The following is a 115343-nucleotide window of genomic DNA, read 5'->3' as shown; positions in this document are numbered from 1 at the left end:
ATGAAGAAGCTAAGACGCTGGCTGAATTCTATCGTGATGGCTTGGATATAGACGCAGTTAAAAGCATGATGCACAGTTTTGGCGTCGATGTTGGCGAAAAAAGCAATGCGATGGTTGAAAGATCCCAAAATGCTTTTATGACCCACACCGCTATCGGCAGCCCGGAAACGTGCCGCCAACAACTGTCAGATTTATTGCGTGAATGCGAACTGGATGGAGTTATGTTGATCTTCCCTGATTATGTTCAGGGGTTAACCACTTTCGGCGAGAAAATCTTGCCACAACTTAAAGCTGAATTTATCTATACCCAATAGATTTCAAGATGCATCGCGACGGCAAGGGAGTGAATCCCCGGGAGCATAGATAACGATGTGACTGGGGTGAGAAAGTGCAGCCAACAAAGAGGCAACTTGAAAGATGACGGATATAAACAACAATAATAGGCCAATAAGTTAGGGAATGGATTCTCCACATCTCGACGAGCGATTACCCATTCCCTGAATGTCTGCAAATATCGCTCTTTTACCCCTGAACCCGCCGGTATAATCCTGTACCCCGTAATAATCGGAGTCCCAACCCACTCCCACACAATGAAAGTAACAAGCTGCTGATTATTGGTAATAACAGCCACATTTGCCATTCTGGTTGCCACGGAAAATCAAATACCTTGGTCTGCAATAACCAGAGCGCAACCTCAGCCCCTAATGCCGCAGTAAAACCCGCCATTAATCCAAGCAAAGCAAATTCATACCAAAGCGTGCGACGCAGTAACTGTTTACTGGCTCCCAAGGTGCGGTAAACCACGAGTTCAAGTTGCCGTTGATGCATCCCTACCTGAACCTGTGCCAATAGCAGTAGTGCGCCGCAGACCATAACCAGCCCAACCATGACCTCCAATGCCTTACTTACCTGCTGCAAAATACCCTGAATTTGCTTAATCATCGCGCCGGTATCAAGCAGGCTCAGCGTTGGAAACTGACGATTAAGATCCGTCAGAAGTCGGCCATCGCCTTCATAGTGGAAACTGGTCAGCCAAGTTTGCTGCTGATTTTCCAATGCCTGTTTCGGGAAAATAAACAAGAAATTTGGCCGCAAACTTTCCCAATCCACCAGTCGAATACTGCTAACTACAGCGCTGAACTGCTGGGTATCACCACTGAATGTTAGTTTATCGCCGATTTTGATTGCCAAACGCTCAGCAAGACCTTGCTCAATAGAAACCTCATCCGCCTTTGGCGGCCAGTCACCGGCAACCAAAGTATTAAACGGAGGTAATTGCTCTTTCCATGTCAGATTCAATTCCCGCTGTACCGTGTTGCTATCCGATTCTCTGGCCTCTGCCCACGCGATAGCTGACTGACCATTAATTTCCGTCAAGCGAGCTAATACCACCGGATAGAATGCCGAAGGTTTAACCTGATACTGAGCCAGCAAATTTTCTACTTGCGGAATTTGCTGTCCAGTCATATTAATCAGAAAATAGTTTGGACTGTCCGGTGGCAATTGTTGCTGCCAACGGTCAAGCAAATCTCCCCGGACCACCAGCAACAAAGCAAATAACATAAATGATAAAGAGAAAGCCGCCAATTGAGCTACTGTCTGAAATGGCTGCCGCAGTAGTCGATTAACCGCCAGACGAAAACTGAGTTGACGAAGTTTCAGGTGACGTAATAACCACAATCCTCCCCAACCAAACACCGCCAGCAACAGCGCAACCATCACCATGCCAGCCAGTAACGCCCATAACATAGGTTTGGTTCCAACCAACAAGCTCAGCCCGCTAATGACCACCAATGCCGCCAACGGCAGGTAATAGCGCAACGGCCAGATAGGCGCGATAACATCATCACGCAGCACCCGTGATGGTTGGGTTGCCATTAACTGTTTGTACGGACGTATTCCCACCAGCAAGGCAATAATAGATAACGCTCCTAACGCCCATATCCACGGCCAGAATCCTGCTACCGGTAAAGTCTTCGGCAGCATAGGCGCTAAAATCTGCACGAGCAGATATTCAAATATCAATCCTAGCAGTGTCCCCACCAGCGCCGCCGCCATCAGTATCACTAGCCATTGACCAATCACCCATTTACGCAATGCCCAATGCCCCGCACCCAGTGTTTTAAGCACGGCAATCAAATCATGGCGACTACGACAATAGTGAGTCATTGATACCGCCACAGCGGCGACGGCGAGTAATAACGTCAGCAAAGCCGATAACAACAAGAATTGCTGTGCCCTCTCAATAGATTTTGCCAGCGCCCCACTATCCTGTTTCAAGGTATACCAGCGCTGATCAGCTTTAAGTTGGGGATCAATGAGCTGCTGATACTGATAAATCGCTTCTTTATCACCCGAAAACATATAACGATAAGTGAGACGGCTACCCGGCTGAATCGCCCCGGTAGATTGCGCATCATCAAGGTTAATCAAAATCCTTGGCGCAATCTGAAAGGGATTGAAACCACTGTCAGGTTCCTGAATTAATTCTCCGCTCACCTTAAGCGTGGTGTCACCCACATCAAGATTATCGCCCACTTTGATTTTCAATAGTTCAAGCAAACGAGGCGCGACCAACACTGTGCCTTTTTCTGCTTTCAAACCCGGTGGATTAGTTTCCAGTTCACCATATAACGGATAGTAACTGTCCGCGGCTTTTACATTAGCAAGTTGAGGAGTATCCCCGGCATAAGTCATGGTGGTGAAAGAGAGCTGGCGACTCAATTTTAATCCCAAATTTTTCGCCTGCTGTAACCACTCATCGTCTACCGGATAAGCCGCACGCAGGACTAAATCCCCCGCCAGAAAATCCCGGCTCTGGTAATGAACACTTTGATCAATGCGATCACTGATCCTGCCCAAAGCCAGTACACAAGCCACTGCCAAGGTAAGAGATAACCAGACAATCAGTAAAGAAGGGGTGCGCCATTCGCGCCAAAACCAACGCCAAATCATCTTTCTTCCTTCAATTTGCCATCAATCAACCGCAAACAACGTTGACAACGGGCAGCAAGCTGGCTGTCATGAGTGACCAGAATTAACGTTGTGGCATAATCACGATTCAGAGAAAACAGTAGATCAGCAATCCGATCACCGGTTTGCCGATCCAGATTACCTGTTGGCTCATCAGCAAACAGAATTTTAGGCTGGCTGCTGAATGCCCGTGCCAATGCCACTCTCTGTTGCTCACCGCCAGAAAGTTGTGCTGGCATATGTTTCAAACGCTTGCCCAATCCCAATTGTTCAAGCAATTCAACTGCCTGTTTCCTGCTATTATTTTCAGACTCACCACGCAATAAAGCAGGAAGCTGGACATTTTCCAATGCGTTTAACGTCGGAATTAACATAAATGACTGAAAGACAAAACCGACACTTTCAGCCCGTAGCTGCGCTCGCTGTTCCTCATTCATCTGGCTTAGATTATGCCCTAACAGCCGAACCTCGCCGTCACTGCCATCATCTAACCCGGCAATAATGCCAAGCAATGTGGATTTACCCGAACCCGATTCTCCCACTAAAGCGATAGTCTGTGCCGACTCGACAACCAACTCGACTCCCTGCAATATAGTGATCTTATTTTCTCCCTGACCAACGTGCTTACTAAGATGCTGAACTTCAAGAATACTCCCCGTTACCATTTACTTTTCCTTTTATTAGTGATGCTATTTGGTACCAGAGCGACTGCGGCTGATACCCTTCTGATTCTCGGTGATAGCCTTAGTGCCGGTTACCATCTCCCCGTTGAACAGTCATGGCCTGCTTTGATGGAAAAAAAGTGGCAGAAATCCGGTAATAAAATTACAGTCGTCAACGGCAGCATCAGCGGTAATACCGCTGCTCAGGGCCTTGAGAGGCTGCCGGAATTACTTAAACAACATAAACCCCGTTGGGTACTGATAGAACTAGGTGCCAACGATGGATTACGCGGTTTTCCCCCACAACAAACCGAACAAGATCTGCAACGGATCATTACTTTAGTGCAACAAGCCAATATTCAACCTTTATTGATGCAGATCCGTCTGCCACCAAACTATGGACGCCGTTATACCGAATCTTTTGCCAAGATTTACCCCAAACTGGCAGAACATAATCAAATTCCCCTGCTGCCGTTTTATATGGAGCAAGTCGCTATTAAACCAGAATGGGTGCAACAAGATGGGTTACATCCTAATCTGGCAGCCCAACCATTTATTGCCGACTGGATGTCTGACACACTATCAGCACATCTTAATTATTCTTAAGTAGTAAACTATTAGTTTCAACAAATTGATGTCTATAAGCAGGTAAAGTTATGCAAAAGTCAGTTCTTATCACAGGCTGTTCCAGTGGAATTGGTCTGGTGGCGGCCAAAACACTACATCAGCGAGGCTACAGAGTATTAGCAGCCTGCCGGAAACCCGCAGATTTACAGCATATGCGCGAGTTAGGACTGGAACCTATCGAATTGGATCTTGATGACAAAATGAGTGTTGAACGCGCCGCCGCCGAGGTCATCAGGCTAACCAATGGCCGTCTTTACGGGCTGTTTAATAATGGCGGCTTTGGTATTTATGGCCCACTCAATACTATCAGCCGTGAACAACTGGAACGGCAATTTTCTACTAATCTATTTGGTACACATCAACTTACCTGCTTATTACTTCCAGCAATGCAACTTCATGGTGAAGGCCGTATTATCCAAACCAGTTCAGTTATGGGACTGATTTCAACCCCAGGCCGTGGTGCTTACTCTGCCAGTAAATATGCCTTGGAAGCATGGTCAGATGCGTTAAGAATGGAATTAGCCGGCACAGGAATTAAAGCTTGTCTGATTGTCCCCGGCCCGATAAAAACACGTTTTTCAGAAAACGTGAATCAAACGCAAAGCGATAAACCTGTCAGAAACCCCAGGATCGCCCGCCATTTTACCCTAACCCCCGAAGCCGTTGTGCGCAAACTGATTCATGCTCTGGAAAGTCCGAACCCCAAATTACGTTATCCCGTGACTTGGATAACCCACGCAGTCACTATTATGCGCCGGATTTTGCCGGGAAGAGTAATGGATAAAATACTGAGTAGACAGAGCGGTACAACTTGAAAGTTAAGAAAATAACCTCAATCTATTTAATCATAACCTGCGACAACCAAATTTAAGAGACTAATTATATGTTACCAACCTCTACTGGAATTAATGTCAACGAAAGCAACCTACATCAAACCGTTGAACAGTCTATGACTGTACCTGTTTTATTTTATTTTTGGTCTGAACGTAGCGCTCATTGTCAGGAATTAGGTGTAATACTGGATAAACTGGCAGCAGAATATGCAAATCAATTCATATTGGCAAAAGTGGATTGCGATAAAGAGCAAATGGTCGCTGCACAATTTGGCTTACGAGCCATTCCTACGGTTTATATTATGCAACAAGGCCAACCTGTAGATGGTTTTCAAGGGCCACAACCTGAAACAGCTATCAGAGAGATGCTTGCCCGCGTATTACCTAAGCCAGAAGAGTTGAAAGTCGCTCAGGCTGAGGAACTTATCGCAGCAGGAAAACATCAGGAAGCGCTGCCACTACTGAAAGAAGCCTGGCAATTGGCCCCCAAAAACAGTGAAATTGCACTTATATTGACCGAAGTGCAAATTATGCTCAATAATATAGAAGAAGCCCAGGAAATTCTGAGTCTTATTCCATTACAGGACCAAGATACTCATTATCACAGTTTACTGGCTCAAATTGAGTTACAAAAGCAAGCGGCGGATACACCAGAGATCCAACAATTGCAGCAAGAATTCGCCATTCAACCGGACAATGCAGAGCTGGCGGTTAAACTCTCGCTGAAACTGCACGAAGTTAGCCGTAATGAAGAAGCTCTGGAATTATTACTTAGCTTCCTGAAAAAGGACCTTTCCGCTGCCAATGGCGCAGTACGGAAAACAATGATGGATATTATGTCTGCAATGGGGACCAGTAATACCTTGGCTTCGAAATACCGTCGCCAGGTTTATTCGCTGCTTTACTGATTTATTTAATTGTAAGGAATTGCTATGGATTTATTCGCTTTTGGTGCTGTACCCATTCTGATCTTCATTGCCGTGGTTATTGTCTTTACTTGCGTAAAAACCGTGCCACAAGGCTATCAATGGACGGTAGAGCGCTTCGGTCGTTATACCCGAACTTTATTACCGGGTTTGCATATTATCGTCCCGTTTATCGATCGCATTGGTCGTAAAATTAATATGATGGAACAAGTGTTGGATATTCCTTCACAGGAGGTGATTTCCCGCGATAACGCCAATGTGACCATTGATGCAGTCTGCTTCATTCAGGTTGTCGATCCTGTTCGAGCCGCTTATGAAGTCAGCAACCTTGAACTATCCATTATCAATCTGACAATGACCAACTTCCGTACGGTTTTGGGTTCAATGGAACTGGATGAAATGCTGTCACAGCGTGATTCTATCAACAGTCGTCTATTACATATTGTTGATGAAGCCACTAACCCGTGGGGGGTGAAAATTACCCGTATTGAAATCCGTGATGTGCGTCCACCAAAAGAGTTGATCTCTGCCATGAACGCCCAGATGAAAGCCGAACGTACAAAACGTGCTGATATTCTGGAAGCGGAAGGTATTCGTCAGGCGGCTATTCTGAAAGCAGAAGGAGAAAAACAGTCTCAAATTCTGAAAGCGGAAGGGGAACGTCAATCGGCATTTCTCCAGGCAGAAGCTCGTGAACGTGCCGCCGAAGCAGAAGCTCGCGCAACTAAAATGGTGTCCGATGCGATTGCTGACGGTAACATGCAGGCAATTAACTACTTTGTTGCCCAGAAATATACGGATGCACTGACCAGTATTGGTGCCTCCGATAACAGCAAAGTCATTATGATGCCTCTGGAAGCGAGCAATCTGATGGGTGCGATTGGCGGTATTACTGAACTGATTGGCGAAAGCAAAAAAGGTAAATAACCATGATTGCACAGATTGCGGCTCAAACCCCTTGGCTCTGGTTCTCTTTTGGCGGCTTACTGTTAATTGCAGAGCTTCTGGGAACTGGCGGCTATCTATTATGGACGGGTATAGCCGCTATCGTTGTTGCGTTTGTCACCTGGCTGCTACCAGGAATAGATTGGGAATGGCAAGGCGTTTTGTTTGCCGCTCTGACGCTACTTTCCGCAATGCTATGGCGCTACTGGTTACGTCGCCGCCCATCAAAAGGCAGCGATAACCTGAACCAGAAAGACCACCAGCTCATCGGTATCCGAGCCAAACTGACTACCGATACTGAAAATGGTTACAGCCGGATCAAACTGGCTGATGGAAGCTGGCGGGTTCACTGTAATAGTGAACTACCAGCCAATACCGAAGTAGAGGTAATCGCTATTGATGGCATTACCTTGAAAGTAAAGTCAGTCAGTTCTCAGTGATGAGAGCAACAACCCGATAAATGATCTATGATGGGGCATTCAGCCCCATCATCTCCAGGGCACTCTTCCGCCAAAGCTAACAATTTACTTCTCATTTTCTGCAACTCTTTAATCGCCTTTTCTATTTCAGCCACTTTATGCAATGTTGCCGCTTTTACATCGGCACTGTGACGATTGGGATTGCGAAATAACACTAAAAATTCCCGACATTCATCAAGCGTAAAACCGATTTGTTTCGCCTGACGCAACAGCGTTAATTCATCAATATGTTTCTGCCGGTAATAACGGTAGCCGTTATCCCCCCTTTCCGGCGGTGTAATCAGATCCTTTTCTTCATAAAACCGAATGGCTTTACTGGTAAGACCGGTTTTTTGGGCAACTTCACTGATGTTCATTTTTTCCCCTTGACCTTACCCTTGCGGGAAGGTTTAACCTTCGCAACAAGTCAGAAATTCACTTGAACTGTGTAGATATACACCACTAATTATCACACAAACGTGAAGAATAATTACATCACTATGTGTTAGGAGTTTTTTTATGTCACACACAACTATTTTAACCTTGCAGGGACTCTCCTGTATGCACTGTGTTAACAGTGTGAAAAAGGCCCTGGCAAATCGTACAGATGTGGAACAGGCAGATATTACGATTGATTATGCCAAAATCATCGGCGCAGCCTCTGCTGAATCATTAATCGAAACCATTCAAGCGGCCGGTTACGATGCGAGGGTTGCTAACCAACCCGATATTGAACTGACACTCTCTGGCCTGAGTTGCATGCATTGTGCAGGTACGACACGTAAAGCGCTGGAAGCCGTAGATGGCGTTATCGCCGCAGAGGTGAATACTGAAACGGCTAAAATTTACGGTAAAGCCGATGTCGATATCCTGATTGCCGCCGTTGAGCAGGCAGGTTATCACGCAAAACTCACTTCTGGTCAAAACTCCCCAAAATCTGAGCCGCTGACATTACCTGCTTCAAACAGACCGGAACCTTTGGCAGCGGCAACCTCTTCTATTCCGGTCGAAAAAACTGACGCTTCCGTTGTGAGTGATAGCGATGAAAGCATCCAGTTGCTGTTGGACGGCATGACTTGTGCCAGTTGCGTGAACAAAGTTCAGAAAGCATTACAAGGTGTTGATGGCGTGGAAAATGCCAGAGTGAATCTTGCTGAACGCAGCGCTTTAATTATCGGTAGTGCCTCACCAGAGGCACTGATCAAAGCCGTAGAAAAAGCTGGGTATGGCGCGGAACTGATTCAGGATGAAGCTGTACGGCGTGAACGCCAACAACAAGTTTCTGACGCTAATATGCGTCGTTTTCGTTGGCAATCAGCATTAGCCTTGGTCGTCGGTATTCCCGTAATGGTGTGGGGCATGATGGGCGATAATATGATGCTCACACCTGAAAACCAATATATCTGGCTGACTATCGGCGTTATCACGCTTGCCGTGATGATTTTTGCCGGTGGTCACTTCTATCGCAATGCGTGGCAAAGCCTGAAAAACGGCAGTGCCACAATGGACACATTAGTGGCATTAGGAACAGGTGCAGCCTGGCTTTACTCCATCAGTGTCAACCTATGGCCAGATATTTTTCCACCACAAGCCCGTCATCTCTATTATGAAGCCAGCGCGATGATTATTGGTCTGATAAACCTGGGTCATGCTCTGGAACAACGTGCCCGTCAGCACTCCTCAAAAGCGCTGGAGCGTCTGCTGGATCTGACACCACCGACTGCCCGTGTAGTGACAGAAGATGGCGAAAAAGAGATACAACTGGCTGATGTCAAACCCGGCATGACGTTACGTTTGGCAACTGGTGATCGTGTTCCCGTTGATGGTGAAATCATTCAAGGTGAGGTTTGGATAGATGAGGCAATGCTCACCGGTGAGCCGATTCCACAGCAAAAATCCACAGGCGATAGCATTCATGCCGGTACGACAGTGCAAGACGGTACGGTGCTGTTTACTGCCGCCGCAGTTGGCAGCCAGACAACATTAGCACGAATTATTAAACTGGTCCGTCAGGCACAAAGCAGTAAGCCCGAAATCGGTCAGTTAGCAGATAAAATTTCCGCCATATTTGTTCCCGTTGTTGTCGCGATTGCCCTGATTGCCGGTGCTATTTGGTATTTAGTGGGGCCAGCGCCACAGATCATGTATTCATTGGTCATTATGACTACCGTGTTGATTATTGCCTGTCCCTGTGCCCTTGGGTTGGCAACCCCTATGTCAATTATCTCTGGTGTCGGCCGGGCAGCAGAATTTGGGGTGCTAGTGCGAGATGCGGATGCGCTGCAACAAGCCAGCACCTTGGATACCATTGTTTTCGATAAAACCGGTACTCTGACGGAGGGCATGCCTCAAGTGACTGATATCCATATTTTTAATGGGTACAGTGAACAAGAAGTATTGCGTTGGGCTGGCGCACTGGAACAAGGTTCTAACCATCCATTAGCTAAAGCCATTCTTGCCAAAGCCGAAGGGCTGGCATTGCCGCAAGTTGAACAATTCCGCACTCTGGCTGGACTCGGTATCAGTGGTGAAGTGGATGGCACAACCTTGTTGTTAGGTAATCAAGCATGGCTAGAACAAAATCAAGTTGATACGCAAGAATTAAAACCGCTGATTGCGCAACAGGCAAAACAAGGCATCACACCGGTTCTTCTGGCAGCAGGAGGTAAGGCGGCGGCAATGCTATCAATTCGCGATCCACTGCGTGAAGATACCCTAACCGCATTAGAACGATTACACCATCAAGGCTACCGTTTAGTGATGCTGACCGGTGATAACCCGGCTACTGCCAATGCGATTGCAAAAGAAGCAGGTATTGATCAAGTGATTGCGGGTGTATTACCTGATGGCAAAGCTGAGGCGATTCAGAAATTACAAGCAGCAGGTCGCAAGGTGGCTATGGTGGGGGATGGGATTAATGATGCGCCTGCCCTGGCGCAGGCTGATGTGGGCATTGCAATGGGAGGGGGTAGTGATATCGCCATTGAAACCGCCGCAATAACCCTGATGCGCCATAGCCTACACGGTGTGGCCGATGCGGTTGAGCTATCCAAAGGCACTCTGCGCAATATGAAACAGAACCTATTAGGCGCATTTATCTACAACACATTGGGGATTCCCATCGCCGCTGGTGTGCTCTATCCCTTTACCGGAACTCTGTTAGATCCGGTAGTCGCAGGTGCAGCAATGGCGCTCTCTTCAATTACGGTAGTGAGTAATGCTAATCGATTACTGAGGTTTAAACCTAAGTTCTGAATCACTAAAGAAATAAGTCTGCTTTGATGATGTTGGGGTGAATCGTAAAAATGCATATCCATGATCGCATTTTACACTTTTACCCCAGCACTTTTTTATAATAGCAATGTCCGTCCACGTTACTGCATCTTCAAAGAACTAGAAAAGTAAATACAGCGGTCAAGTAAAATCTCCTTGTATACTGAATAGTAGTCAAAGAACATTCAATAGAAATGGATAGAGATACAGTTGTAATATTAACCTAGAAAAATAGCTAGTTTAAAGAATAAATGCTAAACCGGAGCTAAAATGGGACGACTGATTAAACACCTTACCAATATATTAGGAATCAATGCCCTCCACCGTTATCCCTATCCCGCTCACGATATTACTCTGGCAGGTGATAGACATTTGCATCTGGTAGGCAGTATTCATATGGGTACGAAAAACATGTTCCCACTTTCAGAAATATTGATAGCACAGCTTAATCAATCCGATACATTAATCGTGGAAGCAGATATTACTCAGGCAGACTCCCCATTTCATGATGAGTTTCAATCATATCACCGTATCGAACAACGTTTATCTTCTGAGATGTATCGGAATTTTCAGGTCTGCTGCAATGAAATCCAACAGCAAGAAGAATTCCTCAATCTATTACCCTCATGGCAAATCGCTTTAATTTTACAAGCTGGACAAGCACAAAACCTTGGATTGCATCCCAACTACGGTATCGATTATCAGCTACTAAATGCAGCCAAAGCTCTAGGGAAAACGATTATTGAACTAGAAGGTACTGAATCACAAATTAATTTACTTAATCAAATCCCCAATAACGGCCTGCCACTATTGGAAGATACATTAACCCATTGGCACGCAAATGCCCGCGCTTTACAAACCATGATCAGTTGGTGGATGGACTATCAACCTGAACAGCAAGAACATGCTCTACCAACAACTTTCAGTAAAGAGATATACCAACTATTGATGACTGAACGTAATAAACAATGGAATAAACGTTTACGGGAATTGCCTGCCGGTCGATATCTCGTTGCTGTTGGCGTTTTGCATCTGTACGGTGAAGGAAATTTGCCCAAGATGCTGGCAGAAGAACAACATTAAAAAAAGGCCAATATTACATACATTACTATAATAATATTGGCCAATCATATGAGGAATAATCTGTCATTTTTGTTGTTCTTAAGTACGGGATATTACCTGTTTGTATACAAGCAACAGAGCCATAGTCAGATTATCAATTCCATCATTCCATTTCATCCTTTATTCTTAATTACAAAATCATCCTATGTAATGAAATTATGACACCTGCGATCATTTTGTTAGAAAAACAGAAAGTTAGCTTCGCTCTTCATACCTATGAACACGACACAAATGAACATAACTTTGGTGATGAAGCAGTGAGGAAATTAAGACTCGATGCCAGGCAAGTATTCAAAACCTTACTGGTTGCACTTAATAGTGAGGCTAAAAATTTGGTGGTCGCCGTCACCCCCGTCTCAAGTGAACTGGACTTAAAAAAGGTCGCCAAAGTTTTTAAAGTCAAAAAAGCAGAAATGGCTGATCCCCAAATCGCCCAGAAAGTGACAGGATATCTCGTCGGCGGGATCAGTCCGTTAGGGCAGAAAAAACTCTTACCAACGGTTATTGATAATCAAGCGCAACAGTTCCCTACTATATTTGTCTCTGGTGGTAAACGAGGATTAGATATTGAATTGGTGCCGTCTGATCTCTGTAGGTTAGTGAGAGGCACCTTTGCCGACATTGCAAAAGCTTAAATTATTACCCCAAAAGGGCTGCCAAAATTGCAGCCCTTTCGATTTATCATTCCGTCAGGGATTATTGATAAATAATTTCACCTTTTGGCTCATAATCAGCCGCTTTCAGTGGTGAATGCTTCTCGATATAGTCTTTCAGAACTTCCGCATCAACAAAACCAGTGTTGACATAGGTTGGATAATTATCAACGCGTGGATAGCCATCACCACCAATAGCATTAAAGTCAAGCATTGCCATACGGTAAGTTTTATTCGGCTCTAGTGGCTTTCCACCAATTTTTACCTCTTTAACACCTTTACCATCAGCAATCAGACTAACATTCACAAACTGTGCATAAGCACCGGAGTCAACTTTCATATTAGCAATCGCCGCCAGATATTGTTTGACTTCATTGCCTTTCATATCAACGTAAACCAATGTGTTAGCAAATGGATGCACTTTCAACACATCTTTATAAGTGATATCACCTGATTCAATCGAATCACGAATACCACCACCACTCATAATCGCAAAATCAGCATCCGCGCGTTCCATCATGGCAGAAAGAGCAACATGGGCCATATTAGTCTGAACAAAACGAACTTTGCTGCGATCCCCTTCTAATTTACCCTCAATAGAACCTACTTTTACACCAAGTTGTTTATCACCTTTATCTTGATAAGGCATCAACAACTTTAACATATCTGGGTTTTGCGCAATTTCATGAGTGTAGTAAGCACGTTCAGTAGAACCGTCTCCCTTCTGCACTTTCTTTTTGAGGTTAATAGGGATCAACTGATAGTGAGTCAGCTTCAATTCACCATTGCGGAATTGAAAATCAGCTCGACCAACATATTTACCCCACTCATGAGCTTGGACAATCCAGGTACCGTTCTGACGATCCGGCGAACATGGCGTTCCTGGCACATAATCGATCTGCTTATAATTTTTATTTTCCGCAGACATACAGACCGGATCTTGTGAGTGACCACCGACAATCATATCCAGATAGCCCGCAGGCAAACTACGTGCCATTTCAACATCACCTGGCGCATTAGAACCATGATTACCGTTGTCATAGTGCCCCATATGGGTTGCGGCAATAATCACATCTGGCTTTTCATCTCTCTTAAGTTCTTCAACCACCATTTTGGCTTCTGTCGCCGGAACACGAAATTCAACATCAGGAAAATTAGCCGGGTTACCGATTTTCGCCGTATCATCAGTCGTCAGGCCAATAACTGCAATTTTCACGCCCTGTTTATCGAAAATGGTATAAGGCTTGAACAAACGTTTGCCGGTGCTTGTTTGGTAAATATTGGCAGCCAGAAATGGAAAATTTGCCCATTTTTCCTGTTGACGCAGTATTGACAGAGGGTTATCAAACTCATGGTTACCCAACGCCATTGCATCATAGCCCACCAAATTCATGCCTTTAAAATCAGGTTCGGCATCTTGCAAATCAGATTCTGGTACACCGGTATTAATATCTCCGCCGGAAAGCAGTAACACACTGCCACCTTTTTTCGCGACCTCTTGACGGATTTCATCAACTACCGTTTTTTGCGCGGCTAAACCATACTCACCATAATCGTTATGCCAAAAATGACCATGATGGTCATTGGTGTGCAAAATGGTAATGTCATAGGTTTTATCTTTCTCCCATGCATTTGCAATTGCTGGAAGTAGTGCTATAGATACAACCAAAGCACAAACTGAGGTCTTGAACGAGAGTTTCATGGTATATCTCCATGCTTTTTTTAGTGAATTGCCATGCAAAAACAGCTTTAAAAGCTAACAAGGCGGGATAAATTGATCATTTCTTGAGATAGGCTATGTATGTTATGCAGTCATTAGATATTTAGAACACGTTTTGTTTCGTCTTCGCGAGTGTACTATAAAACTATATCCAAAGTAGTAAAAAATCAATTCTCTACCTAATATGTATTAAAATTCAACAAATAACCAATATACTGATTACTGATTACTGATTACTGATTACTGATTAAGACAGGTTGGCAGCGAATATGAGTGAACAGAGCAATACCACTGTAGTCCCATCTCCCACAAGAAAAACCAGGAATACCGTTTTTACTATTCTTGGCGCAATCAGTATTTCACACTTATTGAACGATATGATCCAATCGCTGATTCTAGCGATTTATCCTTTACTACAATTAGAATTTAACCTAAGTTTTGTGCAAATCGGTATGATCACATTGACCTATCAGATTACCGCCTCTTTATTACAGCCACTGATAGGCCTCTATACTGATAAATATCCACAGCCCTATTCATTGCCCGTTGGGATGAGTTTCACCTTATCCGGTCTATTACTGCTGGCCTATGCCAACAATTTCCCGTTAATTCTATTAGCATCTGCATTAATTGGTACAGGCTCTTCGGTATTCCACCCGGAATCGTCGCGCGTAGCACGTATGGCATCCGGTGGTCGCCACGGATTAGCTCAATCTCTTTTTCAAGTCGGCGGTAATTTTGGCAGCTCCCTAGGGCCTTTGCTAGCTGCTGTACTTATCGCTCCCTATGGTAGAGGTAACGTTGGCTGGTTCTCTCTGGCGGCATTACTCGGCATCATCGTACTGCTACAGATCAGTAAATGGTATAAGGCTCAGAATTACATCAAGAAAAATCAAGCTAAAACTGACCTTACCGTCAAAGTTTTATCAAGAAAAACCGTGATAGGTTCCTTGGTTATTTTGCTAATCTTAATATTTTCCAAATATTTTTATCTCACCAGTATCAGTAGCTATTATACTTTTTACTTAATACACAAATTTGGCATTTCCGTACAAAGCGCCCAGTTTCATCTGTTTATTTTTTTATTCGCAGTTGCAGCAGGAACCATTATCGGTGGACCACTTGGAGACAGGATCGGCAGGAAGTATGTTATCTGGATATCTATCCTCGGAGTTGCACCTTTTACATTAGTTCTGCCTTACGCTTCTCTGTACTGGACAAGTATTCTATCAGTGATTATTGGTGTGATTCTGGCATCTGCGTTCTCTGCAATCCTGGTATACGCTCAGGAACTTATTCCAGGTAAAACCGGGATGGTATCCGGCCTATTTTTCGGGCTGGCTTTTGGTATGGGAGGTATTGGAGCGGCGGTACTTGGTGATATTGCGGACAGAACAAGTATTGAACTGGTTTATCAGATTTGTGCTTTTCTGCCGTTACTTGGTATATTTACCGCCTTATTACCTAATATAGAAGATAAGAACTAGAAAAATCACTATACAACCCCACATGAAAGTTACTTTTTATGTGGGAAGAGTGCCTATTTACCTCATAAATATTCAAACAGAGCAACACAAATACCTGTTACGGGTAATTTAATCCTTTCAATCCATATTTTTTGATATTTTATTCATTTTTTTAGCGAATTTACCTCGAATTATCTATAAAATACAGTTACACCTACCTCTTCACTATAGCTATTTACTAGCCTCAGCAAGAAGGAGTCTTAATGGAGCACTCGACACCACTTATCACCACTATCGTTGGCGGGTTCTTTCTCGCTTATCTGCTCGGTATGCTGGCACAACGCCTGAAAATCTCACCGCTGGTTGGTTATCTTACTGCGGGAGTACTCGCTGGTCCTTTCACTCCTGGTTTTGTCGCTGATGCATCACTGGCCCCTGAACTGGCAGAAATTGGTGTCATCTTATTGATGTTTGGTGTCGGACTACATTTTTCACTCAAAGATCTGCTCGCCGTAAAATCCATTGCTATCCCCGGCGCTATTGCGCAAATACTGGTCGCGACACTACTCGGAGTAGGGCTATCAGCAATACTGGGTTGGGAATTATTTAGCGGTATCGTCTTTGGTCTCTGTCTATCAACCGCCAGTACCGTTGTTCTGTTACGAGCGCTAGAAGAGCGCCAATTGATCGATAGCCAACGTGGTCAAATAGCTATTGGCTGGCTGATTGTCGAAGATCTGGCGATGGTGCTGACGCTGGTATTACTGCCTGCGGCTGCCGGTATTCTTGGTAATAAAGAGGCCAATATCGGGCAGTTAGTCATGGAACTCGCCATGACCGTCGGCAAAGTTATCGCTTTTATCCTGCTGATGATTGTTGTTGGCCGCCGTCTAATCCCGTGGGTACTGGCAAAAACCGCAAGTACCGGCTCCAGGGAACTATTTACCCTCGCCGTGCTGGTTATCGCCCTAGGTATCGCCTACGGTGCCGTTGCTCTGTTTGATGCCTCATTCGCACTAGGGGCGTTCTTCGCCGGTATGGTATTAAACGAATCAGAACTAAGCCACCGTGCCGCCCAAGATACGCTGCCACTCAGAGACGCTTTCGCCGTATTGTTCTTCGTTTCTGTTGGCATGCTGTTCGACCCAATGGTCCTCATTCAACAGCCACTATCTATATTGGCAACGTTAGCAATCATTATTATTGGTAAGTCCGCTGCTGCAATGTTGCTCGTAAAGATGTTCGGCCACTCACGCCGGACCGCGTTGACAATTTCAGTCAGTCTGGCGCAAATCGGTGAATTTGCCTTTATTCTGGCCGGTCTTGGGGTCGCACTTGGCTTACTGGATGGAAATGCCCGTAACCTTGTTCTGGCTGGCGCGATTGTTTCTATCATGCTAAACCCAGTTCTATTTAGCCTGTTGGATCGCTATCTGGAAAAAACAGAAACTATTGAGGAACAGTTACTGGAAGAGACGCTGGAAGAAGAGACGCAAATTCCTGTCGATATCTGCGGCCACACTATCGTTATCGGTTACGGACGTATCGGCAGCTTATTATGCCAACGCTTGCAGGAAAAAGAGATCCCTCTGGTTGTTATTGAAAACACCAGAGCCAAATTTGAGGAACTCGGTGAACAAGGTATCAGTGCCGTCATGGGCAACGCCGCCAGCAAAGATATTATGTCACTGGCGCGCTTGGATTGTGCCTGTTCCCTCCTGCTAACCATTCCTAATGGCTATGAAGCAGGTGAGATTGTCGCTAGTGCAAGAGAAGCACGCCCAGATATTAATATCATTGTCCGAGCTGACTATGACGATGAAGTTGCCTATATTACGGAGCGTGGAGCTAGCCACGTTATTATTGGTGAGCATGAAATTGCCAAAACAATGGCAAGTGTATTAGCCAACAGTGAACAAGGTTATCCAACTGAGCCTCCCCCTGCGTCGCCCTTTTTGCCATTAGTTTGAGAAAACGCGACTGTTGATGGAATAATTCCCTATTCGTTACCGAATAGGGTTTTTTCTTCTATTCTATAGTGAACCACATGAGCCGTTCTTATCACTTTAAGTACCAGCGATAAGAACGGCTCAGAGGAAACAAAGCTTTCAGTTAACAGTATCGATCTACTCAATTCTGTACAGCAAAAATCAATCGGAAAGTCGTAATATCAAACATTTCATCACGTCAAAGATATAAAACCCCTTTCATTGACGTGTAAAACATTGAAACAGAGAAAACACATAACACTAAAGAAGCAAGACGATAAAACAAATCAGGTTTTAAACTCCCTTTTCCCATCTTTCCTGCATATAGCATTTTCCCAACCCCCACCCAAATTAAAGAAACAGGCAATAACGCGCAAACAAAAACCGCCATGCATGGAATGTATTCTGACCACAAAGTAAATGCAGTAAGAGGAAATATATATGTAGTAAACACAAAAGCCTTAGGATTCAGCAACGTGGCAAATAATACCGTGATAAAATGAATTTTCACCGCATTCTTGTTTAATGAGAAATGCCAAACTTTAAAAGCCAAATAAGCAATGTATGTCGAAGCACACATCTTTAAAGTGACCAGTGACCATACGAAAGCATGAGAGACAGTAGATAAAAATAACCCCCACAAACTAATTGCTGTTATATAACCCAGTGCCTCAGCTAATATCAGCCTGAGTGTACTAATAAAACCGTGTGAATATCCAGATGATACCAAAAGAGTATTTGTTGGTCCTGGCATAATTAAGACCATACTCACCATACTGGCAATTCTTATATAATCGTAGTAACTATTCATAGTATCCTCAATGGCTGTTATGCATAATCATTAATTATTTGAAATATAATAGGAAATTTTTAGTAAAAAATTTCATCATGCCCTCCATCTCTTTAAATTGATAATAATAAGTTATGGTCATTAAATACCATTACTTTCACTTGATAGCTATTAGCTTCGTCTTTTCTCTCAATGTTAGTAATTTCAATAACTCTAATTCAGTAATAAAAGATACAAAAAATATTTCCTAATATAGTCAACAAGATAAAATCATTACAGAAAACAAGAAATATTTCGCTAAATGATCCTTCCGAGTTATCAATTATCGCCAAAGTTTCGTTATCTAAATTAGTATCATAAAATACTAATCTACATATCAATACTATACAAAAATATGAAATTCTGTATCAGATTGGGGAATATTCCTAAAATATAGCAGCTCCAATCCATATATAACTAATATCATTTCTATATATAGTCAATATTTTTTAATATATAAAGAATATCATTTCAATACACAGCCAATATCATTTCAACATATTATTAATAAAGAAATATTTTCTAGCCAATCATCTTGATTATAATTAGTAGAATCAACAATTGAAAAATCAGTTCCAATGTTTTTAAAAACTGTGATTTTAGTTCAAATTTATCCTTTATTTTCTCCCCCTAAAATAAATAAAAAAATTAGAGAAATAATTAAATCGATGAAGGACGTGTTGGTGACTTTGACATCATCTATCTATATTAGCAATGTGCCATCATATGGATTTCAAGATGGATCGCGACGGCAAGGGAGTGAATCCCCGGGAGCATAGATAACTATGTGACCGAGGTGAGTGAGTGCAGCCAACAAAGAGGCAACTTGAAAGATGACGGGTATATACCTAAATTTCAAGCACCGTATTAATTTATACGGTGCCAAAATTTTATAATTATCGTTCCCAGTAAGATTCTTCCAAACTATCTTCCTTTTCAGGCAAACCACGGCTTAATCGTGGTGAGTGCTGACTCAATACCTGATAGCTAACTCTGTTGGCATATTTACACACTTGAGCAAGTGATGAATATGTCAGATAAGTACGGATATGTTTACTGGAATTAGGCACACTCATTCTATGGTGATTGTTGGCCGTTATATCATGTAATAAAGCAGATAAAGCGCCATCACCAGCACCATTGGTATTCATGATTTTTTCTGGTCCCCCCATATAAGGTTCAATATGGGAATAAACTTTCATTGGGATTTGGCAATCAGATTTACGCATAGCGCGGCTGAATTCATAACGGTTAAATTCAGCAATAGCCCCCGGTAACAATGGATGGGTTGTCTGACGCATATAATCTTTTTCCGTATAACCTGCCATATATAATCCAGCCGGACCAGCGGTACACAAAACTAAATCGACCCAATCCAGTGCCATATCCGCAGCTAATAGCGGATCACTGAAACCAGTAAGCTCATAAGCTTCATCTTCATTCATGGCCAGAACAGAAATATTCTCAACTAGAAAATCACGCCACCATTGTGGATCATCAGCAATAACATATTTTGTCCCCAACGTCAGGACTACAGGTACACTATGCTTTTTCGCATATTCGATAGCTTTCATGGTTGCTTCTGGCATTGGTTCTCCCGGTTTACAACGAATCAAGTAAGCGGTCAATACCAAAGCAGAAGCTTCAGCAATAATCTTCTCAGGAATACTTTCTGGTTTAAGTTGATTCATTTGCCCAGGGTTGATGGCAAAAGTGCGCTCACCATTTTCCGTTACTAGCGTAAAGCAGCGGCCAATTGCCCCGTTAACACCTTGTAAGTAATTCAGATCAGTACGGCTAGATGTGTTACATAAGTAGCGGTAAGCATAGCTGCCAATCTGAATATTACTACACATAGTACCCAGTAAGACGGAACGATCATCGGCAAGAACCGAGTAATTATGTAAAGTATTACCAATAGTGCCGCCAGCAAATTCGTGGCTAATAAGATTATTATCAGTAAGTTCTTTATACAGAGTTTCAGCCACATCATCTTCAATAACTAATGAATGCCCTTGGCTGAGGTTATAGCGCTGTATAAAATCTTCATCTACTTTCGCTTCAATATCCACTAATGTCTGATCGATACCAACGATATAAGCTCGGTTATTTTCACCATCCATCATCTCTTTAATTGGATGGAGTAAAGGATCACGCAGACTGACGGGAAAATAGTGTTTTGATTTACGTTTACCAGGGAATTTCATTTTTGATTGATGCTATGACGCCAAAAGATGCAGCATATTAGCACAATAAAAACTGACAGGCAGCAAATGTCACCACGACATTTACTGCCAAGAAAACTAAGCCACTTTCTGACGACTACGTACCATATGACGAATCAGAACAAACACCACAGCCAAGATCAACCCAACGAAAGCACTGCCTATTAAGATAAGTAGACGCTTTGGTGAATCTTTCGCTGTCGGCTCATAAGGAGCCTGCATATATTTAAATGGCTGGAAGTTAACTTTATCTACTTTAAGTGCTTTTAGCGCTTCGATATAAAACAAACGGTTACGTAAGTCAGCATCAATCAAGGTGGGATCTTTTATCTCCTCTGTAATTTGCAACTTACGTTGTAATGCATCAGCACCCAAAGCAATGGAATAATCTGGATCGTCTTTGATCATTGCTCCTTCACTGGAAATAGGCTTTTTAATCCCTGCCGAATTAGCGATAGATAATGCATGTTTCAATCGCTCAATATTAGCTTCCTGTATATTATTCACACGGTTTAAATCAACGCTATACAAACCTTCAGAGTAAGCAAGCTTTTGTTTTACCATATCACTTAATTCACTCTTCACCTGTTCATGGACAACAGACGACGCATAGCCAATATAGCCATTTAACAGATTATATGCATCTTCTGCGGTTTCAGCACTGAAAGTCAATTTAGTTTCACCATTTTCATCCTCTTTTTCCGCTTTTGAAGAAGATGAAATATTATCATTCACAATCTTTTCAATAAGTTTTCTTTCTGTAAGTGATGAATCATCACCTGATTTAGCTACCAGATTTTTAAAATATTCCGTTTTAACCAAATATTCTTCACGTAAAACCCGTGAATTAAAATTATTTAAAAAACTATTATACAGTGACGATGAAGTTATTGATGGTTGTAAACTTAAAACCTCGAACTTAGTCAGGAGATCTTTAAGGGGTTGTATCTCCTCAAGTTGAGGTTTAACAATAGAAGCGGAACTGCTCCACTTTTGTGGCATCAAAGATGCTGCTGCAAAGCCAATAACAGCAAAAAGAATAGTAACAGCAATAATCAATAACTTTGATTGAAATAAAACAGAGAATAACTCAAACAAATCAATTTCATCATCTTGTTTTGAATTGTAATAATTAAAATATTCTTCACTGAAATTAGTGCTTTTAATCGGTTTATTACTCATTATTTATATCCAAGTTCAAATATGCTGTTACTAATTGACATACAAAACATCATCCCACTAGCCTATAGGTTAATTCACATTTACTCTGAAATAAGTATGGCATTTCCACCAAGCTAGCATCCATGTAGCAATATACCCTAAAAAGCCAGTGAACCCTAATGATAGATTAATCCTATCACTATTTATTTCTGTTTCTGACAAACCCATTGACCAACGCTTCAAGGAGTAAAATATGACTAGTATTGTCGTTAAGCGCCGGAATATATTCAAATTTTTCCCCACCAGCATTAAGAAATATCTCTTTATTTAGCTGTTTTATCTCTTCCAAAGTTTCCAGACAATCAGATGAAAATCCGGGGCAAATCACCTGAATATGTTTTATTCCCTGATTAGGCAGGGATTTTACTGTTTGATCCATGTATGGCGTCAACCATTGTTCACGACCAAAACGTGACTGATAAGCGGTCATTACCTGCTCCGCCGGATAATTAATTGCTTGCTTTAGCAGGCGTGTTGTTAATTTACACTGCTCAGCATAAATATCACCCGTATCAACAAAACGCTGCGGAATGCCGTGGTAGGAAAGCAATAATCTGTCTGGTTGACCATGCTTATCGAAACTCTGCTCAATAGTCTCTTTCAGTGCAGAAATATAAGCCGGATGATCAGCATAATTACGAATAAAGTGAATCCCAGGAATAGTGCGATATTTTTGCAATACCCGACTGATACCATCAAATACCGCCGCAGATGAGGAGCTGGAATATTGAGGATAAAGCGGCAAAACAATCAATTGTTCAACATTCTGCTTAAGTAAGTTGTCAATCGCTTGTTCAAGAGATGGAGAGCCGTAATTCATTCCCAGTTCAACAGGGATGTCAGCAAGTTTTTCTGCCAGTAATTTTTGTTGCCGACGGCCATATACTAACAGAGGAGAACCTTCATCAGTCCAAATTTTCTGATATAACTTTGCTACACGTGAAGAACGTAAAGGCAAAACAAATCCATATAATATTGGCTTCCAGATAAATCGAGATAAGTCTACGACTCTTTTATCGCTCAGAAACTCGGCTAAATAACGTCTTATAGCCGCAGTTGTTGGCTTATCAGGAGTACCAAGATTAACTAATAAAACACCATATTTACCGCTGTTCATTATGTCGATCCTTAATTGTTTCGCTGGTGAAAACCCTAGCATAATAAAGTACAGATGAAAATCATGTTTATATACGAAAACAATGAGGAAAAACCGACCAATTTACCTGATACAGTAAATAAATAATATAAGATAAGGCGACTTATTAGTCGCCTTCCAAGAATCATTCAGGTTGATTAATCCAAAATTTTAGATAATTCTTCACTAATCTCAGATACCTTACGAGTACCATCAATTCTAAAATATTTAGTATAATCTGCCTCTGCTTCTTTTTGATAGTAGGATACTAAAGGTGCTGTCTGTTGATGGTATTCAACTAAACGTTTACGCACGATATCTTCGTGATCGTCTTTACGGATGGTCAACTCTTCACCCGTAACATCATCCTTGTTTTCCACTGTCGGCGGATTAAATTTGATGTGATAAACACGGCCAGATGGCGCATGTATACGGCGCCCAATGATACGTTCAATAATCAGTTCATCGGGAACATCGAATTCCAGGACATAATCAACATTAATCCCCGCTTCTTTCATTGCATCAGCCTGGGGAATCGTACGGGGGAACCCATCCAACAAGAAACCATTGCGGCAGTCATCTTGTTTGATGCGCTCTTTGACCAAAGCAATAACCAGTTCATCAGTAACCAGCTTACCATGATCCATCAGCGCTTTCGCTTTTAAACCCAATTCTGTGCCAGCCTTAACCGCAGTACGCAACATATCGCCAGTAGAAATTTGAGGGACCCCATATTTCTCCACGATAAATTGCGCCTGAGTCCCTTTACCGGCGCCCGGAGCGCCCAGCAGAATAATACGCATTGCGTAAATCCCCTTGCTAGTTAGTTTTTATATTTTAAGAAAACGAATCACCATACCATTTAGCATGGGGTTCGCTCAAGGAAACAGGTAAACGATTTCGTGATATTTTTCTGTAAAAATAAACCACGCCCCATCTTATTATTAGAGGCGTGGTTTACAATCGTTATCAAGAAATATAGTTAAATCAAGCTTTTTCAGACAATAGCAACTGATTCATACGGCGAATAAACTGATTTGGGTCTTCTAATGTGCCACGCTCAGCAAACAATGCCTGATCAAGCAACAGTTCAATCCAATCCGCGAATTTAGCTTCATCACTGATATCAGCAGCCAGTTTTACCAACTGATGATCAGGATTCAGTTCAAAATTGTACTTAACGTCCGGCACCTGTTGACCCGCCGCAGCAAACAATTTCGCCATCTGCGTACTCATTTCATCCGCATTTGTTGTCACAATTGCTGGAGTATCAGTCAGACGGTGAGTCAATTTAACCTCTTTTACTCGATCACCTAGCAGTGTTTTCACCCGCTCAACAAACGGCTCCAACTGCTTTTCAATTTCTTCTTGCTCGGCTTTGTTTTCATCTGCCAGTTTATCCAGAGATTCATCGGCTTTACTGACTGACTGGAATTTTTTACCGTCAAAATCAGTGAGGTATCCCATCATCCATTCGTCAATGCGTTCTGACAGCAACAAAACCTCAATACCTTTCTTACGGAACAGCTCCAAATGAGGACTGTTTTTCGCGGCAGCATAACTGTCTGCGGTGATGTAGTAGATCTTATCCTGACCTTCAGTCATCCTACTAACATACTCTTCCAAAGAAACTGTTTGTGCCGAGCTATCATCATGAGTAGAAGCAAAACGTAGCAATTTAGCGATAGCTTCTTTGTTAGTACTATCCTCTGCCGGGCCTTCTTTCATTACCAGACCAAACTGTTGCCAGAATTGCTGGTATTTTTCTGCATCATCTTTCGCCAGTTTATCCAGCATCTGTAATGCACGTTTGGTCAATGCATTACGTAAATTACGGGTAATCGAATTATCTTGTAAAATTTCACGGGAAACGTTCAGCGGCAAGTCGTTGGAGTCAATCAGGCCACGGACAAAGCGTAAATAGTTCGGCATAAACTGTTCCGCATCATCCATAATAAACACACGCTGGACATACAATTTCAGCCCGTGCTTATGCTCACGGTTCCACATATCCCACGGAGCCTGAGATGGAATATAGAGCATGCTAGTATATTCCTGTTTACCTTCTACGCGGTTATGGCTCCAGATCAACGGATCAGAAAAATCATGAGAAATATGTTTGTAGAACTCTTTGTACTCTTCATCTGTAATTTCAGATTTACCACGAGTCCACAAAGCTTGAGCTTTATTAATCTTCTCCCAAGTTACCGTATCCTCTTCACCCTCTTCTTCGCTCTTATTTTTGGTTTCAATTTCAACCGGCAAAGCAATATGGTCAGAGTATTTACTGATAACAGAACGCAAACGCCAGTCATTCAGGAATTCATCTTCTCCTTCACGTAAATGAAGGGTGATCTCTGTACCACGCGTCTCTTTTTCAATATCAGCAACCGTGTAATCGCCTTCTCCGGCAGATTCCCAGAATACGCCCTGATCAATTGAAGCACCAGCGGCACGAGTACGTACAGTGACTTTATCAGACACAATAAATGCAGAGTAAAACCCAACACCAAACTGACCAATTAACTGGCTGTCTTTAGCCTGATCTGAACCAATAGATTCCAGAAAAGCTTTTGTTCCTGATTTAGCGATTGTTCCAAGATTATCGATGACTTCATCACGAGTCATACCAATGCCATTATCACTAATTGTGATGCTTCTATTTTCTTTATCAAAAGAGAGGCGAACGCGCAGTTCACCATCATTTTCATAAAGTTTTGGAGCGGATAATGCGCGGAAACGTAATTTGTCAGCAGCATCGGAAGCGTTTGAGATTAGTTCACGAAGGAAAATCTCTTTATTGGAATAGAGTGAATGGATCATTAATTGCAGAAGTTGTTTTACTTCAGACTGAAATCCACGGGTTTCCTGACCTTTCATACTCATTTATTACCTCAATCTAAATCCAGTTCAGACAGACAAAATCAGACGATGATATGCAGATGGGGATAAATAAGTTGAATTTCAAGTTTGATTATCCAAAAGAATCATGAAGTCACTTTTGATCACAGCAAAATGAACTGAAAGGCATGCGCCACATAAATGTAGCGCCTCAAAACCTTTATGATTTACTCTAAAAGGCTACAACACTATTCGGTCAAAACTGTAAGGCACTAACAGAAAATTAATAAGTAATCTTCTGCCGCCCGGCAATTGAATGAGACAGTGTTGTACCATCCACCATCTCAAGTTCACCACCAACTGGTACGCCATGAGCAATACGACTTGCTGTCACACCGTATTGAACACATATCTCTGCGATATAATTGGCAGTGGCCTCTCCCTCCACTGTCGGATTAGTCGCCAAAATCACCTCTGAAATCTCTTCAGTGGCGAGACGATCCTCAAGATGATCTAAGCCAATATCCATTGGACCAATACCATCTAATGGGGATAAATGCCCCATCAATACAAAATAACGCCCGGCAAACTGCCCAGTTTGTTCAATAGCATGAATATCCGCAGGGCTTTCAACCACACAGATTTGACCATTTTGTTGACGGCGTGGATTAGCACAAATCGTGCACTGTTCCTGTTCAGTAAAAGTCCGACAATATTTGCAGTGTCCAATTTCCGACATCGCTCTGGTCAATGCCTGAGCCAAACGCATTCCACCACTGCGATCACGCTGGAGCAGATGAAAAGCCATCCGCTGTGCAGATTTAGGGCCAACCCCTGGTAAACAGCGTAATGCTTCCATCAAGGATTCAAGGAGAGGACTGGTTTGCATCAGAATGGCATCTTAAAGCCTGGTGGCAGTTGCATCCCACTGGAAATACCTGCCATTTTCTCTTTCTGAGTCTCTTCAATACGACGAGCTGCGTCATTGAATGCAGCAGCAATCAGGTCTTCCAGCATCTCTTTGTCATCTTCCATCAGGCTTGGATCGATCTCAACACGACGGCAATTATGAGCACCATTGATAGTCACTTTAACCAGACCCGCACCCGATTCACCCGTCACTTCCAGATTAGCGATCTCTTCTTGCATTTTCTGCATTTTGTCCTGCATTTGCTGGGCCTGTTTCATCAAATTGCCCAAACCACCTTTACCAAACATAGATTTCTCTCTTCGCTATGGCTACATCGTACAACTAAGGTACAGATTGCAGCATGGTTAAATCGGTCGGATACTCTCTTCATCCAATTCAGCATCAAATACCTGCTGCATTGTTTGAATAGTTTTATCCGCAATAATTGATTGGCGAGCTTGTGCCAATTTCTCTTCATAAATGGCTTGTCGCCACTCCAGCGGAGTTTTCTCCGCAGGATTATCATCTTCAATAATGCTGAATTCAACCGTTGCGCCGTACAACTCGCTCAAAGCCGCCGCTAATGACTTCTGTGCGAAAGCGGAATTAAGGTGACGCTGGCTCGAACGTAGGTGTAAACGGATATTATTTGCACTAACCTGCTCTTTGAACGCATTTAATGCCAATTGTTGCACCAGTTTAGGAATTTTAAGTTTACCAACTTCTGCGGCCCATGCATCTCTCTGTTTAGATTCTTCCGCTAATTTCTCTACCAGCTCTGGTGTTTTCTCATGTTCCAAAGCTGTTCTTAAAGCCTTTGGTGTAGCCACATGAGTTTCTGTTTTCTCCTCAATATTCTTGGCGCGCCAACGGTAAGCTTCTTTTTTCTCAGGTCTGTTTTCCTGTTTTTTATCTATTGATGACTGAGGCCGCTGTCCTGACACTGCGGCAATCCGTTCCAATGCCGAAATTGCTGACTTCATCTTAACAGGCGTAGCCGATTCAGGCTTTTTTATTGGCGTTTGCTCTTGCTGTCGGGATAACACATTCCTTGCTTTCAGCAACTGCGCGGTTGGGCTTGATGCAAGCGCCTGAGGTATCTGAGGTTCCGACGGAGAACTTCGATCTAATTGTGCCGGTTCATTAATATAATTAGCAGGTGGCGCATCCCCCTGATCACTATGTTTCGGCTGCGTTGTAACTGATGGTATAACCGCAGGATTTACCACCGGTGCTGCAACCTCCTCAATAACTTTTTTTGGATGAAATGCCAAAGCTCTGAACAGAGCCATTTCAACCCCCATCCTGCGCTCCGGTGCATACGGCAAGTCCCTACGACCAATCAGCAAAGTTTGATAATAAAGTTGTACATCTTCCGGTGAAATAGCTTTTGCCAATATGCGCAAACGGCCTTCAATTGATGAGGAAGTGATTTCCGGTTGAGAAGGTAACAGTTGAAGCATTGCAATACGATGCAGCAATGAAAGAATCTCTACCAATAAATCTTCCCAATCCGCCCCCCGCGAAGCAACTTGTTCCACCAACGCCATAACCTGCTGACCGTCAGCTCGAATCAATGCTTCAATAATTGATAACGGCTGTTCATCATCTAACGTTCCTAGCATCAAGCTAACTATTTCGGCTGTTACCTGGCCCTGCCCGATAGCAATAGCCTGATCTGTCAGACTCAAAGCATCACGCATGCTGCCATCAGCAGCACGAGCCAATAGCTGACGAGCACGACTGTCACTCTCTATATGTTCAGCTTTAAGAATACGCTCAAGCTGAGCGCTTATTTGATCAATATCCAGCGATTTGAGATGAAACTGCAAGCAACGGGAAAGAATGGTCACTGGCAATTTTTGCGGATCAGTCGTTGCTAGTAGAAATTTCACATGCTCAGGCGGCTCTTCCAACGTTTTCAATAATGCATTGAAACTGTGGCGGGAAAGCATATGCACTTCATCGATCAGGTAGACTTTAAAACGCCCACGAGCCGGAGCATATTGCACGTTATCTAGTAATTCACGCGTATCTTCAACTTTGGTACGGGAAGCCGCATCAATTTCAATTAAATCGACAAATCGCCCCTGTTCAATTTCAAGGCAATTAACACATTTACCACAAGGCTTATCAGTAATACCCGTTTCACAATTTAGCCCCTTGGCAAACAAACGGGCGATCGTTGTTTTCCCGACACCTCTCGTGCCAGAAAATAAATAGGCGTGATGAAGCCGACCGTGGGCAAGGCCATTAGCTAACGCAGTCAAGATATATTCCTGACCAATTACATCAGAAAATATTTGTGGACGCCACTTACGGGCAAGTACCTGATAGCTCATTGATACCGGGAAAATCGAATACAGTTGAGCACCATGCTAACACAGCCTCACTATAGACAGCGAGGCCGATATGTTAGTAATACGAAAATAAGTAGATTAATGATCTGGGAATTCAAGTAACGTAAAACTACTTACACCTTGTCTTTGCAGACGCTCAGCACCGCCCAAACCAAGCAAACCAATAATAAAGGCCGCTTCAAAAACTTCACCACCTAAGCGACGGATTAAACGGACAGTGGCTTCAACCGTCCCTCCCGTTGCCAACAAATCATCAATAACCAACACTTTATCGTTTTCTTTTACGCTATCCTTATGCATTTCCAACGTATCAGTGCCATACTCTAGATTGTACGTTTCACGCAATGTTTCCCGAGGTAGTTTGCCCGCTTTACGAACAGGAACAAAACCAACACCAAGACGTAACGCAACCGGGGCACCAAACAGAAAACCGCGAGCTTCCGTGCCAACAACTTTTGTAATTCCTGTGTCCTGATATCGCTCTACCAGAAGATCAATTGTTGCTTGGTAGGCAAGAGGGTTATCCAATAAAGTGGTAATATCACGAAAAAGAATCCCCGGTTTTGGATAATCAGGAATCGTTTCAATGCTGTCTTTAATAAATTGCAGTTGCTGCGCGTTTGCGGTCATAATCGGTGCCAATGGGTAGAACACGAAGGTTCTAAAATCTATGTAAACTGATAGAAAAAAGCAACTGATGAACACGCATCAGCCTACTTTTTGTCGTCCCAGATTAATTCTGCTTCGCAAGACATAACCATTTTAGGGTATAAATGAATACGCAGCCGTTATTAAATTTACTCGAAAAACAGGTCGATATACTGGCGGAAGAGATAGCACCATTAGCTGACACGCCATTCTCTACTGCCCGGTTTGATCAGGCTTTATTTAACCGACATAGCGATAAACTTCGAGGCTATCTACAAGAAGTCAGGCACAACATGGAACAACTCAAAGAGTGTGTTCAGGATCACCGAACCGAACAGGTCGTATTTCTAACTGAACGCCTAATTGCCCAAATAGAGGCATTAAAACGTGAATTGTCCACCCAGTCATTGAGAAAAAAAGAGAGCCGATTTGAATATAAACAACAAGCTACTGACCTGTATCACAAACTGGCTGAACATCAGGATTATGAACGCCGTCTACTCGCAATGATCAATGATAGAGAGCTAAAATTGAATCAACAAACTACACTTAGTCATCAACAAAAAATACAAAAAGAAATCGCGGCATTAGCTGGAAGACTAGCACGTTGCCGTCAATCTCTGATGCGTATTGAAAAATCAATCGAATACCAAGAGAACATGGACTAACGATTCAAATGAGGAATGTTTTATGTCCGTCGAACATGCACCACCCGAGGTTCAACTTGCTGTTGATCTGATCTATTTACTGGAATGCAATGAAATCACTCCTGAAATCGCACTCGCCGCACTGGAAATAGTCAAACACGACTATCAAGCAAAATTAGCGAAGCAATCACCGTCAACGAAGGAGTATTGAGCAACTTACTTCAATACCTCAATAGAGATACCCTGATCGATACTGTAAAAGATTCCCGTTTGTCTTAAGTATGTGATCATACATTCATATCAATATCAGCCTTTGCAAAATTTCAAACGGCTTTAATATCGTCACTCGCTCTTTCCATTATTTCGTTTAAGAAACGTTGAAGAATAATCATCCGCAGCAATTCGAGTACAAAGCGGTTCCCATTCACAGCCTACACAAGCGGCTCTTATGATCCCGCGATTAAAAGCCCATCGCGCCCGTTTTAAATAGGTTTCATCAAGCCTCAGAGTATGACCTACCTCAATTGATCGGCCCATAAGAGAACCAACAGCTTCCAAAGCTCGACTATCCCGAACAATAACACTCTCGCCAAAGCAATGAGGTTTATCTTCTCCAAGCAAAGGAATACATATGTCATCCGGCCCTGCCACAATCAGAATATCCTCGTCCCGAATTCGAGGAATAATCCTATTGTAATTTTCAACAAAATCAGGGGAATATCCGTTGCCCGCGTAGGTAAGAATACACAAAAGGTGATGACCTCTCAGAGATATTGTCATTGTTGCGTTCCCAAACGTGAACAAATGTTGCATTTTTATACAACCAATGCTATACGATTAATACTGACCATCAATAGATCAATTTTTCTAATATAAAGAAAATCGGCTAGGAGTCGACTACTATGTCGTCACGGTGGGTATCAAACGAGCTTGTCAAATTATCATCAGAAAGCTTGCAGGCAATCATAGATAACAAGATTCCAGCAGTGATGATAGATAATTTTGCCACTCAAGAAGAAGCAGAACAACTTGCATCTGCAATACTGAGCATGAAGGCAAAGCCATATGAATTTGGAAGGCCGGGGTCTTATTTAGGAAATCCACTCGCTCATTATCGCAATCGACCCAAAGAGCAATATTTCTCTCAAGTTAGCGTAGCCAAGCAAGATCTCATCCAAATTATCAATCAAGCTTTTGATCCAGTTGCTCGGTTCATTCGATATATCAATCACGATACAAATTTCAGCATTTCGGTCGCAGAAGAACCGGGATTTGGCCCCTATTTTGCCGGTATCGTCCGGATTATCTCCGGTGGTTCGGATCTACATGTAGACTACGCACCCACTTTTGCGAAAGGAAATTTAGTCGTCGGAGATATATCGACTCAGCTTGCTTGGAACCTCTATATTTTATCTCCCTCTCAGGGAGGAGAAACCGTGATCTATAACCAACCATTCAAGAGCACTGTTGTTGATAAAATATACAAACCGTATGATAGTGCTCTATTGGTTGATTGCGAATCTTTCACTTTTCGACCTCAAGTTGGCTCTGTCGTCGTTTTTAACACCAGCAACCCTCATATTATCCTGCCTGCAAGCAGCAATCGAATTGCAACAGGCTCTTTCATCGGTGTATTAAATGAGAAGAAGCTGATTTTATGGTCGTAATGTATTTCAGTAAGATATATCTGGAATTTGAACAATCACTCCGCTACAAAAACTTAAGAACGTGGCTCAAGAGTGGGATAAGCTCGACGAACCGTTTTCGCAATCAAAATAACCAATACGATTTTGATAATATCCCCCGGTATGAATCCGATTGAACCTATGGTTGCTTGCCAAATGCTGACATTGGCAAATGTAGCAATCCACGGGATACCAATCACGTAAACAATCATAATTCCACCAAAGACAAGAAACACAGCTTCTTTAAAGGTATTTAATTTTGCAAGATTTTTCTCATACAAGTAACCGATAACAAAAGCGGCAATTGGCCACGCCAAAATAAAGCCGCCACTTGGACTGAGAAATACACTCAATCCTCCCCGTCCTCCGGCCATTACCGGTAATCCAACGGCAACAAGAACGCAAAAGAGCAACAATGCTAATCCCCCCCGTTTCGCACCAATAATAGCACCAGCAAGCATTGCTCCCATTGATTGCGCTGTTATCGGAACACCCACAACAGGAAGTGTCAGTGGTGGAAATAAACCCAGTGCTACGGTTAAAGAGGCAAATAGCGCTATATAAACAATATCTTTGGTAGACATTTAATCCCCCTTTCTTTTCGAAAAAGCCACAACCCCTGCTTTACTTGCTACCCGAGTTCTTTCTGCCAAATTCTGGATCATAGGACCTAGCTTCAATAGCAGCCGAAATATCGTCTGCCATTTTGAGCATTCGTACAATAACAGGCACTGCAATTGCAATGACACTCTTTTCGAGGCCCCTTGCTTTCTGCGCCTCCCGTACTTCTTCTGTAATTGACGCCAAAACAGGGATAAACCGCAAAGCAAGCGATAGAGCCAAGCTCACTTTTCCAGGATTGATACCAAAATAGTATAGCCACCCAAGCCCATTTTCCAATGCGTCGATCATATCAGAAGAACGAGTAGTGAGAGTGACCAGCGAGGCCAGCAACAAAAGAGAAACAAGACGAACTACCACAAGTACACCTGCGGTCCAGTGGTGTAGAAACAATTGGACTATAAAAATAAGCGCGAAGATCCATAACGCCGGCCGTAATTGCATCCAAGCCGTTTTTAATGAGATTTTGGCTAATAAGTATAAAAGTACGATACCCGCTAACGCCGCAACAGAAAGATCGATACGTGGAATAACGAAAAGTAATGTTCCCAAAATGACCAAAGAAATAATTTTGAGCCCAGGGCTAACTCGATGCACAAATGATGAACCAGGGTTATACCCAGATAGGCTCATAACATCATCCTTACATACTCGGGAATAGCAATAGAGGGGATATCATCAACAACGACACGGCCATCATCAAAAACCAGAACACGATCAAATCCCGCCAAAAAATCAAGGTCATGAGACACTACAATCACAGTTTGAGATAGGTTATCGATTGCTTCGGCAACACGGCGCTTATTTCGTAAATCCAGCAAGGTTGTAGGCTCATCAAAAATAATGTAATCGGGCTCCATCACAAGAACACCGGAAATCGCAAGGAGTTGTTTCTGACCACCACTTAAAAGATGGGCTGGATGCTCCCTAAATTGAAGTAAATCATAGCGTGAAAGGGCCTCCTGTGTTCTTTGCCGAATCTTATCCTTGGTAAAACCGAGATTTTTCATTCCAAAGGCCAAATCTTCTTCAACGACTGGAAAAACGATCTGATTGTCAGGATTCTGAAATACAAAACCAACCTTACGTCGGATCGCTTTACCCTCCGTTCTGGTGTTCAGACCATCCACCAAAACATCACCGCTTTTCGGTACCAACAATCCATTAAGAAGACGTGCGAATGTACTTTTGCCACAACCATTACTACCTATGATAGCAATCCGTTTTTCCTTAAGCTGCAAATTTAACTCTTTCAATATCACTCGCTCGCCATAGGCATGCGTCACATTTCGTATTTCCAACATAGATGGTTATCTCTTAACATTGCAGCCAGCAACTTAACACTACTCCCACTTAGTACTTTGTCTACTCTACCTGCAAAATCCGTAGGGAAAATTCAATCAATGTACTGATTTCAGCATTATCAACCAGTTTCAACATTTGCCTTAGGTTATAGCCTTTCTTTGACCGCTTCCCTGACAAAACCGGCAACAGTATCTGATATTAAACATATTTTCAGCTTAGTTTCTCAGTCTCATCCCTTATATAACAACAGATAAAAAAAGAGCATAAGATAATGACTTTTTGCCATTAGCCACATTGTTAGCAATTACCAAAATAGAATTTACCTCTATTATTCCGGTTCTTCATTTTTCAGTGATTTTCATATGCCCACTATATTTAAGCATATCGATAAAACTATCTACTAACGATTCCGCTTCTTTCTGAATATCAAAACTATCTGGTGCAAATAACCAATTTTCCAACAAGCCCGTTATCAATCCTCTTAACATGATAGCCGCTCGCCGCAGATGAAGATTATAAGGAAGCTGACCTGATGCGATACAATCAGAAAGAGACTCTTCAATACGAACATAGTCTGCAACACACAGCTCCTGACGGACTTCCACCAAGGCAGACATTTCACCGACAAACTCACATTTGTGGAAAAAAATCTCCATTAATAGCCGGTTTTTCGGATCATCAATGACCGACGTCAGGATATGGATGATTAAAGTTCTTAAAATCAGGAGTGGATTATTAGGATATTTTGCTTGATACTCTTTTTCTAATTCGTCAATCTTAGAATCTGTTATTCTACAAGCTTCGGAAAACAGGTCTACTTTATTTTTAAAGTGCCAGTAAATCGCCCCTCGGGTTACGCCGGCCGTTGTGGCAATATCTGTCAGTGAAGTAGCAGAGACACCGCGCTCAGAAAACTCTTTTATAGCTGCGTCTATAATCTGTTGCCGGGTCTCCTCAGCCTGTTGTTTAGTTTTTCGTGCCATACACTCTAATTTTAACCTAAAATGGATTTACATACATTCACGTATGTTTGTATTATAGCATGCTGTTATTAATGGAGTAATGGTTTTACGGATTGAAGGGTCAACATCTAAAAATATTGAGGTTTACTTATGCGAATAAACAGGGGAGTTTTGCCTCTGGCTACAGTACTGGTATTCTCAGGCAGCTTAGCTCTTTCAGGATGTAACGACAAAGGCTCTCAGCAAGTTGCTGGGAATCAACAGGCTCCTGAAGTCGGTATCGTGACGCTGAAAAATGAACCTCTGATGGTCACGACAGAACTTCCAGGCCGAACGTCAGCCTTCCGCATTGCAGAAGTTCGTCCACAAGTAAGTGGTATAATTCTAAAACGAAATTATAAAGAAGGTAGCGATGTAAAAGCAGGCACATCTTTGTATCAGATAGATCCAGCAACTTACCAAGCTGACTATGACAGTACTAAAGCCGATTTGGCAAAAGCTCAAGCTAATGCAGAGATCGCACGCTTGACAGTGAACCGATATAAGTCACTGTTAGGTACAAACTATGTTAGTCAACAGGAATTTGATAAAGCCAGCGCTGACTATGCTCAAGCGAATGCTATAGTACAGGCAGCAAAAGCGGCTGTAGAGACTGCCCGTATCAATTTGGCATATACCAAAGTTACAGCGCCGATTAGTGGTCGTTCCGGCAAATCTACTATAACTGAAGGTGCTCTAGTTTCTGTTGGTCAGCCAACAGCCCTGACAACTGTTCAACAACTAGATCCAATTTATGTGGATGTCACTCAGTCAAGTGATGATTACCTGCGTCTTAAAAGTGAAATCGCCAAAGGTGTTGTGCAGAAAGGGGACAGTAAGGCTAAAGTTCACCTAATCATGGAAAATGGTAAAAATTACAGTGAAACAGGCTACTTGGAATTCTCTGATATTACTGTAGATGAAACAACAGGCTCTATCACTATCCGTGCAATATTCCCTAATCCAAATGAAGAGTTATTGCCAGGCATGTTTGTTCGAGCAAAACTGGAAGACGGTATTCGCCGGAATTCAATACTAGTTCCTCAGCAAGGAGTTACCCGTACACCTCGTGGTGAAGCTACTGTCATGGTGGTTGGTGCAGACGAAAAAGTTGAACCACGCATTATTACCGCTAACCAAGCCATTGGTGATAAATGGCTAGTAACTTCCGGTCTGAAAGCAGGTGATCGGGTCATCGTTACTGGTTTGCAAAAAATTAAACCCGGCATACCGGTTAAAGCAGAAGAAGTGGACCTAAATGCAAAATCTGCTGCGAACCAAGCTGAACCTGCGAAAAAGTCTTAATTTAGGAGTCGGTGATTCATGCCTAAGTTTTTTATAGATCGGCCAATCTTTGCATGGGTAATCGCAATTATCACCATGCTGGCTGGGCTGCTGGCAATTATGAAATTACCCGTGGCGCAATATCCTACTATCGCACCACCGGCGATTTCTATCTCCGCAACTTATCCCGGCGCAGATGCCACCACTGTACAAAACACAGTTACTCAGGTTATCGAACAGAACATGAATGGTATCGACAACCTGGTTTATATGTCTTCCGACAGTGATTCTGCTGGAAACATGAATATCACACTAACCTTTGAAGCAGGTACTAACCCCGACATTGCACAGGTACAGGTACAAAACAAGCTGCAACTCGCTATGCCTCTGTTACCACAAGAAGTTCAACAGCAAGGAATACGCGTAGATAAGTCCACAACCTCTTTCCTGATGGTTGCCGGATTTATCTCTGAAGATGGTTCCATGTCACAGGACGATATCTCTGACTATGTTGGTGCAACTGTCAAGGACCCTTTAAGTCGCGTAACCGGTGTAGGTGATACAATGCTTTTCGGTAACCAGTATGCCATGCGTATCTGGTTAAATCCTGACAAGCTCGTTAACTACAAAATGACGACTCTGGATGTAATAAATGCAATCAAAGCGCAAAATAACCAAATAGCCGCCGGTCAATTAGGAGGAACCCCTCCCGTTCCAGGTCAACGCCTGAATGCTTCGATCATTGCTCAAACACGTCTAACTTCACCGGAAGAGTTCAGTAATATTCTCCTTCGCGTCAATACTGACGGTTCTCAGGTCCGTCTGAAAGATGTGGCAAACGTGGAACTAGGTGCAGAAAGCTACAACATCATTGCCCGATATAACGGTAAACCTGCTGCGGGTATCGGTGTCAAACTAGCGACAGGCGCTAACGCTTTGGATACATCCAAAGCGGTAAAAGAAGCGCTAAAAAATATGGAACCTTTCTTCCCTCACGGGTTGAAAATCGTCTATCCATATGACACCACACCATTCGTTAAAATCTCTATTAACGAAGTGGTAAAAACACTCGTTGAAGCAATTATGCTAGTGTTCGTGGTAATGTACCTATTTCTCCAAAATTTCCGCGCAACACTTATTCCAACCATTGCGGTTCCAGTCGTGCTTTTAGGAACATTTGCAATACTCGCTACATTTGGCTATTCAATAAATACATTAACCATGTTTGCTATGGTTCTTGCCATTGGCTTACTGGTAGATGATGCCATTGTTGTGGTAGAAAACGTTGAACGTGTTATGCAGGAAGAAGGTCTATCGCCAAAAGAAGCAACCAGGAAATCAATGGGACAAATCCAAAGCGCCCTAGTTGGTATTGCAATGGTGCTGTCTGCTGTATTTATCCCAATGGCTTTCTTCGGCGGTTCAACCGGTGCAATTTATCGTCAATTCTCGATTACTATCGTGTCTGCAATGGTACTATCTGTGCTGGTAGCCTTAATCCTGACGCCAGCTCTATGTGCCACTATGTTGAAACCCATTGCCAAAGGTAGCCACGGCAAGCAGACCGGCGTCTTTGGCTGGTTCAACCGCATATTTGACAAAAGTACCCACCACTACACTGACAGTGTTGGTCGCATTTTGCGCAACACAGGACGTTATTTGGTAATTTATGTATTCCTGGTGGCTGGTATGGCCATCATGTTCACACGTTTACCATCCTCCTTTCTTCCTGAAGAAGATCAGGGAGTATTGCTGACAATGGTTCAATTACCTGCGGGGGCAACACAGGAACAAACAGAGAAAGTTCTGGATAAAATAAGCGATTACTTCAACACAGAAGAAAAAGATCGTGTGGTTTCTGTCTTTACCGTCAGTGGCTTTGGTTTTAGTGGTCAAGGGCAAAACACTGGGTTGGGCTTTATAAGCTTGAAAGACTGGGGTGAACGTCCTGGCGCTGAAAACAAAGTACCTGCTATTGTTGCCAGGGCTAGTGCTCACTTCCAGAAAATCAAAGAAGGTATGGTTTTTGCCTTTAACATCCCGGCAATTGTAGAGTTAGGTTCAGCAACCGGCTTTGATTTTGAATTAATTGATAAAGCAAACCTTGGACATGACAAACTGACAGAAGCCCGTAACCAATTACTTGGCATGATACAACAGCATCCAGATATGTTAGTAGGTGTTCGTCCTAATGGTCAGGAAGATACTCCTCAATATCGGCTCAGGATCGATCAGGAAAAAGCTGAAGCTCTCGGTGTTTCCATCGCTGATATTAACTCAACACTCAGCACGATGTTTGGTAGTAACTATGTGAACGACTTTATTGATCGCGGTCGCGTCAAAAAAGTTTACGTTCAGTCGGAAGCATCTTATCGTATGTTGCCAAGTGATATTTACAAGCTGTATGTCCGCAACAAACAAGGTGAAATGGTTCCATTCTCTGCCTTTGTAGATACATCCAAAGAGCCGTGGACCTACGGTTCACCACGTCTGGAACGTTACAACGGTTTACCATCAATGGAAATTCTGGGTGAAGCAGCTCCAGGTAAAAGTACCGGCGATGCAATGGCCCTGATGGAAGAGCTGGCATCTAAGCTACCAAATGGAATCGGTTTTGACTGGACAGGTATGTCCTATCAGGAACGCTTGTCCGGTAATCAGGCTCCAGCTCTGTATGCATTATCATTGATAGTGGTATTCCTCTGTCTGGCAGCACTATATGAAAGCTGGTCAATTCCATTCTCAGTTATGCTAGTAGTACCGTTGGGTATCGTTGGGGCCTTGTTAGCAACAACATTCCGCGGTTTGGATAACGATGTTTACTTTAAAGTTGGCCTGTTAACCACTATCGGTTTGTCGGCGAAAAACGCGATACTCATCGTTGAATTCGCCAAGGATCTGATGGAAAAAGAAAGCAAGGGGTTGATAGAAGCTACGCTAGATGCGGTAAGAATGCGTCTTCGCCCAATCCTAATGACATCACTAGCATTTATGTTAGGTGTTATTCCCCTAGTATTGAGTAATGGTGCAGGCTCCGGCTCTCAAAACGCGGTGGGTACTGGGGTATTAGGCGGAATGATTGCAGCAACCTCGCTAGCAATCTTTTTCGTGCCAGTATTCTTTGTGGTTATAAAACGACGTTTCAGTAAGAAAGCGGAGGAGATTGAATCCGCGTCAGAATCTCATTAAATGCTACCAACAATAACCAGAAGGCCGTCAAATCGGCCTTCTTAAATATAATAGCTGCTTCCATCTGGTAAGATTCTGATCATTAATCTATCCGCTTAATTTTTAAGTGATTTTGTTTAAATTTAATTATGATCACCACTTATGAGTATAAAATAGCTTTAAAAATCCAAGCATTAGTGACTTTAATAAAATTAATATGAAAGTTGTCGGACAAAAATTACTTTATCTTTTTTTACACTAAATGACAAAAAACAATACCAGCACATAGTGACTTATGTAATAATGATGTTATATTCATTGATTATTGTAGCCATCAGGCTATAATCTGCCGTTACTGGTATCTGAGAGTAATACTGTTTTATATAAACCTACATATTAACTCACACATACTAGCCGATATTTATAGTTTATTGAGTTAAGGCATGAATTTTTGTTAAGAGCTGATCCTGATTTACCAGAAGCAAATCAGAGCTATCTGTAAAAAAGATAAATAATCCCAAAGAACGATTATAGATACATAATAATAATCTCTCGAAAAAAATTTTATAATACGTGTATATGCTAGTGTTTAACTCAAAAAATTAAGTCATGGCATATACAGGAAGATCAACATAGCATGGATGAATATTCACTCAAGATGACATAATATTGATGAATTAAAATGCTTATGTAAGAATCTAAGGCAAGAGGCACTTCTAGTGCAAAGTACACAGAGATGAGACTGGTTGTGAAAATAATTTTTACATCTCAGGATAGTTTAAAGCTAAACAAATAGATCGAATACATATCAACTTTCGTTTGGTACTTTAAAATAAAATATTCTGATGATTTCAACCTTCTCACTTGAACTGATAAATGTATTGATGATACATATAGTTACATCTTGTCTGGAAACAAATTCAGATTATCGTTTCCAGACTTATGGAATGGTAAAAACTAATGAGTGCTCAACCAGCGTTCTGTTACAGGATTTAAATTGCTCCTTGAGCAAAATTTGATTGAATATTTCCCTCAATAATTTTTTATATATGTTAAATAAGAAAGGCGATTATGACTAAAACTGATTATCTGATGCGTTTAAGAAAATGCACCACGATTGATACACTAGAACGTGTGATTGAAAAGAACAAATATGAACTTTCAGGAGATGAGCTTGAACTATTCTACTCTGCTGCGGATCACCGCCTAGCTGAGCTGACCATGAATAAACTGTATGATAGAATTCCACCTTCAGTATGGAAATACGTTCGCTAAAATAGTCTTTATCAGATAGGAAAGTGATCCGAGCCGGTAAAGTGCTATCGGCTTATTTAAATCACCAATTTATTTAGGTTATTGGTAAAATTGGCGAGGGCTCTGCCAGCGACATCCCGGCACACACATCCCCTGCTATGGCTGCTTCCTTCCGGACCTGACCAAGTTAACAAGTTAGCGTTGCGGGAGAACCAACAGAGCCCCCATTGTGACGTGCTGCTTTAACTTCAAAGCGGCGCTATTATCATTCATACCTACTTAAATAGCAAGACAAGCAGGCCCGAATGCTGATTTATTGCACATTACAAGTGAATACAATTAAGAAAATGTATTATCTAACAGCTTTCAACGTAATTTCGATATCTTTAGTCTTCCCATTATTAATCACTTCGTATGCTGTATCTGTAACAAACATCAAGCGACTATGCAGCGAAACAGAAGCACTGACAACAATGCGTGCCCCTGGCTTAATTTTGTCTGATTGATAAGGTAAAACAAAATGGAAAGGTGATTGTTTCCCACCTAAACGCTCAACCTTCTGAGACAGAGTAACTGAAGGCGCATCAAGCAAAGATACATCAGATAAAGCTACTGTCAGAACAGCATCTGCTGGCAATGCTATACGCTGTAGTATATTAATATTACCTTCAACAAAAGACCGTTTCATTGGATTTTCAATCTCTTCCACCTGAGTACCTACTACCTCAGCACCTTTGGCATTACATCCGACCAAAGCAACCGCTAGTAATACGCCAGCGGGGAGCTGCCATAACTTCATACACATTCCTCCGTTATTAACTAATCTGTATAAATATTAAAATAAATTGAAATATCAAACCATTAAATCTAAATCATTTGAATTATAGATTAAAAAATTGAATATAAAACACCAATAAATCTCATATTCTTTATTGCCCTACTGCCAGGACTTAAAACATTTACAATTTAGTTATTTATTAATCATCTATTAATGAGACAATAATCATCCCTTGTACTCTCGATAACCTAATAGAAAACAAAGGCGTATTATGAGCAAGTCATTACAGAATCTGATAAATTTGATGAAATTGGAGAAGATTGAGGAAGGTATTTACCGAGGACAAAGTAAAGATCTCGGTTTTCCTCAGGTTTTCGGGGGGCAAGTGATTGGTCAGGCGCTGTATGCAGCCAAACAAACCGTTGTAGATGACCGGATGGGCAACTCTTTCCATAGCTATTTCTTACGCCCCGGAGACAGTCACAAACCTATCGTCTATGATGTTGAAATTCTACGTGATGGAGGAAGTTTTAGTGCCCGGCGAGTCAGCGCCATCCAGAATGGCAAGCCTATCTTTTATATGACCGCCTCATTTCAAAGTCACGAAGAAGGTTTTGAACACCAAAATATAATGCCGGATGTGCCATATCCAGAAGAACTTATCCCTCAAAACGAAATCGTGAAAAAGATGTCACATCTACTGCCACAGAAGATGCAGAACATTCTGCTCTTCCCCTGCCCGCTAGAAATGAGGCCCGTAAAATATCACAGTCCATTTAATTGTCCACCGGAAGAACCTATACGCTATGTTTGGTTCCGCAGTAACGGCGATATGCCTGATGACCCTTTTATTCATCAATATCTACTTGGCTATGCCTCCGATTTTAACTTTCTGCCAACAGCATTACAGCCACATGGCGTTGGGTTCCTTGAAAAAAATATTCAGATAGCAACAATTGACCATTCTATGTGGTTCCACCGCCCGTTTAAACTAGACGACTGGCTACTATATGCTATAGATAGTCCGTCAGCTTCCGGTGCCCGAGGTTTTGTTCGGGGACAAATTTATAATCGTGAAGGGATACTTGTTGCTTCCACTGTACAGGAAGGTCTGATTAGGAAACGCAATAGATAAATGAATAAGGCAGCAAACTAAGAAATCAGCATCACATTTTATAGTCTTATTGCTGCCTTTTAATATTACAACTTAATTATAAGCACTCTCTCCATGAGAATTAATATCCAATCCTTCCCTTTCAACTTCAACTGTAACCCGCAACCCTACCAACAGCTCTGCTATTTTAAAAGCAACAAAGGCAACAATAACTGACCAAACCACACAAACCAGTATACTAAAAGCCTGAATACCAACTTGCTCCAACATGGTTATACCCTCTGCATGGCCGGTTCCTCCCAAAGATTTCGCCGTAAACACCCCAGTCAGGAGGCAACCCACGATCCCACATACGCCGTGTATACCAAATACATCACATACATCGTCAACACGTAACCATCGTTTTAACGCCACCACCCCCCAAAGTCCGGTAAAACCAGCGATCAGACCAATGACTAATGCACCACCAACCCCCACCATTCCGGCAGCAGGTGTAATACCAACCAACCCAGCAATACAGCCTGAACATGCCCCTAAAAGCGACGGTTTATTACGGAAAAGCCATTCTGCAAAAACCCATGACAGGATAGCGGCGGCAGTCGCCACAATAGTATTTAAAAATGCCAGAGCAGCTATCTCATTAGCAGCACCCGCTGAACCAGCATTAAAACCAAACCAACCAATATAGAGCACAGCAGTACCAGTGAAGACCATCGGCAAATTATGTGGTTTAAATGCCTCTTTCCCAAAACCAGTACGTTTTCCTAGCAAGTAAGCACCAACTAATCCAGCTACAGCAGCGTTAATATGGACAACCGTACCACCAGCAAAATCCAATGCTCCATCCTGCGAAAGTACACCACCACCCCAAACCATATGCGCCATAGGCAGGTAAGAAAATGTCAACCACAGCACACTAAAAATTAGCAAAGCCGAAAAGCGAATACGCTCTCCTAATGCACCAATAATCAAAGCAACTGTGATACAAGCGAAAGAACCTTGAAATGCCACATAAATTAGCTGATAAAAATTGCCACTTAAGTCAGTGAATGCCAAATTCTTTAGCATCATTTGACTAAAACCACCGAAAAAACCATTCCCTGGCTCAAAAGCCAGGCTGTAACCATAAATCACCCACAATACACATACTAAAGCAAAGCTCACCATGACCTGAGCCATTAGCGATAAAACATTTTTACTCCGTAGCAATCCACCATAAAACAGAGCAATTCCCGGAATGGTCATAAACAAAACAAGGACAGTGCAAATCATCATAAAAGCATTATCCGCTTTATCAACAACGCCTTCCGCAGCCTGAGATAATGATGGTACACAACTGGCCACAACACCAGCAGCCACTGAGAATTGTCTTTTCATACCTATCTTCTCTATCAATGAGTTACAGTGCCGCATCGTTAGTTTCTCCTGTTCTAATACGAATAGCCTGTTGTAATTCAATGACAAAGATTTTACCGTCGCCAACTTTTCCAGTGAAAGCTGATTGCTGAATAGCATGAATTACCTCTTCAACTAATTCATCTGCTACGGCAATATCTATCTTTATCTTAGGTAAAAAATTGACACTATATTCAGCTCCACGATAAAGCTCCGCATGCCCTTTTTGACGCCCAAATCCTTTTACCTCTGTTATGGTTAACCCCTGAACACCAAGACCAGAGAGAACTTCCCGAATATCCTCCAATTTGAATGGTTTTATAATTGTCGTAATGAGCTTCATATATCCCCCTTCCATCCGGCTATTATGTTTGCAATAAGGATATAGCAAGGGGTGTGCCAGAAACTAAAAACATATAAAAATCAAATAATAAAGAGAATAAAAATTATGGAAAAATAAGAAAGGAGGAGAGCAGCGAATATACTCTCCCTTGAGTGCACCGAATCAGTGCAAATCTGATTAAACTAGCACCTCGTTCTCAGAGATTGTGGCACATTCATTTAGCGTCTCACCTACTTGTTGCAACTGATACATCTGATAATAACGCCCACGACTTGCCAATAATTGTTGATGGCATCCCTGCTCAACAACTGCACCACGATGCAGCACCAGAATAGTATCAGCCTCCACAATGGTAGACAGACGATGAGCAATCACGATTAATGTTGTTTGTTGACGGATCAATCTCAAAGCCTGTTGTACCGCCTGTTCCGTACCAGAATCAATATTTGCAGTCGCTTCATCAAGGATCAAAATTTGTGGCGTTTGCACCAACACTCTCGCCATAGCAAGCAATTGTTTTTGGCCGGCCGACAACGTATTACCCTGCTCGCCTAAGATAGTATAAAGCCCATCAGGCAATGTACGTACTAATTCAGCTAATTGAACAGTTTCCAGTACTTGCCAAACCTTTTCTTCTGAAATATTCCGACCAAGCGTAATATTGTCAAAGAAAGTGTCAGCAAGAACAACCGGGTCCTGCTGAACTATTGCCACACCATTGCGTAATACCGAATGAGACAAAGATGATACAGGCCGGCCATCAAGATAAATTTCCCCTTTCTGCCACGGGTAATACCCCATCAGCAAATTTGCCAACGTACTTTTACCACTGCCGGTATGACCAACCAAAGCAACAAAACCATGAGCTGGAACTTGTAAGTTAATATCTTGCAAAACTATTTTTCCATGCCGGTAGGAAAAACTGACATTTTCTATATCAATTCGACCACTGGACAGTGGCTGACTATCTATGCCATAACCTTGTTGAGGGCTATCCATTAATTCAAATATTCTTTCACCAGAAACAACAGCTTGTTGCAAAATCGATTGCTGAGATGTCAGTTCAATCAGTGGTTCATTCAACCGCCCCAAATAGTTAATAAAAGCATACAGTACCCCAACACCAATCGCCCCTGGCTCGCTAATGCCAAACAACACGATAAGACCGCACAATACCATAGCAGATAGCAAACTCAGTAATGGGCGCAACAAAAGTCCATCCAATCTCAACGCTTGTATTCTCGCCTGATAATGAGCCCGACTGGTTGACAACATACGTTCACCAAAACGCGCCTGCTGCCGGAACTGCTGAACAACACTCATTCCGTTAATAACTTCATTAAACTCATCATTAATATCAGCCAAATAACTACGCACCCGACGAACAATCGGTGTACTAAAATGCTGATATATCGCCATAACAAGCAATACGGCAGGAAAAATAAGAATTGCAATCAATGCCATGCGCCATTCCAATATAAACATGGCAATCAGCATCGCACCAATCAATGCCATGCTGCGAAATACCGTAGGAACTACATTGACATAAAGATCTTTAATGACTTCAGTATCATTCGTTACACGGGAAATTAACTGCCCTACCGGTTGATTATCAAAAGCACTCAGAGGCTGGCGCAATGCTGCATTCATCACATCAGTACGAAGTTGCTGAACCACATCAACTGACACTTGATTGAACAATAAAGCTTGAAAATAGTGTAATACAGCCGTAATCAGTTGCAGAGCAATAAAAGTTATAGCCAACCCGATAACCACTCTAGTAGGCATATTACCCGTTGCGACCATATTATCGATAAAGTAACTAATGAGAACCGGACCACTGACTTCCGTAATTGCAGCCCCCCATAACATGAGTACAGCTAGCCCCAACGGCTTACGATAATTCTTGCCATAAACCAGCAAACGCTTCAGAGACGGCCACAATTGACGAACTTTAGTCATCTTTATCTCCTTCTACTGTTTCCTCATCATCCAATGCTGCTTCAAGTTGCTGATAATAATACATATCACGATACCATCCTGACTGCTCCGCCAGTTGCTGATGCCGTCCCTGATGTATAACAGAACCTTGATGCATCACTAGGATATTATCAGCATCAGTTAATGCAGACAGGCGGTGAGCACTAATAATAACCGTCCGTTGTTGCCTCCACTGACTGAGGTTTTGTAGGATATTATGTTCAGTTTGCCCATCAACCGCAGATAAAGCGTCATCCAGAATCAAAATCTCTGCATCTAAAAGTAATGCTCTTGCAATGGAAATACGCTGTTTCTGACCACCAGAAAGCATTACCCCACGCTCGCCTACTTCTGTCTGATACCCCTCAGGTAAACGAAGAATATCCTCATGAACATTGGCAAGGCGGGCAACTTCTTCAATTTGTTCCTGTGTTGCATTAGGACGCCCCAAAGCGATATTCCTGGCAACAGTATCTGAAAATAAAAAAGGGGTTTGATTGACAACAGCAAATCGTGCTCGCCATTCATCTAACCTGATATCCGCAATTTTGAACGACTGGAAAAGAATTTCTCCATCAGTCACATCAAATTGTCTCTGTATCAGCGCAAGTAGTGTACTCTTACCTGAACCAGTTGGACCACAGATGCCTAATAACTGTCCAGGTAATAACTGGAAACTAATTTGACTGAGAACAATTTTGTTACTTTGCGGATAATTAAACGCTTTGATATTCACATCCAGAATACCGCGTTCAGGCAATAAATGACCACTACCATCCTCAATGACCGGAAGTTCTTGTAACAAACTACGGATACGACTATAAGCGGCACTTCCCCGTTCAACGATATTAAACATCCATGCCAGCGCCAACATTGGCCAAATCATTAAGCCAAGGTACATCACAAAACTAGTAAGCTCACCAAGTGTTAAAACACCATTCAACACCATCCAACTACCACCACCGATAGCCAGTAAATTCGACATACCAATGGCAATAAAAATTGTTGGATCAAATCGAGCATCCACCCTAGCAACATACATATTCTTACGACCGGCTTCCACTGCAACTTGTTCAAACTGATTTGATTGCAAATCTTCAAGGCCGAACGCCTTAATCATACGAATACTGGTCAGACTCTCTTGAGCCTGGTTATTAAGAGCAGAAAATGCCCCTTGCGCAGATTTGAAGCGTCGATGAAGTTGATCACCATATCGTTTAATAATGATTGCCATAATCGGCATAGGTAACAGAGACAGTAAAGTTAATTGCCAACTAATTTGTATACTCATCATAATCAGCACTGCACAACCCATAACTAGCGAATCAACTAACGTAAGCACACCTTCACCAGCAGCAAATACTACCCGATCCACATCATTAGTAGCACGAGCCATTAAATCGCCCGTGCGGTGACGCAAATAAAATTCAGGGCTTTGTCGGCTAAGTTGCTGGTAAAAATTATTCCGCAATTTAACGGCTAATTGATATGACGCTCCAAACAACCATAAGCGCCATATATAACGCAAGATATAGACAATCAATGCGATAACCAGTATAACACCTGCCCACACCATCAATTGATAAAATGACATAGACGCAGTGCTGATCCCATCAACGATTACACCCACCAGATATGGAGGAATGAGTAGTAGAATAGAGATAATAATAAGCAGAGTCACTGCCCCAAGATAGCGACGCCACTCGCTACGGAAGTACCAACTTAATTGAGAAAACAATCTCACACGTGTATATCCCGAAATGAAATAGATAGTAGAAATGTTGAACGATACTCAGAATAATTGACTTAACGCAATGAATTAATAATTGGTTAATCTGGTATCGGTAATGCTGTAGTGTATTTGATTTTTTCCATTGCAAAACTCGATGTCACATCAATCAACCCCGGAACACCATTAACCATACGCTTGTAGAAAAGATCATAACTTTTCATATCTACAACTTCTACATGCATTAAATAATCACACTCACCAGCCATACGATAAAACGCCAGGACTTCTGGCATTTGCTTTATAAATGCAACAAATTGCTCATACCAACTACTGTTATGCTGCTGAGTTCTGATCATAACAATCACTGTCAGCCCTAATCCTAATTTTTCGCTATCAAGCAAAGCAACTTTGCCAACGATATAGCCTTCATCTTCAAGTCGTTTTAGCCGTTTCCAACAAGGAGTAGAAGTAAGATTAACAGCTTCCGCCAATGCATTCAGAGACAGACTACAATCTTTCTGTAGTAACTTAAGCAACTTGCGGTCTGTTTTATCCAACATAGCTACCTCTTATAGAAAATTTTTCCATAAAGAAACCACATATTAAGAAAAATAACAATCTATTTCTCCTAGTACCAAGTTAATCTACCCGCCGCCAATTATTTTTAAATTATAGAGTTAATAATTAATGTCACACAGTTGGACCACCAAGGCAATCAGAGAGATTCAAGCAGACCATCAACGCAGCTCTGACACTCATCTTATCCGCCTTAATTTACCAGTTTTTCCAGGTATCCATTTATATCTAAAAGATGAAAGCACCCATCCAACCGGTAGTCTGAAACACAGGCTTGCCCGTTCTTTATTCCTTTACGCACTTAGTCATGGCTGGATAAAGGAAGGTACCCCGGTTATTGAATCCTCATCGGGTAGTACCGCTGTATCCGAAGCCTATTTTGCCCGCCTGCTTGGGTTACCTTTTATTGCTGTTATGCCCTCATACACCGCGAAACGTAAAATTCAGGAAATTGAATTTTATGGTGGTAAATGCCATTTTGTTAACCATTCAGCACAAATTTATGACGAGTCAGAACGCCTAGCAAAAGAACTAAATGGTCATTATATGGATCAATTTACTTACGCCGAAAGAGCAACAGACTGGCGAGGTAACAACAATATTGCTGAAAGTATTTTTCGCCAGATGCAAATGGAACCATTTCCTGAACCAGATTATATCGTTATGAGCGCTGGTACTGGGGGAACTTCTGCAACTTTAGGCCGCTATATCCGTTACCAAGGGCATAACACTAAACTGATTGTTGTCGATCCAGAAAACTCTATATTCTATGACTATTACCGTCAAAATTGCTGTGATATTCGTGGCAATTATAGCAGCAAGATTGAGGGTATTGGTCGCCCTAGAGCAGAGCCTTCTTTTATTCCCTCGGTTATTGATGACATGATCCAAATACCTGATTGCGCCAGCATTGCAACAATTTACTGGCTGGAAAAATTATTAGGCAGAAAAGTTGGCGCATCTACGGGAACCAATGTCTGGGGAGCTCTCCTGCTTGCTAACCAAATGCATGAACGTGGAGAACAAGGCGCAATAGTAACTTTACTGTGCGACAGTGGTGAACGTTATCTCGATACTTATTACAACCCAGATTGGGTAAAAAATAACATTGGCGATATTTCACCTTATCTCAAACAACTACCCAATTTCCGTGGTTATAAGTAACATAACTATTTTATTCTAATGAGGATATTACAATGAGACGAGCTGTTGTTGTATTCAGTGGTGGACAAGATTCCACGACCTGCCTGATTCAAGCAATTAATCAATATGACGAAGTACATTGTGTCACTTTTGATTATGGTCAGCGCCATCGTGCCGAAATTGATGTTGCACGTAATGTCAGCCATTCTCTCGGTGTTGTTGCACATAAAGTACTGGATGTCACATTACTTAATGAACTGGCTCTCAGCAGTCTGACTCGTGATAACATCCCTGTTCCCGATTACAGTGAAAGTGAAAAAAGTGCCATACCCAGCACATTTGTCCCTGGGAGAAATATTTTGTTCCTGACACTGGCTGCTATATATGCTTATCAAGTTGAAGCGGAAGCAGTTATTACTGGCGTATGTGAAACTGATTTCTCCGGTTACCCTGATTGCCGTGATGAATTTGTCAAGGCACTGAATAAAGCTGTAAGCCTTGGCATTGCCCGTGATATCCGTTTTGAAACGCCATTAATGTGGCTCAACAAAGCTGAAACTTGGGCATTGTCCGACTACTACCAACATTTAGACTTTGTTCGTAGTCAGACACTAACTTGCTACAACGGCATTCAAGGTAATGGATGTGGTACATGTGCAGCTTGTCATCTCAGAGCTAACGGATTAGAACAATATTTGAATGCTCCGGAGAAAATAATGACTGAAATGAAAGCAAAAACACATTTAGTTTAATCCAAATGGCAATGAGAGCTTTCCCCTCTCATTGTCCTGTTTTCACCAAAGCCCCCATTATTTCACGTAATTCACCTTCAATAGATAATGCTCTTTGCGTTTTTCTATCAATCCAGACAAACGTAGTCTTAGCATCTGCAATGAGTTGATTGTTCCTTCTGCGTATGATTTCCTGAGAAAATACACCACTTCTATTTCTCAGCTCCGTCAATCGGCAATCCACTTCCAACTCATCGCCAAGAACTGCTGAACTGCGATAATTAATATTAATGTTAACCACTGCGAACCCAACATTGTTTTTCTGGATCCATTCCACTACAGAATGCTTATGCAACCATTCCCACCGAGCACTTTCCAGAAATTCCAAATAGCGAGCATTGTTCACATGCTGAAACAAATCTATATGATAACCATGAACTTTTATAATTGAACTCATAATATTGCCTTTATGTTAAAGTCACTCATCTGACCAGGTTGATTTCACAATAGCAAAACAAAAAATTCACACTAATTAAAGTAATTTATTTGCAACCTTGATCACAACATCCCCATTCATAAAAAACCCTGAATGAGGATGATAGATACTATACTAGTAACTCAACTTACTTCTATTTCGCTCAATGAAAACTGGCCCTATTCCTTGAACCTCTTGTAACTGTTCCACCGCAGTAAACGCACCATGTTTTTCCCGATATTCAACAATTCCTTGTGCTTTTTTTACCCCAATACCATTTAGTGCTTTTGCTAATTCTTCCGCACTTGCAGTATTAATATTCACCTTTCCCTTTTCTTCTACTTTCAAAGCGTCCTGCTGCTGTAATTGCTTTTCTGATGAAGAATGACCGGTAGTACTGGCTGTTTTAACTACTTTATCTTTTGCTTGCTCAGTGGCAATCGCAAATTGCCCTCCACACGCATAAAGCAAGCCAGCGAGCAAAATAGATAAAATTCCCGATTTTTTCATATCAATTCCTCCATGTTTTATGAGTGGAAAAAAGATTGCCACAGATAAACTTGAACACAATGGACGAAGATCAGATATGCGAAAGGCCGCGAAAGCGGCCTTTATTGACAAGATAATTACAAAGATATTTGCGATATTCTCCGCAAATTTTTATTCGATATGACCTAACTTAATTTTGGCTTTTTCACGCAGACTAATCAGTAAAGACTCTAGCATAGCGTTACCCATTTCACTTTGATAGCTATCAGTCATGCTTTTAATTTGTTCTTCGGATACAACACCTGGAGTGACTTTATCCAGTTGGATCAACACAACATCATCCAAACTATTTTTCGTCAAACCATATTCTGCCTTACCTTCTTTTGGCCGAGATAAAGCAAATACTGCACCAACTAACACATTATTCTGAGATGTACGCTGAATAACCTGAGGCTCACCAAATTGAATACCTGCATCTTTCAAAGCTTGCTCACCTTTACCTTCTTTTAAGGCAGCCAGTAATTTCTCACTTTCGATTTGAAGTTGTTTTTCAGCTTTCTGGCGTTTAACCAGTTCAGTAACTTGCTCTTTAACTTTCTCGAAAGGCTGTACTGTTTCTGGCTTATAATTATCTACACGCAGAACAAATGCACGATCGCCTTCAACAGAGATAACATCAGAGTTAGTCCCTGTTGGCCCCTGTCCATCAACAAGATTACCTTCAAAAACGGCATGAATGACAGCACCAAAATTAATCTCTGTCGGCACACTATTACGATCAAACCAATCAGTCGTCACAACCTTAATACCTGAAACTTCCTCCGCCGCAGCTAGAGATTCATTATCGCTGGCAGCAGCATCACTGACCTTCTGTTGCAGAGCATAGAAAGCATCTACTGCTTTTTCCTGCTTAACCGTTTTCTCAATTTCAGGGCGAACTTCAGATAAAGGCTTAATTACTTGAGGCTTAATATCATCCAAATGGAAAATAGAGAAACCATTAGAAACCTTAATTACAGAAGAAATTTGGCCTTTATCTTTCAAATTAGCTTTCTTCAACTCTTCAGGAAGAGCATCCTCTTCTATCCAGCCGATCTCACCACGATTTTTCGCTGAAAACTTATCCGTAGATTTTTCAGTCGCTAATTTACCAAAATCAGCCCCCTTATTTAACTCATTAAGCACTGTTCTGGCTTCAGCTTCAGTTGCAAGCTGAATCAAACTATATTTCTTCTGTTCTGGTTGAGTATAACGTTTCAAATTATGCTCATAGTAAGCATCAATATCAGCGGATGTAGCTGAAACTTTATTCATTTCATCTACAGCATCCATCTTAATATAGCTGACTTTCACTTCTTCTGGAGCAATAAAGCTGCTCTTATTTAGATTATAGTAATCTTGCAAATCTTTATCTGTTACTTCCTGCTGCGCCTGAATTTTCTTCAGCTCCAGTGTAGCCATACGGACAGTTCTTTGTTGCAGAAGCAATTCAGCATTGGGTTTCACCTCGCTAGGCAGTGCTATTTCACTACCAGAAAAAGCCATAATTAATTGTTGATTAACTAAACTCTGGCGAGTTTGTTCAGCAAAAAGATCTGGACTCATATTGGAACGGTCGAGCAACTCCAGATATTTGTTGTTATCAAATTTACCATTTGTCTGAAAGTAAGAAGTATTTCGGATAGAATCCTTAACTTGCTCATCGCTGGCAGATAAACCCAATTCACGGGAATACTGTTCAACCAGCACATTATTAATTAGACGCTCCAAAGCCTGATTACGAATCTGCTTCATGCTTTGTTCGTCACTTGCCAACACTGAGAATTTATCTCCCAATTGCTCTTGCAATGCGTTTCTCTCTTGCTGAAACACCCGCTCCAATTGAGCACGACTGATAGCCTGGCCATTCACTTCGGCAGCATAACTACCAGCTCCACTTGTCAGGTAGCCCCCAACCCCCGTCAAAACAAAAGACAGGATAATGAGAGCCAGCACGATTTTAAGCACAGGACTGTTTGCCGCCGTGCGTAGGTTGTCCATCATAAAGAGGCAAAACTCCGCTTTAGTGAAATTGAAAACGCCATATTACGCTAATTCAAGCGCTAAGAAAAAAAGCGCACCAATCAATTGATGCGCTTCTATTTTAACTTACCAAATCTGTCTCGTCAGTCTATGTTTACCAATATATACCCGTTATCTTTCAAGTTGCCTCTTTGTTGGCTGCACTCACTCATCCCGGTCACATAGTTATCTATGCTCCCGGGGATTCACTCCCTTGCCGCCGCAATGCATCTTGAAATCCATAGGGTATGACAAGGACTGATAAGTAATATTTGGTTCATGTCACCCATTAACAGCGTCTTTCAAACCTTTACCTGGACGGAAAGCAGGTACTTTAGCCGCAGCAATTTTGAGCTCTTTTCCTGTTTGAGGGTTACGGCCTGTACGTGCAGAACGTTCACGAACAGCAAAAGTACCGAATCCCACCAGAGCAACATCATCGCCATCCTTCAATGCACCCGTTACAGAAGAAATGAATGCATCTACTACACGCCCTGCGGCTGCTTTAGAAATATTAGAGTCAGCAGCAATTTTGTCGATCAGTTGTGATTTATTCACTCTTATCATCCCCATATAGTTTTTACTACCGCATCAGAATCCTAACGGATAATCCGATAGCAGTGCCGTTATATCAATCCTTTCCGATATTGGCAAGAAATCATAAGACAACAAAATATTTATTAGACAGTTCATCCAAGTTAGCAATACAAAAAAGCTGGTAAGCTTGAATTCACTTACCAGCCTCTATTTCATCCATAATTATTGAGATAGTTCACTATTTTTGTACTACTGAACTGACACTAATTCTGCGCCAAACACAGGATCTTGCAATGTAATAGCCAAAACATCTTCAATACGTTTTACTGGATGGATCTGTAGATCTGCAATAATATTTTGGGGAATTTCTTCCAGATCACGTTTATTCTCTTCCGGAATTAAGACCGTTTTGATTCCGCCTCGATGAGCAGCCAGTAGTTTCTCTTTCAAGCCACCGATTGGCAGAACTAAACCTCGCAATGTGATTTCACCGGTCATAGCAACATCAGCCCGAACGGGATTACCTGTCAGACAGGAGACCAATGCTGTACACATGGCGATACCTGCACTTGGACCATCTTTTGGCGTCGCACCTTCCGGAACATGGACATGAATATCCCGTTTCTCATAAAAATCAGCGTTGATACCCAATTTATCAGCACGAGCACGAACAACGGTTAACGCTGCCTGAATGGATTCCTGCATAACCTCACCGAGTGAGCCAGTATAGGTTAGTTTACCTTTCCCTGGAACACACGCGGTTTCAATGGTCAATAAATCACCTCCAACTTCAGTCCATGCAAGTCCTGTGACCTGACCAATACGGTTTTCCGTATCTGCACGGCCATAATCCACACGTTGAACACCCAAATACTCTTTCAAGTTATCTGCGTTGATTTCAATGTGTTTTAAATTTTTATCCATTAACAATGCTTTCACTGTCTTACGACACAGCTTAGAAATTTCTCTCTCTAAACTACGCACCCCGGCTTCACGAGTGTAATAACGGATAATCCCAATAATAGCACCGTCATCAACAGTTAATTCATTTTTTTTCAGAGCATTACGTTCAATCTGTTTAGGCAGCAAATGACGTTTGGCAATATTCAATTTTTCATCTTCGGTATAACCGGAAAGACGAATAATCTCCATACGATCCAACAATGGTGCCGGAATATTCATAGAGTTGGATGTTGCAACAAACATGACATCTGACAGATCATAATCGACCTCCAGATAATGGTCGTTAAATGCCACGTTCTGTTCTGGATCTAAAACTTCCAGTAAAGCAGAAGCTGGATCACCACGCATATCGGATGACATTTTATCAATCTCATCCAGCAGGAACAGAGGGTTCTTAACTCCAACTTTGGACATTTTTTGAATCAATTTGCCCGGCATAGAGCCAATATAGGTTCGGCGATGGCCACGGATTTCAGCTTCATCACGAACCCCACCCAGTGCCATACGCACATATTTCCGCCCGGTCGCTCGTGCAATGGACTGACCTAAAGAGGTTTTACCCACCCCTGGAGGCCCAACCAGACATAAAATCGGCCCTTTAATTTTACTAATTCGGCTCTGTACTGCCAGATACTCAAGGATACGCTCTTTTACACGTTCCAAACCGTAATGGTCGGTATCCAGAGTTTCTTGGGCTTTGACCAAATCTTTTTTAACTTTACTGCGAGCAACCCACGGGACCTGTACCATCCAATCGATATAACTACGAACAACCGTCGCTTCCGCCGACATAGGAGACATCATTTTCAGTTTTTGCAATTCAGCTTCGGCTTTCTCACGAGCTTCTTTGGGCATTTTTGCCGCTTCAATTTTGCGCCTCAGGGTTTCATACTCATCAGGCGCATCATCCATTTCACCCAACTCTTTCTGAATTGCTTTCATCTGTTCATTCAGGTAGTACTCGCGCTGGCTTTTTTCCATTTGTTTTTTCACGCGGTTACGAATGCGTTTTTCTACCTGTAACAAATCAATTTCTGACTCCATCATTGCCATCAGATATTCAAGACGCTCAACGACATCAGACATTTCCAAAACAGTCTGTTTATCACTGAGTTTCAATGGCATATGCGCAGCAATTGTATCAGCTAATTTGGCGGCATCTTCAACACTGTGTAGCGAGGTCAGAACCTCTGGCGGAATTTTCTTATTTAATTTAATGTAGCCTTCAAACTGATTAATTGCTGTCCTGATCATAACTTCCTGCTCACGCTCATCAACGAGCGGAGAGTCAAGATACTCAGCATGAGCAGAAAAATGTTCGCCATTGTCAGTCAGAGTCGTAATGCGGGCACGTTTCAACCCTTCGACCAGCACTTTTACCGTGCCGTCAGGCAGTTTTAACATCTGTAAAATAGAAGCTACTGTACCAACGGAGAAAAGGTCATTAACCCCTGGCTCATCAGTTGAAGCTTCTTTTTGCGCAACCAACATGATCTGTTTGTCATGATCCATTGCTGCTTCCAGGCAGTGAATAGACTTCTCACGTCCTACAAACAATGGGATCACCATATGCGGGTAAACCACCACATCGCGCAGAGGCAATACAGGGATTTCTATGCGTTCGGAACGCTCAAGATTCATAGAGCTCTCTCTTCGTTTAGCTTTCGCCAGTTTTTAGGCATCTCGTGAAACACGGTTCTCACGAGTTTCACTCCATAGAATATAAAATATATGGGGACAGGAATTTGACATTCAATGGTATGGCACTTTAATAAAAACAAAATGAGGGTAATCCCCTCATTTTATTCAATAATATCTCGTTTAGTGAATTCCCTGTCCTAGACTCAATTATTCGCCAGAAACCTGAGCATCCGGTTTGCTATAAATCAGTAAAGGCGCAGATTGACCACTGATAACAGATTCATCTACAACAACTTTTCCAACGTTTTCCATTGACGGCAGATCATACATAGTGTCCAGCAATGCGCCTTCAACAATAGAACGCAGGCCGCGGGCACCTGTCTTACGAGCCATTGCTTTCTTAGCAATAGCTGTCAGGGATTCACTTCTGAATTCCAGATCAACACCTTCAAGGTTAAACAATGCTTGATATTGCTTAGTCAAAGCATTTTTAGGCTCTTTCAAAATCTGGATCAATGCTTCCTCACTCAATTCACTGAGCGTAGCAACAACAGGTAACCGCCCAATAAATTCAGGGATAAGACCAAATTTGATGAGATCTTCTGGCTCAGCTTGTGCAAGCAATTCTCCTTCAGTCGCTTTTTCTGACTCACCTTTGACTTTCGCACCAAACCCAATACCTGTACTGGTATTTAGACGCTGACCAATCACTTTATCCAGACCAGCAAACGCACCACCGCAAATAAACAGGATTTTAGAAGTATCTACCTGTAAAAACTCCTGTTGTGGATGTTTACGCCCCCCCTGAGGAGGAACTGCCGCAATTGTACCTTCAATCAGTTTCAGCAACGCTTGCTGCACACCCTCACCTGAAACATCCCGAGTAATTGACGGGTTATCAGATTTACGTGAAATCTTGTCAATCTCATCGATGTAAACAATACCGCGCTGGGCTTTTTGCACATCGTAGTCACATTTTTGCAGTAATTTCTGAATAATGTTTTCTACATCTTCTCCCACATATCCCGCTTCGGTCAGCGTAGTCGCATCTGCCATAGTAAAAGGAACGTCAAGATAACGAGCCAATGTTTCAGCCAATAAAGTTTTACCACTCCCTGTTGGCCCAATAAGCAGAATATTACTTTTACCTAATTCAACACCGTTACTGGTATCGCCATTACGTAACCGCTTGTAATGGTTATAAACAGCAACCGCCAACACTTTTTTCGCCGTTTCTTGGCCGATAACATAATCATCCAAATGCTGACGGATTTCATGAGGCGTTGGTAATGCACTACGCTCACGATGTGGTACAAGCTCTTTAATTTCTTCGCGAATAATGTCGTTACATAAATCCACACATTCATCGCAAATATATACTGACGGGCCAGCAATCAATTTTCGCACTTCATGTTGGCTTTTCCCGCAGAAAGAGCAATACAGCAGCTTTCCTGAACCGTCTTTGCGCTTATCTGTCATCAGTCACAACCTCACTTTATCAACTGCTCCCCCAGATTCCTCTGGCAAAGCAGGAAACTTCTGCTATTACCCCGAATGTCATAGCCAGCCTTACCAAACGGTAAGCCTAATGTTTATATTATAGCTTCCGGGAATAATAAATTAATCGCGATGGGTGAAAATCTTATCAACCAATCCATACTCTACGGCTTCATCTGCCGACAAAAAACGATCACGTTCTGTATCTTTCGCAATCTCTTCAATAGGTCTTCCCGTATGTTTTGCCATTAACTCATTCATACGCGATTTCACTTTCAGTATTTCCTGAGCGTGAATTTCAATATCTGTAGCTTGTCCTTGGAAACCGCCTAATGGCTGATGGATCATTACCCGGGAATTTGGCAAACAGATACGTTTTCCCTTTGCCCCAGCAGTCAACAAAAATGCTCCCATTGAACATGCCTGCCCCATACAAATAGTACTGACATCCGGTTTAATAAACTGCATCGTATCGTAGATGGACATTCCCGCAGTAATCACACCACCTGGTGAATTGATATATAAGAAAATATCTTTTTCCGGATTCTCCGCCTCAAGAAACAACATCTGAGCTACAACCAGGTTTGCCATATGATCTTCAACTTGGCCGGTCAGAAAAATAATACGTTCTTTTAATAAGCGTGAATAGATATCGTACGAACGTTCCCCACGCGCAGTCTGTTCAACTACCATCGGCACCAAAGCCATGTGAGGCGCATATTGATCCCGCTTGTCGCTATATGACATTTTCGTCTCCTAATAGAATTCATGTTGGTGCCATTCATAACCAATTCTACTTGAGATAAGCGATGATGACCATGATTCAAAGTTAACCAACCAAGGGGGAATTACCCCTGAAAAATTTTGTAATCATATACATAATATTAAAAAGGATCTGGGGTTAAACCCACTTTTTTTCAAGAAAAATCTTGCCTCTTACTTATAAAAAAACCCGCAGATTTATCTGCGGGTTCATTTCACTAAGACAACAAATTCATTATCTCATGACAAAATTAAAACTTATGCCATTTGATTCTGATTCATTAACTCATTGAAAGTGGTTTCTTTTTCAGAAACTTTTGCTTTACCCAGAAGAACTTCAACAGCTTGTTCTTCCAAAGCAATATTACGAACATTGTTCATCAATTCTTGGTTTTTACCATAGAATTCGATCACTTCTTGAGGATCTTCATAGGCAGAAGCCATTTCTTCGATTAATGCTTTAACACGCTCTTCATCAGCTTTCAGTTCATTACTGCTGATAACTTCACCTAATAGCAGGCCAACAACAACACGACGTTTAGCTTGCTCTTCAAACAGTTCACGAGGCAGGTCCAGAGCTTGTTTTTCATTGCCACCAAAACGCTGAGCAGATTGACGGCGTAGAACATCAATTTCACTATCAACAACAGCGGCCGGAACGTCGATTTCGTTAGCCTTAACCAAGCCTTCGATAACCTGAGATTTAATACGGTTACGGACTGCATTTTTCAGTTCACGTTCCATATTTTTACGTACTTCTGCACGCAGGCCGTCAACTGTGCTATCAGCAATACCGAAACGTTTGATGAATTCTTCATTCAACTCCGGTAATTCACGCTGTTCCACTTTTTTCAATGTGATCGCAAATTTAGCCGCTTTACCTTTCAGATTTTCAGCGTGATAATCTTCTGGGAAATTGACATCAATGGTAAATTCTTCCCCTGCTTTATGACCAACAATGCCCTCTTCAAAACCTGGGATCATACGGCCCTGGCCCATAGCCAGCACAAAATCGGAAGCCTTACCACCTTCAAACTCTTCACCATCAACAGATCCATTGAAGTCAACAGTAATACGATCTTCTGCACCAACAGCTTCTTCGGTTTCTTTCCAATTTGCCTGCTGCTTACGCAATGTTTCCAGCATTGCATCAACATCTTCGTCTTTTACTTCAACAACAGGCTTTTCAACTTCAATGGCTTCCAGATCTTTCAATTCAACTTCTGGATAAACTTCAAACTCTACAGAGTAAGTGAAATCTTCACCATTTTTGAACTGCTCTGGTGCATAACTTGGCGCACCTGCTGGATTAATTTTTTGTTCGATGATTGCATTAATAAAGTTACGTTGCATCAGATCACTCAGAACGTCCTGAATGACAGAAGCACCGTAACGTTGTTTAACGATGTTCATAGGCACTTTGCCTTTACGGAAACCATCGATACGAACTTTTTTTGCTACATTGACCAACTCACTACTAACTGCTTTCTCAACATCGGCAGCAGGAACGGTGATTGTCACACGACGCCCAAGGCCTTGAGTGGTTTCAACAGAAACTTGCATCTTTTTACCTCAAAAAAATCATAGTGCTCGGTCAACTCCAGAGACCATACAACCAGCACATATTTTATGTACCAATCGTAACACTCTCTAAGAACCGGGGCGGTCGCATTTAAAAACCGAGAATCCCTGATGTCAGAAGCGTCCCGAAACCATTCTAAAAATTAGACGCGACATTATAGCGATGCAGACGGTGTGAGTCGAGAATTGCTGAAAAAAGGCCGAACTATTCATCAACTTCACAGGATAACGATTATTCAGCGGCTAAATTTGCACCCAAAATGGATCATATATAAAACGTAAAAACGGCCCGAAGACCGTTCACTGAATTTATTCAATTGTGTAAGAAAACGCCCCAAATTAAGTCTCAATCAGCGGATTTCAGGCAACAATATTACCCCCGCGACATGCCGGTGACGCTAAAACAGTATCCTGTAATTCATTCCACTCTTTTTCTGTATAGGTATGCAACGCCAAAGCATGAACACCTGCGGACAATTCTGTCGATAATACGCTGTAAACAGAACGATGGCGGTTTAGCATACGTTCACCAGCAAATTTATTACTGATGATGACGACTTTAAAATGGCTTTCAGAACCTACGGGGACATTGTGACGATAACTTTCATCAATAACCTCAAGATATGAGGGATTAAATGCAGCCTGTAATTTCTCTTCTATATCCTGATACACCATATCATTCTCCTTAACCGCACAGCAGTCGTACTGCCAACCATACTAATAATTTTAGTCTATTCTCCATGAGTTATCGCACCAACGCATTAAAATATCTTTTAATCGAATCCCACATCATAAGGTTTTTATATCCGTTTACCCCATCAGGGATATGCCATGATCCAAAGGCAGTGCTATTATTGACGTAATTTATGCTATTGATAAGTATTACTGGATATCCTTATCACTGATGAGAAAATTAACATGTTGAAAAGAATCTTATTCCCATTCATTGCGCTTTTTCTTCTTGCTGGTTGCGCCGCTCCCAGCAACACCCTGACCATCGAACCTAAAATTACACTGCCAACAGCAGATCCAACGATGAGAGCGATTACCATCAGTATCAGCGGTGCCGACAATCGTCAGTCTCAAACACTTGCTCAAGTTAACCGCAATGCAAAGCTGGAAACACTGAAACCCTCCCGTGATCTGCGTTTTTTACTCCAAGAAATCCTGGAAAAACAGATGACCGCCCGTGGTTATATGATTGGCTCTCCAGCCAATGCCAATCTGCAAATTATTGTGAACAATCTATATGCAGACGTTAAAGAAGGTAGCCTGCGCCATAATATTTCAACAAAAGCCGATATTTCCATCATTAGTACAGCGCAAAATGGCAGTAAGCAAGTTAAGAATTACCGCACTAGTTACAATGTACAAGGTCCTTTAGGCGCAACTAATGAGAAAATTGCTGATGCAGTCAATACTGTATTATCAGAAGTCATAACCGATATGGCTCAAGATCCTTCCGTCAGTAATTTCATCAAACAAAATGCTCGCTAATTAAAGGATTAATTATTTTACTCTGCCCGCAAAGGGCAGGGTTTTGGGAGGCACATGTCTTATCGTTATCTCACCGTTTTTACCCAACATAATTCACGAATTCTACTTTTACTCGGCTTTGTTTCTGGTTTACCGCTCGCATTGACTGCCAGCACCCTGCAAGCATGGATGACCGTTGAAGACGTGGATCTTAAAACAATTGGCTTCTTTTCTCTTGTCGGCCAAGCATATGTTTTCAAATTTCTTTGGTCCCCTTTTATGGACCGATTTATCCCCCCTTTTCTTGGGCGTCGCCGTGGTTGGCTACTTGTTACACAGCTATTACTCATAGCCAGTATTACTGCAATGGGTTTTCTCCAACCATCTCAACATTTATGGTGGTTAGCCACACTAGCGGTAACCGTTGCTTTCTGCTCCGCATCACAAGATATCGTCTTTGATGCTTATAAAACCGATTTATTGAGTAGCGAAGAGCGAGGTGTAGGTGCTGCCGTTTCAGTACTTGGTTATCGGTTAGCCATGCTGGTTTCAGGCGGGTTAGCGCTATGGATCGCAGACCGCTATATTGGCTGGCAACACACCTATTGGTTAATGGCTGGATTGATGCTAATTGGTATCTATGCAACGTTAAAAGCTAGAGAACCTGAAATTGACGCTCCACCACCAAAAACACTCCAGCAAGCCGCAATAGAACCATTAGCCGATTTTTTTAATCGCAATAATGCGTGGCTGATACTACTGTTAATTATCATGTATAAAATGGGAGATGCCCTTGCTGCCAGCCTAAGTACCCCATTTCTTATCCGAGGTATTGGCTTTGATGCTGGTGAAGTTGGAATGATCAACAAAACGCTAGGATTAGCAGCAACTATCGTTGGTGCATTATATGGTGGTTATTTAATGCAACGATGGAGTTTATTCCGCTCACTCATGATCTTTGGTATCCTGCAAGCAATTTCTAATATTGGATACTGGCTGTTATCCATTACTGACAAAAATATCTACACGATGGGCAGCGCCGTTTTTCTGGAAAATATCTGTGGCGGAATGGGAACCGCTGCCTTTGTTGCCCTAATTATGGCGTTATGTCATAAATCGTTCTCTGCAACACAATTTGCTCTATTATCTGCTTTATCTGCTGTTGGACGAGTCTATGTCGGCCCAATTGCAGGTTGGTTCGTTGAATTACATGGCTGGCCAAACTTCTATCTATTCTCTATAGCGGCCTCTGTTCCTGCCTTATTACTGTTATTTATCTGCCGCCAGACTCTGGTTTATACCCAGCGAACTAACGATTTTGTGCCACGTACTGAGTTCAAAAATTTCTATCGTCTAGCGCTTGGCTTACTATCATTAGCAAGTATTTTGCTCACATTTTGGTTACTTATCATCACCACCAATGCTCTCAACTGGACTCATGCACCTGATATGGCCGAAACATTGCTATTAGGGGGAGCACAGATCGGTATTACAAGCATCATTCTCGGTAGCTCTCTCGATTATCTTGCATTAAGAAGGTGCAAATTAACTTAACAGGTGAAAATATTAAGTTAATTTATCAAAGGTTGACGACGATCAGCCTTTGATATTCCTGCCCTCTTTTTTAAATATTTAAGTGATAGCGATCACACTTCAAATAGTCATTTGCCGAAAGTGCTATTTTCAAGTGATTATTTGATTGTTCAATATTCATATCTGCGTAGAATCAGACTACCATTTTAAGGGTTATTTAATATAGCTTTAAAACCCAAAACCTCTTTATCATGGATGCGTTAGAGAAATTTATGAGAACAACCATTCTGGCTACTGCTTTACTCACCACCGTCTCAGTTCCAGCTTATGCTGAATATAAAGGGGGCTTTGCTAATATCAGCATGAACTACCTCGACTGGACTAGCCATACCACACACAAGTCCGGGCAAACCTCTCATAAAGACGACTTTGCCTACTTAGAACTGGAAGGCGGAGCCGGATTTGACTGGGGTGAATTATACGGGTTCTTCGATCTGGAAAATGCTTTCAACAGTCAGCATGCTGAACCAGGGGATAACCAAAGATACACTTTTAAAACAACCGGTCGCTTCTATCTGGCTGATACTGGTTTCAACCTCTATGGTCATGTTTATGGTACTTACTCGCTCCCAGGTACAGCGCATGGCGGGAACTTCCACGAGGTAAATACCCTCTATGGTATTGGTTACAACACTGATTTCGCCGGTGTCTGGTTCAAACCATTTGTTGCGCTGCACTATGTTGACCAAACTTTCTACTCCGGTAATAACGGCTATGTCGCTGGTTGGGTTGCAGGTTACGACTTTCAACTCTGGGAAGAAAAATTCAGCATAACTAACTGGAATGAAATAGAACTTAACCGGAATGAACGCTACGGCAACGGTGGACGAAACGGTACCAATGGTGCAATCGCGTTATGGTGGACACCTCATCAATCCTTCACTACCGGCATTCAATATCGATACGCCGATCATAAATTAGGTGAAGACTTCTGGCAGGATGCGATTGTCTACTCCATTAAATATAATTTTTAATTATTAACTTTAATTGTGAGCTGCCAAAAGTGGCTCACAATTAATTTAATTCCTAAATAAAATGCCTGCGGTGGAAATTTTTAAAGCAAATTTTTTTATTTTTTTCCTTTCGCCTAAAAAATATAAAATGATTTAGTACAAATTCATATTTCCGCACTATTTCGTTACAATTAAATAACCTTTTCAAGCTAACTTCTGATTAATCTTACAGTTGCATGTGATCCCAGTAACATAAAGGGTTAACAACCCCTCAACTAACTATTACAAATGTTTACACTCCAGTAGCCTTACCGTAGAATGCCCGCACTGATGAAACGACAATAGAGCTTTTGTTATTTGGAGTCGTTAGATGAGACTTATGAAATACAATAAAAGTATTGGGATATTGTCAATACTAGCGGCTACTCTTATGCTGAGTGGCTGCGATATGGTATTGATGAATCCTAAAGGCGCTATCGGCGCTGAACAAAAAATGCTGATACTTACGGCTATTGGCCTGATGCTAATCATCGTTATTCCGGTGATCATCATGGCATTCACTTTTGCCCTGCGTTACCGCGAGGCCAACAAAAGTGCTACCTATCACCCTAACTGGGCACACTCGAATAAAATTGAGCTGGTAGTATGGACCGTTCCTATCATTATCATTATTATTTTAGCAACCATTACCTGGAAAACAACCCACGAGCTTGACCCATATAAACCACTGGTCAGTGATGAAAAACCAGTGACTATTGAAGTTATCTCTCTTGATTGGAAATGGCTATTCGTTTACCCGGAGCAAGGTATCGCTACAGTTAACGAAATTGCTTTCCCTACCGGGGTTCCTATTAACTTCAAAATCACCTCTGATTCTGTGATGAACTCATTCTTCATCCCACAGTTAGGTGGTCAAATCTATGCAATGGCTGGTATGCAGACTAAACTTCACTTAATCGCCGATGAACCTGGCACTTATAAAGGTTTGTCCAGCAGCTATAGTGGTCACGGTTTCTCCGGCATGAAATTTACTGCTACCGCTACCGCAGATCGTGAAGGTTTTGAACAATGGGTTCAAAAAGTGAAAGCCTCTCCCAAAACCTTGGATACCATGCAGGCATTTAACGAGTTAGCTAAACAAAGCCAGAACCATCCGGTTGAATACTTCTCAAGCGTTAAGCCTAACCTGTATCAAGACATTATTGCCAAATTTATGGGCAACATGAATATGCATGGCGGCCACGGTGCAACGACAGGTCATAACATGAATATGAGCGAAACCGCTCATGCCGGAGTTGAGGAATAAAGTAATGTTGGGAAAATTAACACTTGATGCAATCCCATTGCATGAGCCCATTGTCATGGTCACTCTTGCTGGGATTCTCTTCGCAGGGCTCGCGATTGTCGGAGCCCTGACCTATTTCCGTAAATGGAAATGGCTGTGGAGCGAGTGGTTAACCAGCGTTGACCACAAGAAAATCGGTATTATGTACATTATCGTGGCACTGGTCATGATGCTCCGTGGCTTTGCCGATGCCATCATGATGCGTGGTCAGCAGGCTGTCGCCTCTGCGGGTGAAGCAGGTTTCCTGCCGCCGCATCACTATGACCAGATCTTTACCGCCCACGGCGTTATCATGATTTTCTTCATGGCGACACCTTTTGTTGTCGGCCTGATGAACATCGTGGTTCCACTACAGATCGGCGCTCGTGACGTAGCATTCCCATTCCTGAACTCACTGAGCTTCTGGTTCTTCGTCGTTGGCGTTGCACTGATTAACATCTCTCTGGGTGTAGGTGAATTCGCTCAGACCGGCTGGTTAGCTTATCCTCCGCTTTCAGGTATAGAATATAGCCCAGGCGTTGGGGTCGATTATTGGATCTGGAGTCTTCAAATATCCGGTATCGGTACCTTGCTGACCGGCGTTAACTTCTTTGCGACGATCCTGCGTATGCGTGCCCCTGGCATGTCTATGATGAAAATGCCTGTATTTTCCTGGGCAGCACTCTGTACTAACGTACTGATCATCGCCGCTTTCCCGATTCTGACCGTTACCATTGCCCTGCTAACTTTTGACCGCTACATGGGTACCCATTTCTTCACCAATGATATGGGCGGTAACATGATGATGTATATCAACCTGATATGGGCTTGGGGTCACCCTGAAGTTTATATTCTGGTGTTGCCGGTCTTTGGTGTTTTCTCTGAAGTGACTGCGACGTTCTCGAAAAAACGGCTGTTCGGCTACACTTCCCTAGTGTGGGCGACCATTGCCATCACCGTATTGTCGTTTATCGTATGGCTGCACCACTTCTTTACGATGGGCTCTGGTGCGAACGTTAACGCCTTCTTCGGTATAGCCACCATGATTATCTCGATTCCGACAGGCGTTAAGATTTTCAACTGGCTGTTCACGATGTATCGAGGCCGTATTGAGTATAAAACACCGATGTTGTGGACCGTTGGCTTCATCGTCACCTTCTCTATCGGTGGTATGACCGGCGTTCTGCTGGCAGTTCCAGGTGCAAACTTCGTTCTGCATAACAGTTTGTTTCTGATTGCACACTTCCATAACGTTATCATCGGTGGTGTTGTCTTCGGTTGTTTCGCTGGTACTGCTTACTGGTTCCCGAAAGCTTTTGGTTTCACACTGAACGAAAAATGGGGTGTCCGCGCATTCTGGTTCTGGATCATCGGCTTCTTTATCGCCTTTATGCCAGTTTACGCGCTCGGCTTTATGGGGATGACCCGCCGTATTAGCCAAGATATCAACCCTGAATTCCATACTCTGCTGGTTGTCTCCGCGATTGGTGTTGCACTGATTGCCGTTGGTATCCTGTGTCAGGTCATTCAATTCTACGTGAGTATCCGTGACCGTGACCAAAACCGTGACCTGACCGGCGACCCTTGGGGCGGACGTACTCTGGAGTGGGCAATATCTTCTCCACCGCCGTTTTATAACTTTGCTGAAGTTCCACATGTTCAAACCCGTGATGCATGGTGGGATATGAAAGAAAAAGGCACTGCTTATAAACGTCCTGCTCAGTATGAAGAAATTCATATGCCTAAAAATGCCGGTGCGGGTGTAATCATTGCTGGCTTTAGCTTGCTGTTTGGTTTCGCCATGATTTGGCATATCTGGTGGCTGGTTATCGCAAGCTTCGCAGGCATGATTATCACTTGGATTGCAAAAAGCTTTGATGAAGATGTTGATTACTACGTACCCGTTGCTGAAGTTGAGCAAATTGAGAATCAACACCATGAACAAATTAGCAAGGCAGGTCTGAACCATGTCAACTGAAACTATGACTAACCACAATCATGCCCACGAACATCACGGGCACCACGATGCGGGAGCCACTAAAGTATTCGGTTTCTGGGTCTATTTGATGAGTGACTGTATTTTGTTCGCATGTCTGTTTGCGACTTATGCAGTACTCGTTAACGGAACCGCGGGTGGTCCATCTGGCAAAGAGATTTTCGGCCTCTCTTTTGTATTGGTTGAAACTTTCCTACTGTTATTCAGTAGTATCACTTATGGCTTTGCCATGCTGGGAATGAACAAAGGAAAAGTCGGCCAGGTTAACGCCTGGCTCGGTATGACTTTCCTGTTCGGCCTTGGCTTCGTGGCAATGGAATTGTACGAATTCCATCACCTGATTGTTGACGGCCACGGCCCTGACCGCAGTGCATTCCTGTCTGGATTCTTCGCATTGGTCGCTACTCACGGTATCCACGTTACCTGTGGTCTGGTTTGGATTATCATCATGATAATCCAAGTAACCCGCCGCGGTTTAACTGATGTAAATAAAACCCGTCTGAACTGCCTAAGCTTGTTCTGGCACTTCTTGGATGTGGTATGGATCTGTGTATTTACCGTTGTTTATCTGTTAGGAGCTATGTAATGAGTCATTCCAATACCGCTCATACTGGAGCTAGCCACGGTAGCCTGAAGTCTTATCTGATCGGCTTTGTTCTTTCAGTAATCCTGACAGTGATTCCGTTCTGGATGGTAATGGATGGTTCTGCCTCCCATACGACTATCCTGACAACAGTAGTCGCTCTGGCTGTGGTGCAGATTATTGTTCATTTTATCTACTTCCTGCACATGAACACTTCGTCAGAAGAGCGCTGGAACTTAGTAGCATTGCTGTTCACCATTTTAATTATCGGTATTGTTGTTGTTGGCTCACTATGGATTATGTACAACCTCAACATTAATATGATGGTTGATTAAAGAGCTGCATATATGATTAAGCAATACCTACAAGTAACTAAACCAGGAATTATTTTCGGCAATTTAATTTCTGTGATCGGTGGTTTTCTACTCGCCTCGAAAGGGGTGATTGATTATCCTTTGTTCATCTCGACTCTGCTCGGCGTTTCATTAGTCGTGGCTTCTGGTTGTGTATTTAACAACTACATTGACCGTGACATCGATCGGATCATGGAAAGAACAAAAAACCGTGTCCTTGTAAAAGGACTTATTGATCCGAAAATCAGCCTGATTTATGCATCAATACTGGGTATTGCTGGCATAGTGCTGCTCTATGCAGCAGCCAATGCTTTAGCAATGCAATTAGCGATTATCGGTTTTGTCGTCTATGTAGGGGTTTACAGCCTCTATATGAAAAGGAAATCTGTTTATGGCACGCTGATCGGCAGTTTGTCCGGTGCTGCACCTCCGGTTATCGGTTATTGTGCAGTAACTGGTCAGTTTGATACGGGCGCGTTGATCCTATTACTGATTTTCAGCCTGTGGCAAATGCCGCACTCCTATGCCATTGCTATTTTTCGTTTCAAAGATTACCAGGCAGCCAATATTCCTGTACTGCCCGTGATCAAAGGCATATCTGTGGCGAAAAACCACATTATCCTTTATATCTTGGCATTTATGATTGCAACCCTTATGTTAGCCATCAGCGGTTACGCTGGTTACAAATATTTGGTTGTTGCAGCAGCAGTGAGCGTCTGGTGGCTAGGAATGGCGTTATCCGGTTACAAAACTGATAATGACCGCATTTGGGCTCGTAAATTATTTATATTTTCCATTGTGGCAATCACTTCCCTGAGTGTCATGATGTCTATTGACCCGCATGTGCCCTCAGAAGCCTTCCTAACTTACGTCCGGTAATTTTCCCTGATGGCAGTGGTACCCCCTCTGCCATCAGTTTCCTTTTAGCCTGTTATCCCCTCTCCTTAATACTTCAATATTATTAATTCAATTAACTATTTACCCCTTATTGAAAACCTATCTACAATGACGCATCAAAATATTTCGAGGTAATCATGAACGATAATAAAATGACGCCACTTGAGCTTCGGGCGACATGGGGCCTAGGTTCAATTTTTTCTCTTCGAATGCTAGGCCTGTTCATGGTTATTCCTGTATTAACAACCTATGGCCTGAATCTAGAAAATGCCACCAAAACACTTATTGGCATCGCCATTGGTATTTATGGTTTAACCCAAGCCATTTTCCAGATCCCTGTTGGACTGCTTTCTGACAAAATTGGCCCTAAGCCCTTAATTGTTGGCGGGTTACTCCTATTCGTCTTAGGCAGTATCATTGCTGCTCTCAGTGATTCTATCTGGGGCATAATAATTGGACGAGCGCTACAAGGCGCTGGAGCTATATCTGCTGCAATTATGGCGCTACTTTCTGACTTAACCCGTGAACAAAATCGAACTAAAGCAATGGCTTTTATTGGCATTAGTTTCGGAATAACTTTCGCCACAGCCATTGTGCTTGGCCCAATCCTAGCTCATGCCATTGGGTTAAACGGTCTGTTTTGGGTAATTACCATTCTGGCCGGTAGTGCCATTCTGATAACACTATTGGCTGTTCCTTCCACAGATAAACACATTCTTAACCGTGAATCAGGCATTGTTCGTCACAGTTTCAGTAAGGTTCTGGCTGATAGCCAATTGCTGAAACTTAACTTTGGCATACTCAGTTTGCACACTTTACTAATGGCAAGTTTTGTCGCCTTTCCTTTGGTGATGCAACAAGCAGGGCTCCCTAACCAACGGCTTTGGCAGGTTTACCTGGTCACTATGCTAGTTTCATTTTTATCTGTTTTACCTTTCATTATTTACGCAGAAAAAAAGCGCCGCATGAAACAAGTGTTTTTACTGTGTATCACAATGCTGCTGATTGCTGAAATTGTATTGTGGGCGGCGGGGCATCACTTATGGGTAATTTTCATCGGCATACAAATTTTCTTTATTGCTTTCAATGTAATGGAAGCTATCCTGCCATCACTTATCAGTAAAGAAGCACCGGCGGGTTATAAAGGTACAGCAATGGGCATCTACTCCACCAGCCAATTTTTAGGTGTCGCTTTAGGGGGTAGCCTTGGTGGTTGGTTATCTGAATTAAAAGGAGCACCGCTGGTATTTATGGCAGGTATCGTTCTGACAATCATTTGGTTGATTATCAGTACAACAATGAAGCAACCTCCTTATGTCAGCAGCATCAGAATTTCTCTACCAGAAAATATAGTCAATAAAGCATTGTTGGAACAAAAAATTCTTGTTCAGCCCGGTGTTTGCGACGTCGTTATTATTCCAGAGGAGCATAGTGCTTACATAAAAGTAGATACCAAGCTGACAAACAGATCTCAACTTGAACAATTGATAGCTAATAATAACACGATAGATTAAGTATCAAACCAGATAACCCCTACCCGATTCGATATTAAGGGAGATTGGAAGTGGGACTCCTGGTCAGGAATACCCCACTCCACATTAGGCTAGATATCTCAAACCATTAGGCGGAAAATCAATCCCGGAAATTAGTAAACTGGAATGGCTGTCCCAGCTCTGCGCCACGAACTAATGCCATTACACTTTGCAAATCATCACGAGCTTTACCCGTCACTCGCACCTGCTCACCCTGAATCTGTGCTTGCACTTTCAGTTTGCTATCCTTAATCAGCTTGACGATCTTTTTCGCCGTAGGGGTATCAATCCCCTGCTTCAAAGTCGCTTCAACGCTGTAAGTCTTACCACTGTGCAACATATCATCAGGGATATTCAATGCAGCGCCATCGATACCACGTTTAGCCAACTTTTCACGCATGATATCAACCAACTGATTTACCTGAAAATCTGACTCACTGGCAATCTTGATAGATTCGCTTTTTTCATTTAACTCGAAACTGGCGCTGACATTACGGAAATCCCAACGGCTAGTAAGCTCGCGCTGCGCATTTTCTACTGCGTTGCGAACTTCATGCATATCAATTTCTGAAACAATATCGAAAGATGGCATTATCCATGACCTCCTGATAATCAATAAGTTGGCATGATAACCGCTTTCCACTATCAGCAAAAGCGCTATACTTGGATTAGCGGGATCTTATTATTTCCATCCAATATTATGGCAGCGTCTTTCAAAAGGTGTATATGAAGATAACCGTTCTTGGCTGTGGCGCTATAGGAAAACTGTGGCTAGCAGCATTATCGCAACAAAAGCATCAAGTACAGGGTTGGCTAAAAAGTTCCCGGCCTTATTTATCTGTTCATATTGACGAAATGAATGGGCAAGTATTCAACCAACCAATCCCAACTAACAACAGCGACCATCTTGCTAACAGCGAATTACTAATTGTCTGCCTGAAAGCATGGCAAGTCGCTGATGCAGTGAATAATTTACTCCCCAAGCTTTCACCTAATTGCCCAATTTTATTACTACACAATGGCATGGGTACCCAAGAAGAACTATTATCAGCGCCTAATCCAATACTGCTTGGCGTCACAACACATGGCGCATATCAGGATGACCAACAGGTTTATCATACCGCTTCCGGACTAACCCATATTGGCTCAGCAACGTCAAATGCAACTGGGCTTAGCTCTCTGGCTAATGTATTACACCAATCTTTGCCAGATGTTGCATGGCATAATGAAATTCTCGCTATTAGTTGGCTGAAACTTGCCGCTAACTGTGTCGTAAACCCGCTGACAGCACTTTATGAATGCCAAAATGGAGATTTGCTTCGCTACCCAGAACAATTGAATATTTTGTGCGAAGAAATTATTCAGGTTATGCAACGAGAGAACATACATACCACTATCGACAACCTGATTGCCTATGTCTACGATGTGATTAAGCTTACAGCAAAAAACTACTCATCCATGTTGCAAGATATCCGCGCAAAACGTCGCACTGAAATTGACTATATCACTGGTTATTTATTACGCCGGGTCCGTGCGCATGGTCTGTCTGCCCCTGAAAATGCTCGTATCTATAACCTAGTAAAACATAAGGAAAGATGATTATGACCCCTTCAGCACTCATCTGCCTGACTCACGGTAGTGAAGAAACAGAAGCCGTTACAACTATTGATTTACTGGTACGCGCTGGCATCAGTGTTACGATCGCCAGCACCGCCAGTGATGGAGAACTGGTTTTAACTTGCTCCAGAGGAGTGAAACTGGTTGCTGATGTCCCTCTAGGAAAAGTTATTGATGAATCCTTCGATGCCATCATCTTACCCGGCGGTATGCAAGGTGCCGAGTGTTTCCGTGATAACCCACTCGTTATCGAAAAAATCCGCAAGGCACATTATCAAGGGAAAATTATCGCTGCAATTTGTGCCGTACCAGCTATCGTACTTGAACACCACAATTTGTTTCCAACTGGCAAAATGACCGGTTACCCCGGTTTACAAGACAAAATTTCGTCCGATAAATGGATTGATTGTCGAGTCTGTTTTGATGATCGAGTCAATCTATTAACCAGTCAGGGGCCAGCGACAGCTTTCGATTTCGCATTAAAACTCATCGAATTATTAAAAGGACGAGAAACAGCAGCAGAGGTGGCGGATCAACTCATATTGCCACTAGGTGTATATTCTTATCAGTACTGACAAAATAGACAAAAACATCTTACTTTATACATTTCGGGGTTCACGTAATAGGAACCCCGAAATGTATAATTAAAACAATTAAGGCCGATAAACTTTCACGTTATCAAAACCCTGCTCAGATAAATAGAGTGCCTGCAAACGACTCATTACTCCACGTTCACAATAGAGCAGATAAGTCTTCTCCTTTGGCAAATCACCAAACTGGCTGCTCAACTTATAGAATGGCAATGATTTAATTTCCACACCATTTAACTGCAATGGCCGATCATCCTGTTCATCAGGCGAACGAATATCCAATAACACATCCGTTGGAGCGAACGCTGTCACTGTTTCAATTTCAACCACTTGCTCATTGCTTTGTTCTGCGATCTGGCGAATATCAATATTCTGAGCTTCACTGACAACTTTTTCCAGAATATTAAAATCGAAATTCGCCTCTTCTGCTTCGATTTTAGCTTTAACGGCTTTTACTGTCGGGCTTTTTGAAATAACACCACAGAATTCAGGCATCGTACGGGCAAAATCCTCAGTGCCAATCTCACGTGCCAACCTGATAATGTGCTCTTTATCATGAGAAATCAGCGGCCGCAGAATCAACGTATCCGATGCATTATCAATCAAACGCAAATTAGTGAGTGTCTGGCTGGAAACTTGTCCCAAAGCCTCACCGGTAACAATCGCCTGCACGCCATAACGCTCTGCAACTTTAGATGCCGCTCTCACCATCATCCGTTTAAGCACCACCCCCATTTGACCATCATCAACTTTTTCCAAAATTTCAGCGACAACAGGTTCAAAATCCACAGCAACGAAACGGACTTTATGGGAGCTGCCAAAACGATTCCAAAGATAATGAGCAACCTGCTTCACACCAATTTCATGAGCAGAACCGCCAAGATTGAAGAAGCAATAGTGAACACGGCAGCCACGGCGCATTAGCATATAGCTGGAAACACCAGAATCAAAACCGCCAGAAATTAGAGATAATACATCTTCCTGCGTTCCGATAGGAAAACCACCAATCCCTTCATAACGGGCTTTCACCAAAATCAGCACATCCTGATCAATTTCCAAATTGACGGTAACATCAGGATGATTAAGTTTTACTTTCGCGGATTCAATATGCTGGTTTAAACCGCCACCAACATAGCGTTCTACTTCATTAGAAGTAAATTGATGTTTACCGCGGCGCTTTACCCGCACGCAAAATGTCTTATTGTGGAGCGATTCGCCATAAGCTTCATAAGCTTGTTCAAAGATATGATGCATGTCACGAAACTCACGCTCTTCTACTTGCAGAATATGGTGAATACCGGGAATACGTGTCAGCGCATCACAAATTTGAGCGCCAAGGTTTTCATCTTTAGTACGAACTTCGATATTATCCCAATGGCGAACCACTGCAATATTATCTCCTAACGTTTTCAGCACATTGCGAATATTACTAGCGAGAATTTTAATAAAGCGCAAACGAACAGTTTGGCTCTTGATCGTGATTTCTGGGAATAATTTAATAATAAACTTCATAGTGAGTTATAGTAGTAGTTAGGCGTTTTGATAAAAAAAATTGATGGTATGTCTTGGTTGTCAAATCAGGCCGCGAAGTATAACACTATCTCGTGATATAGCGCGGAAAAAACGCAAAATCAGTTAAAGATTTGTTTGCACCAGCATAATAAGATAGTCTGCAACCCTTAGGCGAACTCTGTAAATAGTAAAAAATTATGCCAAAGAAAAATGCAATATCAGAAAGTACCAACAGTACGCCAAAAACTGCACCGGCAATGACATTTGAAAGCTCATTAAAAGAGCTGGAACAGATCGTCGCCCGGCTGGAATCAGGTGAACTGGCACTGGAAGAAGCTCTAAGCGAGTTTGAGCGTGGTATTCAATTAGCCCGCCAAGGGCAACAGACCTTGCAACAAGCAGAACAGCGAGTGCAGATTCTGCTTAACGATGATGCCCAATCTCCACTGAGCCATTTCTCCCCGGATACTGAATAAGCCTATGTCTGAACAAAATTCAACCCAATTTAAAGAACAGCTTAAAATCTGTCAACAACGAGTCAATAACGTTCTGATAAGCACACTATCTTCACTGGCATTTGCAGACAACCCACTAGTTCACGCAATGCAACACGGTACTTTACTCGGTGGTAAACGTCTGCGCCCATTTTTAGTGTATGCCGTTGGTGAAATGTTTGGATTATCCGCAAATAATTTGGATGCTCCAGCAGCAGCCGTTGAATGTATCCACGCCTTTTCATTAATTCATGACGATTTACCGGCGATGGATAACGATGATTTACGCCGAGGACAACCGACCTGCCACATAAAATTTGGTGAAGCTCACGCGATTCTGGCGGGAGATGCATTACAGGCGCTGGCGTTTGAAATCCTCTCTAAAAGAGAAATGCCAGATGTTACAACAGCAGATCGCCTTGAAATGCTTGCGGAACTGGCAACCGCCAGTGGCATTGCCGGTATGTGTGGCGGCCAAGCCTTGGATTTGGCGGCAGAAGGCAAGCACATCGATCTCCATATGCTGGAACAAATTCATCGCCATAAAACGGGCGCACTTATTCGTTCCGCGATCAGAATGGGCGCATATGGCGCAGGTCAACGTGGGCATGATGCCCTGCCTGAATTGGATCAGTATGCCCAAGCCATAGGTCTCGCATTCCAAGTTCAGGACGATATTCTTGATGTCATTGGCGATACCGAAATGATAGGAAAACGTCAAGGCAGTGACCAACAGCTAGGAAAAAGTACTTACCCTGCATTATTGGGGTTAGAACAAGCAAAGAAAAAAGCATACGAACTGTATCAAGAAGCATTACAAGCTTTGAATAAACTGGAAGATAAATCTTATAACACAGCAATGCTGCGCGCACTTGCCAGTTTTATCATTGAACGTAACAACTAAGGTCTGCCGGTAAATTTACCCACTGGCAGCGCTATTAATAAACACTTCTTAACGAGCATCAAATGAGCATTGATATAGCCAAATACCCAACATTGGCATTAGCGGAAAATCCTGAAGAACTTCGTATGTTACCAAAAGAGAGCCTGCCGAAGTTATGTGATGAACTTCGGCAATTCCTGCTAAACAGTGTCAGTCGCTCTAGTGGTCATTTTGCCTCCGGTCTTGGCACCGTTGAGCTGACTGTGGCGTTGCATTATGTCTATAAAACACCTTTTGACAAATTGGTATGGGACGTCGGCCATCAGGCTTATCCTCACAAAATCCTGACAGGACGCCGAGATCGTATTGATACGATTCGTCAAAAAAATGGGCTTCACCCTTTCCCGTGGCGAGATGAAAGTGAATACGACGCCTTATGTGTCGGTCACTCATCAACCTCTATCAGTGCTGGATTAGGTATGGCAATTGCCGCTCAACGCGAAGGCAAAAGCCGTCGTACAGTTTGTGTTATCGGTGATGGCGCAATAACAGCAGGTATGGCTTTCGAAGCGATGAACCATGCCGGGGATATCGACCCGGATATGTTAGTTATTCTTAACGATAACGAAATGTCCATCTCAGAGAACGTTGGTGCGTTAAACAACCACTTAGCTCAACTTCTATCCGGTAAACTCTACACCACGTTGCGGGAAGGTGGGAAAAAAGTCTTTTCCAACCTACCGCCGATTAAAGAACTCCTGAAAAAAACCGAAGAACATATCAAAGGCATGGTTGTTCCTGGCACGCTATTTGAAGAATTAGGCTTTAATTATATTGGCCCCATCGACGGACATGATGTACTGACATTGACCCAAACGCTGAAAAATATGCGTGAGTTGAAAGGGCCACAACTATTACACATCATGACCAAAAAGGGTCGCGGCTATGCCCCCGCCGAAAAAGATCCTATCAGTTGGCATGCGGTGCCTAAATTTGATCCGACCACTGGCGCATTACCTAAAAGCTCAGACAACCGCCCTACTTTCTCCAAAATCTTTGGAGACTGGTTATGCGAAGAGGCCACTAACGACAAAAAACTGATGGCAATCACACCCGCCATGCGTGAAGGCTCTGGTATGGTGCGTTTTTCCCGCGAATATCCTGATCAATACTTTGATGTCGCCATTGCAGAACAACATGCCGTGACTTTTGCCGCAGGTTTGGCAATTGGTGGTTACAGGCCAATTGTCGCAATCTATTCGACATTCCTCCAACGTGCTTATGACCAGGTTATTCATGATGTCGCCATTCAGAATCTGCCTGTTTTATTTGCAATAGATCGCGGCGGTATCGTGGGTGCTGATGGTCAGACACATCAAGGTGCTTTTGATCTCTCATTCCTTCGTTGCATCCCCAACATGGTCATTATGGCACCCAGTGATGAGAACGAATGCCGCCAGATGCTACACACTGGCTATCATTATCAGCAAGGTCCAGTAGCCGTGCGCTATCCACGAGGAACCGGGACGGGGGCGGAACGACAACCATTTGAACAATTGCCAATTGGCAAAGGTGTTATTCGCCGTCAGGGTAAGAAAGTAGCAATCCTGAATTTTGGCACTCTGTTACCCGATGCAATAACAGCAGCAGAATCACTGGACGCGACTGTTGCTGATATGCGTTTTGTCAAACCACTGGATAAAGAGTTGATATTAGAAATGGCTGATAACCATGATTTATTGGTTACTTTGGAAGAAAATGCCATTATGGGCGGCGCAGGAAGCGGCGTTAATGAATTACTAATGCAGGAAGGCCGCCTGGTGCAAATTCTGAATATTGGCTTGCCTGACCAATTTGTGCCACAAGGTAGCCAGGAAGAAATCAGAGCGGATTTAGGGCTCGATGCCGCAGGTATTCAAAATAGCATCAATAAAAGGCTATTTTCCTGAGTGTATAAGGGTAATAGGATATTTATTCTATTATCCTTACTATCATATATGAAAATATGGTTAATTAACCATATAACTTATTTACTGATGAAAATAGATATAATCTTCAGACTAATTATGAAAGATTGGAATGTTATAATTAATATCTTTGTGAATTTTATTTTCTATAGTAAATACGAATTCATTATCAATTAAATAATAACCTATTGACTTTAAATATAACAATTACACCTGCAAGTATAATTGTTGTAAATGAACATGGATAGCTCTCAGAAAAAATGACATACAAAGATAAATAGATAAATAGATAAATAGATAAATAGATAAATAGATAAATAGATAAATAGATAAATAGATAAATAGATAAATAGATAAATAGATAAATAGATAAATAGATAAATAGATAAATAGATAAATAGGTAAATAGGTAAATAGGTAAATAGGTAAATAGGTAAATAGGTAAATAGGTAAATAGGTAAATAGGTAAATAGGTAAATAGGTAAATAGGTAAATAGGTAAATAGGTAAATAGGTAAATAGGTAAATAGGTAAATAGGTAAATAGGTAAATAGGTAAATAGGTAAAATAAACACTTTAACTCTATAAGTAAATATATTTAAACAACAAGAACAGAGCCTGTAAAAACAGATTATCAATTAGCTAAAATATATTTTAGAAAACAATATAGCACGCAATCACATTATAAAAAACTCCAATACGGTACATAGGTTAATGCTACAATATAAAACTTCTCCTCAATACTTCTTTCATCCCTCTGAAATAGAGTAGGGATGACTAAAGATAAATACAAGAAATTGACAAACATTGATAGGTAAAATCGATAAACACACCATTGTTTTTATCCTTTAATTAGTATAAATTAGCTACAACTGAGCCCGGCCCCCTGGCTTAAATCTTACTTAATGAGATGATTGTTATGGCTGGGCCTTCTTATATTCGAACTATGAGAATTGCAGCGCTATGACTGAACCGGTCAAAGTTCATAAAGAATATGACAAACTAGTCGATCTATTACAATTTCGAGGTATGAATATTACTGATCGTAACTATGCTATTAGAAAAATAGCTCAAGTTGGCTATTATCGATTGTCAGGATTTTGGTATCCATGCAGAATTCCTCATATTACTACTGATAATATCTCTATTCGCACAGATAATTTTCGCCCCGGAGTAAAATTTGAGGCAGTTTATGATCTTTATCTATTCGACAAACGATTAAGGCTTCAAATAATGGATGCTTTAGAGCGCATAGAAGTTTTTGTCCGCTCAGTTATTGCTCATGAGATAGGCAAATATAGCCCTCTTGCTTATTTTGATGATTCATTTATCAATCCAAAGCATCTAGTACCACATAAAAATGGTAGAAATAGCTCAAGAAATGAATGGCTAGAAAAACATTCAAAAGAGATATCAAAAAGCCGAGAGGATTTTATCAAATGGCATGAAAGACGATATAAAGGAATACCATTCTGGGTAGTTATTGAAATTTGGGACTTTGGTCTAATGTCGAAATATTACGCTATGATTAAAGATAAATACAGGAATAATATTCTTGCTAGGTTAAACATTCCCCCAGGAAATGGCCCAATATTACAGAACTGGCTAAGTGCAATGAATGTACTTAGGAATCGATGCGCACATCACTCCCGGATTTGGAATAAAGTTAACGAACCAAAACTAAAGCCACTACCAAATCATCCTTTTTTTAATAAATTAGGATTAACTGATGATTCCTATGAAAGAATGTACGGCATGATTGCTATATTATGGTTCTTGATTAAAGAGATCGGCCCAAGTTCAAAATGGATATCCACTGTAGCAGATTTAATAGATAGCAAGCCAGAACTACCCGGATGCAATTTAACAGCAATGGGGCTACCTAATAATGATGGATTCCCCCGAGCATTATTTGATATAGAGTGATCAACCAACCAGAATAGAACTGATATAGAACTGATGATGGTGGATTACTTATTTACAATGACTCTACTGATAGAAAGAGCATTAGTAATAAGAAAAAAGATCTTATTCAGATCTTTCTCCCGTCAATATTTCGGTAGAAATTTTAAGTCTCGGCGGGCCAACTCACTTACTTGCCGAAGTCTTTTTCAATGTCATGAATTAAATCATCCGCATCGTTAAAACGTGCATTCATTGAACTTCTCGCCTCATTCATAGCCTCAACAGTAACTCTGTTAGGGATTTTCTTGATCTCGAAAGGTAGTGCCTTTTCTTTGGCTACCATCGTTACAGCAATGCGTAAAAAGTCAGACATTTTAATCCCAATATCGGCTAAAACATCGGTTGACTCTTGCTTAATTACCGGGTCTATGCGTGTGCGAACATAAGTTTCAATACCCATTTAATACCTCGTACATGCTGATTTTTGTAGTATTATCGTAGGGTTGAGTTGAGATATTACCTTTCAGTGACAATCTCAATAGGCTTAACAATCAATACACCGTACCTCAAAAAGTCAAAACCTGATAAAACGCCAATAACCAAACGATAACGAAAGAAAATACACCCGCGATAATATCATCCAACATGATGCCTAATCCGCCATGAACATAGCGATCAAACCAGCGAATTGGCCACGGTTTCCACATATCCAGAATACGGAATACTATAAAACCAGTTAAAACCCACTGCCAGTTAACCACAGGGATTGCCATAAATGTGATCCACATACCGATAAATTCATCCCAGACAATACTACCGTGGTCATGAACCTTCATATCATCAGAAGTACGCTGACAAATCATTATGCCGAAAAACATCCCGACAATAATAACCAACCAGCAAATCCATTCCGGAAACTGGACCAGTAATAACCAGAATGGAATAGCCGCCGCCGATCCCATTGTCCCCGGCACAACCGGCGACAGCCCACTACCAAAACCTGTCGCTAATAGATGCCAGGGATTACTCATCCGTAAACGACGCTTTGCCTTATCCATGTGCTTCCTCGGTAATAAAGTGATCGAACCCTTTTAGATCTAATTTAATCTCTTTATTATTGCTGTAATAACGAACTCCCTCCGATTCCGCCATAATCTGTCCAACACAGCTAAAACCAGCGCCGGTATGCGCCAACGCAATTTCCAACGCGCCACGATTCCTTTCCGGAACGGTAAAACATAGTTCATAGTCTTCCCCACCACTCAAAGCCCACATCAAAGCTTGTTGTGGTTCAACATACTGTTTCATCGCATCAGAGTAAGGAATCGCATCCAGATTTATTCTGGCTCCACATCGGCTGGCTTTCAGAATGTGGCCCAAATCAGAAATCAAACCATCAGACAAATCAATAGCTGATGTTGCCAAGCCACGTAGTGCTTGACCTTGCAAAATACGAGGTTGTGGCCTGAGATGGCGCTGAACAAACCAATTGTGAGATACCGGATCAAAAATTTGCAGACGGTTTTGTAACAGGGCCAAACCCGCCGCACTATCGCCTAACGAGCCACTTACATAAATCCAATCGCCATTTTTTGCGCCAGTACGCCGTAGCGCTCTGCCAGCGGGAACTAAACCATGAATCGTTAACGTCAGACTCATGGGGCCGCGAGTAGTGTCACCACCAATAAGCTGCATACCATAATAACGTAACTGCTCAAACAGACTGTCACTGAAACTACTCAGCCAACGCTCATCCACTTCCGGTAATGTTAATGCCAATGAAAGCCAGGCAGGATCAGCACCGACAGCAGCCAGATCACTAAGATTCACAGCGAGAGATTTGTAAGCTAAATCTTCAGGGGAGGTATCAGGTAAAAAATGAACGCCTGAAACTAAGGTATCCGTACTAACCGCCAATTGTTGTTTATCGGCCAGTGTCATCAGTGCACAGTCATCACCAATACCTAAATTCACATCACGCCGGTTAGTCTCCTGGCGATCAAAATAACGTGCAATGAGGTCAAATTCGCCACATGCCATAATAAAATCCCAAAAAGTTACTGATGATCATGAACATAAGGCCGGTACCCCGGCCTTACAAATCATCGTCTACGGTGGGAAAAACCCGACAAGCAGTCGCTTATCTTTTTCTGCGCACTGCCGGACCAGACTTATCCAGTACTCCGTTCACGAATTTGTGACTATCTTCAGCACCGAAGACTTTTGCCAACTCGATAGCTTCGTTAATAGCCACTTTATAAGGGACATCATCACGATAACTTAGTTCAAACATAGCAACACGCAAAATGGCTTTTTCTACCTGACCTAACTCTTCGAGCTGACGGGAAAGATAAGGAGCCATCAAAGCATCCAGCTTAACTGCATTCACAGCTACTCCTGACAGCAATTCACGAAAATAGGTTACGTCAACACCAGTGACGTCCTGCTCCGACAGAAACTGTAATTCAACATCAGCAACGCTATTGCCAGATAATTGCCATGAATATATAGCCTGAACAGCGCACTCACGAGCACGACGACGAGCAGCAGGTTTCACAAGATTCCCCTTAATTAAAACTAAAATCAGCCTTTAATGGCATTAATTACATTGACCATTTCCAGTGCGGTTAATGCGGCTTCTGCGCCTTTATTACCCGCTTTGGTTCCAGCGCGCTCAATCGCCTGTTCAATGCTTTCTGTGGTCAGAACACCAAATGCCACTGGGATTTCACTGGACATCGCCACATTGGACAGACCAGAACTGCATTCACCAGCAACGTATTCAAAATGAGCGGTACCACCACGGATAACTGTACCTAGCGCGACAACGGCGTCATATTTTTGGGTTTCGACCAATGTCTTCACTGTCAATGGTAACTCGTAAGCACCAGGAACCCAGACAACAGTGATATTCTCTGAGGCAACCTGACCGATACGCTCAAGCGCATCTATCGCGCCTCCTAACAGACTGTCATTAATGAAGTTGTTAAAGCGTGCAATGGCAATCGCCACACGAGCTTGTGGAGCTGCAACAACACCTTTGATTACGTTCATAACCTTCCTTCTATCTGTTCATATCCGCAGGGGGGCGGATTCTATCATATTCTTTTGTTAGCTGCGCCTGCCGATTTAGCAGCGGAGCATAAAAACAGGTAAATTAATCCACACTCACATATTCAGTCAGTATACAGGCCGCAGACGTAGGCGAAGATCAGGCCCCACTTGCTGTATATCAAAAATGTCAAATTCCGGTGCCTCTGCCAGACTTTTGAGTGCAGGAATAGTAAACAAACCACAAGCCGTATCACCTAGCACTTTTGGCGCAACGTAAAGAACCAGTTCATCCACCAACCCTAAAGTTAGCAATGCCCCCGCCAGTGATGCTCCGCACTCAGTCCAGACCGTATTGATCTGGCGCTTCCCTAACTGCATCATCAATGACACTAAATCTACCCCAACACCATGAGCAGGTAACAGTATCTGTTCTACATTTTCAGACCAGTCATGCTCATCTGCTTTAGTACGAGCCAGCCAGCAATAACCGGGCTGTTGTATCACCTGATGCTGAGGGCCAACACGATTCTGACTGTCAATAATAACACGTACTGGTTGACAAAGATTTTCCTCGGGATAAATCGCCTGAGTTTCTGCGTCCAATTGACTCCAACGAACTGTCAAGTGAGGATCATCAGCCAGCACAGTACTACTGGAACTCAGAATCGCACTACATTGCGCACGGAATTTTTGTACATCATAGCGAGCTTGAGGCGATGTAATCCATTTACTTTCGCCAGAAATCAGCGCCGTTCGCCCATCAAGAGAAGAAGCCATCTTCAACTGAACATACGGGAACCCGGTACGCATCCGCTTCAAAAATCCCCGGTTGAGAGATTCAGCTTGCTCCATCATCAGCCCATGTTCTACTGCAATACCAGCCTGTTGCAGCTTATAAAGCCCTCTTCCTGCTACCTGTGGATTAGGGTCCTGCATCGCCGCAACCACACGGCTAACGCCAGCCGCAATCAACGCATCGGCACAAGGCGGTGTCTTACCATGATGACTGCACGGCTCAAGCGTGACATAAACAGTTGCGCCTTTAACTTTATCTCCGGCCATCCGTAAAGCGTGAACCTCAGCATGCGGCTCGCCAGAACGTAAATGAAAACCTTCTCCAACAATCTGCCCATCACGTACAATCACGCAACCGACGTTAGGATTAGGTGACGTGGTAAAGCGACCTTGACGCGCCAATTCCAAAGCGCGCGCCATATACTTTTTATCATTATTCACTGGCTCAACCTTGTAATTTAGCAATCTCTTCACCAAATTCACGAATATCTTCAAAGCTGCGATAGACAGAAGCAAAACGGATATAAGCAACTTTATCCAATTTCTTCAACTCATCCATGACCAAATTACCAATCATTTTGGATGGAACTTCCCGCTCACCGGTAGCACGTAACTGAGATTTAATATAGCTAATCGCCATTTCTACATCATCAGAACTAACCGGGCGCTTCTCCAATGCTTTTTGCATACCACGGCGCAATTTTTCTTCATCAAACGGCTCTCGGATATCGTCACTTTTTATTACTCTAGGCATAACCAGCTCAGCCATTTCAAAAGTGGTGAATCGTTCATGACACTCAAGACACTGACGCCGACGGCGCACCTGCGATCCATCCCCGACCAAACGAGAGTCTATCACTTTGGTATCAACAGCAGCACAAAATGGGCAATGCATATCGTTTCCTGATGGTTAATCCAAACTAAATTTACAGTTTATCCTTAATCTGAATAAAAAACACCCTGTCAGCCGGATACTCACAGGGTGTTTGAACAGCATTAAGGGAGAATAATTAAGGCAATAAAGATGGCTGATCAGCCCCTTCCTTCTCAACTTTTTGCTGGATCATGTGTTCACGCTTCATACCCAGTTTCAACGCCAAAGCGGAAGCAACATAGATAGAAGATATCGTACCGATAGAAACACCGATTAACATCGCTAGTGAGAAACCCTTCAACATCGCGCCGCCGAAAATATACAACATCAGCACCACCAGTAAGGTAGTCGCGGATGTCATGATTGTACGACTCAATGTTTGCGTCAGAGAGACGTTCATAATTTCATACGGCGTGCCACGGCGGATCTTACGGAAGTTTTCACGGATACGATCAGAAACCACGATACTGTCATTCAATGAGTAACCGATAACCGACATCAGAGATGCCACAATGGTCAAGTCAATCTCGATATGGAACAGCGACAGAACCCCTAGCGTGATGATGACGTCATGAGCAAGCGCGAGAACCGCTCCCAATGCCAAACGCCATTCAAAACGGAAGCCAACATAAATTAAGATACAGATAAGCGCCGCCAACAACGCCATTGCACCATCTTGGGCGAGTTCAGCACCGACACTCGGCCCAACAATTTCAATACGATTGACACTCGCATCTTTATCAATGGTGTCATTAATGACCTTAATAACCTTTTTACCCAGTTCCTCATTAGCCGCTCCCGTAACTGGTGGCATACGCACCATCACATCACGGCTACTACCGAAATTTTGCAACAGCGGATCTTCAAAACCCGCTTTTGCCAGGCTATCACGCATCTTATCCAGATCAGCAGATTGACTGAGTTTGATTTCAATTACCGTACCACCGGTAAAATCGAGCCCCCAGTTAAACCCGCGGGTTGCCATCATAAAAACAGAAGCTACCAACAGCAGCAACGAAATTCCGAAAGCAACGTTGTCCCAGCGCATAAAGTCATAGACTTTACGACCGTAGTTCAATTGTTCAACAGTATAATCCTGTGCCACAACGTGCTCCTTAAATTGACAGCTTCTTAATACGCTTACCGCCGTAGCGCAGATTGACGATTGCACGAGTACCTACAATAGCGGTGAACATAGAAGTCGCGACACCAATTGACGTTGTTATCGCAAAGCCTTTAATTGACCCGGTACCAACAGCATAAAGAATGATCGCAGTAATCAACGTGGTCAGGTTAGCGTCAATAATACTAGAGAAAGCCCCTTTATAGCCTTCATGTATCGCTTGTTGCACTGTCCGGCCATTACGCAATTCTTCTTTGATACGCTCGTTGATCAGCACGTTAGCATCAACCGCCACCGCCAGCGTTAACACAATACCAGCGATCCCCGGCATGGTTAACGTCGCCCCTGGCAACAGAGACATGATACCGACAATCAGCACCAAGTTAGCCAACAACGCACTGCTCGCAATCACACCGAATTTGCGATAGTAAATCACCATAAACAGAATTGAAGCAATTAAGCCCCACAGACAAGCCTCTAAACCTTGTTCAATGTTTTGCAAACCAAGGGTTGGCCCAATGGTACGCTCTTCCACAATCTGAATCGGCGCAATTAAAGCCCCCGCACGCAACAATAAGGATAACTGACGTGCTTCGGTTGCGTTGGAAAGGCCCGTGATACGGAAATTGTTCCCCAGACGAGTCTGAATATTAGCAATGTTAATCACTTCTTCATGTTTAACTAACATCGCCCGACCGTTAGCATCTTTCTTACCGCTGTCTTTATATTCCACAAACAATGTTGCCATTGGCTTACCAACATTATCTTTGGTGAAATTAGACATCGCTGTGCCACCGGCACTGTCCAGTGAAATACTCACCTGTGGATTACCATATTCATCGGCATCCGAGATTGAATCTGTAATGTGATCACCGGTCAGAATAACACGCTTGTATAGCACAACCGGATTACCATCACGGGTGTCCTTCACCTCAGAATCACCTGGCACACGGCCTGATGCAGCCGCAGTAGAATCAATGCTGGTATTGACCAGACGAAATTCCAACGTTGCTGTCGCGCCAAGAATCTCTTTTGCACGAGCCGTATCCTGAATACCCGGTAATTCAACCACGATACGGTCAGCGCCCTGACGCTGAACCAAAGGCTCAGCCACACCCAATTGATTAACACGGTTACGCAAGATGGTAATATTCTGCTGCACCGCATAAGAACGGGCTTCGCGCTGACGTTCATCGCTCATCACCGCTTTCAGAGTGTTATTGGTTCCAATACTGAAAACTAAATCACGGTGACGACCTGTAAGATAGTTTTCCGCCTCAGCACGCGCTTTTTCATCACGGAAGCGAATTTCTACACCGTAATTATCAATTTTACGGACAGTGGAATAAGGAATACCTTTTTCACGCAAATCAGTGCGCAGGCCATCAATATTCTGCTCTTGCAGTTTACCTAATGCCGTTTCCATATCCACTTCCATTAGGAAGTGCACCCCTCCTCGCAAATCGAGACCTAGTTTCATTGGCTCGGCACCAACCTTACTTAACCAGGTTGGTGTTGCTGGTGCCAGGTTCAATGCCACCACGTATTGATCACCTAATGCGGACATCAATACTTCACGGGCACGAAGTTGAATATCGGAATTATTGAAACGAGCAAGAATAGCGCCATTTTCCAGCGCAACAGATTTACTCGCGATTTGATTTTTTTCTAAAACATTATGGACTTGGGCCAGCGTTTGTTCACTGGCGGCAATGCCTCGCGCGCCAGTGATTTGTACAGCCGGATCCTCACCATAAAGGTTGGGAAGTGCATAAAGCAAACCGATGAGGATCGCAGCGATCAGCATCAGATACTTCCACAAAGGATAACGGTTTAGCACGGCAGTTCCCTTCGGGAAAATCAGAAATTATAAAGCTTTCATTGTACCTTTCGGTAAAACGGCAGCGACGAAATCACGTTTAATGGTCACTTCAGTAGTCTCATTCAGTGCTACAACGATATACCCCGTGTCAGAAACTTTAGTGACACGACCAATCAAACCACCATTGGTCATCACCTCATCACCTTTGGAAATAGAATCCATCAGCTTTCTGTGTTCTTTAGTACGTTTCTGTTGTGGACGCAGGATCATGAAGTAGAAAATCAAGCCGAAAACAACCAGCATGATGATCAAAGAATATGGGCTTCCCTGAGCCGGTGCGCCAGCAGATGCTGCTGCTTCAGAAATAATACTCATTAAACTTCCCTCATTGTTATCAAATTCAATAGTAATCAAAAACCAGCCGCAATATGCTATACACACCGAAACCAGTCAATCACTACTTAAGTCAAATACTTAATGCCGGAACGGGTTTACCAATCCGTTGATAAAAATCTTCAACAAACTGTTCAAGATTACCTTCTTCGATAGCTTGACGAATCTTAGCCATCAGGCGCTGATAATACCGCAAATTATGGATAGTATTCAGCCTTGCACCGAGAATTTCGTTACAACGATCGAGATGATGCAAATATGCCCGACTATAATTCCGACAAGTATAACAGTCACACTGCTCATCCAGAGGAGAAGTATCCTCTTTATGTTTGGCATTACGGATTTTAATCACACCATTGGTCACAAAAAGATGACCATTACGGGCATTTCGGGTTGGCATCACACAATCGAACATATCAATGCCGCGACGAACTCCCTCCACCAAATCTTCCGGTTTCCCCACGCCCATCAGATAACGCGGTTTATCTTGCGGGATTTGCGGACAGACATGTTCAAGAATACGGTGCATATCCTCTTTAGGCTCCCCTACCGCCAGACCGCCTACAGCGTATCCATCAAAACCAATCTCTACCAGACCTTTTACTGAGATGTCACGTAAATCTTCGTAAACACTTCCCTGAATAATACCAAACAACGCGTTTTTATTCTGTAATTCATCAAAACGCTTACGACTACGCGCCGCCCAACGTAAGGACATCTCCATCGAACGTTTTGCATAATCCCAATCAGCAGGATATGGCGTACATTCATCAAAAATCATGACAATATCAGAACCCAAATCATACTGGATTTCCATCGATTTTTCTGGACTAAGGAAAACCGGAGTACCATTGATTGGGTTACGGAAATGTACACCTTCTTCTTTGATTTTACGCATTGCGCCAAGGCTGAATACCTGAAAACCGCCTGAATCCGTCAAGATTGGGCCATGCCATTGCATAAATCCATGCAGATCGCCATGAAGTTTCATGATTTCCTGCCCTGGACGTAGCCACAGATGGAAAGTATTGCCCAGCAGGATCTGCGCACCGGTTTCCTTTACCTCCTCCGGTGTCATCCCTTTTACCGTGCCATAAGTCCCAACAGGCATAAATGCCGGCGTTTCTACCACGCCACGCTCAAAAATCAGACGACCACGACGCGCTTGACCGTCAGTAGTTTGTAATTCAAATTTCACTTAACCTCCAGGCATCAGATAAACAGTCCGATGCTGTTGTTCAAAACCAGACAAAGTTGAAATTTACCGTTGAGCTGAGATATTCACATAACCCTATTTACAACAACTTCAACAATATATTCCAGTCAATGCCATAATCATTACATTGAATTAAGAAATCTTTTCCTTGCAAGCGAAGGGATTCCGACGAATAAACATAGCATCACCGTAACTAAAGAAACGGTATTTTTCTGCAACCGCCTCTTTATAGGCACTCATCGTATTTTTATAACCCGCAAACGCAGAAACCAACATGATAAGTGTCGATTCCGGCAAATGGAAATTAGTAATCAACGCATCCACAACCTGATATTCAAACCCTGGATAGATAAAAATTTGCGTGTCATTAAAAAACGGCGCAATTAACCCATCCTGGCAGGCTTTTGCTGCACTTTCCAGCGATCGCACTGACGTTGTGCCAACGGCAACAACTTTGTTACCTCGCGCCTTACATGCCAACACAGCATCAACCACATCCTGTGGCACTTCTGCATATTCGGCATGCATGATATGGTCTTCAATAGTCTCTACTCGCACTGGTTGGAAAGTACCGGCACCAACATGCAATGTCACAAAAACCATCTCCACGCCCTTTTTACGCAGCGCTTCCAACAATGGTTCATCAAAATGAAGACCAGCGGTTGGCGCAGCTACCGCACCGGGCCGCTCACTGTATACAGTCTGATACAACTCACGGTCTGCCTCTTCATCAGGACGATTAATATAAGGCGGCAAAGGCATATGGCCGATGTCATCCAAAATAGACAACACATCGCGCTCATCATCAAAACGTATTTCGAACAGACTATCATGGCGGGCCAACATGGTTGCTTTAAGACTTTCATTGTCCCCCAACAACAGCTCAGTTCCCTCTTTTGGCGCTTTAGAAGCACGCACATGTGCAAGTACTCGTTTATCATCCAACACCCGTTCAACCAGCACTTCCAGCTTACCGCCGGTAACTTTTCGGCCGAAAATACGCGCAGGTATGACGCGAGTATTATTGAAAACCAGTAAATCTCCGGCATTCAGCTTATCGAGAACATCCGTAAAAACACCATGCGTTAATGCCCCTGTTTCACCATCAAGCGAGAGCAAACGGCAGCCACTGCGTTGTGGTTGAGGGTAATGAGCAATCATTTCGTCAGGAAGTTCAAAAGTAAAATCGGAGACACGCATTATATTTAATCATTCAGAAAAACAGGCGGACTAGTCTAGTGCCGCAGCTCTGAGGGTGCAACAAATAAGCACATAACTTCACGGATTTATATTATAATCACCGAATGAATTTTCTCGCTCACCTTCATTTAGCTACTCTGGCTGACAGCTCCTTACTAGGAAATCTGATGGCAGATTTTGTGCGCGGTAATCCAGAGGGGCAATACAGCGCTGATGTGGTTGCTGGTATTCGTATGCATCGGCGGGTTGATGTATTAACAGATACCCATCCATTGGTTATTCAAGCCCGTCACTTGTTTAGTGCTCCATATCGACGGGTTGCGCCGATTACTTTGGATATTATCTGGGATCACTTCCTCTCCTTGTATTGGGATAAACTAGTTCCTACCCACTCATTACCGGCATTTATTCACCATGCTCGCAACCAGATTGAACCTCACCTTTATTACACTCCCGAAAAATTTCAGGAGCTGAATGAATTTTTATGGCCGCAAAACTGGCTGATCCGCTATGCAGATCTTGCATTTATCGCAGATGTATTAACAGGCATGGCCCGAAGGCATCCCAAATTATCGGCTTTATCTGGATCATTTCAGGATATAGAACAACATTACTCTGATTTTGAAACACTATTCTGGCAATTTTATCCCTATATGATGGAAAAAGCAGAAAATAAGGATTTTTACTATCCACCTCAATAAGCATTATTGTTGCATATTATCCTTACGAAATAATTCGTGGATGCAGATAGCAAAAAATCATTCAGGTAATACGGTACTTTCGCATATTTAATGATTTCTTCATTCCTGATATCCAGAGATACAATCACAATTTCTTTTCTCCAGCGTGCCAGCCGTTTGGCTGGCATAAGATGAATAGTAGGAAATGACTTTCTAACGCTAACTTTCATTCGGAAAGATCTTCATCAGGGGGACCTAAGCGATCCAATTCGGCCAAAATCAATGGAATTTGAGCTTCTAAATTGGCAGGTCTTTTATCTTTACTCCACCAGATAAGCGATCCACGACGTTTATAATCGACCTTACTGACCGCTTCTTTGCCGTTTAATAAGAATTTCACCATAAAGGCGACTGCCAGAGCTTTATCATTGCCACTACTTAAGAAAGCAAAAGTATAACTGCTGACATTAGGGATAAAGACACGTTCGATAAGGTTATTATTTTCATCCAGTCCGTAGACTTTGAGATACAGAATATTGGTTTTTTCCATCATACCTAATTGTGGATAACGGGCAGCATAGGCTTTACCTTTATGCCAAGTGTAGAAAATCTGTCGTTCACGGTCGATAATTAATGGTGCCTGACTCTGCCAAAAAAATATACAATATACAAAGGGTGGAATAATCAATAGATAGAGCAGAAGGAAACTTATATCAATTATGAGCAATCGGGTGCTGCTTGGGTAAAAAGTATAACGATAATATAAATATTTCCTTAGTGAAATTTCTTTATCATCACCAATATAACGAGCATCTTCCATATAATCAGGTAAATCATTCCGTAGATAAAATTCTTCTCCATATTTTTTCTTCGCCAAGTTTACCCAACTATGAATCCACGCTTCATTTTTTTTTCTCGATTCCATAAAATCGTTAACATTTAACACCAGACTACTAATAATCCCCAAAGTAACGGGAATTAGAACAATACTCCGATAACGACGCTGAGGATTCCTAACCCAGCACTCCTTATTATTAAGGTTGTCTAGTATCTCCACATGTTTAATGGTTTTTTCATCCTTAATATCTGGAGGAACTGCCAGAATTTCTTTTTCCCAGAGTGCTAGCCGTTTGGCTGGCAATGGATGAATTGTGGGAAACCATTTTTTGAGTAAATTTTTCAATCGTTGCTTCATTCGGAAAGATCTTCATCAGGGGGACCTAAGCGATCCAATTCGGCCAGAATCAACGGAATTTGAGCTTCTAAATCGGCAGGTCTTTTATCTTTACTCCACCAGATAAGCGGTTCACGGCGTTTATAATCCACTTTACTGACCTCCTCTTTACCGTTTAATAAGAATTTCACCATAAAAGCGACTGCCAGAGCTTTATCATTGCCACTACTTAAGAAGGCAAAAGAATAACTGCTGACGTTAGGGATAAAACCACGCCCGATAAGGTTATTATTTTCGTCCAGTCCATACACTTTGAAGAACAGAATATTAGTTTTTTCTGCCATACCTACTTGTGGATAGCGGGCGGCATAAGCTTTGCCTTTATACCAAGTATAAAAGATCTGCCGTTCGCGATCGATAATTAATGGTGCTTGTCGGCGTAAAAAAAACATAGCCCATACAAAAGGTGGAATAATCAGGAGATAGAATAGTAGGAAACTTATATCAATTATGAGAAGCCGGGAACTACTTGGGTAAAAGGTATAGCGATAGTACAGGTATTTTTTCAGAGAGATTTCCTTATCGTTGCCGATATAACGAGCATCTTCCATATAGTCAGGCAAATCATTTCGCAGATAAAACTCTTCACCATATTTTTTTTAGCTAAATTTACCCAACTATGTATCCACGCTTCATTTTTTTTTCGCGACTCTATAAAATCATTAACGTTTAACACTAGACTGCTAATAATCCCCAGTGTTACTGGGATCAAGGCAATACTTCGAGCGCGGCGTTGGGTATTGCGAATATGACATTCTTTATTATCAAGGTAGTCTAATATTTCTACATGTTTGATGGTTTCTGCATCCTTAATATCTGGCGGTGCTGCCAGAATTTCTTTTTCCCAGCGGGCCAGCCGTTGGGCTGGCAAAGGATGAATAGTAGGAAACCATTTTTTGATTAAATGTTTTAATCGTTGCTTCATTCGGAAAGATCTTCATCAGGGGGACCTAAGCGATCCAATTCTGCCAGAATCAACGGAATTTGAGCTTCTAAATCGGCGGGGCTTTTATCTTTACTCCACCAGATAAGCGATCCACGACGTTTATAATCGACCTTACTGACCGCTTCTTTGCCGTTTAATAAGAATTTCACCATAAAGGCGACTGCCAGAGCTTTATCATTGCCACTGCTTAAAAAAGCAAAAGTATAACTGCTGACATTAGGGATAAAAACACGTTCGATAAGGTTATTATTTTCATCCAGTCCGTAGACTTTGAGATACAGAATATTGGTTTTTTCCAGCATACCTAATTGTGGATAACGGGCAGCATAGGCTTTACCTTTATGCCAAGTGTAGAAAATCTGTCGTTTACGGTCGATAATTAATGGTGCCTGACTCTGCCAAAAAAATATACAATATACAAAGGGTGGAATAATCAGTAGGTAAAGCAATAAAAATACCATATCAGTTATTAAAATATTATTGCTATATTCATAATGGTTATAGCGATAATACAGGTATTTTCTCAAGGAAATTTCTTTATCATGGGCAATGCATTCATACTTTTTAAGAAAATCTGGTAGAGCAGGATCCAAATAAAACTTCTCGCCATAATCTTTTTTTGCATCGTTAACAGACCAAAGCAGATTATTTTCCGCTGCCCGCCATGTTTTAATAAAATCGTTAACGTTTAACACCAGACTGCTAATAATCCCCAGAGTTACTGGGATCAAGTTAATACTCCTGAAACGGCGCTGGGGATTTCTAACCCAGCACTCCTTATCATTAAGGCGATCCAGTATTTCCACATGTTTGATGGTTTCTGCATCCTTAATATCTGATGGTGCTGCCAGAAGTTCTTTTTCCCAGCATGCCAGCCGTTGGGCTGGCAATGGATGAATAGTAGGAAACCATTTTTTGAGTAAATTTTTCAATCGTTGCTTCATTCGGAAAGATCTTCATCAGGGGGACCTAAGCGATCCAATTCGGCCAGAATCAACGGAATTTGTGCCTCTAAATCAGCGGGTCTTTTATCTTTACTCCACCAGATAAGCGGCTCACGGCGTTTATAGTCCACCTTACTGACCGCTTCTTTGCCGTTTAATAAGAATTTCACCATAAAGGCCACTGCTAACCCTTTATCATTACCACTGCTTAAAAAAGCAAAAGAGTAACTGCTGACGTTAGGAATAAAACCACGCCCGACAAGGTTATTATTTTCGTCTAGGCCATAAACTTTGAAGAACAGAATATTAGTTTTTTCTGCCATGCCTACTTGGGGATAGCGGGCGGCATAAGCTTTGCCTTTATACCAAGTATAAAAGATCTGCCGTTCGCGATCGATAATTAATGGCGCTTGTCGGCGTAAAAAAAACATAGCCCATACAAAAGGTGGGATAATCAGCAGATAAAGTAACAGAAAACCTATATCGACCTTGAAAAGATAACTACTATTTTCATAATAGGTATAGCGGTAATGCAGGTATTTTCTTAGAGAGATCTCTTTGTCGTTGCCAATATAGCGGGCATCTTCCATATAATCGGGTAAATCATTGCGTAGATAAAATTCCTCGCCATATTTCTTTTTCACTAATTCTATCCAACGATAGAGGTTATCTTCGCTTTTTTTTCTTGATTCCATAAAATCGTTAATGTTTAACACTAGGCTACTAATAATCCCCAGTGTAACCGGAATTAAAGCAATACTCCGGGCGCGGCGTTGAGTATTACGAATATGGCATTCTTTATTATCAAGGTAGTCCAATATCTCCACGTGCTTAATGGTTTCTGCATCCTTAATATCTGGTGGTGCCGCCAGAATTTCTTTTTCCCAGCTGGCCAGCCGTTTGGCTGGCAATGGATGGATAGTGGGAAACCATTTTTTGAGTAAATTTTTTAATCGCTGTTTCATAGTATGTGTTCCCCGTCAAAACTGCCTTTAATGGTATTTTCTGTTGTCGGTTTTTCTCCCCAGAAATAGCGCAGAGGGGAGAGAATATCTTCCGATTTCTCATAATACCAGTACAATTCACTAATGTGTGAATAAACTCCTATAGTTTCAGGGACTACTATCTCTAGTGTTGCAGTATCGCCATTTAGGGTAAGTTTTCCCTGTTCCTGAGCTTCCTTGAATTTGGCATTGCGAAAAGCATCGGGAGTATATTTGCGGCGGTTAATCTCAATATAATCGACTTTTTCTCCCCAATAAGAGGTTTTGGGTGAAGTCACAAAGATCCCTCGAATATTTGAGAGATTCATCTGAAAAGCAGGTAGAGTAAAACAATAAGTGGTGACCCCAAAGCCTTGATGTATTTTCAGTTGTGGCTGGATAAAGAGATTTAGAAATTCTTGGTTTTCTATAAGAAAGTGATCTTTGGTAAGATGATCCATTTCACGAGCAACTTCTAATTGTTTGGAAATTTTAGGTCTCCCATTTTCTCCCCAGAAAGCATATTCGTCCCCTGCTCCCCAGAAACAGTTATTCAGCACTTTCTCCAAATCTGACCAGGCACTGCTAGCTTGTACAATACTGCCACCGATAAGCAAACTAGCCCCGACGACTATCGCAGTAGGTACACCCGCAGTCAGGAAGGAGCCTACCGCCGCTCCGATCCAGATTGCAGTTGTTAAAATGGTGGAGCCTGTTCCTATCGCTGCCAAGCCATAACCCTCCACTTTATTACCCACTTTGAAAGCGTTACTGGCATCATAGAAGGAGATAATTGCTCCTAAATATCCGGCCACACTACCAGCAATACGGGAGAACTGATTGACCATTGCGATATTGATGGTTGGCACTTTTGACCCATTCATCAGAGCTTTCACTATGGGGGAGTTTACTTTGCTAGCCAGCGTTGAACCTATGGAAGTCAAATCGGCACTCATACCAATCACTGCGGTGCTAAAGCGCAGCAGATTCATATAGGTAGGTCCGGGTTGTAACGGGTTGTTGCGGGCATATTCTGTCTGCATAACCACATCGGCTAGGGTAAACGCATTGAGAAACAGGCTGACACCGGTCAATGAAGAATCAAACAGTAAACCAATAGAGGCTTTATTAGCCCCTTCTAAGGTAAAAAGCTGAACCGGCGAGTCCACACTGGTCTTAACTTCCGGTAGAGTTATCGCCGGTTTATTGCCAAGTGATTCCAGGCGTTTACTCCAGTTAATCATCCGTTCCCCGATAGCTTGTTGACGCATTGCTGGGTCAGGTCGGTGGCGATTCGTTTTCGATTCCAGCCGTTTCAGCACTTCCTGATAGCTCTGTTCACTAAGCGCCACTCTGCCATTGGGTTCAATCACCACCCCCAGCGTGGATAACAGGGCCGGAACCAATTGTTGGGTTATCTGGTCAATGGCTTTCTGGGGAATCTGCCGGACATAACTTGAACCCTGATAAATTGTCTGATTGGTATAGGCGCAGACGGTTGCCAGAAAGGTCCCCATCCCCAGCAGAATATTATCGACGCCACTAATAAACGGGCCCTTAAGCATCGGTGATTTTACTTTGTCGTTATTCAGTACGGTGACAACCCCGGTGGTAATGGTGCGCCAGAAGTTGCCATCCCCGTTGCCGTCTGACTCTTTGGCCGCAAGCTTTGCTAAAACCTGCTGGCCGGGCAAGGATGATTGCAGGTTGCCGAGCAGACCGGAGAGGATTTCACTGAAAAACCGAAACTCCAGCGCGTCCTCTTCTTCCAGCGTCTCCTTTTCATCTTGCAGTGAAAAGAAGTAGTGAAAGTAATTTTGCAGCCCGCCGACTTGATAACTGAGGTCCGGGTTATCCGCAAAGGCTTCAAACAGTTTCATAAACATCGCCTGACGCGCTTTAAAATCTTCGGTGACTTTTTTCAATTTCGGCCAGTCGTTGTTCCAGCGGTCCTGATGAATACTGTCATCTATTTTCTTTTTCAGCTCCGGGTTTTTGGTGGCTTTGAGCTTTTCGACATAGAAACCGATGGTCAGTGGGTAGATGTTGGAGGCGTTATAGCTCTGTTGCCACAAATTCAGAATAGAATAGGCTTCCACAATGTCCCGCTGACGGCCTACCGGGTCATGCAGGATCACAATCCGCGCCTGTTCATTCAGGTGCAGATAACTGTTGATTTCCTGGATAATCTTACCGGCGTCCATTTCGTAGCTGTCCTGAGTGGTCAGCGTATCAATACTGACGTCAGCCAAATCCAGTTCATTGATGTCTTTTTCAATGATGGCCTTGATGTTGGCAAACTGCTCCTGCCGGATTTTGTAATCGACAATCAGTTTTCGAAAATACTTGTCTGAGGCGTTAACCGCAAAGGGGGATTGCTTCTGTTCGAGATTGATGAACTGCATGGTTTTCTGCCGCAGTTCAAGACTGCTGTCAATCTTAGCCAGTACCGAAGAGTGCCACGGGTGTTCACTGTAGGCGATACTGATATTGATGACATCTTTGGCAACAAACAGGAATGGATGGCCTTCGCCACGAATGCCTGGCTCAGGGATAAGCCCTTCACTGGCATCTCTGCGGTTGAGGAACATATATTTTTTGAATTTCTCTACCCGCTGCTTTTTGCCGTTAACCTCTTTCTCTGACACGCAGTATTTAAAAATATGCAAATAGCCGCGGGCCTTGCTGCCGCGAGCGGTAAGCGGGTCTTCTTCCTTAATGTATATCCAGCCGGGACGCAGGAGGCGGGCGGCATAGCCTTTGGTTTGTTGGAGTGATGAAGAGAACATCAGGGTGTGGATATCCGGGGGCGCTTCTGGTTTTTCCAATTCTTTGCCGAAAAAGTTCACATAAGCATAGCGAACCGGGTAGATCGGTTTAATGTCGCAGTCACAGGGCTGAATATAGCTGTCTACCTCAAGATTTTGCGGGAACAGCTCGTAAGCTTTTTCTATTAATTTGTCAAATTGTTCCTGAATGTCAGTGGTCATAGTATTTCCTTGGTTGTTAATCTAAGGATGTCATGGATACACCGCAGCTACTTTCAATTATTCAAAAAAAATTCATACAACCAAAGGCTGAGAATATTTTCACTGGTTACAATCCTGAATAAGTTCATTGTTCAGGCGGTGAATTTACGCAAATGATTTAACAGCATTTCAAAACGCTGTTTGGAGGGATAGGATACAAAAGTATGAGCCGGATATTGCTTGAAACGGGAGAAATCAGAAGGGAAAAATGTGGATTTTCTCGCGTCAACTCATTCACATCATGTTTTATTTGTAAAAGTCTTTCCCTATTGGCGTCTTTAAGATTTCTCATTTCTGCCTCTGTTTTTCACGTTAGAAAGTTAATATAAATTTATATTTATCCCCAATAGATATCAAAGTTGATAGTTTAAGTAAATGTAAATTTTTGCTCAAAACAGTCAATAATATAAATTTTATAAATGTTTAAGTAACATAATTATTTAACTTATTTCAGTAAGCTCTTATTCCAATAACCCCTAATTGCCTGTCTATATTGGAGAATAATGATGAACACCGATGGACACAGAAACCGGCACACTCAGGTAAGAATGAAATAGTCTCTTGATTTGAATCCGAATAAACCTTTGCAAAAATCCCCTATTTTATTAAGGTAAAGAAAATAAAAATAAAGTATTAATAGGTAAAATCTATTGCAAAGATTAGTATTTTATCCTTTATTGGTGTACGCTAATTCTTTATTCTATATCCAATTTTTACATAAACCTCGTAAAACTACAGGAGTAACTCATGGTTCTGGTAACTCGTCAAGCCCCTGACTTTACAGCAGCAGCGGTCCTCGGCAACGGCGAAATAGTTGGGAATTTCAACCTGAAAAAACACCTGAATGGTAAACCTGCGGTTATCTTTTTCTGGCCAATGGACTTTACTTTCGTATGCCCTTCTGAGCTGATCGCATTTGATCACCGCTACGAAGAGTTCAAAAAACGCGGTGTTGAAGTTATCGGTGTTTCTTTTGATTCTGAATTCGTCCATAACGCATGGCGTAAAACTCCTATCGATCAAGGTGGTATTGGCGAAGTTAAATATGCAATGGTTGCCGATACGAAACGTGACATTCAAAAAGCATACGGCATTGAGCATCCAGATGCGGGTGTCGCTCTGCGCGGTTCTTTCCTGATCGACAAAAACGGCGTAGTTCGTCATCAAGTCGTTAACGATCTGCCTCTGGGCCGTAACATTGACGAAATGCTGCGTATGGTTGACGCATTGCAATTCCACGAAGAGCACGGTGATGTCTGCCCTGCACAGTGGGAAAAAGGTAAAGAAGGTATGAGCGCCTCTCCAGATGGCGTAGCTAAGTACTTGTCTCAAAACGCCGGTAAACTATAACCTTAGATATTATTCATATTCAGACCAGTCGGTTATTCCGGCTGGTTTTTTATCGCTGAAATTCCTCATTTTGCCACCTTGCGCACAAAAACTCCCTCATCCTGATAACCATCGCCATTTATAATTAAATTTACAATTGTTTAACATTAAAATCAGTGTAAATATACCTTATGGATTTCAAGATGCATCGCGACGGCAAGGGAGCGAATCCCCGGGAGCATAGATAACTATGTGACCGGGATGAGTGAGTGCAGCCAACAAAGAGGCAACTTGAAAGATGACGGGTATAAAACAGCTTATTACAACTGACACAAATAACCTCGCCAAAAGACAGGAGCCGAAAATATGTCGAAAACATGGAAAACACCACTGGCAATCATATCTTTGCTTATCTCATCCCATCTTTATGCCGCTTCGCAACCGGCTGTTGAAGCTAAAAATGGGATGGTCGTTTCAGCCCAACATCTTGCTTCACAAGTTGGTGTCGATATCCTCAAAATGGGTGGAAACGCAGTTGATGCAGCCGTTGCCGTTGGCTATGCCCAAGCCGTTGTTAATCCATGTTGTGGAAATATCGGTGGTGGTGGTTTTATGACAATTCATTTGGCTGATGGTACCAATACTTTTATTAACTTCCGCGAAACCGCGCCAAATGCAGCAAGTGCCGATATGTATCTGGATAAAGAGGGCAATGTTATTAAGGAAGCCAGTTTATATGGTTACCGTGCTGCCGGTGTGCCCGGAACCGTGATGGGGTTGAACAGCGCCCTAAAAAAATATGGCAAATTAAGCCGTGAACAAGTCATGGCCCCTGCGATTAAGCTGGCACGAGAAGGTTTTATACTGACCCGTGCAGACACTGATATTCTGGATACCTCAACCAAACGCTTCCGCAAAGATCCAGAAGCAGCCCGCATCTTCCTACGCAAAGATGGCTCTCCTTATCAACCGGGCGACAGGCTGATACAAACCGATCTGGCAAATACGTTGGAGTTAATTGCCAAAAAAGGGCAGGAAGCTTTCTATCACGGAAATATTCCTAAACTGATCGCCGAAGCGGCTAAAAAATCCGGCGGCATTATTACCGAAGCTGATTTTGCCAACTATAAAATTTCAGAAACAACCCCTGTCACCTGTCACTATCGCGGTTATAAATTTATCTCTTCACCACCACCGAGTTCAGGCGGAGTGACCATGTGTGAAATTCTGAATATCTTGGAAGGCTACAACCTTAAAGACATGGGATTCAACTCGGCTAATTATATTCATACACTGACAGAAGCCATGCGTCATGCCTACATGGACAGAAATACTTACCTTGGTGATCCAGAATTTGTTAAAAATCCCATCGACCGTTTACTGAGTAAGAGTTATGCCGAATCTCTACGTAAAAAAATAGAGCCAGGCAAAGCAACATTATCAGAGAATGTTCAGCCCGGTATTGGCCCTCATGAGAAACCGGAAACCACGCACTACTCTATTGTCGATAAAGAAGGTAATGCGGTTTCAACCACCTATACGATCAACGGACTTTTTGGCGCTGTCGTCATCGCCCCCGGGACAGGTTTCTTCCTCAATGATGAGATGGATGATTTCACCACTAAAATTGGCGAAAAGAATCTTTATGGTCTCATTCAAGGCGCGACTAATTCTATTGCTCCTGGTAAGCGCCCACTATCCTCAATGAGCCCAACACTGGTCACAAAAGACAACAAGATATTCCTTGTTCTGGGCTCACCCGGCGGCTCTCGTATTATCTCTATTACCCTGCAAACTGCCTTAAACATCATTGAACACGGAATGCCTCCTCAAGAAGCAGTTAATAGCCCCCGCATTCATCATCAATGGCTACCCGATGAAGTTTATTATGAGCAACGTGGTATTTCTAAAGACTCGTTGAACTTGCTAGAAAAAATGGGATACAAGATGGTGGAACAGATACCGTGGGGTGCTGCTGAAGTGATTATGGTTGGTTTACCTAAAACCGCTGGCGCTGCTGCTAATTCTTCCGGCAATGATGCTGCCGTATCAGGTAAAGTTCGTGAAAACCATTTTTATGGTGCCAATGATGTCCGACGCCCGGCCGGTGCGGCTATTGGTTACTAATGACCAAATAATTAAAAAATAGCTATACCCGTTATCTTTCAAGTTGCCTCTTTGTTGGCTGCACTCACTCACCCCGGTCACATAGTTATCTATGCTCCCGGGGATTCGCTCCCTTACCGTCGCGATCCATCTTGAAATCTGGAGGGTATAATCTGTACAGGAAATATCGGGATGGGATACTTTTTTTCAGGAATCCCATCCCATACTTTCCCTGAACATTTGACGATGGCAAACAGTCAGAGAAACAGACATCATCACTGATGCATTTGAGTCTCACGGGTACCAGAACGCCCTAAAACACGGTCATAAATACCAGCTACAACTAAAACCAACAGGGATGGTGCTAACCAAGCCAACCCTTGATCCGCCAGTGGTAAATGTGTTGCCCAGTTTGGTAACAAATAAACTAATGCTTCGGATGACTTAATCGCATCCAAAATACCAAATATCAGACTAATTAACATTACCGGAGCTAAAATGCGGGTAAAATTGTGCCACCAGCACAGCGTGAAACTCAACACAATCAGAACAATACAAGGTGGATAAATAGCTGTCAGTACCGGTATAGAAATCTTAATCAAATGACTCAAACCAAGGTTAGAAGTCAACATGGAGAATCCTCCAAGGATCAGAACCAGTGAACGATAAGACAGGGGCAAATAACGGCTGAAAAACTCAGCACATGCACAAGTTAATCCAACCGCAGTCACCATACAGGCGACAAAAATCAGCACAGCCAGGAAAATACTGCCAACACCACCAAAAGTATGATGAACATAGGCATGCAAAATGACCGCACCATTTTCTGCATGAGGCACTAACGATCCACTGCCAGCGCCCAATTTGAACAAGGAAAGATAAACCAGTATCAGACCAAAGCCAGCAATAAAACCAGCCCACATTGCATAACGAGTTAATAATGAAGATGAGGCAACGCCTCTTGAACGTGCAGCGTTAACAATAACAATCCCAAACACCATCGCTCCCAGAGTATCCATCGTCAGATAACCATTGACGAAACCACTGGAGAATGGGATTTGCTGATAAACATCAATCGCGGGAATTGAATCACCGGCTGGCCAAAGTAAAGCAGCAACACCAAGTATACCTAGCGCTAACATCTTGATGGGTGCCAACACATGCCCGACAGTATCGAGCAGACGGCCTGGGTAAAGGGAAACAGCAATTACCAGCACAAAATAGATAAGACTGTAGATAAACAGGGGTAACTCGCCGGTACTGGTAAGCGGGGCAATACCTACTTCAAAAGAGACAGTTGCGGTCCGTGGGATAGCGAATAAAGGACCAACAGCCAAATAACAAACTGTCGCCAACAGCAAACCAGCAACTCTACCAATAGGTGAACTCAGCTCTTCAATACCACCGCCAACTTTTGCCAATGCGATGATTGTAATGACGGGTAAACCAACCGCAGTCGCTAGAAAGCCTAGTGCTGCTAACCAAACATATTCACCTGATTGTAACCCCACCATAGGGGGAAAAATAATATTTCCCGCCCCCACAAACAGAGCAAAAGTCATAAACCCTAATGCCCAAATATCCTTAGATGATAAACGATGTGTCATAATGATTATTAATATTTTGTTACCATATTTATGGCCTGAATAATATAAATATTGTCAATATCTAAGCCCATATTGACAATATTGAACCCTAATTTAACGATTTATTATCAAAATAATATTCACCAGGTATCTGTTGAAGACAGATTATAGTGGTTATGATAGATAGAATCGCCAACAACTGCCCACAAGTAAAACTTTTATAGCGCCAGAAGGCAATAGATAAACCAGAATGCAGAAGTATATGCCGTACTCTTTTTCAAAACCAGTGATTGCTGTTAGCTATCATTGAATAGACACTATATGATTTGCGTTTTTTTTAACCTGAAAAAATAATAATCAATTGCGAAGATCAATTATTACTGTTAATCAAACTATTCCTATCTCTGTTTGCTGGTTATTTTCACAGGTACCATCAATCCCGTCGGTAAAGTAAAACTAAAGATCGTCCCTTTCCCTATTTCGCTGGAAATTTCAAGATGAGAATGGTGATGATGTAAAGCATGTTTCACAATCGCAAGACCGAGACCACTTCCTCCAGTTTGTCTGGAACGCGCTTTATCCACCCGATAAAAACGTTCGGTCAAACGAGGTAGATGTTCAGCACTGATGCCTTGCCCATTATCTTTCACGGTAAATTCAGCGCCGTGGGAACTCTTTTTCCAACTGACATCAATCTGGGTCCCTTTCGGGGTATGATTAACCGCGTTATAAACCAAATTCGACATTGCACTGCGAAGCTGCTCTTCATTGCCGAACACTTTAAGTCCTTCACTAATATCAAAATTAATCTTATAACATTCATTACCCAGTGCTGTGGCTTCCTGACGCAATACTTTAAGCATCAAAGGCACATCAACCACTTCATTCATATCAATCTGGGGAGCAACTTCAATTTTAGACAGTTGCAACAATTGTTTCACCAAACTGTCCAGTCTTCGGGTTTGCTCCTGCATCGTATGCAGCGCTTTCTTATTTAGCGGATTATCCTCTGCCTGATCCTGCATCATTTCCAAATAACCCTGCAAGACGGTTAAAGGAGTACGCATTTCATGACTGACATTGGCAAAAAAGTCACGACGGGCATTTTCCAGTGTTCGCTTTTGAGTCACATCTCTGGCAACCATTAAGAATTGACCCTCAGTGTAAGGCATCACCCGGAACTCAACGGTAAAACCATTATTTAATTCAATGGACAAAGGACGTGAAAAATCTCTGGAAAGGATATATCGGCTAAAATCAGGGTAGCGGAGTAAATTAAAAATATGCTGTCCATTGTCTTCAGGCCAACGAAAACCGAGTAAATGTTGCGCCAAACGGTTACACCAGAAAATATTACCTTCTGTTGTCATCATCACAATGGCATCGGGCAATGATTCCGCTCCGCTCCGAAACCGTTTGATCAACAGCGCCAGTTCACGGCTCCGTTTTCGATTCCGTTGCTGCATCTGGTGAATACCATAGAAAATTGGCTCCCACCCTCCTCTCCCCGACGGCGGCAACATACTGCGATCCAACCATAGCCAATTGGACAGTTTCAGCAGATTATAACCATGCCATATCAGCGCAAAAAACACCGAAACAAATAAACACCAAGATAAATGACCAACAAATATCGACAAAATTAACGCAGGCAAACAAAAGAGAAACAGTTCTGAAACCAGCTTCTTCCAAGATAAACGTTCTAACACGTTAGATTCTCCGGTGCGTGGACTTAGTAACGGGTAGAAAAACGGTAACCTGTACCACGAACGGTCTGCACCATTTTATCATGGCCGCCAATCTCTAATACTTTACGTAAACGGCGAATATGAACATCAACAGTTCTATCTTCAACGTAAACGTTTGCTCCCCAAACATAATTAAGCAACTGTTCACGGCTATAGACCCGTTCAGGATGAGTCATAAAGAAGTGCAATAATTTAAATTCCGTCGGCCCCATATCCAGTGCTTTATCCTGGCTAGTCACCCGATGGGACGTTGAATCCAAAACTAAGCCATTCATTTCGATAATATCTTCCATAACCATCGGTGAAATACGCCGTAATACAGCTTTAACTCTGGCAACCAGCTCTTTAGGAGAGAAAGGCTTGGTGATATAGTCATCTGCCCCAACTTCGAGGCCACGTACCCGATCTTCCTCTTCACCACGGGCCGTTAGCATCATCACCGGAATATCACGAATATTATTATTCCGTTTCATCTGCTTAATTATCTGCAAACCCGAGCCGCCGGGGAGCATCCAATCCAATAACACTAAATCAGGATATGGCTCAGATAAACATGCCAACGCAGAATCATAATCCTCGGCTTCTATCGGCTGATACCCGTTTTTTTCCAGAACAAAACAGACCATCTCACGAATCGGAGCTTCATCTTCAACTACCAGAATGCGTCTTGCCATGATTAATCCCGTTAATATATTGAGTTGACATCCACTACGCCCTAAAGAACGAGGTTTTACGGCGCACCTGATAACAGACTAATTTGAAAAAGCATTATGCGTCAGTTTTATGACAAATTTATGAAATCCTGCCTTGGTTATCCTCTATCTGCAATCTATTTCGCAATAATTAATTTAACAATTGTCATATTTCATAATGAATGCGAAGCCGCTCGGAGATATATTCAAGAGATCGAATTTAAAAGCGACATTCAGAATAGAGCTATTATAATCATGCTTCACTTTAACCAATGACGGCGAAACCATGCGTATTATTCACACTTCGGACTGGCATCTCGGCCAATATTTTTTTACCAAAAGCCGGGCTGCTGAACATCAACATTTTCTGCGTTGGCTGATTAAACAGATCGAACATCACCAAGCCGATGCATTAATTGTTGCCGGAGATGTATTTGATACCGGCTCACCGCCTAGCTACGCCCGTGAGCTATATAATCGTTTTATCGTTGAACTACAACCTACCGGTTGTCAGTTAATTATCCTTGGCGGCAACCATGATTCAGTAGCAACATTAAATGAATCAAAAGCACTCCTTTCCTGCCTGAATACCACCGTTATTGCTCACGCAGAAAAAGATCCACAAAAACAGATAAAAGTACTCACCACCCAACAAGGCAACGCCGGTGCAATTCTTTGTGCAATCCCTTTTCTGCGGCCAAGAGATATTATGCTCAGCCAGGCTGGTCAGTCAGGAGAACAAAAACAACTCGTATTACAAGAAGCCATTGCAGAACATTATTATCGACTCTATCAACAAGCGTGTGAATTACGTGATGAATTGAATTTGCCCTTACCTATCATTGCTACCGGACACCTAACGACCGTTGGTGCCACGGTTACAGATTCAGTGCGGGATATTTATATTGGTACCTTGGATGCCTTCCCGGCGCAAGCTTTCCCGCCGGTAGACTATATTGCGCTTGGGCATATTCACCGGCCACAAATCGTGGCTAAATCTGAACATATTCGCTACAGCGGCTCCCCTATTCCTCTTAGTTTCGATGAAATCGGGCAAGAGAAAAGCGTCTGTTTGGTGGAATTTACCCAAGACAAACTGGCATCCATTAAGCTTTTACCCATTCCGCAATATCAGCCCATGCAACTTATCAAAGGCAACCTGCAACAGATTGAGCAACAGTTACAAACTTTTAAAAACTATCAAGGAGATCAGCCCGTCTGGTTGGATATTGAAGTTGCCACCCAAGATTACCTCCATGATATCCAGAAAAGGGTCCAATCAATGGTTGCAGATCTTCCGGTCGAAGTCATTCTGCTACGGCGCAGTAAAACACAGCAGCAAAATAAGCTAGCGCAAGAAAACCGAGAAACCCTGACAGAACTTAGCGTCAACGAGGTTTTTGCCCGACGACTTGCCCAATCAGCACTGGAAAATGAAGAACATAAAAAACGTCTGACCACTCTTTTCGAGCAAACACTGAACGATATCTATCAGGCTAAACACAAGGAGGAGCAGGCATGAAAATTTTGAGTCTACGGCTAAAAAACATTAATTCATTACAAGGTGAATGGAAAATTGATTTCACAGCAGAGCCATTTGCCAGCAGTGGTCTGTTTGCCATAACCGGCCCGACCGGTGCGGGTAAAACTACCTTATTGGATGCGATCTGCCTTGCGCTTTATCATGAAACTCCACGCTTGAAGATTTCTACCTTACAAAATGAGCTGATGACCCGACACACCGCAGAATCACTAGCCGAAGTTGAGTTTGAAGTGAAAGGCGTCGCTTACCGTGCTTTCTGGAGTCAACGGCGAGCACGTAATCAACCAAATGGCAACCTGCAACCCCCTAAAGCGGAGCTCGCACTCAGTCACAGCGGCAAAATTCTGGCAGACAAGCCCCTGGATAAGAAAGAGAAAGTCATTGAAATTACTGGATTAGATTACGGCCGTTTTACCAAATCCATGTTGCTATCCCAAGGAGATTTCGCTGCCTTCCTCAATGCTCAGCCAAACGAACGGGCCGATTTACTAGAAGAATTAACCGGTACTGAAATTTACGGCATCTTATCCCAACAAATTTACCAACAACATAAACAGGCACAGTCAGAGCTGGATATTCTGCAAGCCAAAGCATCCGCCATTGATTTACTAACCGCAGAGCAACATCAACAATATCTGGAACAACAGCAACAACTCACTCATGCTGAATCACAGCTCAATCAGCAGATAAAAACACTGCAACATTCGGCACAATGGCTGACACGTGAAGAGGAACTTGAGCAACTTGTTACTGAAAACAACGCTTCCCTACAGCAGGCAGAAAAAGCGCTGATTCATGCAGAGCCGCAACTGCAAAAACTGGCTAGCAGTGAACCCGCAGAAACAGTGCGTCCCTTGCTGGATGATAAAAACCGAACGCAATATGAACATCAGAGAATCAGCAAACAGTTGGCAGAGATGCGTCAGCAACTTCATCAACAACAACAGACGCTCACGCCGATACAGCAAAACGTGACTCATGCAGATTCTGCCAGAACCGCACACCAACAACACCGGCAACAACAAGAAAAGCTAATAGCAGAACAGGTGATTCCATTAGATCATCAAATTGCAGTGCAGACTAAAGAGCTTAATCTTACTCAGCAACAAATCAACGAACAGAAAACCGCACTTGAAAACCGTTGTCAGCAATATGACACAGCAAATCAGCGCGCCCTGTCATTCACCAATCAAAGAAAACAACTGGAAAACTATTTCGAACAACAACCTTATCATCAATATTTCGGTGAAAAGCTGGCTTTTTGGCAACACCAATTCTCTTGGTGGCAAGAACAGCAGCAACAAATTGATCATCAAATGCAAAAAGTTAGCGAGCTCACCACCGAAATCGCGCAACTTAATAATAATCTGCACAAACAAGGAGAAGACTTAAAACAACAGATTGAAAATAACCAACCGCTGGAACTGGCATTTGAGCAAGCCAAGCAACAATTTTTTACCCTGCAAAAGCAATATTCGCCGGAGAAATTAAAAAAACAATTAACTCAATATCAGGAACAGCTACCGCTGCAACATAAACTGGAAATCCTGTCACCGCAAATCTTGCAATTACAAGCCGCTATTGCCAGTCATCATATTCGCTTACAACAACCGGAAAAATTATTAAAGGAACTTCCTGTTCAAATTGAATCCATCGATAAACAACTCTCAGACAAACAGCAGCATTTAGCCGATCTTACTCAACGTATTCAGTTAGAACAAAAGATTGTTAGTCTGGAAAAAGAGCGGGCACAACTCAAGGAAGGCTCCCCTTGCCCATTGTGCGGTTCTGAACATCATCCTGCAATTCAAGCTTATCAAGATATTGAACTGCCAAAATCAGAACAACGGTTAAAAGATTTACGTCTGCAATTCGACGAATTACAAGCCACCAAAATATCATTGATCAATAAAAAAGAGTTCCAACAGCAACAATACGACCATATTTTGCAAGAAATTGCTGATGCTGAACCACGATTGAATATATTAACTCAACAATGGCAGGAAACTTGCGCAATATTACAGATCAACATTTCTCTTTCAGATAAACCCGCTCTTGAACTATTTGTGCAACAAAACCAATCTGCTCACCAGCTTTGCCAGACTCAATTAACCGAACTTGAACTAGCAGAAAAAACGTACCAGAAAACAGAAAAAACAGTGGCCGCTCATCAAGAACACATTAAAGAAATCGAGCGAAATATTGAACTGAGTAAGCATCAATACAATACACAGAAAAAACTCTTATCTGAACGACAACCAGAGATACAACAGCAGCAGCGTAAGCTAACGGATGTCATCGAAAAAATGACGTCAGAATTACAGCAATACGATTTATTACTGCCAATGCTGAATGAGAGTGAAAACTGGCTGCAACAACGTAGAAAAGAGTGGCAGGTATATCAAAATTGTCATGAAAATTGGCAGCAGATCCAAAAAGAAGAAGCGGTTATCCAAAATCAGATTGAATCACTGCATAAACAGAAAGAAGAATATGTATGCCGTTTAAATGGACTTAATCAAACAGCACAGCAACAGAAACAGCAACTCGCAGAAGCACAACAACAACGCCAACAACTCTTTGGTGAACAATCCGTTACGGCAATCACTCAGGCATTACAACAACAATCTCAAAAGCTTGAGGAAATGCACAAACAGGCATTGTCACATCTGCAACAAGCGCAATCCAGCATCAACCAACTAACCGGTGCCATTCATGAGACAGAAAAAAATTGTCACCAGTCTGAACAACAAAAACAGCAGGCAGAACAGAACTTCAATGTTGCATTAGCTAAAAGCCCATTTACCGATCAACATGCCCTTGAAGCGGCCCTGTTATCGCAAGAGCAACGTAAAGAATTGCGACAACTCAAAGAACAGCTTGAACAACAGCAGATACAAGCCAACGTCCTATGCCAGAAAGCGGCGGAAGCCCTGCAACAACACCGAAAAAATCGCCCTGAGTTACTTAAGCAATATACAAAATCACAACTAACCGAACAGTTGGAAAACATGACTGATGAGCTAAAAAGAAACACCTTACAACAAGGAGAACTGAAAAACCTGCTCGGTAATGATGCAATACGTCGTCAACAGCAAAAATCCTTATTGGAAGAGGTTAGTCATTGCCAACAAAATTATGATGACTGGAGTTATCTTAATAACCTGATTGGTTCGGCTGATGGCGCTAAATTCCGTCGCTTTGCTCAAGGATTAACACTGGATCATTTGGTTCATCTCGCCAATCAACGGCTGAAAAAATTACACGGACGCTACGATTTACAACGTAAAAACAGTGATGGCCTTGAACTGCAAGTAGTTGATACCTGGCAAGCCGATGCTATTCGCGATACCAAAACGCTTTCTGGTGGTGAAAGTTTTCTGGTCAGCCTTGCTCTGGCTTTAGCACTATCTGATTTAGTCAGCAATAAAACCAGTATCGACTCACTATTCCTGGATGAAGGCTTCGGCACACTTGATCAAGAAACCCTTGATATCGCCCTTGACGCGCTGGATCATTTAAATGCTTCCGGTAAAACCATTGGTGTTATCAGCCACATTGAAGCCATGAAAGAACGGATACCTGTACAGATTAAGGTTAAAAAAATTAATGGGCTTGGGATAAGTAAACTCTCACCAGAGTTTCGTTATAATAAACAATAGCGGAAAGCAATAAATAATATTTCCAAAGTAAATTGAATATTGAATACCGCCATTTTTTCCTCGAAAGGTACTCCCGCCACGCCAACATTAAGGCGGGAAGGAAATTTCGACAAGGCATTACTTGCTGGTTTTGAATGTACTGCGTCACTTACTCTCGCCAACATACATCAAGAAGCAAAAACGCCCAACGAAAATGGCAACGCTTAGAGCTGTTTGCTATCCTTCTTTCCCCTAATGTTAAAAACGCGTTTTACTCATAATTAGCATTCAGGAGGGAGAAATCCGCAGGTTTTGTTAAAGACGATGGGTTTAACAGGTTAATAACTCATAAGCCGTTGACAACCCCTTTTAAAAAATAAAGTTTCTTTCATCATATAAAATCTATTGATTGACTTTCTCTAATAACGCCTTACTTTCACCATCTATGGTAAAAGGTCTGGTAGATTAATCATCCAGAAAGACGATAATGGTTAATCGGGTATTTAAGCGTAAACCAAAAGCAAAAACAGCTTATAAAAATAACAATACCAATTGATTTTAGCATGAGATCACATTAAAGGCATAAAAATACCCATGAATTAAATTGGCGTATTTAAAACATTACGATTTTACATAACAAATGCAATAGGTAGATTCACACAATAAGTACAACATCGTTAATCTGGAAGTAAACATACCCGTACTTCCTTAAATAATTCATCCGGTGTTTTCCCACCCCGTGTTTTTCGGGGATAATGATTTAATCGGTTTGCCACAAATTTATTTCCTTAGCTGAAACGTTATTAAAGCCAGTCCCTTTAAGAAAACAGATTACCTGATTAATCTATTCATATTGTTATTTATTTCCTCTGATTATATAAACATTAAAATAGTCAAATTTTTTCACTGATGGTTTTATAATTGGCAGGGTTTAAACTGTTATTAAAACACATTTTTTTAACATCGGATTTTAAGCGGTATAAAATTTTAATCGGTATTTTTACCACTTTCGACGTCTGCTTTCTATATAAGTTTAATCATACCCCTCCATCTTTACTAATCAGAATAATCACTTATTCGGTTGATTATTCATTCTTTTTTATTCATTATTTACGCATATGCATTAATACTAACTCTGTTTTACCGACAATCTTAAATGGTTTTAATAAGTCTCTATATTTTATTCTTCTCGATAAATCAGCCGGTAAATATCCAAAGACACCCCTTTATGTTTTTTCGGATAATCAACTCATTTTTCAGATTTTAAATCCTACAAAATTAAACATTTCACCTAATTTTTTATTACGTCATTTTTATAGCTTTCTTCGTAAAATAACAACGGAAAATCTTTTCAACACCCACCTATTAGTTATATAAAAGCTTTAATAGCTCCGTATTATCACTTTTAAATCGTTGTATCAGATTAGGTAAACGTAAAATAATCGAAGGATAGTATCGCAGATAAATGTATTAAATATGACAGAGAGTCAGCCGTTTTTAACCACTCTGTATTTTTTTAAAATCTGGCATTAATGAATGCATCTGTTTTTTTCAATCCTGAGCTAACTAATTTCCTTTGAATTCATATAATGAATAAAATATTAAGGTATAAGTTTCTTATATCTTTTCATAAACATAAACAACTTATAGATTAATTTCACAGGTAATAAGGAACATGCAATAGGAATAATAACTACTACAACAGAACGGGTATTTGTTTCCACAGACAACTCACCTAATCGCGCTCCCCATGTTATTAGGGTGTCATTTCGTCCTCTATAAAGTTGCTTCAGTATGACCAGTTTCAGCTTCGCCGGGCAAACGTAAAAGTCCCTCGTATAGCCATCATCCTGAATAAGAACAAAAATGCCGATCTTGAACATCGGCATTTTGCTGTGAAAGAGGAGAATAATTTAATGCTTTAACGCTTCAATTTTATCCCGGCTCAAGCCGGTACTGGTGACAATAATGTCCAAACTCACGCCATGCCGTAACAAGGCACAAGCCGTTTCCAGTTTACCTTCTTCTCTACCTTCAGCCCGCCCCTCGACTCGGCCTTGTTCGCGCCCTTTTTGTTCAAGCTGTTCTGCAATAGTCATCAACATCGTTTTATGCTCCGGAGATTGTTCAATCAGTTGATGGACAAATTGTGAGATATTCAGCGTATGTCCATTCAGTAAGATATAGCTTAACACCACATTGCGCTGTTCGGCTGTATTATACCCTGTATTCAAGAGTTCCACCAATTGGGGAACCCATTCCTGCATATCCCGGCAGCGTATGTGTTTTTGCACCATTTCCATCAGGGCAACCCCTTTATGTGTCAGGATCTCTTCATCACTGAGTACACTGACGTCCACCAACGAAAACGCCTGGTGGTATAAACGAGCCGCCTGTTCGGGGAGTGTAAAACAATCCAGCCACCGGTTTGAGTAAGGATACGGCCGAATCTCACCATGATAAAACAACAGAGGTGCCACCAAAGGGAGTTCAGTATGGCCTTTTTTCAGGTGAGCCGCCATAGCTAACATGGCATAATACATCAACCGCCAGGCCATCAACGGGTCAGGAGTGGATTGATGTTCAATCAGGCAATAGATATAGCCCTGCCCCCGGGCCGTTTCAACCGAGTACAGCACATCACTGTGCAGTTGACGTAAATGCCAATCCACAAAACTGCCGGGTTCCAGTTTCAATGTGGCTAAATCACACAACAACTGGATTTCTTCCGGCAGATAAAGGGATAAGAATTCCCTAGCCGTTTCAGGCTGCGTTAAAAAATACTTAAATAATTCGTCATGGTGAGGCCGTTTTTCTTTCTTTGCCACAATCTGTTTCTCTGTCTTTATCAGTTAGTCATTACCACTCATTGTCAAGGTATAGTATTTCTACCAAGTTACAAAAAACATTTTCCCAGATTTTCTCAGGCAAGTCTTTACCGAATGCATTAATATAAGAGCCTAACGAATCAAATACCAGCTCTGTTTTACTGGCAATTTTGAGTGATTTTAATAAATCACCACTCTTTATTTTTCTTGATAAATCAGCCAATAAACATCTTGATAATATAAAGATACCCCTTTATGTTTTTCCGGATAATCAACTCATTTTTCAGATTTCAAATCCTACAAAATTAAACATTTTACCTAATTTTTTATTACGTCATTTTTATAGCTTTCTTCATAAAATAACAACGGAAAATATTTTCAACACCCACCTATTAGTTATATAAAAGATTTAATAGCTCCGTATTATCACTTTTAAATAGTTGTATCAGGTTAGGTAAACGTAAAATAATCGGAGGATAACATTGCCGATAAATGTATTAAATATGACAGAGAGTCAGCCGTTTTTAACCACTCTGTATTTTTTTAAAATCTGGCATTAATGAATGCATCTGTTTTTTTCAATCCTGAGCTAACTAATTTCCTTTGAATTCATATGATGAATAAAATATTAATCTATAAGTTTCTTATATCTTTTCATAAACATAAACAACTTATAGATTAATTTCACAGGTAATAAGGAATATGCAATAGGAATAATAACTACTACAACAGAACAGGTATTTGTTTCCACAGACAACTCACCTAATCGCGCTCCCCATGTTATTAGGGTGTCATTTCGTCCTCTATAAAGTTGCTTCAGTATGACCAGTTTCAGCTTCGCCGGGCAAACGTAAAAGTCCCTCGTATAGCCATCATCCTGAATAAGAACAAAAATGCCGATCTCGAATATCGGCATTTTGCTGTAAAAGAGAAGATTAATTTAATGCTTTAACATTTCAATTTTATCCCGGCTCAGTCCGGTACTGGTGACAATAATGTCCAAACTCACGCCATGCCGTAATAAGGCGCGAGCCGTTTCCACTTTACCTTCCTCCCGGCCTAGCTCAATGCCTTCCTCTCTACCTTGCTTGATACCTCGCTCAAGCCCTTTTTGTTCAAGCTGTTCTGCAATAGTCATCAACATCGTTTCATGCTCCGGAGATTGTTCAATCAGTTGATGGACAAATTGTGAGAGATCCAGCGTATGTCCATTCAGTAAGATATAGCTTAACACCACATTGCGCTGTTCGGCTGTATTATACCCTGTATTCAAGAGTTCCACCAATTGGGGAACCCATTCCTGCATATCCCGGCAGCGTATGTGT

General features: G+C 42.3%; 100 protein-coding genes, 1 other RNA gene and 1 pseudogene (1 of these 102 running past the window's edge). 40 read left to right on the top strand and 62 right to left on the bottom strand.

Going from position 1 to position 115343, the window contains the following annotated elements; translation table 11 throughout:
• Positions 1–314: the 3' portion of an LLM class flavin-dependent oxidoreductase gene (locus tag EAE91_RS04905; protein ID WP_214087506.1), read on the top strand. The gene continues 751 nt to the left of window position 1, outside the view; only the last 314 of its 1065 coding nucleotides appear in the window; its start codon lies beyond the left edge, outside the window; it ends in the stop codon at positions 312–314.
• 208 nt (positions 315–522) lie between these two features.
• Here the strand turns inward: EAE91_RS04905 and ybbP are convergent, their stop codons facing one another.
• The gene (ybbP, locus tag EAE91_RS04900) at positions 523–2955 is read right to left on the bottom strand and encodes a putative ABC transporter permease subunit YbbP (protein ID WP_214087505.1); all 2433 of its coding nucleotides are present in this window, start codon (positions 2953–2955) and stop codon (positions 523–525) included.
• Positions 2952–3638 carry a putative ABC transporter ATP-binding protein YbbA gene (gene ybbA, locus EAE91_RS04895; protein ID WP_214087504.1) on the bottom strand — a complete coding sequence of 229 codons (687 nt, stop codon included), beginning with the start codon at positions 3636–3638 and terminating at the stop codon, positions 2952–2954. The genes ybbP and ybbA overlap by 4 nt, the downstream gene beginning before the upstream one ends.
• Between ybbA and tesA the strand changes: the two genes are divergently transcribed.
• The 5 genes from tesA (at position 3609) to EAE91_RS04870 (ending at position 7406) form a co-directional block, all read left to right on the top strand.
• The gene (gene tesA, locus EAE91_RS04890; protein WP_214087589.1) at positions 3609–4241 is read left to right on the top strand and encodes a multifunctional acyl-CoA thioesterase I/protease I/lysophospholipase L1; all 633 of its coding nucleotides are present in this window, start codon (positions 3609–3611) and stop codon (positions 4239–4241) included. The genes ybbA and tesA overlap by 30 nt on opposite strands.
• Before the next feature lie 50 nt (positions 4242–4291).
• Positions 4292–5077 carry an SDR family oxidoreductase gene (locus EAE91_RS04885; protein WP_214087503.1) on the top strand — a complete coding sequence of 262 codons (786 nt, stop codon included), beginning with the start codon at positions 4292–4294 and terminating at the stop codon, positions 5075–5077.
• 68 nt (positions 5078–5145) lie between these two features.
• Positions 5146–6003 carry a co-chaperone YbbN gene (locus EAE91_RS04880; protein WP_214087502.1) on the top strand — a complete coding sequence of 286 codons (858 nt, stop codon included), beginning with the start codon at positions 5146–5148 and terminating at the stop codon, positions 6001–6003.
• Between the two features lie 24 nt (positions 6004–6027).
• Positions 6028–6948 carry an SPFH domain-containing protein gene (locus EAE91_RS04875; protein WP_036775200.1) on the top strand — a complete coding sequence of 307 codons (921 nt, stop codon included), beginning with the start codon at positions 6028–6030 and terminating at the stop codon, positions 6946–6948.
• Positions 6949–6950: 2 nt separating this feature from the next.
• A complete protein-coding gene (locus EAE91_RS04870; RefSeq protein ID WP_214087501.1) occupies positions 6951–7406 on the top strand; it encodes an NfeD family protein in 456 nt (151 codons plus the stop codon).
• Here the strand turns inward: EAE91_RS04870 and cueR are convergent.
• Complete coding sequence (gene cueR, locus EAE91_RS04865; RefSeq protein ID WP_214087500.1) at positions 7400–7801, bottom strand: Cu(I)-responsive transcriptional regulator; 402 nt, start codon at positions 7799–7801, stop codon at positions 7400–7402. The two genes, EAE91_RS04870 and cueR, sit on opposite strands and share 7 nt — an antisense overlap.
• 142 nt (positions 7802–7943) lie before the next feature.
• Between cueR and copA the strand changes: the two genes are divergently transcribed.
• From copA to ybaK, 3 genes are all read left to right on the top strand, one after another.
• Positions 7944–10679, top strand: a complete 2736-nt coding sequence (gene copA, locus EAE91_RS04860; RefSeq protein ID WP_214087499.1) for a copper-exporting P-type ATPase CopA — start codon at positions 7944–7946, stop codon at positions 10677–10679.
• Positions 10680–10967: 288 nt separating this feature from the next.
• Entirely contained in the window at positions 10968–11780 is an 813-nt protein-coding gene (locus EAE91_RS04855) for a TraB/GumN family protein (RefSeq protein ID WP_214087498.1), read from the top strand.
• Between the two features lie 197 nt (positions 11781–11977).
• Positions 11978–12454 (top strand): Cys-tRNA(Pro)/Cys-tRNA(Cys) deacylase YbaK, encoded by a 477-nt coding sequence (gene ybaK, locus EAE91_RS04850; protein WP_214087497.1) that lies wholly within the window; start codon positions 11978–11980, stop codon positions 12452–12454.
• Positions 12455–12515: 61 nt separating this feature from the next.
• Here the strand turns inward: ybaK and ushA are convergent, their stop codons facing one another.
• Complete coding sequence (ushA, locus tag EAE91_RS04845) at positions 12516–14174, bottom strand: bifunctional UDP-sugar hydrolase/5'-nucleotidase UshA (protein ID WP_214087496.1); 1659 nt, start codon at positions 14172–14174, stop codon at positions 12516–12518.
• A 287-nt stretch (positions 14175–14461) separates the two neighbouring features.
• On the opposite strand from ushA, the gene EAE91_RS04840 reads away from it, so the two are divergent.
• On the top strand, positions 14462–15679 hold the full coding sequence (locus EAE91_RS04840) for an MFS transporter (RefSeq protein WP_214087495.1): 1218 nt from the start codon (positions 14462–14464) through the stop codon (positions 15677–15679).
• Between the two features lie 242 nt (positions 15680–15921).
• Positions 15922–17628, top strand: coding sequence for a YbaL family putative K(+) efflux transporter (gene ybaL, locus EAE91_RS04835; protein WP_214087494.1), 1707 nt, complete (start codon positions 15922–15924; stop codon positions 17626–17628).
• Positions 17629–17845: 217 nt separating this feature from the next.
• Here ybaL and EAE91_RS04830 read toward each other — a convergent pair whose 3' ends face one another.
• The 10 genes from EAE91_RS04830 to apt all read right to left on the bottom strand — a co-directional run bounded on the left by EAE91_RS04830 (position 17846) and on the right by apt (position 29797).
• Entirely contained in the window at positions 17846–18457 is a 612-nt protein-coding gene (locus EAE91_RS04830; RefSeq protein WP_214087493.1) for a LysE family translocator, read from the bottom strand.
• Between the two features lie 914 nt (positions 18458–19371).
• Complete coding sequence (locus EAE91_RS04825) at positions 19372–20682, bottom strand: inosine/guanosine kinase (protein ID WP_214087492.1); 1311 nt, start codon at positions 20680–20682, stop codon at positions 19372–19374.
• Positions 20683–20778: 96 nt separating this feature from the next.
• Complete coding sequence (gene wzz(fepE), locus EAE91_RS04820; protein WP_214087491.1) at positions 20779–21882, bottom strand: LPS O-antigen length regulator Wzz(fepE); 1104 nt, start codon at positions 21880–21882, stop codon at positions 20779–20781.
• A gap of 178 nt (positions 21883–22060) precedes the next feature.
• A complete protein-coding gene (gene hemH / locus EAE91_RS04815; RefSeq protein ID WP_214087490.1) occupies positions 22061–23038 on the bottom strand; it encodes a ferrochelatase in 978 nt (325 codons plus the stop codon).
• A gap of 176 nt (positions 23039–23214) precedes the next feature.
• Entirely contained in the window at positions 23215–23859 is a 645-nt protein-coding gene (gene adk, locus EAE91_RS04810; RefSeq protein ID WP_214087489.1) for an adenylate kinase, read from the bottom strand.
• A 184-nt stretch (positions 23860–24043) separates the two neighbouring features.
• Positions 24044–25936: a molecular chaperone HtpG gene (gene htpG / locus EAE91_RS04805; protein WP_214087588.1), complete on the bottom strand. Its 1893-nt coding sequence runs from the start codon at positions 25934–25936 to the stop codon at positions 24044–24046.
• A gap of 244 nt (positions 25937–26180) precedes the next feature.
• A complete protein-coding gene (recR, locus tag EAE91_RS04800) occupies positions 26181–26786 on the bottom strand; it encodes a recombination mediator RecR (RefSeq protein ID WP_214087488.1) in 606 nt (201 codons plus the stop codon).
• The gene (locus tag EAE91_RS04795) at positions 26786–27115 is read right to left on the bottom strand and encodes a YbaB/EbfC family nucleoid-associated protein (RefSeq protein ID WP_049582543.1); all 330 of its coding nucleotides are present in this window, start codon (positions 27113–27115) and stop codon (positions 26786–26788) included. The genes recR and EAE91_RS04795 overlap by 1 nt, the downstream gene beginning before the upstream one ends.
• Before the next feature lie 57 nt (positions 27116–27172).
• On the bottom strand, positions 27173–29149 hold the full coding sequence (dnaX, locus tag EAE91_RS04790; RefSeq protein ID WP_214087487.1) for a DNA polymerase III subunit gamma/tau: 1977 nt from the start codon (positions 29147–29149) through the stop codon (positions 27173–27175).
• A gap of 96 nt (positions 29150–29245) precedes the next feature.
• On the bottom strand, positions 29246–29797 hold the full coding sequence (gene apt, locus EAE91_RS04785; RefSeq protein WP_214087486.1) for an adenine phosphoribosyltransferase: 552 nt from the start codon (positions 29795–29797) through the stop codon (positions 29246–29248).
• Between the two features lie 143 nt (positions 29798–29940).
• Here apt and priC point away from each other — a divergent pair, with 143 nt between their 5' ends.
• Both priC and rsmS read left to right on the top strand, forming a co-directional pair.
• Entirely contained in the window at positions 29941–30483 is a 543-nt protein-coding gene (gene priC / locus EAE91_RS04780) for a primosomal replication protein PriC (RefSeq protein WP_214087485.1), read from the top strand.
• Positions 30484–30505: 22 nt separating this feature from the next.
• A complete protein-coding gene (rsmS, locus tag EAE91_RS04775; RefSeq protein ID WP_065389291.1) occupies positions 30506–30673 on the top strand; it encodes a pleiotropic regulatory protein RsmS in 168 nt (55 codons plus the stop codon).
• Between the two features lie 131 nt (positions 30674–30804).
• Here rsmS and EAE91_RS04770 read toward each other — a convergent pair whose 3' ends face one another.
• Positions 30805–31242 (bottom strand): DUF1284 domain-containing protein, encoded by a 438-nt coding sequence (locus EAE91_RS04770; RefSeq protein ID WP_214087484.1) that lies wholly within the window; start codon positions 31240–31242, stop codon positions 30805–30807.
• A 122-nt stretch (positions 31243–31364) separates the two neighbouring features.
• On the opposite strand from EAE91_RS04770, the gene EAE91_RS04765 reads away from it, so the two are divergent.
• Positions 31365–32129 (top strand): 2OG-Fe(II)-dependent halogenase WelO5 family protein, encoded by a 765-nt coding sequence (locus EAE91_RS04765; protein WP_214087483.1) that lies wholly within the window; start codon positions 31365–31367, stop codon positions 32127–32129.
• Between the two features lie 53 nt (positions 32130–32182).
• Here the strand turns inward: EAE91_RS04765 and EAE91_RS04760 are convergent, their stop codons facing one another.
• From EAE91_RS04760 to acrR, 4 genes are all read right to left on the bottom strand, one after another.
• On the bottom strand, positions 32183–32731 hold the full coding sequence (locus EAE91_RS04760; RefSeq protein ID WP_214087482.1) for a biotin transporter BioY: 549 nt from the start codon (positions 32729–32731) through the stop codon (positions 32183–32185).
• Positions 32732–32771: 40 nt separating this feature from the next.
• Positions 32772–33401, bottom strand: a complete 630-nt coding sequence (locus EAE91_RS04755) for an energy-coupling factor transporter transmembrane component T family protein (protein WP_214087481.1) — start codon at positions 33399–33401, stop codon at positions 32772–32774.
• Positions 33398–34072: an energy-coupling factor ABC transporter ATP-binding protein gene (locus EAE91_RS04750; RefSeq protein ID WP_105397720.1), complete on the bottom strand. Its 675-nt coding sequence runs from the start codon at positions 34070–34072 to the stop codon at positions 33398–33400. Before EAE91_RS04750 ends, EAE91_RS04755 begins: the two co-directional genes overlap by 4 nt.
• Positions 34073–34414: 342 nt before the next feature.
• Positions 34415–35056: a multidrug efflux transporter transcriptional repressor AcrR gene (acrR, locus tag EAE91_RS04745; RefSeq protein ID WP_214087480.1), complete on the bottom strand. Its 642-nt coding sequence runs from the start codon at positions 35054–35056 to the stop codon at positions 34415–34417.
• A gap of 129 nt (positions 35057–35185) precedes the next feature.
• Between acrR and EAE91_RS04740 the strand changes: the two genes are divergently transcribed.
• From EAE91_RS04740 to EAE91_RS04730, 3 genes are all read left to right on the top strand, one after another.
• Positions 35186–36379 carry an efflux RND transporter periplasmic adaptor subunit gene (locus tag EAE91_RS04740; protein WP_214087479.1) on the top strand — a complete coding sequence of 398 codons (1194 nt, stop codon included), beginning with the start codon at positions 35186–35188 and terminating at the stop codon, positions 36377–36379.
• 18 nt (positions 36380–36397) lie between these two features.
• Positions 36398–39547 carry an efflux RND transporter permease subunit gene (locus EAE91_RS04735; RefSeq protein ID WP_214087478.1) on the top strand — a complete coding sequence of 1050 codons (3150 nt, stop codon included), beginning with the start codon at positions 36398–36400 and terminating at the stop codon, positions 39545–39547.
• 1050 nt (positions 39548–40597) lie between these two features.
• Positions 40598–40801, top strand: coding sequence for an HHA domain-containing protein (locus tag EAE91_RS04730; RefSeq protein WP_011147992.1), 204 nt, complete (start codon positions 40598–40600; stop codon positions 40799–40801).
• Between the two features lie 100 nt (positions 40802–40901).
• Here EAE91_RS04730 and ffs read toward each other — a convergent pair.
• Positions 40902–40998: signal recognition particle sRNA small type (ffs, locus tag EAE91_RS04725), an RNA gene on the bottom strand.
• Between the two features lie 134 nt (positions 40999–41132).
• Positions 41133–41585, bottom strand: a complete 453-nt coding sequence (locus tag EAE91_RS04720) for a YbaY family lipoprotein (protein WP_244868666.1) — start codon at positions 41583–41585, stop codon at positions 41133–41135.
• A 244-nt stretch (positions 41586–41829) separates the two neighbouring features.
• Here EAE91_RS04720 and tesB point away from each other — a divergent pair, with 244 nt between their 5' ends.
• Positions 41830–42693 (top strand): acyl-CoA thioesterase II, encoded by an 864-nt coding sequence (tesB, locus tag EAE91_RS04715; RefSeq protein ID WP_214087477.1) that lies wholly within the window; start codon positions 41830–41832, stop codon positions 42691–42693.
• A gap of 72 nt (positions 42694–42765) precedes the next feature.
• Here the strand turns inward: tesB and amtB are convergent, their stop codons facing one another.
• The 5 genes from amtB to EAE91_RS04690 all read right to left on the bottom strand — a co-directional run bounded on the left by amtB (position 42766) and on the right by EAE91_RS04690 (position 48682).
• Positions 42766–44049: an ammonium transporter AmtB gene (gene amtB, locus EAE91_RS04710; RefSeq protein ID WP_214087476.1), complete on the bottom strand. Its 1284-nt coding sequence runs from the start codon at positions 44047–44049 to the stop codon at positions 42766–42768.
• 22 nt (positions 44050–44071) lie between these two features.
• Positions 44072–44410, bottom strand: a complete 339-nt coding sequence (gene glnK / locus EAE91_RS04705; RefSeq protein ID WP_049582557.1) for a P-II family nitrogen regulator — start codon at positions 44408–44410, stop codon at positions 44072–44074.
• 177 nt (positions 44411–44587) lie between these two features.
• Entirely contained in the window at positions 44588–46372 is a 1785-nt protein-coding gene (locus EAE91_RS04700; RefSeq protein ID WP_214087475.1) for a SmdB family multidrug efflux ABC transporter permease/ATP-binding protein, read from the bottom strand.
• Entirely contained in the window at positions 46365–48134 is a 1770-nt protein-coding gene (locus EAE91_RS04695) for a SmdA family multidrug ABC transporter permease/ATP-binding protein (RefSeq protein WP_214087474.1), read from the bottom strand. Before EAE91_RS04695 ends, EAE91_RS04700 begins: the two co-directional genes overlap by 8 nt.
• 86 nt (positions 48135–48220) lie before the next feature.
• A complete protein-coding gene (locus EAE91_RS04690) occupies positions 48221–48682 on the bottom strand; it encodes an Lrp/AsnC family transcriptional regulator (protein ID WP_049582560.1) in 462 nt (153 codons plus the stop codon).
• 127 nt (positions 48683–48809) lie between these two features.
• On the opposite strand from EAE91_RS04690, the gene EAE91_RS04685 reads away from it, so the two are divergent.
• Both EAE91_RS04685 and queC read left to right on the top strand, forming a co-directional pair.
• Positions 48810–49862, top strand: a complete 1053-nt coding sequence (locus EAE91_RS04685; RefSeq protein ID WP_214087473.1) for a PLP-dependent cysteine synthase family protein — start codon at positions 48810–48812, stop codon at positions 49860–49862.
• Positions 49863–49894: 32 nt separating this feature from the next.
• Complete coding sequence (queC, locus tag EAE91_RS04680) at positions 49895–50593, top strand: 7-cyano-7-deazaguanine synthase QueC (RefSeq protein ID WP_214087472.1); 699 nt, start codon at positions 49895–49897, stop codon at positions 50591–50593.
• Between the two features lie 28 nt (positions 50594–50621).
• On the opposite strand, the gene EAE91_RS04675 is transcribed toward queC, so the two are convergent.
• From EAE91_RS04675 to bolA, 9 genes are all read right to left on the bottom strand, one after another.
• A complete protein-coding gene (locus EAE91_RS04675) occupies positions 50622–51029 on the bottom strand; it encodes an acyl-CoA thioesterase (protein WP_046394481.1) in 408 nt (135 codons plus the stop codon).
• 153 nt (positions 51030–51182) lie between these two features.
• The gene (locus tag EAE91_RS04670; RefSeq protein ID WP_214087471.1) at positions 51183–51557 is read right to left on the bottom strand and encodes a ComEA family DNA-binding protein; all 375 of its coding nucleotides are present in this window, start codon (positions 51555–51557) and stop codon (positions 51183–51185) included.
• Between the two features lie 150 nt (positions 51558–51707).
• On the bottom strand, positions 51708–53579 hold the full coding sequence (gene ppiD / locus EAE91_RS04665; RefSeq protein WP_214087470.1) for a peptidylprolyl isomerase: 1872 nt from the start codon (positions 53577–53579) through the stop codon (positions 51708–51710).
• A gap of 300 nt (positions 53580–53879) precedes the next feature.
• Positions 53880–54155: a nucleoid-associated protein HU-beta gene (gene hupB, locus EAE91_RS04660; RefSeq protein ID WP_011148005.1), complete on the bottom strand. Its 276-nt coding sequence runs from the start codon at positions 54153–54155 to the stop codon at positions 53880–53882.
• A gap of 228 nt (positions 54156–54383) precedes the next feature.
• Positions 54384–56738 (bottom strand): endopeptidase La, encoded by a 2355-nt coding sequence (gene lon, locus EAE91_RS04655; RefSeq protein WP_214087469.1) that lies wholly within the window; start codon positions 56736–56738, stop codon positions 54384–54386.
• A 207-nt stretch (positions 56739–56945) separates the two neighbouring features.
• Positions 56946–58217 (bottom strand): ATP-dependent protease ATP-binding subunit ClpX, encoded by a 1272-nt coding sequence (clpX, locus tag EAE91_RS04650; RefSeq protein ID WP_214087468.1) that lies wholly within the window; start codon positions 58215–58217, stop codon positions 56946–56948.
• A gap of 141 nt (positions 58218–58358) precedes the next feature.
• Positions 58359–58982 (bottom strand): ATP-dependent Clp endopeptidase proteolytic subunit ClpP, encoded by a 624-nt coding sequence (clpP, locus tag EAE91_RS04645; RefSeq protein WP_036775116.1) that lies wholly within the window; start codon positions 58980–58982, stop codon positions 58359–58361.
• Between the two features lie 273 nt (positions 58983–59255).
• On the bottom strand, positions 59256–60560 hold the full coding sequence (gene tig / locus EAE91_RS04640; protein ID WP_214087467.1) for a trigger factor: 1305 nt from the start codon (positions 60558–60560) through the stop codon (positions 59256–59258).
• Between the two features lie 378 nt (positions 60561–60938).
• Complete coding sequence (gene bolA / locus EAE91_RS04635) at positions 60939–61253, bottom strand: transcriptional regulator BolA (RefSeq protein WP_214087466.1); 315 nt, start codon at positions 61251–61253, stop codon at positions 60939–60941.
• Positions 61254–61496: 243 nt separating this feature from the next.
• Between bolA and EAE91_RS04630 the strand changes: the two genes are divergently transcribed.
• The 9 genes from EAE91_RS04630 to EAE91_RS04590 all read left to right on the top strand — a co-directional run bounded on the left by EAE91_RS04630 (position 61497) and on the right by EAE91_RS04590 (position 71267).
• Positions 61497–62075, top strand: coding sequence for a lipoprotein (locus EAE91_RS04630; RefSeq protein ID WP_214087465.1), 579 nt, complete (start codon positions 61497–61499; stop codon positions 62073–62075).
• A 54-nt stretch (positions 62076–62129) separates the two neighbouring features.
• Positions 62130–63608: a muropeptide MFS transporter AmpG gene (gene ampG, locus EAE91_RS04625; protein WP_214087464.1), complete on the top strand. Its 1479-nt coding sequence runs from the start codon at positions 62130–62132 to the stop codon at positions 63606–63608.
• 251 nt (positions 63609–63859) lie between these two features.
• Complete coding sequence (locus EAE91_RS04620; protein WP_214087463.1) at positions 63860–64621, top strand: nucleoside-specific channel-forming Tsx family protein; 762 nt, start codon at positions 63860–63862, stop codon at positions 64619–64621.
• A 349-nt stretch (positions 64622–64970) separates the two neighbouring features.
• On the top strand, positions 64971–65906 hold the full coding sequence (gene cyoA / locus EAE91_RS04615) for a cytochrome o ubiquinol oxidase subunit II (RefSeq protein WP_036808849.1): 936 nt from the start codon (positions 64971–64973) through the stop codon (positions 65904–65906).
• Between the two features lie 4 nt (positions 65907–65910).
• Entirely contained in the window at positions 65911–67902 is a 1992-nt protein-coding gene (cyoB, locus tag EAE91_RS04610; RefSeq protein ID WP_214087462.1) for a cytochrome o ubiquinol oxidase subunit I, read from the top strand.
• Positions 67892–68506: a cytochrome o ubiquinol oxidase subunit III gene (locus EAE91_RS04605; RefSeq protein ID WP_214087461.1), complete on the top strand. Its 615-nt coding sequence runs from the start codon at positions 67892–67894 to the stop codon at positions 68504–68506. Before cyoB ends, EAE91_RS04605 begins: the two co-directional genes overlap by 11 nt.
• Positions 68506–68838, top strand: a complete 333-nt coding sequence (locus EAE91_RS04600; RefSeq protein WP_036775099.1) for a cytochrome o ubiquinol oxidase subunit IV — start codon at positions 68506–68508, stop codon at positions 68836–68838. Before EAE91_RS04605 ends, EAE91_RS04600 begins: the two co-directional genes overlap by 1 nt.
• A 12-nt stretch (positions 68839–68850) precedes the next feature.
• Positions 68851–69735 (top strand): heme o synthase, encoded by an 885-nt coding sequence (gene cyoE, locus EAE91_RS04595; protein ID WP_011148018.1) that lies wholly within the window; start codon positions 68851–68853, stop codon positions 69733–69735.
• A 155-nt stretch (positions 69736–69890) separates the two neighbouring features.
• Positions 69891–71267, top strand: coding sequence for an MFS transporter (locus EAE91_RS04590; RefSeq protein ID WP_214087460.1), 1377 nt, complete (start codon positions 69891–69893; stop codon positions 71265–71267).
• Positions 71268–71385: 118 nt separating this feature from the next.
• Here the strand turns inward: EAE91_RS04590 and EAE91_RS04585 are convergent, their stop codons facing one another.
• Positions 71386–71877: a YajQ family cyclic di-GMP-binding protein gene (locus EAE91_RS04585; RefSeq protein WP_105397741.1), complete on the bottom strand. Its 492-nt coding sequence runs from the start codon at positions 71875–71877 to the stop codon at positions 71386–71388.
• Between the two features lie 134 nt (positions 71878–72011).
• On the opposite strand from EAE91_RS04585, the gene panE reads away from it, so the two are divergent.
• Positions 72012–72884 (top strand): 2-dehydropantoate 2-reductase, encoded by an 873-nt coding sequence (panE, locus tag EAE91_RS04580; RefSeq protein ID WP_214087459.1) that lies wholly within the window; start codon positions 72012–72014, stop codon positions 72882–72884.
• Positions 72885–72886: 2 nt separating this feature from the next.
• Positions 72887–73477, top strand: coding sequence for a protein deglycase YajL (yajL, locus tag EAE91_RS04575; protein ID WP_214087458.1), 591 nt, complete (start codon positions 72887–72889; stop codon positions 73475–73477).
• A 78-nt stretch (positions 73478–73555) separates the two neighbouring features.
• Here yajL and thiI read toward each other — a convergent pair whose 3' ends face one another.
• Entirely contained in the window at positions 73556–75004 is a 1449-nt protein-coding gene (thiI, locus tag EAE91_RS04570) for a tRNA uracil 4-sulfurtransferase ThiI (protein ID WP_214087457.1), read from the bottom strand.
• Between the two features lie 197 nt (positions 75005–75201).
• Between thiI and xseB the strand changes: the two genes are divergently transcribed.
• From xseB to EAE91_RS04550, 4 genes are all read left to right on the top strand, one after another.
• The gene (xseB, locus tag EAE91_RS04565) at positions 75202–75480 is read left to right on the top strand and encodes an exodeoxyribonuclease VII small subunit (RefSeq protein ID WP_214087456.1); all 279 of its coding nucleotides are present in this window, start codon (positions 75202–75204) and stop codon (positions 75478–75480) included.
• A 4-nt stretch (positions 75481–75484) separates the two neighbouring features.
• Entirely contained in the window at positions 75485–76402 is a 918-nt protein-coding gene (gene ispA, locus EAE91_RS04560; protein ID WP_214087455.1) for a (2E,6E)-farnesyl diphosphate synthase, read from the top strand.
• A gap of 62 nt (positions 76403–76464) precedes the next feature.
• Positions 76465–78330, top strand: a complete 1866-nt coding sequence (dxs, locus tag EAE91_RS04555) for a 1-deoxy-D-xylulose-5-phosphate synthase (protein ID WP_214087454.1) — start codon at positions 76465–76467, stop codon at positions 78328–78330.
• 980 nt (positions 78331–79310) lie between these two features.
• Complete coding sequence (locus EAE91_RS04550) at positions 79311–80273, top strand: Abi family protein (RefSeq protein ID WP_214087453.1); 963 nt, start codon at positions 79311–79313, stop codon at positions 80271–80273.
• A gap of 166 nt (positions 80274–80439) precedes the next feature.
• Here EAE91_RS04550 and EAE91_RS04545 read toward each other — a convergent pair whose 3' ends face one another.
• From EAE91_RS04545 to queA, 12 genes are all read right to left on the bottom strand, one after another.
• A complete protein-coding gene (locus EAE91_RS04545; RefSeq protein ID WP_214087452.1) occupies positions 80440–80712 on the bottom strand; it encodes a type II toxin-antitoxin system RelB/DinJ family antitoxin in 273 nt (90 codons plus the stop codon).
• Positions 80713–80818: 106 nt separating this feature from the next.
• Positions 80819–81310 (bottom strand): phosphatidylglycerophosphatase A, encoded by a 492-nt coding sequence (pgpA, locus tag EAE91_RS04540; RefSeq protein WP_214087451.1) that lies wholly within the window; start codon positions 81308–81310, stop codon positions 80819–80821.
• Positions 81303–82292, bottom strand: a complete 990-nt coding sequence (gene thiL / locus EAE91_RS04535) for a thiamine-phosphate kinase (RefSeq protein ID WP_214087450.1) — start codon at positions 82290–82292, stop codon at positions 81303–81305. Before thiL ends, pgpA begins: the two co-directional genes overlap by 8 nt.
• Before the next feature lie 100 nt (positions 82293–82392).
• A complete protein-coding gene (gene nusB / locus EAE91_RS04530) occupies positions 82393–82809 on the bottom strand; it encodes a transcription antitermination factor NusB (RefSeq protein ID WP_036775075.1) in 417 nt (138 codons plus the stop codon).
• Between the two features lie 26 nt (positions 82810–82835).
• The gene (gene ribH / locus EAE91_RS04525; protein ID WP_214087448.1) at positions 82836–83306 is read right to left on the bottom strand and encodes a 6,7-dimethyl-8-ribityllumazine synthase; all 471 of its coding nucleotides are present in this window, start codon (positions 83304–83306) and stop codon (positions 82836–82838) included.
• Positions 83307–83432: 126 nt separating this feature from the next.
• On the bottom strand, positions 83433–84542 hold the full coding sequence (gene ribD, locus EAE91_RS04520; protein ID WP_214087447.1) for a bifunctional diaminohydroxyphosphoribosylaminopyrimidine deaminase/5-amino-6-(5-phosphoribosylamino)uracil reductase RibD: 1110 nt from the start codon (positions 84540–84542) through the stop codon (positions 83433–83435).
• A gap of 4 nt (positions 84543–84546) precedes the next feature.
• Entirely contained in the window at positions 84547–84996 is a 450-nt protein-coding gene (gene nrdR / locus EAE91_RS04515; RefSeq protein WP_036775072.1) for a transcriptional regulator NrdR, read from the bottom strand.
• Between the two features lie 115 nt (positions 84997–85111).
• Positions 85112–86080, bottom strand: a complete 969-nt coding sequence (gene secF, locus EAE91_RS04510; RefSeq protein WP_214087446.1) for a protein translocase subunit SecF — start codon at positions 86078–86080, stop codon at positions 85112–85114.
• A gap of 10 nt (positions 86081–86090) precedes the next feature.
• A complete protein-coding gene (gene secD, locus EAE91_RS04505; protein ID WP_214087445.1) occupies positions 86091–87938 on the bottom strand; it encodes a protein translocase subunit SecD in 1848 nt (615 codons plus the stop codon).
• Positions 87939–87965: 27 nt separating this feature from the next.
• Complete coding sequence (gene yajC / locus EAE91_RS04500; protein WP_036775066.1) at positions 87966–88295, bottom strand: preprotein translocase subunit YajC; 330 nt, start codon at positions 88293–88295, stop codon at positions 87966–87968.
• 91 nt (positions 88296–88386) lie between these two features.
• Positions 88387–89511, bottom strand: a complete 1125-nt coding sequence (tgt, locus tag EAE91_RS04495; RefSeq protein ID WP_214087444.1) for a tRNA guanosine(34) transglycosylase Tgt — start codon at positions 89509–89511, stop codon at positions 88387–88389.
• A 150-nt stretch (positions 89512–89661) separates the two neighbouring features.
• The gene (gene queA, locus EAE91_RS04490) at positions 89662–90729 is read right to left on the bottom strand and encodes a tRNA preQ1(34) S-adenosylmethionine ribosyltransferase-isomerase QueA (protein WP_214087443.1); all 1068 of its coding nucleotides are present in this window, start codon (positions 90727–90729) and stop codon (positions 89662–89664) included.
• Positions 90730–90833: 104 nt separating this feature from the next.
• Here queA and EAE91_RS04485 point away from each other — a divergent pair, with 104 nt between their 5' ends.
• Positions 90834–91430: an acyl carrier protein phosphodiesterase gene (locus EAE91_RS04485; protein ID WP_214087442.1), complete on the top strand. Its 597-nt coding sequence runs from the start codon at positions 90834–90836 to the stop codon at positions 91428–91430.
• 205 nt (positions 91431–91635) lie between these two features.
• Here EAE91_RS04485 and EAE91_RS04480 read toward each other — a convergent pair whose 3' ends face one another.
• The 6 genes from EAE91_RS04480 to EAE91_RS04455 are packed head-to-tail and all read right to left on the bottom strand — an operon-like array spanning position 91636 to position 98506.
• Complete coding sequence (locus tag EAE91_RS04480) at positions 91636–92604, bottom strand: hypothetical protein (protein ID WP_214087441.1); 969 nt, start codon at positions 92602–92604, stop codon at positions 91636–91638.
• A complete protein-coding gene (locus tag EAE91_RS04475) occupies positions 92601–93194 on the bottom strand; it encodes a hypothetical protein (protein ID WP_214087440.1) in 594 nt (197 codons plus the stop codon). The genes EAE91_RS04480 and EAE91_RS04475 overlap by 4 nt, the downstream gene beginning before the upstream one ends.
• Positions 93149–93568 carry a hypothetical protein gene (locus EAE91_RS04470; protein ID WP_214087439.1) on the bottom strand — a complete coding sequence of 140 codons (420 nt, stop codon included), beginning with the start codon at positions 93566–93568 and terminating at the stop codon, positions 93149–93151. The genes EAE91_RS04475 and EAE91_RS04470 overlap by 46 nt, the downstream gene beginning before the upstream one ends.
• Positions 93565–94533: a hypothetical protein gene (locus EAE91_RS04465; protein ID WP_214087438.1), complete on the bottom strand. Its 969-nt coding sequence runs from the start codon at positions 94531–94533 to the stop codon at positions 93565–93567. Before EAE91_RS04465 ends, EAE91_RS04470 begins: the two co-directional genes overlap by 4 nt.
• On the bottom strand, positions 94530–95498 hold the full coding sequence (locus tag EAE91_RS04460) for a hypothetical protein (protein ID WP_214087437.1): 969 nt from the start codon (positions 95496–95498) through the stop codon (positions 94530–94532). The genes EAE91_RS04465 and EAE91_RS04460 overlap by 4 nt, the downstream gene beginning before the upstream one ends.
• Positions 95495–98506, bottom strand: coding sequence for a toxin VasX (locus tag EAE91_RS04455; RefSeq protein WP_214087436.1), 3012 nt, complete (start codon positions 98504–98506; stop codon positions 95495–95497). The genes EAE91_RS04460 and EAE91_RS04455 overlap by 4 nt, the downstream gene beginning before the upstream one ends.
• 786 nt (positions 98507–99292) lie before the next feature.
• Between EAE91_RS04455 and EAE91_RS04450 the strand changes: the two genes are divergently transcribed.
• Both EAE91_RS04450 and ggt read left to right on the top strand, forming a co-directional pair.
• Entirely contained in the window at positions 99293–99895 is a 603-nt protein-coding gene (locus EAE91_RS04450; RefSeq protein ID WP_214087435.1) for a peroxiredoxin C, read from the top strand.
• Positions 99896–100240: 345 nt separating this feature from the next.
• Positions 100241–102001 (top strand): gamma-glutamyltransferase, encoded by a 1761-nt coding sequence (gene ggt / locus EAE91_RS04445; RefSeq protein ID WP_214087434.1) that lies wholly within the window; start codon positions 100241–100243, stop codon positions 101999–102001.
• Between the two features lie 254 nt (positions 102002–102255).
• On the opposite strand, the gene brnQ is transcribed toward ggt, so the two are convergent.
• From brnQ to phoB, 3 genes are all read right to left on the bottom strand, one after another.
• A complete protein-coding gene (gene brnQ / locus EAE91_RS04440; protein WP_214087433.1) occupies positions 102256–103587 on the bottom strand; it encodes a branched-chain amino acid transport system II carrier protein in 1332 nt (443 codons plus the stop codon).
• 377 nt (positions 103588–103964) lie between these two features.
• Positions 103965–105275, bottom strand: a complete 1311-nt coding sequence (phoR, locus tag EAE91_RS04435) for a phosphate regulon sensor histidine kinase PhoR (RefSeq protein WP_214087432.1) — start codon at positions 105273–105275, stop codon at positions 103965–103967.
• A 23-nt stretch (positions 105276–105298) separates the two neighbouring features.
• Positions 105299–105988, bottom strand: a complete 690-nt coding sequence (gene phoB / locus EAE91_RS04430; RefSeq protein WP_049582597.1) for a phosphate regulon transcriptional regulator PhoB — start codon at positions 105986–105988, stop codon at positions 105299–105301.
• A 304-nt stretch (positions 105989–106292) separates the two neighbouring features.
• On the opposite strand from phoB, the gene sbcD reads away from it, so the two are divergent.
• Together sbcD and EAE91_RS04420 are read left to right on the top strand one after the other, a co-directional pair.
• A complete protein-coding gene (gene sbcD / locus EAE91_RS04425; RefSeq protein WP_214087431.1) occupies positions 106293–107528 on the top strand; it encodes an exonuclease subunit SbcD in 1236 nt (411 codons plus the stop codon).
• Positions 107525–111211, top strand: coding sequence for an AAA family ATPase (locus EAE91_RS04420; protein ID WP_214087430.1), 3687 nt, complete (start codon positions 107525–107527; stop codon positions 111209–111211). Before sbcD ends, EAE91_RS04420 begins: the two co-directional genes overlap by 4 nt.
• 656 nt (positions 111212–111867) lie before the next feature.
• Here EAE91_RS04420 and EAE91_RS25225 read toward each other — a convergent pair.
• From EAE91_RS25225 to EAE91_RS04405, 4 genes and pseudogenes are all read right to left on the bottom strand, one after another.
• Positions 111868–112054: pseudogene (locus EAE91_RS25225) on the bottom strand (IS30 family transposase); the annotation flags it as partial.
• A gap of 1049 nt (positions 112055–113103) precedes the next feature.
• Positions 113104–114018 carry an Rpn family recombination-promoting nuclease/putative transposase gene (locus EAE91_RS04415; RefSeq protein WP_214087429.1) on the bottom strand — a complete coding sequence of 305 codons (915 nt, stop codon included), beginning with the start codon at positions 114016–114018 and terminating at the stop codon, positions 113104–113106.
• Positions 114019–114049: 31 nt separating this feature from the next.
• Positions 114050–114241, bottom strand: a complete 192-nt coding sequence (locus tag EAE91_RS04410; RefSeq protein WP_214087428.1) for a hypothetical protein — start codon at positions 114239–114241, stop codon at positions 114050–114052.
• Between the two features lie 717 nt (positions 114242–114958).
• Positions 114959–115343, bottom strand: a 385-nt coding sequence (locus EAE91_RS04405; RefSeq protein ID WP_214087427.1) for an Rpn family recombination-promoting nuclease/putative transposase, incomplete at its 5' end; no start/stop codon positions are given.

This window comes from Photorhabdus noenieputensis (assembly GCF_018448935.1).
Taxonomy (GTDB): Bacteria; Pseudomonadota; Gammaproteobacteria; order Enterobacterales; family Enterobacteriaceae; genus Photorhabdus; species Photorhabdus noenieputensis.
The sequence above is the reverse complement of the archived record's forward strand: the minus strand, read 5'-3'. Positions and strand labels throughout refer to the sequence as shown.

Coding starts and splice junctions, on each gene's coding strand:
- EAE91_RS04760 (WP_214087482.1), bottom strand. CDS start 32,731: ATGTCTACCAAAGATATTGTTTATATAGCGCTATTTGCCTCTTTAACC.
- EAE91_RS04450 (WP_214087435.1), top strand. CDS start 99,293: ATGGTTCTGGTAACTCGTCAAGCCCCTGACTTTACAGCAGCAGCGGTC.
- EAE91_RS04420 (WP_214087430.1), top strand. CDS start 107,525: ATGAAAATTTTGAGTCTACGGCTAAAAAACATTAATTCATTACAAGGT.
- EAE91_RS04550 (WP_214087453.1), top strand. CDS start 79,311: ATGACTGAACCGGTCAAAGTTCATAAAGAATATGACAAACTAGTCGAT.
- cyoB (WP_214087462.1), top strand. CDS start 65,911: ATGTTGGGAAAATTAACACTTGATGCAATCCCATTGCATGAGCCCATT.
- nrdR (WP_036775072.1), bottom strand. CDS start 84,996: ATGCATTGCCCATTTTGTGCTGCTGTTGATACCAAAGTGATAGACTCT.
- EAE91_RS04770 (WP_214087484.1), bottom strand. CDS start 31,242: ATGACAATATCTCTGAGAGGTCATCACCTTTTGTGTATTCTTACCTAC.
- thiL (WP_214087450.1), bottom strand. CDS start 82,292: ATGGCATGTGGCGAATTTGACCTCATTGCACGTTATTTTGATCGCCAG.
- ribH (WP_214087448.1), bottom strand. CDS start 83,306: ATGAACGTAATCAAAGGTGTTGTTGCAGCTCCACAAGCTCGTGTGGCG.
- EAE91_RS04630 (WP_214087465.1), top strand. CDS start 61,497: ATGTTGAAAAGAATCTTATTCCCATTCATTGCGCTTTTTCTTCTTGCT.
- ybaL (WP_214087494.1), top strand. CDS start 15,922: ATGGAGCACTCGACACCACTTATCACCACTATCGTTGGCGGGTTCTTT.
- EAE91_RS04700 (WP_214087475.1), bottom strand. CDS start 46,372: ATGACTAAAGTTCGTCAATTGTGGCCGTCTCTGAAGCGTTTGCTGGTT.
- xseB (WP_214087456.1), top strand. CDS start 75,202: ATGCCAAAGAAAAATGCAATATCAGAAAGTACCAACAGTACGCCAAAA.
- sbcD (WP_214087431.1), top strand. CDS start 106,293: ATGCGTATTATTCACACTTCGGACTGGCATCTCGGCCAATATTTTTTT.
- ispA (WP_214087455.1), top strand. CDS start 75,485: ATGTCTGAACAAAATTCAACCCAATTTAAAGAACAGCTTAAAATCTGT.
- ggt (WP_214087434.1), top strand. CDS start 100,241: ATGTCGAAAACATGGAAAACACCACTGGCAATCATATCTTTGCTTATC.
- EAE91_RS04590 (WP_214087460.1), top strand. CDS start 69,891: ATGAACGATAATAAAATGACGCCACTTGAGCTTCGGGCGACATGGGGC.
- EAE91_RS04870 (WP_214087501.1), top strand. CDS start 6,951: ATGATTGCACAGATTGCGGCTCAAACCCCTTGGCTCTGGTTCTCTTTT.
- EAE91_RS04755 (WP_214087481.1), bottom strand. CDS start 33,401: ATGAGCCTATCTGGGTATAACCCTGGTTCATCATTTGTGCATCGAGTT.
- queA (WP_214087443.1), bottom strand. CDS start 90,729: ATGCGTGTCTCCGATTTTACTTTTGAACTTCCTGACGAAATGATTGCT.
- amtB (WP_214087476.1), bottom strand. CDS start 44,049: ATGAAAAGACAATTCTCAGTGGCTGCTGGTGTTGTGGCCAGTTGTGTA.
- EAE91_RS04740 (WP_214087479.1), top strand. CDS start 35,186: ATGCGAATAAACAGGGGAGTTTTGCCTCTGGCTACAGTACTGGTATTC.
- EAE91_RS04670 (WP_214087471.1), bottom strand. CDS start 51,557: ATGAAAAAATCGGGAATTTTATCTATTTTGCTCGCTGGCTTGCTTTAT.
- EAE91_RS04840 (WP_214087495.1), top strand. CDS start 14,462: ATGAGTGAACAGAGCAATACCACTGTAGTCCCATCTCCCACAAGAAAA.
- EAE91_RS04455 (WP_214087436.1), bottom strand. CDS start 98,506: ATGACCACTGACATTCAGGAACAATTTGACAAATTAATAGAAAAAGCT.
- EAE91_RS04730 (WP_011147992.1), top strand. CDS start 40,598: ATGACTAAAACTGATTATCTGATGCGTTTAAGAAAATGCACCACGATT.
- tig (WP_214087467.1), bottom strand. CDS start 60,560: ATGCAAGTTTCTGTTGAAACCACTCAAGGCCTTGGGCGTCGTGTGACA.
- recR (WP_214087488.1), bottom strand. CDS start 26,786: ATGCAAACCAGTCCTCTCCTTGAATCCTTGATGGAAGCATTACGCTGT.
- tesB (WP_214087477.1), top strand. CDS start 41,830: ATGAGCAAGTCATTACAGAATCTGATAAATTTGATGAAATTGGAGAAG.
- EAE91_RS04795 (WP_049582543.1), bottom strand. CDS start 27,115: ATGTTTGGTAAAGGTGGTTTGGGCAATTTGATGAAACAGGCCCAGCAA.
- priC (WP_214087485.1), top strand. CDS start 29,941: ATGAATACGCAGCCGTTATTAAATTTACTCGAAAAACAGGTCGATATA.
- thiI (WP_214087457.1), bottom strand. CDS start 75,004: ATGAAGTTTATTATTAAATTATTCCCAGAAATCACGATCAAGAGCCAA.
- EAE91_RS04825 (WP_214087492.1), bottom strand. CDS start 20,682: ATGAAATTCCCTGGTAAACGTAAATCAAAACACTATTTTCCCGTCAGT.
- clpX (WP_214087468.1), bottom strand. CDS start 58,217: ATGACAGATAAGCGCAAAGACGGTTCAGGAAAGCTGCTGTATTGCTCT.
- queC (WP_214087472.1), top strand. CDS start 49,895: ATGAGACGAGCTGTTGTTGTATTCAGTGGTGGACAAGATTCCACGACC.
- EAE91_RS04470 (WP_214087439.1), bottom strand. CDS start 93,568: ATGAAGCAACGATTAAAACATTTAATCAAAAAATGGTTTCCTACTATT.
- ampG (WP_214087464.1), top strand. CDS start 62,130: ATGTCTTATCGTTATCTCACCGTTTTTACCCAACATAATTCACGAATT.
- bolA (WP_214087466.1), bottom strand. CDS start 61,253: ATGGTGTATCAGGATATAGAAGAGAAATTACAGGCTGCATTTAATCCC.
- cyoA (WP_036808849.1), top strand. CDS start 64,971: ATGAGACTTATGAAATACAATAAAAGTATTGGGATATTGTCAATACTA.
- EAE91_RS04675 (WP_046394481.1), bottom strand. CDS start 51,029: ATGAGTTCAATTATAAAAGTTCATGGTTATCATATAGATTTGTTTCAG.
- EAE91_RS04830 (WP_214087493.1), bottom strand. CDS start 18,457: ATGAATAGTTACTACGATTATATAAGAATTGCCAGTATGGTGAGTATG.
- ybbA (WP_214087504.1), bottom strand. CDS start 3,638: ATGGTAACGGGGAGTATTCTTGAAGTTCAGCATCTTAGTAAGCACGTT.
- ppiD (WP_214087470.1), bottom strand. CDS start 53,579: ATGATGGACAACCTACGCACGGCGGCAAACAGTCCTGTGCTTAAAATC.
- EAE91_RS04875 (WP_036775200.1), top strand. CDS start 6,028: ATGGATTTATTCGCTTTTGGTGCTGTACCCATTCTGATCTTCATTGCC.
- yajL (WP_214087458.1), top strand. CDS start 72,887: ATGACCCCTTCAGCACTCATCTGCCTGACTCACGGTAGTGAAGAAACA.
- EAE91_RS04750 (WP_105397720.1), bottom strand. CDS start 34,072: ATGTTGGAAATACGAAATGTGACGCATGCCTATGGCGAGCGAGTGATA.
- EAE91_RS04545 (WP_214087452.1), bottom strand. CDS start 80,712: ATGGGTATTGAAACTTATGTTCGCACACGCATAGACCCGGTAATTAAG.
- apt (WP_214087486.1), bottom strand. CDS start 29,797: ATGACCGCAAACGCGCAGCAACTGCAATTTATTAAAGACAGCATTGAA.
- ushA (WP_214087496.1), bottom strand. CDS start 14,174: ATGAAACTCTCGTTCAAGACCTCAGTTTGTGCTTTGGTTGTATCTATA.
- EAE91_RS04605 (WP_214087461.1), top strand. CDS start 67,892: ATGTCAACTGAAACTATGACTAACCACAATCATGCCCACGAACATCAC.
- copA (WP_214087499.1), top strand. CDS start 7,944: ATGTCACACACAACTATTTTAACCTTGCAGGGACTCTCCTGTATGCAC.
- EAE91_RS04880 (WP_214087502.1), top strand. CDS start 5,146: ATGTTACCAACCTCTACTGGAATTAATGTCAACGAAAGCAACCTACAT.
- cueR (WP_214087500.1), bottom strand. CDS start 7,801: ATGAACATCAGTGAAGTTGCCCAAAAAACCGGTCTTACCAGTAAAGCC.
- glnK (WP_049582557.1), bottom strand. CDS start 44,410: ATGAAGCTCATTACGACAATTATAAAACCATTCAAATTGGAGGATATT.
- EAE91_RS04600 (WP_036775099.1), top strand. CDS start 68,506: ATGAGTCATTCCAATACCGCTCATACTGGAGCTAGCCACGGTAGCCTG.
- EAE91_RS04855 (WP_214087498.1), top strand. CDS start 10,968: ATGGGACGACTGATTAAACACCTTACCAATATATTAGGAATCAATGCC.
- ybaK (WP_214087497.1), top strand. CDS start 11,978: ATGACACCTGCGATCATTTTGTTAGAAAAACAGAAAGTTAGCTTCGCT.
- brnQ (WP_214087433.1), bottom strand. CDS start 103,587: ATGACACATCGTTTATCATCTAAGGATATTTGGGCATTAGGGTTTATG.
- yajC (WP_036775066.1), bottom strand. CDS start 88,295: ATGAGTATTATTTCTGAAGCAGCAGCATCTGCTGGCGCACCGGCTCAG.
- EAE91_RS04585 (WP_105397741.1), bottom strand. CDS start 71,877: ATGCCATCTTTCGATATTGTTTCAGAAATTGATATGCATGAAGTTCGC.
- EAE91_RS04480 (WP_214087441.1), bottom strand. CDS start 92,604: ATGAAGCAACGATTGAAAAATTTACTCAAAAAATGGTTTCCCACAATT.
- EAE91_RS04485 (WP_214087442.1), top strand. CDS start 90,834: ATGAATTTTCTCGCTCACCTTCATTTAGCTACTCTGGCTGACAGCTCC.
- adk (WP_214087489.1), bottom strand. CDS start 23,859: ATGCGTATTATTCTGCTGGGCGCTCCGGGCGCCGGTAAAGGGACTCAG.
- pgpA (WP_214087451.1), bottom strand. CDS start 81,310: ATGGATAAGGCAAAGCGTCGTTTACGGATGAGTAATCCCTGGCATCTA.
- hemH (WP_214087490.1), bottom strand. CDS start 23,038: ATGAACAGCGGTAAATATGGTGTTTTATTAGTTAATCTTGGTACTCCT.
- EAE91_RS04475 (WP_214087440.1), bottom strand. CDS start 93,194: ATGGAAGATGCTCGTTATATCGGCAACGATAAGGAAATCTCTCTGAAA.
- EAE91_RS04620 (WP_214087463.1), top strand. CDS start 63,860: ATGAGAACAACCATTCTGGCTACTGCTTTACTCACCACCGTCTCAGTT.
- acrR (WP_214087480.1), bottom strand. CDS start 35,056: ATGGCACGAAAAACTAAACAACAGGCTGAGGAGACCCGGCAACAGATT.
- EAE91_RS04690 (WP_049582560.1), bottom strand. CDS start 48,682: ATGTTGGATAAAACAGACCGCAAGTTGCTTAAGTTACTACAGAAAGAT.
- EAE91_RS04720 (WP_244868666.1), bottom strand. CDS start 41,585: ATGTGTATGAAGTTATGGCAGCTCCCCGCTGGCGTATTACTAGCGGTT.
- panE (WP_214087459.1), top strand. CDS start 72,012: ATGAAGATAACCGTTCTTGGCTGTGGCGCTATAGGAAAACTGTGGCTA.
- EAE91_RS04465 (WP_214087438.1), bottom strand. CDS start 94,533: ATGAAGCAACGATTGAAAAATTTACTCAAAAAATGGTTTCCTACTATT.
- EAE91_RS04885 (WP_214087503.1), top strand. CDS start 4,292: ATGCAAAAGTCAGTTCTTATCACAGGCTGTTCCAGTGGAATTGGTCTG.
- cyoE (WP_011148018.1), top strand. CDS start 68,851: ATGATTAAGCAATACCTACAAGTAACTAAACCAGGAATTATTTTCGGC.
- htpG (WP_214087588.1), bottom strand. CDS start 25,936: ATGAAAGGTCAGGAAACCCGTGGATTTCAGTCTGAAGTAAAACAACTT.
- rsmS (WP_065389291.1), top strand. CDS start 30,506: ATGTCCGTCGAACATGCACCACCCGAGGTTCAACTTGCTGTTGATCTG.
- dxs (WP_214087454.1), top strand. CDS start 76,465: ATGAGCATTGATATAGCCAAATACCCAACATTGGCATTAGCGGAAAAT.
- phoB (WP_049582597.1), bottom strand. CDS start 105,988: ATGGCAAGACGCATTCTGGTAGTTGAAGATGAAGCTCCGATTCGTGAG.
- lon (WP_214087469.1), bottom strand. CDS start 56,738: ATGAATCTTGAGCGTTCCGAACGCATAGAAATCCCTGTATTGCCTCTG.
- EAE91_RS04460 (WP_214087437.1), bottom strand. CDS start 95,498: ATGAAACAGCGATTAAAAAATTTACTCAAAAAATGGTTTCCCACTATC.
- EAE91_RS04735 (WP_214087478.1), top strand. CDS start 36,398: ATGCCTAAGTTTTTTATAGATCGGCCAATCTTTGCATGGGTAATCGCA.
- EAE91_RS04765 (WP_214087483.1), top strand. CDS start 31,365: ATGTCGTCACGGTGGGTATCAAACGAGCTTGTCAAATTATCATCAGAA.
- clpP (WP_036775116.1), bottom strand. CDS start 58,982: ATGTCATATAGCGACAAGCGGGATCAATATGCGCCTCACATGGCTTTG.
- dnaX (WP_214087487.1), bottom strand. CDS start 29,149: ATGAGCTATCAGGTACTTGCCCGTAAGTGGCGTCCACAAATATTTTCT.
- EAE91_RS04685 (WP_214087473.1), top strand. CDS start 48,810: ATGTCACACAGTTGGACCACCAAGGCAATCAGAGAGATTCAAGCAGAC.
- ybbP (WP_214087505.1), bottom strand. CDS start 2,955: ATGATTTGGCGTTGGTTTTGGCGCGAATGGCGCACCCCTTCTTTACTG.